This is a genomic window from Yersinia sp. 22-579 (assembly GCF_030433455.1).
GTDB lineage: Bacteria > Pseudomonadota > Gammaproteobacteria > Enterobacterales > Enterobacteriaceae > Yersinia > Yersinia enterocolitica.
Window position 1 is genome coordinate 173,015 of sequence record NZ_JAUJTZ010000006.1, and the last position, 98,085, is coordinate 271,099.

Genomic DNA, 98,085 nt, shown 5'->3' on the forward strand with positions numbered 1-98,085 from the left:
TCCCCATAATGGCAATGAATAAAGTACAAAAAATCGAGCGCCGCAAAATCTGTTGCTCAAGTTTAGTATCATGCAGCATAGGTGCTGCTTGTTCACTGAGTGTCGTCATAGTCACAACCTATTTTTTAACTACTTATTTTATAGTAACTAACTGTTTTATAAAATTTTATCGTTATTTATTCAGCTTGATATGCAAATCACGATATGAACAGTGAATAGAGATCATAGCTAATAAGAGTGTGCCATATTATTCCATTTTTACCAGTAAATTGCGCTGTAATAGAAAAATAAACAGTATTGTTAATGTCTTGTTTTTACTTATATAAAATAAGATATTTTTGACTATAAGAGATTTTATAGCGCTAATTAACATTTCAATAGATTAATTTATCGTTTCATTTTCGTCTTTATCTTAAAGATATTAACCCCCATTACTTTATACTTATACCCAGCAACAGACCTTGTTAATTTTAATAACATATAACAATGAACTGACCTTTCAATTAACAACAGCCACCTTAAATGAGTAGAAGTTGTTATTCGTCAAGAATAGTGTTTCCGCATAAAGATATTATGCACCGCTTAATACCCGCCCTGGGGGAAATATGGCAGCAAAACTTAATATTTTATTAGTACATGGCGCGTGGGCTGATGGCTCACAATGGCGGCATATTATTCCAGCCTTACACGCGATGGGCCACAGGGTTATTGCAATACAAAATCCGTTAACCTCGTTGGCAGATGATGTCGAGCGCACCATCAAGCTAACAACGGCATTGTATGGTCCAACATTATTAGTCGGCCACTCATACGGTGGAATGGTGATTACCCAAGTCGGGCATTTGCAAAATGTTGTCGGGATGGTTTATCTCGCTGCTTTCGCGCCGGATGCCGGTGAAAGCTTATCCAGTACTTATGCATTACGTAAACCGCCGGTAGGCGCAGCTTACATTCGCCCTGACGATAATGGCTTTTTATGGATCGACACAGACCAGTTCCACGAGAATATGTGTCAGGATATTGATGAAAGTGAAGCGCTAGTCATGGCTCTGACGCAAAAACCTTTAGCGGCTCGTATTTTTACTGATAAGTCTGCTCAACCGGCCTGGCGAGTGAAACCCTGTTGGTATCAGATTTCAACGGAAGACAGAATGCTGCCAGTTGAAACACAACGCGACTTCGCCAAACGAATTCAAGCGCAGAAAGTGGTTGAACTCCCTTCTGGCCACTCAGCCCACCTATCACATCCACAACAAATCATTGATTTAATTACTGATGCGGCGAATGCAGTTAGGTGATTTTTAGTTATCCATCAAAACTATCGCGATGACAGACGAAAAAAATCCGCCCGAAAGCGGATTTTTTCAAATACAGGATTCACCTTTAAAGATGAATGCTGATCATCCCAAGCTGTTGCTTAGAAAGTGTAACCAACGCCAGCAACCCAAGTACCAACGTCAACGTTACGGATGCGGCTCTGTTCGTAAGAAACGTCCAGGGCAACATTTTGCATTGGGTTAAACTGCATACCCGCGCCATAAGTGAAGCCGTAATCGCTGGTGCTGTTTTTGTCGCTAGCAGAAGTTGGGTAGTTCTGGCTGAAACGGCCATAACCCACACCGACCAAGCCATAAACGCTAGCCCAATCGTTGATACGGTAAGCTGGACCAGCAGTGATGGCGTTGTATTGTGCTTTGTTGTAAACAGACGCGCTATCGCCGAAGCTGCTTTTTTCAGTGTGAGTGAAAGAGGTGATATAACCCAGTTGAGAATCACTCCACTCGTAACGGTACTTCAGGTTGAAGCCTGAAGATTTGTTAGCAACACCCTGGTAATCGCTCTGGGCATAACCACCAGAAACGGTGCTTTGACCTGCAAAGGCTGAACCTGCGGTCACTGCTAATACACAAGCTGCTACAGCTGAAAGACATGCAATTTTATTCATAACCACCTCGAAAGACGCAAATTTTTAAGTGAAACTAAAACACCATGAAATTATAACAAAAAGTAGCGTGAAACTCTGCTTACTAATGATTGTCTAATCATTTATTTGGTGTAACAAAGAGTTTCAAGTATCATCTATCTTACTAATACACTTATAAATTTTGGCTATGTTACTCCTTTTTGTGACATCCATCACCAAAAGCCATTCCAGACTATTCTTAATTTTAGCGCTCAATAAAACAGCAAAAACAGTGTTAAAAATCAGCAACCTTCGATAGAAACTATTTATTTTTTCTTTTTCTTCGTCTTTGTTATGTCTGGCGGTAATTTTCAAACACTCAAGCGACATTTCATTTACACTGGCAAGGATTGATACTTACTATTCTCTTTGAGGCTCAACAGGATGTCTTTGTCTCCTCCATCCAAACATTCACTCCCGTTACTCCCTATTTTCTTGCTCGTGATCGCCATGATCTCAATACAAAGTGGCGCATCGTTGGCGAAAAGTCTGTTCCCACTGGTTGGCGCACAAGGAATAACGTCGTTACGACTAGGCATCGGCACGCTGATTCTGTTTATTATCTTTAAACCCTGGCGGATGCGATTTGCAGCGGGCAGCCGGTTACCCTTGCTGATCTATGGGGTGACCTTAGGTGGAATGAATTTCCTTTTTTACCTGTCATTAAAAACGGTGCCATTAGGTATTGCCGTCGCCTTAGAATTCACCGGCCCGCTGGCAGTCGCCATGTTATCTTCGCGTCGTCCAGTTGATTTTATCTGGGTAGGATTGGCGATTCTGGGCCTCTGGTTCCTATTACCTCTGGGAAGCAGCATCGGAACCATTGATTTATTTGGTGCAGCTTGTGCTCTGGGTGCGGGTGCCTGCTGGGCGCTTTATATTATTTCAGGGCAAAAAGCTGGCGGTGATCATGGGCCAGGGACTGTGGCTGTTGGCTCTTTAATTGCTGCACTGGTTTTCTGCCCGATTGGGGTGGCTTATAACGGCCTGGCACTGTTCGACCCAGCCATTTTACCGGTTGCTTTAGCCGTCGCTATTCTGTCTACAGCCTTACCCTACTCACTGGAAATGGTCGCATTGACCCGCCTGCCTACTCGCACATTTGGCACATTAATGAGCTTAGAACCCGCATTGGCGGCAATTTCAGGGCTGATATTCTTAAATGAACATCTGACGCTGATTCAGTGGCTAGCTCTGGCATCCATTATCAGCGCCTCCATTGGCGCGACTCTGACCATAAAATCTAAACCGCAGATTGACGAAATTGCTTAAACGGGAACCCAATATGGAAATCAGAATGGCAGCAGCAGCCGATTTTGCTGAAATTTGGCCGCTGTTTCAGGCGGTAATCAGTAGCGGCGATACCTATGTATTCACACCAGATACTCCCGAACAAGATGCCTATGATTACTGGTTTGGCGCAGGAGTTCGGTGCTGGGTAGCCATGCACGAGGGGCGAGTTGTCGGCATGTACAAATTAATCGATAACCAGCGTGGCCTCGGTAACCATGTCGCCAATGCATCCTTTATGGTTGATGGCGAAGCCCGCGGGCTGGGTATCGGCAAAGCACTGGGGTTACACTGTATCGAGCAGGCAACCGCTCTCGGTTATCGGGCCATACAGTTTAACTTTGTGGTCAGCACCAATACACTGGCAGTTGCCCTGTGGCAAAAACTAGGCTTTGAGATTATCGCCACCTTGCCTGGCGCGTTTAATCACCGCCAATTGGGTTATGTGGATGCCTATGTGATGCATCGAGCTTTGCTCCCTAATTAGCACTGAACACTCAGTTTCCCGCCAAAGACAGATTCATTAATAGCACGCCAGCCCAGTCATTACGCGGGTTGGCTTTTTTTATTCATTATTTTTCACTTTTTTTGCATCCAAAACCCCCTGCTGATTCGTATAGGTAGATGTGAGGCAAGGCTTCACCTCAACCTACAGGAATACATTATGAAAACGCTAATTCGTACCGCTATCTGTGCTTCTTTAGTATTCAGCAGTGTTTCTATGGCCGCCATGATGTCTGACACTGTCATGGTGGGGGGCGCATCGATGCTCCCAAGCAAAAATATTATCGAGAATGCAGTCAACTCAAAAGATCACACCACCTTGGTTGCCGCAGTTAAAGCTGCCGGGTTGGTGGATACCCTACAAGGGGCTGGGCCCTTTACCGTGTTTGCGCCCACCAATGCCGCCTTTGCAAAGTTGCCCGCAGGTACGGTTGAAAATTTGGTCAAACCAGAAAATAAAGCCTTGCTCACGCAAATCCTGACCTATCACGTAGTGGCCGGGAAGTACGATATGAAACAACTGGAAAGTAAAATCAAGGCCGGAGGCGGGACTGCCGAGCTGAAAACGGTCAATGGCCAGCCATTATGGATTATGAATAATGGGCCACATAATATTCAGATTAAAGATGGAAAAGGTAACATCGCGAATATCAGTACCTATGATGTACAACAGAAAAATGGTGTGATCGATGTTATTGATACTGTCCTGATGCCTAAATAAAACCGGTCTATACTGGGTGCAGTGTCTCACTGCACCTGATGGTTTTTTTAGGGATTGGCGCATGAATGAATGTTCTGTGGAACAGCAGGTCGGGCTGATAGATGCCATTGCTCAAGGCGATCAGTCCGCTTTTGAAAAGCTTTACCGTCTCACATCTCCTCGATTATTCGCGGTCGCCCAACGCATGTTGCGTAATCCCGCCCGGGCAGAAGAAGTATTACACGACAGTTTTCTTACTGTCTGGAGTCGGGCTGGCCATTACAATGCACAACTCAGTGCGCCACTCACCTGGTTAACTCATATTGTTCGCAACCGGGCTATCGACCTGATGCGAGGCAGTGATAATCGCCTGCAATCACTAGACGATGACGAAACCGACTCGCTAACCGACGACACACTGACACCACTGGCGCAATTGCAGCAAGACAGTGAGGCTAAACAACTAGCAGATTGTCTAACACATCTGCCCGCTGAGCAGCGCCAAAGTATTATGCTGGCTTATTATCAAGGGCTTTCTCATGGGGAAATCTCTGTTCATTTACAGCAACCCCTCGGTACGATAAAAAGCTGGATACGTCGTGCACTGGACCACCTAAAGGACTGTGTAGGCTTATGAAAAACAGACGCGAATATGACTCAGCACTCGCCGCAGAGTATGCACTGGGTACCCTGCGCGGGCTGGCTCGGATACGTTTTGAACGCAGAGTCCACCGCGACCCACGGCTGGCAGCGGATGTTGCCAGTTGGCAAAGCCTATTTACTCAACTTGATAATCAGCTCGCCCCGTTAGAACCACCTGAGCGCGTTTGGAAACGGCTGGAGTTGCAGTTACCACCGATCAATATCCGCCACATGAAACGAAACCCTTGGTCTTATGCTGGCTGGGCCGTCGCTGCGGGCCTGGCAGCAATATTGCTCATACCGAGGTTATTGGTCGAGCCACCGGCAGCTATACCGGTGGCAGTGCTGTCCAATAGCCAGCAGAGCGGCCAATGGGTTGTCAGTCTGGATAAATCAACCCGTAGTTTGACATTAACACCACTGAATCCGGTGACCGTCAGTGAGACCAACAGCCTTGAATTATGGAGTATTCCAGCCGGTGAAAAGCCACATTCGCTGGGGTTATTGAATACTCAAGGGCCGACACAACTGACCTTGGCTGAAAACCAGTTAGCGGGCAATTCATTACTGGCAATCAGTTTGGAACCTCATGGTGGCTCACCAACTGGCCAACCTACCGGGGCGGTATTGTTCAGCGGACCATTACAAAATCTGTAAGACTTTTTCCACCGGAGGCCATACATGCAAGACTGGGATCCCGATTTATATCGCCAATTTGAAGCAGAACGCACCCGCCCCGCTCACGACTTGCTGGCCCATATTCCAGCGACAATACCGCAACGTATCAGCGATTTAGGATGTGGGCCAGGTAACTCGACTCAACTGCTGCACCAGCGTTTCCCCGACGCCCAACTGGTCGGGATTGATAATTCCCGCGCTATGTTGCTCAGTGCACAGCAGCGTTTACCTGATTGTACCTTTCTTGAGGCAGATATCAGTCAATGGCAACCCGCAGAGCCACAAGACCTGATTTATGCCAATGCTTCACTCCAGTGGCTAACCAACCACCAGCAACTCTTTCCTCGTTTATTGTCTCAACTGGCCGCTAACGGAATACTTGCGGTGCAGATGCCGGACAATCTGGACGAGCCAAGCCATAGAGCCATGCGGGAAGTCGCCGAAAATGGTCCGTGGCAACAAACACTGCAACAGGCCGGAGTCGTGCGGGCCAAAGTGCTCACAGCAAATCAATATTATGACTTACTGGCCCCCCATGCTGAGCAAGTTGATATTTGGCGCACCACCTACTACCACCCGATGCCATCAGCACAGGCGATTGTTGATTGGCTGCGCGCGACCGGTTTACGACCTTTTCTTGAACCGCTCTCTGAGTCTATGCGATTGGATTTCCTACAAGATTACCTGACAATTATTGATGCTGCATATCCACAGCAAGTGGATGGTCGGCGCTTACTCGCATTTCCACGTTTATTTATTGTTGCTCGTGCGCTGAAATAACCCCTTAGGTATGCCGGTTCAATTAATTTACCGGCTCACTGCACTGATATCACACAATAAAATAGTTACCCTATAAAACCATTTATATTTTAAATATAAAAATACATATAAATCATAGCAATAGTTATTGCCAATTGGACACAATAATAAGAATGATAATATTTTATTGATGAAACACTAAATTACACTTTCAAACAGATTCAGTAATGGGCTATTTAATTGATAGGCACTATCTGTCCTACAAAATTAAATATCTTTGTTATACTTATTGCGGTGAAGAAATTGGTAATCAACTCAATAAAGGGATACCTATTATGAGTACAGCAAAACTGGTAAAAGCAAAATCTTCCGAACTCATCTATACACGTAATGATGTTGATGAACATACTAAAACGCTGACGATTAAACTATTGAATGAGCTGGTTATTCAGTTTATCGATCTGTCGCTTATCACCAAACAGGCGCACTGGAATATGCGCGGTGCCAATTTTATCGCCGTGCATGAAATGCTCGATGGCTTCCGTACCGCCATCAATGATCATCTGGATACCTTTGCAGAACGCGCGGTGCAACTCGGTGGCATTGCTCTCGGTACTGCGCAACTGGTGACTGAAAAAACACCATTGAAGAGCTATCCAACCCACATTCATAGCGTGCAAGAACACCTAAAAGAGTTGGCTGACAGATATGGTGTGGTCGCAAACTTTGTGCGGAAAGCCATAACAGAAGTCAAAGACGAGGATAGCGCAGATATGTTTACTGCTGCATCGCGTGACCTTGATAAATTCCTGTGGTTCCTCGAAGCCAACATAGAATAATCATCTATACCCGTCATACTTCAAGCTACATGTGCGTTAGCTGCGTTCGTTCACCCCAGTCACTTACCTGTGTAAGCTCCTGGGGATTATGAGCCTCATCAGAGGACACCCTACGGGCCAGCGCAAGCGCTGTTCAAAATGGTTTACAACCAATTTGTCACTCAGTTGTCGCCTTCCTGTAACTTGAATTATTTAGGGTATGCAGTTTGAAAGATGAAAGATTTGAAAAATAATCAATGTAATGATTAATCAAACAGGGTCGGCTATCCGGCTCTGTTCACGGAGGTCATATGGCAAGTGGATGGGCTGGTGACGGTGCAGTACAAGAGCAAATTGACTCCACTCTTGAAGATGCTATTGAGCGTGCGCGCCTTGCGCTGGGCAAAGGCGATAGCGAAATATATTGCCTGGAATGTGGTCAAATCATTCCAGAAGCGCGGCGCAAAGCACTGGCCGGTGTTAAACATTGCCTGACCTGCCAAAATGAATTAGATAAACGTCAAACAACCCATTCCGGCTATAACCGCCGTGGCAGTAAAGATAGCCAACTCAGATAGTTCCCCCCAACTCTCCCTCATTGCCCTCTTTTCGAACAAAAACCCGATACAGTTAACAATATTGTTACATTGATGTTAGTTATGGATTGTTTATTATTGGCTGTCGAGTTAATAATAAGTAAATAATTGGATGATTGCACCATAATGATATTAACGCACCATTTTGGTGGGCTAATTTAGTGCAATCAGAGCCAGCTAAGTAATGGCCTGCTAATTAGTTTGAGAAAATTCTTTAATTTTAAATAACTTGCATTTCTGGCACGATCTTTTCATATTGCACCCTGAAATATAAAAATGGATCCCCATGCCCCGCGCGGTTGGCATTGTAGTTTGACCGCAATATCAACAACCAAGGGTATATCCACAAAAGCACAAAGGAACTCCTACTTATGAAGTCACTTGTCAAAGTTTCATTGGCCGCTCTCGCGCTGGCCTTTGCCGTTAGCTCCCACGCCGCAGAAAAAGAACTGATTGTTGCCACAGATACCGCATTCGTTCCTTTTGAGTTCAAACAAGGGGATAAATATGTCGGTTTTGATATCGACTTATGGGATGCCATCGCGAAGAAACTGGATCTGAAATACACCCTGAAACCAATGGATTTCAGTGGCATCATTCCTGCGTTGCAAACTAAAAACGTGGATCTGGCACTGGCCGGCATCACCATTACCGACGAGCGCAAAAAAGCAGTCGATTTCTCTGATGGCTATTACAACAGCGGCTTGCTGGTGATGGTTAAAGCAAATAACAACGACATTAAAGGCGAAGCTGATCTGGCAGGCAAAGTGCTGGCAGTGAAAAGCGGCACCGGCTCTGTCGATTATGCTAAAGCCAACATCAAAACCAAAGACCTGCGCCAATTCCCGAATATCGACAATGCGTATTTGGAGCTAGGTACAGGCAATGCTGATGCTGTTTTGCATGACACACCAAACATCCTTTACTTCATCAAAACTGCCGGTAATGGCCAGTTCAAAGCGGTGGGCGATTCCATTAAAGCTCAACAGTATGGTGTAGCATTCCCACAAGGCAGTGACCTGCGTGAAAAAGTTAACGCCGCGCTGAAATCCCTGAAAGAAGACGGCACTTACGCTGCAATTTATAAAAAATGGTTCGGCGTAGAACCTAAGTAATTCATTTTTAAATTTTTTATACTCTAAATAATTCGAGTTGCAGGAAGGCGGCAACTGAGTGACAAATTGGTTGTAAACCATTTTGAACAGCGCTTGCGCTGGCCCGTAGGGTGAGCCTCTGATGAGGCTCATAATCCCCAAGAGCTTACACAGGTAAGTGACTGGGGTGAACGAACGTAGCCAACGCACCTGCAGCTTGAAGAATGACGAGTATAACCAGGAGAATATCCATGCAGTTTGAATGGAGCGCTATTTGGCCCGCCATCCCAATCCTGCTTGAAGGCGCCAAGTTAACCCTATGGATTTCGGTCCTGGGGTTGCTTGGCGGCCTGATTATTGGGGTTATAGCAGGTTTTGCCCGCGCCTATGGCGGTTGGCTGAGCAGAAATATCGCATTAGTGTTTATTGAGCTAATCCGTGGCACGCCAATTGTGGTGCAGGTGATGTTCATCTATTTCGCGTTGCCGATGATGATGCCAGTGCGCATCGATCCCTTCTCAGCAGCCGTTGTGACGATCATGATTAACTCAGGCGCATACATCGCGGAAATCACCCGTGGTGCGGTGCTGTCAATTCATAATGGGTTCCGTGAAGCCGGTCTAGCGTTGGGCTTGTCCAAACGCGATACCTTGCGCTACGTGATTGCACCTTTAGCTCTGCGTCGCATGCTGCCACCATTAGGTAACCAATGGATCGTCAGCATCAAAGACACCTCACTGTTTATCGTGATTGGCGTAGCTGAACTGACTCGACAGGGTCAGGAAATTATTGCCGGTAACTTCCGCGCCATGGAAATTTGGAGTGCGGTTGCGGTTATCTACCTGATAATCACCTTGGCTCTGAGCTTCGTTCTGCGCCGGTTAGAAAGAAAACTGAAAATAATATGATTGAATTCAAAAACGTCTCCAAACACTTTGGTAAAACCCAGGTGCTCCACGACATCAATCTGAATATCACCAAGGGAGAAGTGGTGGTTATTATTGGTCCTTCCGGCTCGGGTAAATCTACCCTGCTGCGTTGTATCAATAAGCTGGAAGTCATTACCAGTGGTCAGCTGATTGTCGATGGCCTGGATGTCAATGACCCCAAAGTTGATGAACGCCTGATTCGTCAGGAAGCAGGTATGGTATTCCAACAGTTTTATCTGTTCCCACATTTGACTGCGCTGGAAAACGTGGCATTTGGCCCCATCCGTGTGCGTGGCGCTTCTAAGGAAGCGGCCAACAAACTCGCTATGGAGCTATTGACCAAGGTGGGATTGGAAGAGCGTGCTCATCATTACCCGGCAGAGCTGTCCGGTGGGCAACAGCAGCGCGTAGCTATTGCCCGTGCTCTGGCGGTCAAACCTAAGCTAATGCTGTTTGATGAACCAACCTCAGCACTGGATCCGGAATTGCGTCATGAAGTTTTGACAGTAATGAAAGATTTGGCTGAAGAAGGCATGACTATGGTCATCGTCACTCACGAAGTGGGCTTTGCACAAAAAGTGGCATCACGCCTGATCTTTATCGATAAAGGCCGGGTGGCGCAGGATGGTGACCCAGATAGTTTAATCTCAAATCCACCCAGTGAACGTTTACAGGAATTCCTGCAACACGTTTCCTGATGTGCGATTTAGCATAGCTATAAAATCACGACGTTAAAATAGCAATGGCGGGTATCTTTACTGATACCCGCTTTTTTGGTGCTAACGCCCAGTCATATATGGGGTTGTTGATTCTTGACCTGAGAAAACGCCGTCATCAACTTCACCACATCTTGCATCCCAATATTCACCTGATGGATAACTTCACCGGCATCTTGGGTCAGCATGACTCCGCCACCCGCCTGCTCGACACACACTCCCATGCCCTTGATGGCCGCCATCACACCGTTCTGAATCGTCTTGGTCATATGCTCGATTTCAGTGGCCGCCTTACGTGAACTTTCTGCCAATATACGTACTTCACTCGCCACTACAGAAAATCCTTTACCGTGTTCACCGGCATGAGCCGCTTCTATTGAAGCATTGATTGCCAATAGGTTAGTTTGTGAGGAAATTTTACGAATGGCTTCAACAATGGTGCCAATCTCGTTCGAGCAACGACCTAACTCGCTGATAACATCTGAAGTTTCGCGAGCAACCGATTCCACTTCCTGCATACCGCGAACTGCCTGCTGGACTATCTCAGCCCCTTGCGACGCTGACCGGTCGGTGGTTAATGATAAATGGTGCACATCACGAATCAGATTCTCTTCCTGCTCCTGCTGCAACATCAATTGCGTAATATCCTGCGCGATTTTCACTACTTTCAGTACCTGCCCCTCCTTATCCATTATCGGGTTATAGCTCGCTTCCAGCCAAACACGCTGACCACGACTGTTCATGCGCTCAAAGCGCCCAACAATGAACTCACCACGGGCTAGCCGCTGCCAATGCAGACTATATTCATCGGAGTGAGCGAACTCTGGAGTACACAAAATCTGATGAGACTTATGCCGAATATCAGCCAGCGAATAACCAATAACATTTAATAAATTATCATTGGCATCTAAAATAATACCTTGGGGTGTGAAGGTGATCATTCCCATTGAGCGATTTAGCGCAGCCAATAAACTCTGATGTTCCTGAGACTGCAACATTCGCTCAGTTACATCACTGGCAAGTTTAATAATTTCCACCACCCGCCCTTGACTATCGAGCACCGGTGTATATGTCCCTTGTAGCCAAATAATACTGCCGTCTTTGCGAATACGTTTAATATTATCGGTAATGGCTCGCCCTTCATTGAGCAATTGCCAGTGGCGACGGTAAGCATCACTTTGTACATATTTCGGGTCACAAAACAGTTTATGATGCTGCCCGACGACCTCTTCTCGTTGGTATCCCATAGCCTGTAGAAATAAGGTATTAGCGTATTTTACTGTGCCATCAGGTTTAAAAATAATCATAGGGACGGCACTATCAATCGAGGTCAGTTCGGCGCGCTTTGATACATAAGATGAGCTGAAATTGAACAACATAAGTTGAGTCCTTATGGTGAAAGATCGTGCTGCAAATAAGTCATGTGACCATTAACGTGTTTGCACAACAAAACCCAGAAAACCCTTAATAGAATTTTCTTGAAGTTTTATTCTTCACCCTGGACGATGAGATAGTTGAGTCAATAAAATTAAATATAGAGAAAAAATCAAAATAAAACCTACACTTGTCGGCTATATTGCCTAACTAAGAATTATCTTAATTAGCATAGCCGAAAGTATTTAGATTGACAGCCAACTAAGTAATATTGAAATAAAATAGTAAGAAATAGGGCAATATCCAGATAAGTGAATATTGCCATCAGGCGACCAGTTAACGTATCCCGATGAGCTTATTTATTTTAAGGTCAACGGGCAGTCATTGACTCGGGCAAGTGCCACCGCTAATCCTGCTGTAGCTTCAAGGACGTATGGGATGACCAGCGCTCAGCTTTCCAGGCCGCCTGTTGCTCTGGCGTCAGGAACGTCCATGCAACAAAGCGACTGACTTTCTGCCCTTGGGCCATATCGATGGTACGAACTTCAACCGCATTGGCGTAACGCAGGGCATGATAGATAGCAGGTAATGTTGTCTTTTTAGAGATCAGTGAAGTAAACCAGAAGCAGTTTTGTGCCTTCGTCGCGCTCTCTGCCACCATGCGGCTAACAAAACCTTCTTCGCCGCCCTCACACCACAGCTCACTATTTTTACCACCAAAGTTTTGCACTGGCTTGGCTGCAACTTCACTTTTACCCAGTTTATGCAGTTTGCGCCGCGTGGTTGCTGCTGCTTCTTCTGCTGAGCCGTGGAACGGTGGATTACACAATGTGGCATCGTAGCGTTCATTCACCGCCAAAATACCGTCGAAAATCGCTTGTGGATTTTTTTGTTGCTTAAGTCGCAGGGTATTTTTCAGTGTCGGATTCATGGATACCACCATTTTGGCCGCACTCAGGGCTTGCGGGTCAATGTCAGTCCCGGTGAAGCGCCAGCCATATTCCCGTTGACCAATAATAGGATAAATGCAGTTTGCACCCACACCAATATCCAGTACCGCCACATTCTTACCTTGCGGGATAACTCCGTCATTGCAGCTGGCTAATAAATCAGCGAGATGGTGCACATAATCGGCACGACCTGGAATGGGTGGACATAAAAAGTCAGCCGGAATATCCCAATATTCAATGCTATAAAAATGTTTTAATAATGCCTTATTCAGCATTTTTACTGCCAGTGGGGAGGCGAAGTCGATAGAAATATCCCCGTAAGCAGTCGGTGCCAAAAAAGGGATTAGCTCGGGGCAACTCACTGAAAGAGCATCAAAGTCATAACGTGAGCGATGACGGTTGCGCGGGTGCAATCCACTTTTTTCTTTCGGGAATACTTTTTTGTTTTCCATCGTACTGACTCTCTGATAGGCATTTTCTGGCGCGTAAGATAGCATAAATTCATGTGAAACGGGTCAGCAGCAAAAGAGGCTGCTCGCTATCCGTCGATTTATCTCAAACCAGAATACCGGATGAATTAATCTTTTCTGGCCTTATCTGATCATGGTGCAATGTAGGAATGTATGAGAGCAGAAAACTATTATTACTACGAACCGGCAGCAGGCCACGGTCTGCCGCATGATCCACTGAAGTCCATTATTAGCCCGCGCCCTATTGGCTGGATCTCCTCGGTAAGCGGGTCTGGGCAACGTAACCTTGCGCCTTATAGTTTCTTTAATTGCTTTAGTGACCGCCCACCAATTATTGGTTTTTCCAGTAGTGGTTGGAAAGATAGCGTAGCAAATATCACCGAAACCGGGGAATTTGTCTGGAATCTGGCGACCCGTCCGCTGGCCGAGGCCATGAATAATAGTTCGGCTTCTCTGCCACGGGATCAAGATGAGTTTCAGTTTGCCAGATTGACCGCCAGACGTGGACGCCGAGTCAATGTCGATTGCGTGGCAGAAAGTCCGGTTAATTTTGAATGTAAATTGACGCAATGCATTCAGTTAAAAAATGCTGAAGGAGCAGTAATTGATAACTGGCTGGTACTAGGTGAAGTTATTGCCGTGCACATTCATGGTGAACTGCTCGATGCCGAGGGGATTTACCAAACAGCCGCCGCCCAACCTATTTTACGTGGCGGTGGCCCCAGTGCTTATTACCAGATTACCGATGATTTGCGGTTTGATCTGTTACGACCAGAGGGGATAAAACCGCGGCAATTATAAGTCAAATATTTTGAATGAATAACTCAATTCTATCCGGTTTTAAAATTTCAACAAGGGCGTAACATAGCTTTTATCGAAAGGAAACGCCCTTTCAATCTTAAAATCGAATAGGAATACATCATGAAAAACATCAAAAATTTCGTTGCAGTTATCGCCCTGTCTACTTTATCTTTCGGTAGTTTTGCTGCTGAATACGTCAGCAGCCAGGATGCGGCTAAATTAGAGCAAGTTGGTGTGATCTCCGTCAGTGGCGTCACTGACCTGAGCAGCTTGAAAGCGCAACTGGCAGAAAAAGCAGATGCTGCCGGTGCTAAAGCCTTCACTATCACTTCAGCGACAGGCAATAACTTGATGCACGGTACTGCGGTTATTTATAATTAATTTACCCTTAAAGGCATTCTGCCCTTAAATACATTTGACCATTAAATACATTGCAGCAATATGGATAGAGTTTATCAGCCCTGTCATTGCTGTAAGAGAAAAAGCCCATCAGCAAACCTGATGGGCTTTTTTATATAAAAAAACAACATACTACACTGACTTGAGCCGTGCATTTATTGCGTTAGCAAATGTGCGACACATCGCCTCATCTCCTTGCAAATTGTCTGCCAGCTGTTCATCTCCATCAACCACTCGCAGAGTAACGTTTAAATCAAAATCTGCTGTCGGTTGTGGGCGTATCGCCGCCAGTTCAATTGTTTTCTGTGCTTCACGCCAGGCTTCTTCAACGGTTTGATTACACACCTTGGCCAGATAATCTGGATTGAAACCTTCTCCAGTCAAGCTGCGCAATGTCTCATCGTGACTGACACTATTACCAGGCCGCCAATAATGCTCAGCGAGATCTGGGCCAATAGCCGGGTTGTCCGTCAGATAACCATCGCGTTTGAGGAAGAATGCCCTGGTCTGCTCTACCGCCATCAATGCCAATAGATAACCTTGATAGGAGCAAGCGGATTCCATTGATAACAAATGCGGGATAGCCAATGTCGGACGTGGACTGCCGCTGACACCCAGAATTTTTAGCTCAATATCCCGAGCCAGCTGAGTCATCGCCTCTGGCGTGCATTGTGCATCATCCCACTGATACAGCTGCCATTCAAAATAGGGCACTAATAAAATGTGGCGATCATTAAAAGCCCGCATCGGTTGCCGTGCCTGAATACTTTCCTGAATTAATGCATCAGGAACGGATTCACCCGCACTATTTTTAGCGTAACGTTTTAACCAATCAGCATCATCAAGCAGGCTATCACAGAACATAGATTGCGTTTCGGCATAGGCCATTGAAGTCGGAGGGAATTCCTGTGAGAAACATGGCGAATTTTGCACAATATTAGAAAAATGAGCCGCATGACCACCTTCGTGGAATAACGTATTTAGGCCCGAAGCACCACTCCCAACCTGATCAGGTTTAGCCAAACTCGTGAAGTTGATCCGCGCCGGTATCCATTTACCCTGATCAACAAAAGGTGGTACTGGCCCATGCATAAACCCATTTTCATATTTTCCTTTGCGCACCAGCAGATCCAAATTCATCTGTGCGCCGCGAAAACCGATATGCAGCCGCTTAAAGCTATTGATCCAGCGGTCGAGTGACTCAGCAAAGGGGAAATAAGGGTCTAACTCACGAGTAACATCGCCCCCACTGGCAAAGCGGATATTCCATGGCTCCAGCGTTTCTGGGCCTTTCTCTTCTGCTAATTGCTGCAAACTACGCAAGTTCGCCTCGCGCGTCTGTTCTTCGAAGCGATCCAAAATGACAAATAACTGTTCCGGTGTCATCTGCTCAGTTTTATTCACTTTGTAATCAAAGTAATTGCGATAACCCAATTTTCGCGCAAAACGATTACGTAAACTTATTAGTTCGGGCAACCCATTGTGCAATAGCCATTGTTCCAGCTCACGTAATGCCAAATGCGAACTGTATCGACACTCCGCATTCTCATTGGTGCCTTGGTTAGTCAATAGCTCCCCCAAGGAAGCCGGAACCCGCTCACCAGCAGTATTTAAATGTGTCAAAGTGAGGGCTTTACGCCGCTGATAAATATCAGATTCGGCAGCAATAATATTATCAAGTAAGACTTGCGTGTCCGGTTCTTCAATCGCATTACAATCAAAAAAGCGATACCACCCCTGCAAGCCGTGCAATAACTCATCACGCTCGGCGGTGGCGGGTTCACTTTCCAATTGGGTAATCAGGTCACGTAACTCCGTTAAACGATGGCTCTGTGCGATAAAACGCTTATAAACAGTCTCGGCTGCGGAGGATTTCTGTGCAATATCTTCCCCACCCAGCCCCATGTAATTCTGCCAATAAAGAACTTCTTTAGCCTGATGAACAGCCAGATAATCCTTATTCAAAGCAATAAAGTAGTTCAATGCTAGCAACATAGCGTTCCTTTTAGACCATTTATCATTAACACCTAATTAAGGCAGTAAAAATACACAATTAAACCAGTCTATCACCTCAAATCAAGACAACAAATTATTATTAATAATAAAACAATAAGCCTTATTTTTCAGTTAGTAAGATATGCTTTCATAAAAAAATAACCAACAAAAACCCAAAAAAGGAAAAAATAACCAAAACATACAAAAACACCATACCATCTACCGAGTAATGGTGATTCCGTATAAGTCATTAATCCGTTGCTGTGCAAGCTCGACTGTGTTCGCCTGCCCCGCGGCAACTAAACAGCATGCCAGCTGTTTTTGGATAGAGTCAGGAATAGGTAAAACACCAGCCAAACAATCCTCAATCCAACGTGCGGTTATAGCTGCATCTCTCGACGAGGGTAATTCAAGTGCACCCGGCTCTGGTTGGCGATCCAGTAAAATTTGTTGCTCGCCATCATTGATATAGTGAATTGGCGGGCAACGTGACGGGTTTGCATAGACTTCCCCCTCAGTTCCTTGCTGCAACAAGGCGGGGGCATTAATCGCCTGGAAAAAACCACCAACTTTTTGCATATATTCTGGATGAGATACGCTGGCCAGGCGCAGGTGCGGTTCGTGAATAAAGGGCGTTGCCAACTTTGCCAAGGTGTGGCTGCTGTTTCTGACACCCATACGCCAGCGTTGCTGTAATTGTTCGTCCAATTGAGCAGACAACGCTGAAACGGGAATAAACACCGGCAGCCCGTTATCCAGGCGCTGTTGAGCCTCAGTTGCGTTGAGTGACCAAGGGATTTCCAACTGTTGGAAAATCTCGGCACTGGTCACCCGACTGCTATCTTCTGTCACGCCGTGAACCACTACGGGTAGCCCAAGACGCGAAAGCAATAATGCCAATAACGGGGTGAGATTGGCTTGTTTACGCGCACCGTTGTAGCTTGGAATGACGACCGGCAACGGGCGACCAGCGGGTACACGCAGTGACATCACCTGTTGTTGCATCGCCCGATAAAAACCCAGGATTTCCTGTTCAGACTCACCTTTGATACGGAATGCAATCAGGATGGCACCCAATTCCAGCGCCGGTACTTGTCCGGCCAACATGGCTTTATACAGTTCACAGGCGGTATCCTGATCCAAATCGCGGGCATGATTTTTACCGCGCCCAATCTCTTTGATAATTTTGCTGTAATCCATGGTGCGGTATTTCCCCTATCAATTTTTCGAAAATATATATTACTGAAACTTTATCATCGATAGGGATGGATATGCCCGAAATAGTTATCAGGTTTAGTGGGGGATAAAAGCTGCGGGTAACAATATCACTGATGGAATTAATAGCGGTCAGTTTGCGGGGAGAAAACAGGCCACTGCTGAAGGTGAAGCACCGCAGTGACCTGTATATCTCTATCTATTACTCAACTCTTCCGGTGGGCTAAACAACACACGGTAGATAGCGCCCCCTAAGGCTCCGCCGACTAAAGGTGCTAACCAAAATACCCATAACTGCTGTAATGCAATTCCACCGGCAAAAATGGCTACCCCGGTGCTACGGGCTGGATTAACTGAAGTGTTATCGACTGGAATGCTGATTAAGTGAATCAGTGTCAGACACAGACCGATCGCCAGCGGAGCGGCTACTGCCGGAGAACGTATATCCGTCGCCCCCATAATCACCATCACGAACCCCATAGTTAGAATCACTTCGGCGACCAATACCGCTTGTAAGCTATAACCCCCCGGTGAGCGGACGCCAAAGCCATTACTGGCGAATCCAGCAGTCACATCGAAACCGGCCTTGCCACTGGCGATTAAATACAAAATCGCCGCCCCGGCTAGCCCACCCAGTACTTGTGCAATGATATAAGGAATCAATTGCGCGCCAGAAAAACGGCCTCCGACCCATAAACCAAGCGACACTGCAGGGTTAAAATGCGCACCAGAAACATGCCCTAATGCATAAGCCATCGTGACAACAGTCAGCCCGAATGCCAACGCCACACCGAGAAATCCGATACCCGCCACCGGGAACATGGCCGCCAATACTGCACTGCCACACCCGCCTAACACCAGCCAGAAAGTGCCAATAAACTCTGCCATTAGCTGTTTCATTCTGATCTACCTCTGCCCGCCAAATATGTCGATAGCAGTTAGCATTGCCGCTAACCAATAACCAGCAATTTTCACCGGAGGTACTGCCAGGCTTAACTTGTTAGAGTCAGCTCACCAGCGGCTGATATAAGCTTAGTCACTGGATTTATGCCTATCAGAAAAGATTTCAGATCAAATGGTTTTTTTCAGAAATCATTAAGTTGAGGAATGAGATTTGCCATAAAATTTAAGTAAAATCGAAATATAAGCTGGCTAATTATCAATCAGAACAATCACTCGCTCCGCTTCATAACCAAACCAGCTTAGCAACCACTATAAGGCTGTTCGTTTTCTTCGTACTTTCTTCCCTGAGGCCTTAGCAGCCGCCTTCACCATAGGAGTAGTAACAACTTTGCCCTCCGGCATCTCGGGCTGCTCAATAGGGAAAACAGGTAGCGCCGCCAACAATCGCGAACCATAACCCTTGGTTAATAAACGCCGGTCATAAATAACAATTTCGCCATGGCATTGGTTACTGCGAATCAAACGCCCAACCTGCTGAATCAAGTTGAACGACGCACTTGGCAAACTTTGCACCTCAAACGGATAGCGATTCAACGACTTAAGCCATTCCCCTTCGGTCAGAATCACTGGGCTGTCGATAGGTGGAAATGAAATTTTGTGGATATGAACCTGAGTCAATAATTCACCTTTCAAATCCAATCCTTCAGCAAAGGATTGCAAACCTACCAATACACTGGCGGTGCCCTTTTTCACCCGCTTGCGGTGCTCTTCTACCAGCCGATAGCGCGGTTGATCGCCCTGAACTAGCAACATCAAGCGCAGATCAGTGACATGACTGAGGAAAGTTTGCATCGCCCGATGGCTGCTAAAGAGGATCAACATGCCCTTATGCCGCCCGCTGGCGTGTTGCGTGCGGAAAAATTGCGCCATTTCCGCCAGATGCTCAGCCTCATGGGCCATCGTGGGTTCAAAGCGCATTTTGGGAATAATCAGCTTCCCTTGCTCAATATGATTAAACGGCGATGACAAGGTTTCAAATCGGTCTCCGGCCTTCTCACTCAACCCGCTAAGTTCCTGCAACCGAGCAAAACTATTAAGCGAACGTAAAGTGGCAGAAGTGACAATGACGTGCGGCACTTTGCGCCACAGCATTTTATCCAACTGATCGCTGACGCGTATTCCCACACAGTGGAAATAGAGATGCGTTTGGTTCTCACGATAATCTCGGGTAATCCACTTGGAAATCGGCGCATTCGACGCTTTTGCCATCGCCGCCAAGCGCCAAAGTTTACTCATGGCTTCCAGATAACCCAGTGTTCGGCTCATTTGCAAAATGGCACGATGTAACCGCACGATATCGTGCTTGCCGGTTTGTTCGCTTAAATCATTGAGAACAAACTCAGCCAGCCCCCGTAACGCATCGGTTAACTTGAATAATTTGGCGCAATCTTCCGTCAAACTGCCAGGTAGCTCACCCATTTCAAAACGATATACCGCCGGACTGCCATCGGCTGGCAGCAGTTGGCTAACTTGCTGCTCGACACTCAACATCAGCTCACGCAGTTGCTCGCAGTGGTCTTTTAAACGTTCGGGATTAGCTAAACCGGGAGGGTTTTTCGGCCGATATTGCACCATGCATTGATCTACCAATCGAACAATCATATCCAATTGCATATTGGCAAAAACGGCGGTGATTTCACCTTCAATCTCGAGTGCATCACGGGCGACATCTGGCAAATGATGGCCCTCATCCAACACCAGCAGCAGCTCTTTGGGATTGGGTAATACGGATTCAGTCTCCAGTGCTGCCATGACTAATGCATGATTGGCAACCACCACATCGGCGCTCTCAATTTCCTTGCGGGCAATAAAGAACGGGCATTCACGAAAATAATGGCAATTACGCCCCAGGCAATTGACTTTATCGGTGCTTAATTTGGCCCACAAACTGTCACTGAGTGATAACTGATGATGGTCACGCAGCCCATCCCAGACATGGCTGTTCAATGACTTGGACAGCGCTAAACAGGTTGCCTGCTCCTCACCATTGGCAGGTGCCAACTCATCGCCGAGAAAGAGTGATAAATCCCCTTGCCCGGAGACATCAGTACACATCGCAGCCAGATTGCGCGGACAGACATATCGCCCACGCCCAAAGGCACCGGTGAACTTAAGGTCGGGAATAATCTTCTTCAACAGCGGCAAATCTTTGCTGTAAATCTGATCCTGCAACGCCACATTTGCGGTACTGACCACCAGCGGCTTGCTTTCTGCCCGGCCGACAGCAATACCAGGGATCAGATAAGACAGGGTTTTGCCGACCCCCGTCGGTGCCTCGATAGCCAAATGTCGGCCAGCATCACCCGCCAGCGTTTTCGCCACTTCAGCGATCATCTGGCGCTGCGGCGTACGGGAAATAAAATCCGGAATCTGCTGCGAAAGAGCCTTATACCATTGACTTATTTGTTCTTTTACTGCCGGGGACAACGCCATGCATATCTTATCTAAACTGAATGTTGCCCTATTGTCCCACACCGCAACGCTCACGTCAGCCCGAAAGCACCATACCCGTCATACTTCAAGCTGCAGGTGTGTTGGCTACACTCAATAACCCGAATCACTTACTTATGTAAGCTCATCGGGATTATCTCGCTTGCCGTCTTCCTGCAACTAGAATTATTTAGGCTACAGATGAAGTGTCAGTTTAGCGCCAATAAAAATGAACAATATTTACGCAATATTGCAGTTATTTATGTTTTGTCATAAATATATCACACAGATGCGGTAAAAATTCTGCGCTGGATGAATTCAGACAGATATTGAATACAGCAAAAAATTCTACTACTCGCGTCTTTTTAAATAAGAGAAACAGGGCAAAAATATGAAACGTAATATTCTGGCAATCCTGGTACCAGCCTTATTAGTTGCCACAACTTCACATGCAGCAGAAATCTATAATAAAGACGGCAATAAACTCGATTTATACGGAAAAGTAAAAGCACTGCACTACTTCTCTGATAATAATAAAAGTGATGGCGACAAATCTTATGTCCGCTTTGGTTTTAAAGGTGCGACTCAAATTACCGACCAACTGACAGGTTATGGTCAGTGGGAATATAACGTTGCAGCTAACTATGCTGAAAGTCAGGAAACAAAAGATAACAAAACACGTTTAGCGTTTGCCGGTTTACGTTATGGGAAATTAGGCTCAATCGATTATGGCCGTAACTACGGCGTATTATATGACCTCGCCGCCTGGACCGATATGTTGCCAGAATTCGGTAATGACAGCTACACCAGAACCGACAATTTCATGACTGGCCGTACAACAGGTGTTGCTACTTATCGTAACACTGACTTCTTCGGTCTGGTGGATGGCCTGAAGTTCTCCCTGCAATATCAGGGTAAAAACGGCAGCGAAACTGACAATACCAATGGTCGCGCAGACGCCACCAAACAGAATGGTGACGGCTTTGGTTTGTCTTCCAGCTATGAAATTGGCGCAGGTGTTAGTGTAGGTGCGGCCTATGCCTCATCTAACCGCACCACCGCACAGAAAGAAGGTCGATTTGGTAAAGGCGATAAAGCAGATGCCTGGACTACCGGTCTGAAATATGACGATAACGGTGTTTACCTGGGTGCAACTTACGCCGAAACACGTAACATGACGCCTATTTCCGGAACCGCCGTTATTAATAATGTCTCAACCAGCGTCAGTGGTTTTGCTAATAAAACACAAAACGTTGAATTAGTTGCGCAATACCTGTTTGATTTCGGATTAAAACCTTCTTTGGCTTATATTCAGTCTAAAGGGAAGGATATCGAAGGGATTGGTGATGCCGATTTAGTTAAATATGTTGATATCGGTGCTTACTATTACTTCAATAAAAACATGTCTACCTATGTTGATTATAAAATCAACCAACTGAACGATGATAATAAGCTGAAACTGAACACTGATAACGTTCTGGCTGTTGGCCTGGTCTATCAGTTCTAATCGTTATTGATTTGCATTACCCTCATTGTTTTATTGTTTGAATGCTTCATCGTGTTTTGTGAATTTATTTTATTAGCAGTCATCACATTTTGCCGGGAGATCCCTCCCGGCTTTTTATTATCCACTATTTGTTAACCGATACAGATAATAACCCAATGTCACGCAAGGCTTCAGTTACCGCACCTCTTCGCTTGTTATTTGTAGCGGAAAAATCAGCTTGCTGTATCCATTGTTGATAGCGATTTTCACCCAACGCTTGGTCTGCCTGGACCATCAGAGGCACGAGTCGTACACCAATATGATCAAGACTATGGTAGGGCCATTTGTTTTGCTCGTCAGAGAAAGGGGCCATAAAATCAAGCGCTTTAATTAGACCACTGCCATTCGGAGTGTGGTAATGCCACAGGTCGACATGAACTTTATCTGCCAATTGGGCTATCAGTATAGCCGCTTGCAAACTGAAATAACTGTAATGGAATGAGCGTGTTCGCGCCAACTCCAGCGGCTGTGAACCATCTGCTGCTAATTGGGTATTCAGTTTGGTTTTCAGCAACTCTGTCATCTCAACCACAACACTCGGTTGTTGCAAATACCAGGCGATACCCGCGACTTGTACCGCATACCAATTGCCGTGATTATTCTGCGCCGCAGCTTCTTTTTTACCTGCTGCACTGTAGCGTAACCACTGTAGATACTCTGTCATCCAGTGCCGAATCTGCTTTTCATCTTGCACCGTCCAGTTTGTATTCTGCTGTAGCATAATCAACGAATCGACAATGCGAGTGGCAAAGTAACGCCCATCCAAAACTCCAGTTCCGCGCCCTGCGGCAATTCCAGGTACTCCCTGAGCGAAATCCAGGTTAGGGTTCATGCGAGTATCCGGGTCAATAAACCAGGTTCGAATCAGGATAATGGCTTTATCCGCATATTTCTGTTCACCGGAAAAATACCAAGCTAACGTCAATGCCTGTACCTTTGCAGTAAAATCAGCCAAACGTACACCATCACTGTCTTCATTTTTACTGGCGGGATTAATCTGCCCGTCTTTACGTATCCAAGGTAAACCATCACTTTTTTGACTATCTGGCCACCAATACGCACTGAGACTCAGATAATCATGCTTAGAGCCACTGGGCGGAACTCTATTTTTATCCATGACACTGGGGTTGGGTTGTTTCAGTATTTTGTCCGCTTGCTGCAATAACTGGCTATAAGCCTGCTGTGTTGCCACGGGGCTCTGCTCTTGCCCTTTCTCGTTATTTTGCGCGATAGCCCGTTGGTTATGCTGTAACACGCTGGAAGATAAAAAAGCATATTCACTCTGTGCCGCCTCGGCTACTGGCATCATAAACAGTGACAACAGTGCCACCAGGCCGGAATAAGCACGTATAAGATTAGTACTGCGTATTCTAATCTGACTCCCCATCGGCCCCATAAATCACTCACCTTGTCTGATAATTGTCATATAAGCTCAGTTGAGCCACCTGATTTTATGCATCATGCCTGAAGCAATTTTTGCTTTCTTGAGAAGAGTAGCTTTTGTCACTGTCTATTAACCCAGCAGTGGTTAACCATAAGAATAACCCTCTGTTTTAACGAAAATTTTAGACGAAAAATTAAAACGTAAAAAAATAATAAAAACCTTTGGCAACCATCACTATTCTCATGTTTACTGATACATCTCTGTTTTACTGTTCCTTTCCTATTGAATAACTATGCTGAAGCAAAATAACCGTAATCTGTGGTTGCTAGTCGGTTCACTGTTCACCTTATACTTCGTCTGGGGTTCTACCTATCTGGTCATTCGAATCGGGGTCGAAAGCTGGCCACCGTTGATGATGGCGGGATTACGCTACCTGATTGCCGGAGTCTTACTGTTCAGCTTCCTGGCTATTCGCGGTCATGCTCTGCCGACTTTGCGCCAATGGATGGGCGCCAGCGCAATTGGTATTTTATTATTGGCTATCGGTAATGGGTTGGTCACCATTGCAGAACACCAACATGTCCCCTCCGGTATTGCTGCCGTTATGGTCGCGACCGTTCCATTATTCACTTTGTGTTTCAGTATGTTATGGGGAATGCGTAATACTAAGCTGGAATGGTCGGGCATAGCTCTCGGGTTAGTGGGCATTATATTACTCAACACCGGCAGTAACTTATTAGGTAACCCGCTAGGTGCGATGTTGATATTACTGGCGTCTGCCAGTTGGGCATTCGGATCGGTTTGGAGCTCACGGCTGGCGTTGCCAAGTGGAGCGATGTCTGGTGCAGCACAAATGCTGGTTGCTGGCGTTGTTCTGTTACTTGCCAGTGCATTAAGCGGCGAAGAACTCAATCAAATGCCCTCAATGGGAGGAATCCTCTCACTCCTCTATTTGATTGTTTTTGGTTCCATGCTGGCTATCAGTGCTTACATGTTCTTGCTGAAAAATGTCCGTCCCGCTGTTGCAACCAGCTATGCCTATGTAAATCCGGTAGTTGCAGTATTGTTGGGCATTGGTTTTGCCGGTGAAAGTCTATCCACCACGGAATGGTGCGCGTTAGCTGTCATTGTTTCTGCAGTGGTTTTGGTGACGCTGGGGAAATTTTTGTTCAAACCACGCTAATTGTCCGAGAATGCAACATGGTTGTTTCATTTAGCCAACGGGCTATAATTCACGCTGTTTAGATAAAAAGTGAAAATAATTATGCTGAGAAAAGCACTCATTATCCTGATTGCGGTAATGGCTCTGAGTTCATTAGGTGGCGTTTTTCTGGCTGGACTGAACATTTATACCCGTTCAACCACCCCACTTGAAACTGAAACCACGCAGTCCAGTCCCTTGTCTGATATTGGCCCTGCGGGCTTATCCAATAACGGTCAGGAATCACCGTAAGTTCCCATCCATTCGCGGCATCGCTGCTGCAAAAAAGTCTGCAAGCCCCTAACCCGTTCTGACACCTGTGAGCGGTGGGGGCATAATAAATTTAAGGGTAAAACCTCTCCCTGCCAGTCCGGTAGTACCTGTACCAAGCGCCCTGCACGAATATCCGCTATCACATCAATAGCCGCTTTATTGACGATCCCCAGCCCCGTCAGTGCCCAACGCCGGGCAATTTCACCATCATCACTGATGTATTCACCAGACATAGTGACTTCCTGAATATCGTCTTGTCGCATTAATCGCCATTGATTATAAAGGCGGCCATTACGCTGATATAACACCGATTGATGATTCACCAATTGTGCTGGCGTTTGCGGCACACCATTCCGGGCAAGATAGGCTGGGCTGGCGCAGAGCATCCGCCGATGGCGAGACAAAACAGGTAGTGCCACCAAACTGGAGTCAGTCGGCACGCCAAAACGTAAAGCGATATCCACGGGTTCGCGAAAGAGATCTGCGTGACGATCATTAAGTAACAAGTGCAATTGAATATGCGGATGTTGTTGCTTGAAATCATTGAGCCAGTTAACTAATAAATTGCGACCAAAATCAGAAGGCGCTGAAAGTTGCAAAACCCCAGATAATCCGGTCATTTTCCGCTGAATGGCCTGCTCCCCCTCAATTAATGCCCCTAGTGCAATACGCGCACTATCCAGATAACTAATACCTTCCTCTGTTAGCCGTAAACTGCGGGTTGAGCGTACCAACAAGCGAACGCCTAATTGTGATTCCAGACGCTTTACTGCAATGCTGGCCGCTGCTGGCGTTATATTCAACCGACGAGCCGCTTCAGACAAACTCCCGCAGTCAACCGTGCGAACAAAGACATCCAAATCACTAAATGAGATCATTATTAAAATTCCTTTATAAGTGATTGTCTTTTTAGTCGATTGTTCAATGACTTTCAATGATTGAGTATAGATAAATATTAAAAATCATTCCTCCAGCATGGGACTCATTATGAACATCACTACATTAGCGCAGCATCAATTCAGCTCTTCATTAAACCAGCAAAAAGTAGTTATTCTGGGTGGAAACAGCGGTATCGGGGCAGCAGTGGCTTATGCAGCGGTGGCTCGGGGAGCCAAAGTGGTATTGGTTTCGCGACGTTCAGTTGGGTCAATATCTTCCAGTGATAATAGCGCCATACTGCGTATGTCCGCAGATATGACTAATGAAGATTCATTAAAAAGGGTATTTAGCCAAGTTGGGGCATTTGATCATTTGGTCATCACCGCCGGGCCAGCAGTGAAAGCCAAACCTTTAGCGGAAACCTCTCTCACTGAAGCTCAGGAAAATTTTGATGTGAAGTTGTGGGGTGCTCTACGGGCGATTCAGGCAGCTTTGCCTTATCTCAATGAGCAGGGTTCAATAGCACTGACATCAGGCTTGTTATCACGCAAATTTATCAGTGGCCAGTTTATTAAAACAGCCATCAATGCGGCATTAGAAGCTGTCGGTAAGCAATTAGCCAAAGAACTGGCACCGCGCCGGGTCAATATTGTCAGCCCCGGTGTAACCGCAACTGAAGCCTATAGCGGAATAAACAGTGAACAGCGTCAGGCCATGTTTACCAAAGTTAGTGCATCACTGCCGGTGGGCAGAGTGGGCCAACCGGTTGATATTGCTAGCGCCTATATCTTATTACTGGAAAATAGCTTCATGACCGGTAGCGTGATTGATGTTGAGGGTGGCGGCCTGCTGTAGTTATTCATAATCAGACATAAGACGGCATTTTACTGCCGTCTCAGACTGCTGACAACCCCTAAGAACTCGATCTTGCAAGGCGAAGACAGGTAGAAGAGTAAAGCGTCCGCGCCAGGGACGGCGCGGCTCGAGCCCCCAGGGAAGGGTTTACGGCGTCTTTACGATCTGCCTGTTTTCACCGTTACGGGCACTTTGTCATTAACCTCAGACAGCATTTCACTGCCGTCTTATATCTGAACCTCAACATACTTCATCAAGAATCAGGACTTCAATATTCCTTGTGTTAAAGCGTGATTACGCCTAATGCCGCAGCCTTTTTTTCCATCTGCTTAATCACGCAATAGGCCGACCACGGCAATGTGCTAAATCCTTTGATCAATAATTTATCCTTAGCAGAGCTTGCCTCGAGAGAATTGACAGTGGCTGTTATGGCCTGACGTATCTGGTTTAGCTGCTCTTTGGATGTCGCTAACGAGGTAATCAATGGCAAGCCTGGAGCAATATCGGTTTGCGCGACAATTTTTAATCCTGCAAGCGCTGATGGGTTATCACGTTGTAATAATGCAAAACTCACGCAATCAATCGCGGCAATATCTGCTTGCCGCTGTTGAATCATTTCGATAGAACGATAGTGTCCACCCGAAGCTACTGCACGAGAAAAGAACTTCCCATTGATCGCCAGTGGCGCAATCAAAGCACGCAAAGCATTATATCCTGACTGGGAGTCTGTGCTGTTGAATGCAACGACACGATAGCGAAAGTCAGAAAGTTGCTGCCCTGCTTCATCTGCACGGACCACCACTAAACTGCGGTAATACTCCCCTGAGCAATAAGGTGATTGATAGCTGAATGCGCCAACCAACTGAACTTGCTGTTGTAATAGAGTCACGAGAGGAAAACCACAGGTCTGACTTAAAAGCAGTGTAGGATCACGCCAATGTTGCAGTAAATCTGAGGGCCAACATAATTGCTCGGGAGCTGCAGTGACGCCATGTTTGTGCAATTGCTGCAACAATAATTGCCAAAAAGGTTGCACATCTTGTACTGGCCTAACCCCGTACATCGGCAGTGAAATCAATATTAGCACCTACTTAGGATATCAGTAAAAATCGAAGTATCAGTGATTTTTTGCTACAGGAAGAGACTGCAATTCTCTCCAGCGAGATAAACGCCGATTCCACCGTGTAAAGATCATATCGGTAATAACCGCCAATAAAGCAACCACAATAGCTCCCTGGATAACATAGGCGGTATTAAATCCGCTCAGTCCAATAATAATTGGCGATCCCAAGGTTTTCGTCCCTACTGTGGAAGCAATAGCAGCAGTACCAATATTGATAATGACTGACGTTCGGATCCCCGCGACAATAACTGGTGCAGCCAACGGTAATTCCACTCGCCACAAGATCTGTCTGGCGCTCATTCCTACGCCTTCAGCAACCTCACGGATATCCCGGGAAACAGACTCAACACCTGTAATAGTCCCTTGTAAAATAGGTAATAAACCATAAAGCACCAAAGCAATAATCGCGGGTTTTTCGCTAAATCCCATCACTGGCACAGCAATAGCAAGCACCGCTACAGGGGGAAATGTCTGCCCCATCGCGACAATAGTTTCTACCACCGAACGAAACTCTTTCCCTGCTGGACGCGTCACGGCAACACCGGCGCTCACCCCAATAAAAACAGCGATAATGCTGGAAATTAGCACCAGGAAAACATGGGCAACTACCAGTGACCAAAATGTATCTTGCACATATATCGGCCTGTCGAGATCAGGGAATAACGCTGAAAAAAAGCCCCCCAAGGAGGTCATACCAAAAACCAAACCAGCCAATAAGAGCAATGCCCAACAAAGAGGGTCAGTTAACCCGCACAGTAGCCCTGATTTAAGCTTCTCCATCAGACACTTTTTATCCTCACTAATGTTGACGGCAGTCGGTTTCATACTTCGCCCCTATCTGCATCCGCAATCAAATCAGCAAAATAAAGTACCCCCAATGGTTGCCCCTGTTCATCGGCTACCAGCAATTTATCTGTCTGGCGTGACACGAACAGAGAAAGTGCTTCTCGCAAGCTCGTTGTACCCAGTATGGGCTGCCCTATCATAGTTTCACCGCGCCTGATACGTTGTTCGGCTCGCCCGAGTGACAACAACTTAATGCCTAAATCACTGCGGCCAAAAAAGTCACGAACAAAGTCATTCGCGGGCAGAGTTAACATTTCCAGAGGTGTCCCTTGTTGGATAACTCGCCCACCATCCATCAATACTATGCGGTCAGCCAAAGCCAAAGCTTCATCAATATCATGGGTAACCAGCACAATAGTCCGCCCCGATAATTGATGAATACGGGTAATTTCGAACTGCAATGCCGAACGAGTCACTGGGTCTAATGCCCCAAAGGGTTCATCCATCAGCAATACTTCTGGATCTGCGGCCAAAGCTCGAGCAACACCTACCCTTTGTTGCTGTCCACCTGACAATTGATGAGGATAACGATAAAGAAATTGTTCTGGATCCAGATGTAATAATTCAAGCAATTCAATCACCCGCTGTCGAATACGCTTCTGAGGCCATTTGAGCAATTGTGGTACGGTGCCAATATTGCGTTCCACAGTCCAATGGGGGAATAGCCCTATTGATTGGATGGCATAACCCATGCGACGGCGTATATCTTCGGGCTTATAATTACGTATTTCCTCTCCGGCAAAATGGATTTCCCCTTCATCATGCTCAATAAGTCGGTTAATCATTTTTAGTGTGGTCGACTTACCGGAACCCGAGGTACCTATCAATACCGTAAATTCCCCTTTCGCTATTTGTAACGTTAGGTTATCTACAGCCCGTTTGCCGGCAAAATATTTACTTACCTGATGGAAATGAATCATCGATGCGAAGTATCCATAAAAATAACGATGAATTTAAACAGCGAATCAACTACTACCGCCATCACTACCACGGGGATTACACCCAACAGCACCAAATCCAATGCACTGCTGAGCAAACCTTGAAATACAATCGCGCCTAAGCCACCCGCACCAATTAGTGCGGCGACAACAGCCAGCCCGACCGTCTGCACGGCAATAATCCGAACTCCAGATACAATAAGTGGCATGGCAATGGGTATCTGCACCCGAAAGAACAACTGACTGCGGGTCATTCCCATTCCTCGTGCCGATTCAACAACACTGTCTGGTACAGCGTCTAACCCGGCAACTACATTACGTACTAGCGGCAATAAGGCATAAAGTACCAGTGCGACAATCGCTGGCGCTAACCCGATACCACTCACTCCATGCTCTGCCAGCCAGGGAATAGCTGCAGCCAATCCAGCCAAAGGTGCAATCAGCAGACCAAATAAAGCAATGGATGGAATAGTTTGAATAATATTTAATGCTGAAAAAACAGCAACTTGAAAGCGAGGAGAGCGGAAGCAGAACAGGCCAAGAGGAATACCCAAAAGCATCGCTGGCACTAACGTTGCAAACAGAATTTGAAGGTGTTGCCATAACGCATCATTAAACACATCTTGCCGATTAACGTATTCTTTCAGCAATGACAGTTGATCGAGTTGCCCGGTAGCTAGCAATATTACGACGGGCAGAAGCAGCAAAACATTAGCCATACTGCGCCAGATAGGATTCACAACCGCACGAGACAAGCTATCGATAGCAATCAAAATGCTCATCCCACTCATCAGCCAAAAACCACCGCCAAGAGATGTGCGAACCAGGCTTTCTTCGCCGCCAGCAAGTTGTGTAGCAGTTGCGCCAGCCAGTAACAGCAAACCGAATAACAGCAGTTCGGCTATCAAAACTGTGGCCCAATACAGCACAGTACTTTGTTTAAAGAAAGCGAAGCTAGCCAGCATCAATATCGGTAATAACAACCACCAAACTGGCCCTGTTATCAACGATATTAATGAAATTCCCTGCCCTGATATCAACCGATTGGGTGCATGGCTGACAAAAGAAAGCCCGACTCCTGATAAAATCATCAAAATAACCAGCGATAACAGGACTCGGTTTTTTACAGACATAAAAATCCATCTCCATGACAGATAATCCTAAAAGAAACAATTAATTATCTGTTTATTGGGGAATGCTATACATATTGATAGCTATAGCACCCTCCCTGATACACATGACTATCCTTTTACAAACCCTTTTTCTTTCAGGTAATTGGCAGCGACTTTCTTAGCATCCTGACCTTCAACCGCAATACGAGCATTCAGTTTTTGCAAGGTTGCACTATCAAGAGTGGCAAATACGGGATCAAGCAAAGCAGGGATATTAGGATGCGCTTTCAGTGTGGCTTCACGGATTATTGGGGTTGGCGCATAGATAGGTTGTACACCTTTGGTATCTTCCAGCGTTTGCAGACCTAGTGCCGCTACCGGGCCATCGGTGCCATACGCCATGGCGGCATTCACTCCCGAGGTCTGCTCAGCGGCGGCTTTAATTGTTACCGCTGTGTCACCACCAGCCAATGACAAGAGTTGGTCTTGGTTCAATTTGAAGCCATATGCTTGTTGGAAAGCAGGCAGGGCATCAGGTCTTTCAATAAACTCAGCTGAGGCAGCCAATTTGAATTTGCCACCCGCATTAATCCATTTGCCTAAATCATCCAGGGTTTTCAAATTATTCGCACTAGCCAAATCCTGGCGAACAGCAATGGTCCAGGTATTGTTCGCTGGTGCCGGTGAAAGCCACACCAGTTTATTTTTCTCATAATCCAGTGCTTTTACTTTTTCATAACCTGCTTTCGCATCTTTCCAGGCAGGATCTTTTTCATCAGAGAAGAAAAATGCACCATTACCCGTGTATTCAGGGTAAATATCAATCTCACCCGCTGTGATAGCTCCGCGCACCACTTTGGTGGTACCCAACTGGGATTTATTAGTTGTTTTAATCCCATTAGCATCAAGAACCTGCACAATAATATTGCCCAGCAACGAGCCTTCAGTATCAATTTTTGAGCCAACACGGACAGTATCAGCAGCCTGTGACGCGCCACCTGAAACAGCCAACATTACTGTAGCTAACGCAAAAATCCGGCTACGGGTTAAGGTCTTTGCCATGCTTTACCTCTATGTGCTCAAGGGTTATTGAAAGTTCATTCATTAATATCGGTGAAATGCCAATTCAGCCAGGCATAAAAACCAAAACCATTAACAAATCAGCAACCATATTAGATTTAGTCGAAAATAAACCAAATAACCAATTGATATTAAATATATTATTCAAGTCAGGCTAGGCTAACTAGCCTGCTACATCTATAGATAACAGTATGATAGCTAAGTATTTAAATGCGTGTTACTGACAAGGATGACTGTTAAGATTACATAAATAGCTGTATATAACAACAGTTAAATACAGATAAGTGAAAACAATACCTCCGATTTTGTAGATGGTGTGATGCCTTCATTTTCACTTTGATAAGTCACTTTAGACTGACTCGGTATGCCCATCTCCCCTGTCAATTACAGTGTGCAGCCTTTCCTCAGCCGGAGCTTTATTTTCACTATCGTAAAAAGGATGAATTTCTATCTCCAAAGCTGTAAAAACAAATGCTTCTAACCATTCAGTATAGCCATTCACCACAAATTGCTCGCTGCGATGCTGATATTGAACCCGACTTTCCAGATAAATCCGGCGTAGTCCATACCAGGGCAAAGCCGGTAAATCATGGTGAACCAAATGATAATTGAGGTTTAAAAAGAGTAGACGCCATGGCCATGCGGCCTCATTCAGAGTTGAACGTGCTGCACTGTTTTCAGCCGCGCGATGCTCAAAAAAGGATCTTACTTTGGTCAAACTAAGGGCGGGATAGCTAATTACCAAAATATAAAAAATAGTCGAAATACCATAACCAGCCATCCAGTAAAACAAGAAGCCAAGTAAACCCAAATGAACCAACCACATTGTAATGGCCGAACGATCGCCAGTAATAAAAGCACGGATTGCACTGCGAATGGTGGCGATGATATCTAACGCGGGTCCCAAAATTAATCGGCCAGAAAAGGTATTGCTAATACGGACAATACCTTTGAATAATTGTGGAAAATGTTGCCATTGCTTTGCGGTGTAATAATAGCACTCTGGATCTTTTTCAGGATGAGTCAGATCCTCATCTTTATGGTGTTGAATATGGGAGTCACGATAAAGACCATAGGGGTACCATACTGCCAGTGGCAAAGTACCTAACAGCTGATTTACCACTCGCCAGCGAGTTGGATGACCATGAATCAGCTCATGTTGTAGTGACATATACCACGCGGTAAATAATATTAGCAGTATGCTTCCCAGCACTGTGCCTAATTGCTGCCAATAAATAACACAGGCAAACCAACCAGTATAAATAACCCCTATCAATATCCAGGTAGGCAATTCCAGCCGCCATACCCAAGAGCGAGACAATAGTTTTATTCTAGCCCGTTGTTGCTCGCTAAGATAATGAGCAGCCCCGGCTCCACGGTGATTAGATTTGGTATCAGCAGCAGGCATATTGAGGACTCATACTTGGCATAATTCTCACCAGTATCAGCTTAATGATCCCTGCTGCTAACTAACTTAAAATACTATGTAAATATGAGAATGTGATAATCGCCTTCTGTTTTGATCTGACTAAACTCAAAAAGCTTTGATCAATGAGCAATGACGAACCACATCAATTTTCAGCTACATTAACCCAGCACAGTTCTTCTGCTGAAGTAGCAATAGCATCGAGTACTCTGGAGACCTTCCAGCCTTCCTCAAAATCCGGCCACATACGATCACCGGCAGCAATTCCGTTAATCAAATCACGGATCTCGACCGTTTTTTGGTCGTTAAATCCAATACCATGCCCAGCACTTACACAAAATGCTGCATAGTCGGGGTGCAATGGCCCTGTAAGCAATGTTTTAAACCCTTGCCTGGACTGGGGTTCATCGTGGCGATAGAGCTGCAATTCAGCCATTCGTTCTTGGGAATAACTGATTGTGCCTTTGGTTCCTGTGACCACATAGGTCAAACCCATTTTGCGACCACAAGCAATACGTGAAGTCTCAATAGTCCCCATTGCCCCATTGGCAAAACGAACCAGCGCACTTGCCTGATCTTCATTTTCTACTTCACGTAACAATGAGGGATTTTTGGGATCAGGCCGCTGCTTAATCACCGTCTGCATATCACCACATACATTAGTGATATCACCCACCAGATAATGGGCCATATTGACAATGTGTGCGGCTAAATCACCTAATGCTCCTAGCCCCGCCTGCGCCTTAGTGCAGTGCCAATCCAACGGCGTTTGCGGGTCTGCCAGATAATCTTCATTATGAGTGCCATAAAAATGCACGATATCGCCAATCTCGCCATTGGCAATGATCTCGCGGGCTAACTGACTAGTTGGGTTCTTCATATAGTTGAATCCCACCAACGTTTTCACTCCTTTAGCGCGTGCTGCCTCGGCCATTTCTTTGGCATCTGCGGCATTAAGTGCCAGCGGTTTTTCGGAATAAACATGCTTACCATGGCTTATAGCCGTAAGAGCCATTTCTTTGTGTAAGAAATTTGGTGCACAAATATCTACGACATCAATAGCGGGGTCAGAGACCAATTCTCTCCAATTTGCAGTCGATCGGGAAAAACCAAATTCTTCAGCTCGTTGTTGAGCCAACTCAGGTGTGACCTCTGCCAGCATTTCTAATACAGGCAAACCCTTTAAAGGAAAAACCGTCGCAACCTGCGCATAAGCAATAGCATGGCAGCGACCAATATAACCGGTACCAATAAGGCCAATTCGAACCTTTTGCATTCTATTCCCCTCGCTTATTTTAGGATTAAGGCCCCACGAGGAGCCTCTACTTGTCAACGGTTATACGAAATTAAAATTTCACATTCAAGATGAAATCGGAATGAAAAACTTTTTTTGCGAAGCAACTCATTTAATCTTCTCAGTCCGATGAAATTTTGCATTAACAAGTAGTAAACCAAGCCGCTTAGCTCACAAAAAGAAATCATGAAAAACCAATAAATGAATTATTTGTTCTTTTTATGAAACAAATGAAACTATAAATTTAAACTTTGCGGGGCAATATGCATTGCTGACAACTCTGGGTTTCAATACGGTGATTTCGTTATATAGTGAACACCACGATGAAGCACTCAACTAAGCGGCTTCTTTATAATTTCGACAGGTAATTTGCTATGAACTCATCTTTTTTGGTTACACCACAATGGCTGGCAGAACATATTGATGATACCAACATCGTTATTCTGGATGCCAGAATGTCACCGCCAGGATTAATTCCCAAAAGAAATATTCAGGCCGAGTTTGAGCAAGGGCATATTCCCGGAGCTGTTTACTTTGATATTGATGCAATTGCAGATAGCAGCACCGATTTGCCTCATATGTTGCCATCTCCACAAGTATTCAGTGAGATGGTCGGCCAATTAGGGGTCAGTGACCAGCATACCTTAGTCATTTATGATGATGGCAACCTATTTTCAGCACCGCGGGTTTGGTGGACATTCCGTATCTTCGGTGCCCCAAAAGTATATATACTGGCCGGTGGTTTTAGTGGATGGCAACAGGCAGGTTTTGCATTAGAAAGCGGTCCAACATTCCCAACACCGCAAACCTTCAACGCAACATTCAATGATGCTGCTGTCAAAAATGTTCATGAGGTTTTAGCCGCACTGGGAAACAATGAAATACAGATTTTAGATGCTCGTCCAGCCGGCAGATTCAAAGCTCTGGAACCAGAACCTCGTCCTGGATTGCGTCTTGGCCGCATCCCCGGCAGTATTAATGTGCCTTGGGGGAGTATGGTTGAGAATGGTAACCTGAAATCACCACAAGAACTGGAAGCTATTTTTGCCGCCCAAGGGGTGGATTTAACCAAACCCATTATTACCAGCTGTGGTTCAGGTGTTACAGCTGCGGTCGTTGCTCTGGGATTAGCTGCTGTCAATGCACCGTCTGTAGCACTGTATGACGGTTCTTGGGCTGAATGGGGTGCTTCTGATTCGCTCCCAATCGATAGCACTAAGCTGTCATAAAATAACTCAAATAGCGACCAGGCTACGGACACCCTCAAGCTCCATATCGGTACCGTGACCTCGCTGGACAATTTTGCCGCGAGACATCACCAGATAGCTATCCGCCAGCTCTGCGGCAAAATCATAAAATTGCTCAACCAACAAAATAGCCATATCCCCTTTGGCTGCCAGTGTCTTGATAACTAAACCGATCTCCTTAATAACCGAGGGCTGAATGCCTTCTGTGGGTTCATCAAGAATGAGCAAACGAGGTTGGCAAGCCAGCGCCCGCCCAATGGCCAGTTGTTGCTGCTGTCCGCCCGATAAATCACCGCCACGGCGATGTTTCATTTCCAGCAAAACGGGGAAGAGTTGATAAATATGTTCTGGCACAACCTGACTTTGTGAACCGGAGAAGCGGGAAAGACCTAACAGGATGTTCTCTTCTACTGTTAATCGGGGGAAAATTTCCCGCCCTTGTGGCACATAGGCAATCCCCTCTTTAACTCGCTGATGGGGTGATTGATGGCTAATATCTTTCCCCTCCCAAGTAATGGTACCGTTCTTGGCTGGTACTAGCCCCATCAGGCATTTCAGTAATGTTGTTTTACCCACACCATTACGGCCCAATAAGCAAGTTACCTCACCTATGGCTGCCTCGAATGACAAGCCGCGCAAGATATGGCTTCCACCATAATATTGATCAAGTTCATTCACTTTCAGCATATTTTGCCCTTAAATACCCAGATAACGAGATATGAAAAGAAAGCGGCGCAACCGCTGTGAATCAAGGCGCGATCCCCCGAAGTTTGGTCAACCCAAATAAGGGGAGGCAACGCAGAGTCAGAGCGGTTCAGCGCCCTAAATACACCTCTATCACCTGCTCATTTACCTGCACCTCGGCTAGAGTTCCCTCAGCTAACACTTGCCCCTGATGTAATACGGTGACATGGTCGGCAATGGTCTCCACAAACCCCATATCATGCTCCACCACCATCAATGAATGCTTCCCAGCCAATTGGTTAAACAGCTCGGCGGTATAAGCCGTTTCTGCATCCGTCATCCCAGCGGCTGGCTCATCCAACAACAGCAAATGTGGGTCTTGTACTAATAACATCCCAATTTCAAGAAACTGTTTCTGCCCATGAGATAACAAACCTGCGGGCCGCTGACGCATATTACTTAGGCGCAGCATAGTTAACGTTTCATCAATTTGATCCCGCTGTTCACTGTTTAACTTAGCGCGCAAACTGGCCCAAACAGTTTTGGTGCTTTTTTGGGCCAGTTCAAGATTTTCGAACACACTCAACGCTTCAAATACTGTCGGTTTTTGGAATTTTCGCCCAATCCCCGCCTGAGCAATTTCAATTGTATTCATAACAGAGAGGTCATGGTGCTGGTCGTACATCATCTTGCCACTCTGTGGGCGAGTTTTACCGGTAATGACATCCATCAGCGTTGTTTTGCCTGCACCGTTTGGGCCGATAATACAACGCAGTTCACCGACGCCTATTTGCAGAGAAAGGTTCCTCAACACCTGAAAACCATCAAAACTGACATTGATATCTTCCAGAGCCAGTACCGGGTCCCGCTGCTGACGGTACTTATCCGCTGCATGCTGTACCACACCGGGTTCCTGAGCAATAATTTCAGGGTAAATCAGTTGTTCTGTGATTTGAAATCGACTCATTTGTCTTTTCCCCGTCTCAGCAAGCCAATAACCCCTTTAGGTAAGAACAACGTCACTAAAATAAAGATCAAACCGAGGAAGAATTGCCAGTATTCAGGCATTGCCATGGTGAACCAGCTTTTTGCACCATTGACAATGCCAGCCCCCAGTACCGGTCCAATCAAAGTGCCGCGCCCACCTAACGCAACCCAAATTGCAGCTTCAATGGAGTTAGTGGGTGACATTTCGCTAGGATTAATAATACCAACCTGCGGCACATATAGCGCGCCCGCCAAGGCACACAACACGGCTGATAATGTCCAGATAAACAGCTTGAAACCTTTAGGATCATAGCCACAGAATGTCAGGCGGTTTTCAGCATCGCGCACCGCGGTCAGTATCCGACCAAATTTGGTTCGCGCCACGGCAAACCCGAGAGCCAAACTGGCAATAAGCAGTGCGAGTGTTGCCAAAAATAAGGCAATACGTGTGGAGGTTGCTGATACCGAAAAACCCAACATAGTTGTAAAACCGGTGAAACCGTTATTGCCACCAAAACCGGTTTCATTGCGGAAAAATAGCAGCATGCCGGCGTAGGTTAATGCCTGAGTCATAATGGAAAAGTAGACACCTTTTATTTTGGAGCGAAAGGCAAAGTAACCAAAAATAAAAGCCAATAAACCGGGCACCACTACAATCAAGCACAATGCCCAAATAAAATATTGGCTACCACTCCAAAACCACGGCAATTCAGACCATGAGAGAAAAGACATGAAAGCGGGCAAACCATCACCAGCAGCTTGCCGCATCAGGTACATTCCCATGGCATATCCCCCTAGGGCAAAGAATAAGCCATGACCGAGAGATAATAATCCGGCATAGCCCCACACCAGATCTAATGCAATGGCAACCACTGCATAACACAGAATTTTACCAACAACAGTTAATGTATATGTCGAGATAGCCAGTGGGTTATCCGCAGGCAGTAATGCCAAAAAAGGAAGAATAATCAGTAAAATAGTGACTATACCTGCTAATGACAGACTAAGGATTGGGGCTTTCTTCGCCAAGGTTATCGCCAAAGGTTGATTCATTAGTCACTCACCCTGCCCTTGAGGGCAAACAGACCTTGTGGTCGTTTTTGAATAAACAAAATGATCAGCACTAAAATCAATATCTTGCCCAGCACTGCACCGATCTGCGGTTCCAGAATTTTATTTAGCATGCCCAACCCCAAAGCGGCCACAACACTGCCAGCTAATTGCCCGACCCCGCCAAGCACCACCACCAGGAAAGAGTCGATGATATAACCCTGCCCTAATTCCGGGCCGACGTTCCCAAGCTGCGATAGCGCAACGCCACCCAAGCCAGCAATACCAGACCCTAATCCAAAAGCCAACATATCGACTTTCCCAGTTGCTACCCCGCAACACGCGGCCATTGCACGGTTTTGTGTCACTGCCCGCACCTGCAATCCAAGGCGAGTTTTATTCAGCAATAACCAAGTGAGTAGCAAAACAATCATAACGAAAGCGATAACGGCAATCCGATTCCACGGTAGAACCAGATTAGGTAAAAGTTGCACTCCACCCGATAGCCAGGCAGGGTTAGCCACTTCCAAATTTTGCGCGCCAAAAATCATCCTTACCCCTTGAATAAGCATCAAGCTGATCCCCCAGGTTGCTAGCAGGGTTTCTAGTGGGCGGCCGTACAGATGTCGAATCACGGTTCGCTCTAAAGCCATACCAATTCCGGCGGTAATAAAGAAAGCAACCGGTAAAGCAACCAATGGATAGAGTGCCAACCAATGTGGAGCAAGTTGTTGAAACAGGGATTGCACTAAATAGGCGGAGTAGGCTCCCAGCATCAACATCTCGCCATGAGCCATATTGATAACGCCCAATAACCCATAAGTGATGGCTAATCCCAGCGCGGCTAGCAGTAAGATAGATCCCAGCGACAACCCGCTAAATACCTGCCCGATCACCTCTCCCACCATCAATCGGTTTTGCACCTGTTTTAAACTACTGGCCGCCGCAGCACGTACCTGTGCATCAGGCTCAACCTTGGCATCAGTTAAGTTTTGCAGCCGTGATTGAGTCTGCGGTGAGCCAGATTGCCCTAACAGTTGTACGGCATTTAACCGTATTTGCGGGTTGCTGTCGGTCAGTTGTAAATTTGCCAGCGCAATGTTCAGCGCTTCTTTGACTTTGCTGTCAGTTTCTAATTTCAAACGCTGATTAAGTAGCGGCAGTTGATCACTTTGCGCCTGCTGCTGTAATTCCTGTGCCGCATTTAAACGCACAGATACATCGTCACTGACCAGCCGTTGAGCCGCCAAAGCATTGGCAATCAAAATACGTAACCGGTTGTTGAGCCAGATTTTCTTCGGTACGTCAGTGGGTTGTAACAGCCCCTCTAAAGGGATGAAAACCTGATGATTCTGGACAAAAACCTGCCCAGCACTGTCGATCACTAACGTTTCTTGTTTAAGCGCTTGTAATAATGCTAAACGACTCGCATCCGGTTCTGTTGCCCATTGCTGCAACATCGTGGCCTGTTGCGAACGATTAGCCGCAGCAAAATCATGAGCTGGCCCTGCCATCGCAAATGTCGACATGCCTAATAGCAGGCACAGCATCGCCCTAAGCAAATCATTGGCCGTTCTACTCCAAACAGGAATTAACGATTTCATAGGCCCACTCATTACGGATAGGTGGCAAAAAAGAACCGGAGGCAGCAACATCTAACTGACTCCGGAGAGTAGGCGCTACTGGGTAGTTTTCACTGGATGATCCGGTTTTTTGTCATTTCCGGCGATAAATGGGCTCCACGGCTGAGCACGGATAGGGGCATCCGTCTGCCACACCACATTGAACTGCCCATCAGCTTCGATTTCGCCAATCATCACCGGTTTATGTAAATGGTGATTGGTCTTATCCATGGTTAAGGTAAAGCCGGAGGGTGCTGGATAGGTTTGCCCAGCCATTGCGGCGCGCACTTTATCCACATCAGTTGATTTGGCTTTCTCCACCGCCTGCGCCCACATATGCATGCCAACCCAGGTTGCTTCCATCGGGTCATTGGTCACGGCGGTATCAGCATTCGGCAACTTGTGAGCTTTGGCATAAGCTTTCCATTGCTCAACAAACTTTTTATTAGTTGGATTATCTACCGATTGGAAGTAGTTCCACGCCGCGAGATTGCCCACTAATGGTTTAGTATCAATACCGCGAAGTTCTTCTTCTCCCACGGAGAAAGCAATGACTGGCACATCAGTGGCTTTAATGCCCTGATTGGCTAATTCTTTGTAGAAAGGAACATTGGAATCACCATTGATGGTGGAGATAACCGCAGTTTTACCATCAGCTGAGAACTTTTTAATATTACTCACGATCGTTTGGTAATCGCTATAGCCGAACGGGGTATAAACCTCCTCGATATCTTTATCCTGAATACCTTTACTGTGCAGGAACGCCCGTAAAATTTTATTGGTTGTTCGCGGATAAACATAATCAGTACCTAACAGAATAAAGCGCTTCGCCGCACCACCATCTTCACTCAATAAATATTCCACTGCGGGGATAGCTTGCTGATTTGGTGCCGCGCCGGTGTAGAAAACATTCGGTGACATCTCCTCACCTTCATACTGTACTGGGTAAAAAAGTAAACCATTAAGCTCTTCAAATACGGGCAAAACTGATTTACGAGAGACCGAAGTCCAGGCACCGAAAACAACCGCGACTTTATCTTGTGTTAATAATTGCCGTGCTTTTTCGGCAAATAACGGCCAGTTAGATGCCGGGTCAACAATAACCGGCTCAAGTTGTTTACCTAATACTCCACCGTGCGCATTGATATCATCAATACTCATTAACGCCATATCTTTCAGGGGCGTTTCAGAAATAGCCATCGTGCCGGACAACGAGTGTAAAATACCCACTTTAATAGTATCAGCGGCCAGTGTGCCAAAAGCCACACCCAGACTGACAACCGAAGCTGAAAGCGCAAAAACCTTAATTAAGTTACGATGTTGCATAGCGTTAACCTCTGGTCGTTGAGTAAAAACACACAAGATTGAATGACTCTGCGCAATCGCCGTGCCAGTTTTATATCTTGATGATTTAATTTAACATTATAAATATTTCGACCAAATAGCCTGATATACAGCCTAATTATCTGCACCATTATTGCGCAACAAACGAGCACATATAGTGCAACACAGAAAGGGGAGAGATATAAAGAAAAGACTAACTGAGATAGGCTAATTTAAAAATAGAGTGAGGTTATCTCGTTAATTAACGAAAAACAGGAATAGCAAATTGCTACTCCTGCTCTTTTACTGGCAATCAATATCCGATTTTATATCGACATGATTATTTCTATTTTTTAGGTCCACGTATACGTAATGTCAAACCCTTAAGGAAATAGCGCAATACCTGATCACCACATGGGCGGAAGTTTTTGCTGCCTTCTTTACGGAACAAAGCATTTAACTCAGGTTTGGATACTGGAAACTCGACGGCGTTGAACACATCATGCATATCGGTGTCTTTCAATTCAAACGCCACACGCAGTTTTTTTAGCACGATATTATTAGTGATAACTGGCTCTACCGCAGGTGCCGGGAACTTGTCATCTTTACCGCGCCTAAAGAAAATCAGGCCATTGAGGAAATGTGCCATCACCAGATCAGGGCAATCCTGATAACCGGCTTCATCTTCTTTTTTAAGAAAATTAACGACATCCGCATTGTCCACTTCAAAGTCAGCCAGCTTAATGATTTCAGTTATCTTGGTATCGTTTACGTTAAGCATATAGCGAACACTACGGAGCACATCGTTGTTGATCATATTACTGCCCTATTCCTATTATTTAGATTAGACGTGTGCGAATATCGCAAGAAAAACAAAAATCTTCTTTAACGTCTAGCGGGCAGTATTGTATAGATCCACGCTAATTTTCTCAATGTAAATCTGATTGATGATAAAAATACAGCAGAAATAAAACATCATGAAGTATAATTATTAATTAGCTATTTTTAGTAAAAAATAAATTAAGGCAAAACATAAACAAACACTTACCTTAATTATTAGAATATATATTAAACTTTAGATTTAATATTATTGGCTGGCTGATAAAGTGTAATTTCCTCACCAACAATATATTTCTTTCGTAAAGTAGCGGAAACTTTATCCATAATCATGACAATAACCACCATGATTAATGTAATAAACATCACGACATCCCAATTCCATAAGCGCATATTCTCAGCATAAACTAAGCCGATCCCTCCAGCCCCAACAAAACCTAACACTGCGGCCGACCGGGTATTGGATTCAATCTGATAGAGGCTTAGCGCTAAAAAAGTGGGGAAAGACTGAGTGAAAATACCAAAACGCTGTTTTTGCAAAGCATTGGCTCCCATGGCGGTCAAACCACGATTAGGTGATTTATCTACCGCTTCATGTCCTTCTGCATAAAGTTTACCGAGCAACCCCATATCTTGCATAATAATCGCCAACACTCCAGCAAGTGGCCCCATACCCACTGCACGCACAAAAATCAGCCCCCAAATCGCCATATCAATGCCACGAAAGATATCCAAGAAACGTCGCACGACAAATGAAATAAGGCGTAAACTCGGTGTCGACATCACATTTCGCGCAGCCAGGAATGACAGGGGTAAAGCAATCAGAGTGGCAGTGAGTGTTCCGGCAAACACAATGGCTAAAGTAATAAAAATCTGGCCAAAGTAATATCTAAATGGCCAATTGACAAAGTCATGCCAAACAAACATGCGCAAAAAATATCGGCTTATTTGCTGGCTACCATTTACAAATGCCTGCCAGGGAATGCCAAAGGTTTTGAAGAAAAAAAGGTAATATAAAAAAATAGCTATCCCAATGATAGTAACCCATCTGATATAGCGTTTTTGCTGTAAGAAAATCTGCGGATGCTGTCGCTTCAGTGTAAAGAGCTGCTCTGCGGTTAGATTATTATTTAGCATTATGAAACCCCTTCCACAACTCGCTTGCGTAATTTGCCGGATGTGTAATCCAACAGCGAAACCACGATAATAATCAGCAGTAGTGTCATACTCACCTGATCATAGCGATCCAATTTTATTGAGGTCATTAACTCCTGACCGATTCCCCCCGCTCCCACCAAACCCAAAATAGTCGATTGGCGAAAATTAATTTCCAGCCTCATAAAACTATAAGAAAGAAATATGGGTTTTACTTGTGGCCAAAGTGCAAAGCGCATCCGTTGCAATTTACCCGCTCCACAAGCAGCGAGGCCGCGAACAGGTTTATCAGATGCGGTTTCCAATGATTCGTAAAACAACTTGGTTAAGCTGCCAATAGTGTGTAAGGCCAGCGCCAAAAAACCGGGAATCGCCCCAATTCCAAAAGCCATGACAAACATTACTGCCCATGCTAATTCTGGCATTGTGCGTAAAAAGGCGACAAAGGTCCGGATAGATAATCTCAACCATGATGGGATTTGAGTATTATTCGCCGCCAAAAAAGCCAGAATAATGGCAACCATTACCGATAAAATTGTTGACGCCACAGCCAATTGCAGTGTTTCCCAGATTAGCGGTAACTGAATCGGCAGACGATAGCCCCAATAAGCCAGTGAGCCTTCCGTATGACCATCCGCCAATAGTTTATGCCAATGGAGTACGGGGATAGTTTCAACCAGATAATCAAAAAAATGCGGAATAGAAATAAAAACAGTATGTAAATTAAACTCAGCAATACTTCCCGCACCAAGATAGATAATGACCAGCGTCAATGACCAAATCAACGTTTCACGTTTCTGTTTAGCGCGAACCCGCTGATAGTAATGGTTGAAGTCCGTATTCAAAATTAGCCACCACCTAAAAAATAGCTCCGGCAAGCCAGAGCTAAACTATTTTTATCCGCAGAGCCGACTTAGCGGTCGCCTTTGGTTAATTCGCGCTTCATATCAATGATTGTTTGATATTCACTTAGTGATGTCTCACCAATATGTTGTTTGCCGCCCATTGCTTTGATAAAGCAGGCGTGATCTTCTTTATCCAGTTTTTTAACCGCGGCTACGAGTTGTGCTTTAAATTCAGGTGGCAATGCGCCACGGACTAAAATCGGGCCATTAGGAATAAGTGGAGATTCCCAGATAATACGGATCTGTTTCATTAAATCCGGGTGATCCATCCTAATCATGCGGGTGAATGCGCCACTGGTATAACCGGTATTGTAGTCGCCGATCATTGATGCCCATGTTACTGCACCGTCAAATTGACCGTTAATAACACCCAGAATATCCTGCTCATGGCCACCAGAGAATGTCACGCTAGAGAAGAAATTGTTATATTTGTTATCGACTGTCCCGCCTAATTTCTGTTTAAAGACTTGATTAGGGATCAAGAAACCTGAAGTTGAGTCTGGATCAGCGAAACCAAATGCTTTGCCCTTTAAATCTTCAATTTTCTGATAAGGGCTATCGGCTTTGACGACTACAACTGAGTGATAACCGCGCGACTTGTCAGTATCATCAATAGCAATACCCACGATATCGACGGCTTTAGGATCTTTAATATAAACAGAAGCAAAAGAGGAGGGAGACATACTTAATACCAAGTCAATCTTCCCACCAAGTAAACCTTGAATCACCCCTGAGTAGTCAGAAGCGTTATGCAAATTAGTTTTAACGTTTAATTCTTTATCCAAGAATTCTTTGACACACATATTATCGCCAATTTGCTGTGTCGCATTCTGTCCACCCAGAATACCCAAATTAATTTCTTTTGGCGCATCCGCTGCCGTAGCATTAAATACCATCATACTTGCCAATAATGAGGTAAGACAAAGTACTTTTTTCATTAAAATAACCTATTCTGATAAAGGGATAAGTGGGAATTAATGCAAAAGCTCAGTTGATTCATCGCTATATATATCCTGAATAATAGTGTCATTCAGCATAGAGGGATGTCCGTCAAAAATGATCCGTCCATGAGCAATACCAATGACTCTGGTACAATACTCTTTTACTAAATCGACAGAGTGTAAGTTAACGACGACTGCAATATCGTCTTCACTTATTTTCTGCAATGTATTCATAATGCGCGTGGTGTTTTTGGGGTCCAAAGAAGCGACGGGCTCATCAGCCAATAATATTTTGGGGTTTTGCATCATGGCACGACAAATAGCTACTCGCTGCATTTGCCCACCCGAGAGGTTTTCTGCACGTTGCAAGGCATGTGGCAGCATATTAAGCCATTGCAACAATTCGATTGCCCTGGCGCGATCCTGGTCTGCAAAAATTTTAAAAAATGATTTTAGTGTGGAGGTATAACTGAGGCGGCCTAATAAAACATTAGTCATAACATCGAGGCGCGGAACCAAACAGAAATCTTGAAAAATCATACCACATTTGGCTCGCCACTTTCTCATCTGCTTGGTTGTCAGAGCAGCGATATTCTGGGTCTCACCATTGTCATGGTAATTAATAATTTCACCAGCACTGCTGGGAATAGTACCATTTAAAACATGCAATAATGTCGATTTACCGGCACCAGAACGGCCAATTATTGCGACAAACTCACCTGCGTGAAGCTCAAAATTAATATCATCCAGAACTCTATGCTGTGACTTATACGCTTTAACTAAACCTTTAACAGCAAGTACCTTTTTACGCGATTCTGACACCGCAGCTGGATAATCAGCCACAGTGAATTTACGTAACGCCTGGCCCATGTCATGTCTCTCAGATTGCCTGTAGTCATGAGCCATTAACGAATATTTCTATTGCATATTGATGATAGTTTTATGAGAGAAAGGTGACAAAATTTAGCCACCTTCCTATATTTTGATAAGTCTGTATTTCTTGATTAATGCTAATTTCGCCAGTTAATAATTATTTAAAATTACTGTGAAAGCATTTAAATAACCTCTAACTTCTCAACTTTCGGTAGACAAATAACACAACCAGCGAGCCGATAACCGCCACCACAAAGCTGCCAAAGTTAAACCCATCAACCTTGCCCATTCCAAAGAAAGTACTGATATAGCCACCAACCAGCGCACCCACCACGCCGAGGATTATAGTCATAATAAAACCACCACCATCCTCTCCTGGCATAATCCATTTAGCCAAAATACCGGCGATAAGACCAAAAATAATCCAAGATAGTATGCCCATAAGCACCTCCATAAAATTAAAAATCACTGATAGCAGATTTACCTACTTCACTCATTACAAATTTAACATTACAGCCTAAAACTGCTATCGTCATTGTTAAGTTAAGACCCGAATAACAAAATCTGCAAATCAAATTGGCCATATTCAGACGAAATTAAATAACAGATTCACGCGGTGAAAAAATATGATTAACTCCGTGTTGTTGCAGCTTTTTCAGCAAATCATACCCACCATTCGGAGCACTATGGGCGAATTCTCTTTCACTGGCAAAAACAGGGCTAGCCCAATATATATTAACCGGGTCATCTTGCTGAAGAGGCAATATTAGGCTATCAGCATTGTCATAAAGCTTTGATGATAAAATATAGCCTTCATACCCTTGAGGAGCAACTTCTGACTCCAAGGTATGCCCTTCCCCCAGCCAGGTTATTTTGCCCCAGGGTACATGAGCAAAACCGGCCAGTGCGCTAGCCATATGAATAGCATTGTCCTCATTAACATATTGGCTATCAATCGCTATAGCCATTTCGAAACGCCGGTATTTAGTCGCATCGTCATTGAATAATATTTCAACCCATGGCTGAGGGCGAATACTAACCCCCAACGTCAGAAAATAATATATTCCCTCTTTTTCGTGTTGTGAGATAGCCATCGGCGGCCACTTACCTTGATCGATGGCATAATATTTTATCGCAGGGCCGAAATGTTGTTCATAGCACTGAATATATTCGGCCTGTAACGCAGGCCAAGGGTTCCCTTCTTCCTGCTGCCAGGTTCGCCAAAATTGGCGTGTATTTTGAGCACGAGCATATTGTGTATTGGTGGAAGCTGAACCCAGCGGTAATGTTAGTGGATTATCTTTAATACAACTGGCAGAATAACAAACCGAGTGATCAATATATAAACTCCAACCGGGAATAATCGCCAGTAATTGCCCCTGATACCATAATGCTGCGCCATCATCACTTTCTGACCAGATAATTGAAATAAACTGCGCATCAAGTTCAGCCTCACCGGCCACATTACGGCAAAACTCGGCAGCTAATCGCGGAGCTAATCCTTGTTCCAGGGCGACATTATCAGCCGATATTGGCGCTGCAACCAAATTTCTCACCCAACAAGCGCGAACAGGAAAACGCTCTTCAAACGCCTCTTGCGGATAAATATAGAAATACACTACCCGCTGGTCTTGTTGCACCACGGCTACTAATGTCTGGTTTTCATTACTGACTTCGGCCAGTACCTCAGATTCTTTCATATCGCCTCAACTGTATCGGCAAAGGATTTCAGGCTAAACACGCTATATTGCCTGCCGTAAAATAAGTCTATTAGCGAGATACACATAACCTTATGCTAATAACTCTATACTGAAAAATGTGAAAAAGTGACTATAAAAACTCAGTGATAGTGTAAAACGACTTATCTCTTTAAATCATCAGCAAAAGTCTCAAAAAGTCTCAGTAGCAACATGAATATCTAGACACATATTTTTATAATTGATTCAATATCTTCCTTTAGAGGTTGGCTCTAATGATGGAGTATGACCTAAAGATTAATAGCCAATAGTAGATAGTCTACTGCCTGCTTTCACGCTAAAATAGAACCATTATTTTTTCGTAGAATAGAAGGCTGATATGGCATATATACCGAAGAACTACGCGCGGTTGGAAAGTGGGTATAGAGAAAAAGCGTTGAAGATTTTTCCGTGGGTTTGCGGTAAATGTTCACGAGAATTCGTTTATTCCAATCTGCGCGAACTAACTGTTCACCATATCGACCATGATCACAGTAATAACCCCGAAGATGGCAGCAATTGGGAGATGTTATGCCTTTTTTGCCATGACCATGAACACTCCAAATATACCGAAGCAGACCTCTATGGCTCGACAGTGATTGCTGGCGATGATGCACAGAATGATCAGGGAGTTGCCACCCATAATCCATTCGCTAACTTGAAGTCTTTGATGAAAAAATAGGGCTATCTGGCCGTGACACCTGGAACGGCCAATATGACATCATGAGGGTTCTGCGTGTGCTCGCTAGAAACCCAATAGCTGTCGGTATGAGCGACTTTCTTGTTGTTCTGCCAATAATCCTAATCTATCAGCTAAATCTCGGCATTCAGCCTTGAGATTATCAAGCACCGAAGCATCATCAGTCATAATAGCTATTTCAGCAAAATCACCCAATCCCGCCAGGTTATCAACCGTGACATGAAATTTTCCAATAAAATAGATACTACGTCGTTTCTCCAATGTAAACGCCGGCTGATAACCTAATGTTGACAACATACTCTGCACTTTATCGATATCTTCAATATTAGCCGCTTCGCAACGTTCGGCACCCGGCCCTTTAACTATCCACAAACGAATACCTGATGGATTCATTTCTCGTAAAACCATACTTATTTGCTTAGCCGCTAAATCACCGCTATTCGCTTCCAGATAGATATCTTTTTCATGATTATCGACGGTAAATGCAATTGCTTTATGCATAACTAACTGATTATGCAATTGAGCGATATCCGATACCTGAAACTTCAACTCAACCTCATATTTACCAACAAAATGCTCACTCATAAAATGCCTTATTAATCCGTGTCATAATCAAATTAGATCCTATACTTCATAGTCTGAGGGTTAAAAATTATTATTGTGACACTCATCAAATTAGCGTCCGCATTAGCCATGCTAAACCGTGCGCTGCACAAATAACAATAAAAACGCTAATGACGTGGAAAGTTTCACAAAATTAATACAATGATAGGGATATGCTTGTATGAAACAATCTAATGATAAAAAAACTCAAACCTTGTTAACTCAGTTACAGCATATTGTTGGCGCACGCTATTTATTGACTGGCGAACGACAAACTGAACGTTATCGTACCGGTTTTCGATCAGGAGCAGGGTCTGCCCTCGTTGTGGTATTTCCTTCTACATTGTTGCAACAATGGCAGTTATTGCAGGCCTGCGTAGCAGCCGACACTATCGTTATCATGCAAGCAGCGAATACTGGACTGACCGAGGGTTCAACTCCTAGTGGTGATGATTACGACCGCCCTATTGTCATATTGAATACATTACGCCTCAATCAAATTCAGTTACTCAACGATGGTAAGCAGGTTATTGGCTTTCCCGGTAGTACTTTGAATCAACTGGAAAAACGCTTAAAACCTTATGACCGCGAACCCCATTCAGTCATTGGTTCTTCCTGCATCGGTGCTTCTGTTATCGGTGGTATTTGCAATAACTCAGGCGGCTCATTGGTTCAAAGAGGCCCTGCCTACACCGAAATGGCACTATATGCGCAAATCGATGCACAAGGTGAGTTGCAATTAATTAATCATCTAGGAATTAATTTAGGCAATACGCCAGAGGAGATTTTACAACGTTTAGAACGGGGTAAATATCGGGCCAGCGATATTGTTCAAGGGACACAGCAAGCATCTGATCATGAATATGCTACGCGAGTGAGAGATATTGATGCCCCCACCCCATCCCGTTTTAATGCTGACCCAAGACGCCTATTTGAAGCATCTGGATGCGCAGGTAAATTGGCTGTGTTTGCTGTTCGCCTGGATACATTCCCCAGTGAAAAACAGCAGCAAGTTTTTTATATCGGCACCAACCAGACTCAAGTATTAACAGAACTGCGGCGTGCTATTTTACGCGACTTCAAACATTTGCCTATTGCTGGTGAATACATGCATCGTGACATTTTTGATATTGCGGAGGTGTATGGCAAAGATACATTTGTCATGATCAACAGTATGGGCACCAATAATATGCCACGTTTTTTCACCTTAAAAGGCAAAATTGATGCGCGCCTGAGTAAAGTTCCGTTTCTGGTTGATCACTTAACTGATCGGATCATGCAAGGTTTTAGCCAGGTACTCCCCAACCATTTGCCAAAGCGGCTTAAGAGTTATCGTAATAGATATGAGCATCACTTGATGTTGAAAATGTCAGGTCAAGGAATTACTGAAGCCCAGCAATTTTTAAAGGAGTTTTTTGCTACTGCGGAAGGCAATTTTATTACCTGTACTGCCGATGAGGGTAAAAAAGCTTTTTTACATCGTTTTGCTGCGGCTGGGGCCGCCGTTCGCTATCACGCAGTTCATGCCGATAAAGTTGAAGACATTCTCGCGCTGGATATTGCTCTACCACGTAATGAAGAGCAGTGGTTTGAAACTCTACCAGCTGAAATAGACCAATGTCTGGTTGCCAAACTCTATTATGGACACTTTTTGTGCCATGTTTTTCATCAAGATTATATTGTGAAGAAAGGAGTCGATACGCACGCCTTAAAACAAAAAATGTTGGCTCTTCTGAATGATAAAGGAGCGGAATATCCAGCCGAACATAATGTCGGGCACCTCTATATCGCCAAGCCAGCTTTAAAGGCTTTTTATCAACAGATAGATCCAACCAACAGCTTTAACCCTGGGATTGGCAAAACGTCAAAACTTAAATATTGGCAGACAAAATAACGCTACCAGTAATGGGTATGGTTTGAATCAGAAAAATAAGCATTATCCGAATTGCAGCATCATAGCGTATGGATTCTTCCAGACAAACTATAGTCATAGTCTACTACCAACTAAGGTTGGTATGACTAGTAAACGTTATTTTTTCATCTTGATGACTGGGAGAACAAATGAAAATAATACTGTGGATTATTGCGATCATTTTTATTGTAGGCTTACTGACCATTACTGGCGTATTTAAACTAATTTTCTAATTTTTATCAGTAATATGAGCGCTACTTATTAAATATTATAGGCAGAATTTGCCAGTCACTCGCAAACTCTGCCTTTCTATTATCAATTGCTGTATTTATTCGGATACCTGAGCTAATCGGCCTTGAGCATCTTTTTGCTGGCGATAGCTTTTTGCAGCTCCGGGGATGGGGGCGGCCTTGCCCGTTTCCATCCAACTGCGCAGGCGGTTTGCATCTGCAAAATGGGTATATTTACCAAAAGCATCCAAAACAACCAGTGCAACAGGGCGGTTACCAATAACGGTACGCATTGCCAAACAGTGCCCTGCCTGATTGGTAAAACCGGTTTTAGTTAGCTGGATATTCCATTTATCGTTATAAACTAAATGGTTAGTGTTTCGGAACGGCAACGTGTAATTTGGCTCTCGGAATGTTGCCATTTTCTCGGTCGTAGTGCTTAGCTGACCTATGAGTGGATATTGCTTGGTCGCTATCAATAATTTAGTAAGGTCACGCGCTGTCGAAACATTATTAATCGAGAGACCGGTGGGTTCGACATAGCGCGTTTTGATCATTCCTAGTGATTTAGCTTTTGCATTCATCGCCTTAATAAAGGCGTTATAACCGCCGGGATAATGATGAGCCAGACTTGCTGCGGCACGATTCTCCGACGACATTAGCGCCAGCAACAACATATCTTTGCGGCTAATTTCACTGTTCACTTTAACCCGTGAAAATACACCTTTCATTTCTTTGGTTTGATGGATATCGACTGAAATAATCTCATCAAGCGGTAATTTAGCATCTAATACCACCATTGCTGTCATCAATTTGGTGATGGATGCGATCGGCACGACCTCATCTGCATTGTTAGCATAAATCACTTTATTCGTTTGTAAATCAACCACCATAGCGCTCCCCGAGGCCAGCTCAAGAGGGGCTTTACCTTTAACTTCACTGGCTCCACCACTCGCTATCGCGGTAGGAACAACACTGATACTGGTAGATAAAAGCAAGAAACTTAATAGTGCAAAACGGATTTTCACATGCATGTTCATCAGCTTAAATAGGTTATCTGGGGCCATTGTGGTTGATCTGGCGCATTATAAATTACAGTAATGCACCGCGCACCACACATTCTTAAAATGATTGTTACAAAGATTAAAGCTGACTAATCGCTGCTCAGCGGTAAACATTTACGTAAGTAAATACAGCCAACTTCAATATTAGTCTATAATGCCAACAGAAATATTCAGATAAACCTAATTAACAGGTGTTTATATGGGAACGACAATTTTTGGTATTCTTTTCGGTGTATTTTTAATCGCGGCTGGTTTAGCGGACATTCATGATGAAAATCTGGCATCTCTGACATTTTGGGTGGATGCATTGCTGATTTTTGTTGGTGCAGTATTCCTATTGGGTATTGCGAAGTTTATCGGTCGAAAGAAAAAGTGAATGGGCAAAAGTAGAATGCAATTATTATTTCTTAACTAATAATTTGCATAAAATGGTCATAATGAGAAGGATCTTATTGATGAAAACCTTAGTTAATACATCTATATTGTTTATATGTTCGACTGTAGGAGTGAGTGCTGTATCCGCCAATGAAATTACCCTATGGCGCGAGCCAGCCCCTATTGTAAAAGAGGGAAGATATTACAGCCTGATTGTTGACCGCGGTGAACTACAGAAGGCTGTTAAAGATAGCAATAATGAGTATCTCTTTGCAGAAAAGGGTAATTCTACCAAGCCATTAGTGTTAATTGGTACCCCTATTGAAGTTTCAGAATTTCTGATTAAAAACCAAACTCGTGGCATTGAAAATCATATTAAAGAACTGCCTGATATTTATATAGGTATTACCGATTATGTGCCACGGCAGCGATTTACTGGCTTATTTCCACTACATGATTTATTGAGTAAATCGGTTGAGCAAATATCAATATTTCTACCTGGCTCGGTGGTAACTGATACCGCAGGTATTCCTGTAGATATAAAAGAAATGTATGACGTTATTAAAAAGCTAAAACATCAGGAAAAGGCTGATGGTAAGCTACTTTACGTAAAATTCAGTTATCTCCCGGAAGAAGGGATGAAAAAAGTGGGTAGGAAAACTATCAGCTTCGGCAAAGTCCTTAAACAGATGCAGGACAAAAAACAATAAATTCACAGAGAAAATACGCCGTTGCCAATATCTTTAGCTGGTTTATAGGCAACGGTATTTAGCCATACTTATACTCGAATACGAGTAATAGCTAATGCAATATCTTTTGAGGTTTTTAATGCGCGGATTTCACTGAATAAATCCGTGGCTTCAGTATATTCTTTACGCAGATACCCCAGCCACTGCTTGATGCGGGCAACATGATACAAACCCGTATCGCCCTGCTTCTCTAATTGCACATACTTTTGCAGCAATGTGACCACTTCCGGCCACGGCATACGCGGTTCGTTATACTTCACTACACGGCTCAAATTCGGCACATTCAGTGCGCCACGGCCTAACATCACAGCATCACAACCCGTGACTTTCATGCACTCTTGTGCACTCTGATAATCCCAAATTTCGCCATTGGCAATCACCGGTATGGCCAGGCGTTGGCGAATTTCACCTATTGCCTGCCAGTTAATACGTTCTGCTTGGTAGCCATCTTCTTTGGTGCGGCCATGTACCGCTAATTCCGTTGCACCTGCTTGTTGCACCGCATCAGCAATTTCGAACTGGCGTTCACCCGAATCCCAACCTAAACGAATCTTTACCGTTACGGGCAGATGGGCCGGTACAGCTTCACGCATCGCTTTCGCGCCTTGATAAATCAGCTCAGGATCTTTTAATAATGTGGCCCCACCGCCACTGCCGTTAACCAATTTAGAAGGGCAACCGCAGTTTAGATCCACACCGTAAGATCCCAGTTCAACTGCTCGAGCGGCATTTTCCGCTAACCACTGAGGATATTGGCCTAACAATTGGATGCGCACCTGAGTGCCAGACGAGGTTCGGCTCTGTTGATGAAGTTCAGGGCAGAGGCGGTAGAATGATTTTGTAGGCAATAGCTGATCGACCACCCGTAAGAACTCGGTGATACAAAGGTCGTAATCATTGACTTCACTAAGAAGCTCGCGCACCAGTGAGTCCAATACCCCTTCCATTGGTGCCAGTATTACCCGCATATCATTTATCCTACTTCCTTATTTCAACCACAGTATAACGGTAAAAAAGACCGGCAATGATACGGGGCAAGCCGGGGTTAAGACAAGGAATAACCCTGTAATGGCATGGATACAGATGAAAAAAAACCGCCTCCAAAGAAGCGGTTTTATCAACGAATACAGTTTAACTTATTCGCCTGGTTTACGGCTACGGCCACGTGAAGACGGGCCTGCCGGGCGGCGTTGACCATCAGCCTGGCTACGTGGGCGGCTGGTGCGGCTATCGCCACGACCTGCTGCTGCGCCACCATTTTGTGGGCGGCCGGCACTGCTACCACGACCCATACCAGGGCGTTGTGCTCCGCGACCTTGGCGGCCATTTTGAATCGGATCAGCTTTAATGCTCGGGTCCGGCTCATAGCCATCCAGCGCAATGCGTGGAATTTCACGTTTCAGTAAGCGCTCGATATCACGCAACAGTTTATGTTCATCAACACAAACTAAAGAAATCGCTTCACCAGTACGTTCCGCGCGGCCAGTACGGCCAATGCGGTGCACGTAATCTTCCGGTACGTTTGGCAGTTCATAGTTAACCACATGAGGTAACTGATCAATATCCAAACCACGAGCGGCGATATCAGTCGCGACCAGTACACGGATTTTGCCGTCTTTAAAATCAGCCAATGCACGAGTACGTGCGCCCTGACTCTTGTTACCGTGAATAGCGGCGGCAGTAATGCCGTCTTTATTCAATTGTTCAGCCAAATGGTTAGCACCATGTTTGGTGCGGTTGAACACCAATACTTGCTGCCAGTTACCTTCGCCAATCATCTGAGACAACAGCTCGCGTTTGCGGTTTTTGTCCACAAAATGAACACTTTGTGCAATTTGTTCAGAAGCGGTGTTGCGACGCGCCACTTCAACAGAAGCGGGGTTATGCAACAGCTTGCTAGCCAAACCTTTAATCTCATCAGAGAAGGTGGCGGAGAACAGCAAGTTCTGACGCTTAGCTGGCAGTTTTGCCAAAACACGGCGGATATCGTGGATAAAGCCCATATCCAGCATACGGTCGGCTTCGTCCAGCACTAAAATCTCAATCTTGGACAAATCAACAGCGTTCTGATGTTCCAGATCCAGTAAACGGCCCGGAGTGGCGACCAAAATATCAACACCACCACGCAATTTCATCATCTGTGGGTTAATGCTAACGCCACCAAATACCACCAGCGAACGCAGCTTCAGGTATTTGCTGTAACTCTGGACGTTTTCGTCAATCTGCGCAGCCAGTTCGCGAGTCGGCGTCAAAATCAACGCGCGCACCGGGCGACGGCCTTTAATTGGCTGTTGGTCCTGACTCAGCAGTTGCAACAATGGCAAAGTGAAACCAGCGGTTTTACCGGTACCGGTTTGTGCGCTGGCCATTAAATCACGGCCTTCCAGTACCACAGGGATTGCCTGACGTTGAATTGGCGTCGGCACAAGGTAGCCCTGCTCTTCAACAGCACGCAGGATGTCGGCGTTTAAACCGAGAGAATCAAATGACATATTACGAGAAGCTCCAGATCTTCCCAATCCCGGCGATATCGTCAGGTGCAGTTTCAAGGGAAGATTATCAGACGAGGCATGAATTGAGGCATTACCACGAGGATTGGCACAAACTGCAGTGCACCATTGCGGCTGATTATAACAGATGTTTAGCAGGAAAAGGGATATTTACACGTTTCTTAAGATTTTTATTAACTCAAACATCAAGAAAATTGATTTATTTCTATCGATTAACCCACTTGCGATCACAAAAACAGGGCGAATTCCGGCCATAACTTTACATATTCTCAGTAGCGGCCTAAAGTTAATCATATGATTGATTTATTATTTAGCTATTACTATTATTAGCATAAATTTTATTCATCTCTCCCCCTGCAGGGGAATTGTACTGAGTTTGGAGCCTATGTCCCATTCCACACCTCACAATCTGACACCAGCAATACCTGTCACCTCTCGCGGTGAACAAGCCCGTCAACAACTGATACAAGCGGCGACCGAGTTGTTCGGCGAACAGGGTTTGAAAGGGGCTACCACCCGTGAGATTGCTCAACGGGCTGGCCAGAATATTGCCGCGATTACCTACTACTTCAATTCTAAAGAAGGTTTGTATCTGGCGGTGGCACAACAAATTGCAGATTTTATCCAACAGGCTTTCGCGCCATTGGCATTGGAAATTGACCAATTTCTGCTGCTACCGAGCCAGGAACAAAGCCCGGAACAGCAGTTGCATTATATCCACCGCGGCTTATTAGAATTCAGCCACTTAATGACACAGCCAGAAACGCTAAATATCAGCAAAATCATGGCGCGAGAGCAACTTTCCCCCACAGATGCATACCCGCTAATTCATGCTCAGGCTATTTCTCCCTTACATCAAAAAATGAATTTATTGCTGGCAGCATTCATTGGTGCAGATGCAAGTGCTACAAAAACCATTCTTCATACTCATGCATTGATTGGTGAGGTGCTGGCTTTCCGTATGGGGCGAGAGACTATCCGTCGACAAGCAGGGTGGCTGAAAATCGGCGAGTCGGAAAGTGAGATGATTAATCAAGTACTTATCGAACATATTGACCTATTGCTTTATGGGCTGCGGACTAAAACATTAGGGTGAAATCGCTGACCTGGTTGTCATAAAAATCGGTAACAGATAGGGAGCATTATGAATCGCAAGAAGATTATAGTGGCCGTCGTTATTGTCGCTCTGTTGGCGGCAATAGGTTACGGATGGAGTTATTATCGCCAACAACAAGACGCCACATTGACGTTATACGGCAATGTCGATATTCGTACCGTGAATCTGGGCTTTAGAGTCAGTGGCCGGCTAGCCTCTCTCGCGGTCGATGAAGGCGATAAAATTCAGCCGGGCGAAGTGTTAGGAAAACTGGATGATGGCCCTTATGTCAACGCCCTCAAACAAGCGCAGGCGAATGTACAAAGTGCACAAGCTCAGTTAGCGTTACTCAAAGCGGGCTATCGGGAGGAGGAGATTGCCCAGGTCAGGTCTGAGGTTTCCCAGCGTGAGGCTGCATTCAGTTACGCTGACAGCTTCCTCAAACGCCAACAAGGGTTGTGGGCTAATAAAGCCACTTCAGCTAACGAATTGGAAAATGCCCGTACCGCGCGTAATCAGGCTCAAGCCAATCTGCAAGCATCGAAAGATAAGCTGGCTCAATACTTAAGCGGTAACCGCCCGCAAGAAATTGCGCAAGCCGAAGCAAATCTGGCGCAAAGTGAAGCTGAATTGGCGCAAGCCCAGCTCAACTTGCAAGATACCACCCTACTCTCTCCTTCTGGCGGGACAGTACTGACACGCGCAGTTGAGCCTGGCACCATTCTATCTGCCAGCAACACCGTCTTTACGCTCTCTCTGACTGATCCTGTTTGGGTGCGGGCCTATGTCAGCGAGCGTCATTTGGGTCAAGCGATTCCTGGGACTGAGGTCGAAGTCTTTACCGATGGCCGCCCAGATAAGCCTTATCACGGCAAAATCGGTTTTGTTTCGCCGACCGCCGAATTTACCCCTAAGAGTGTGGAAACGCCGGATTTACGCACCGACCTGGTTTATCGCTTACGTATTATCATCACCGATGCCGATGAGTCGCTGCGCCAGGGTATGCCGGTCACTGTCCGCTTTGTACAACCTTAAGGTGGTATGAGCTATGAATGGCATCCAGCATCTTATTACTTTGGAAGGTGTCGAAAAATCCTTCCCCGGACTGGAGAGTCCTGCCGTTGCCAGCCTGACCACTGAAATTCGCAGCGGGGCAGTCACCGGTTTGGTCGGGCCTGATGGTGCCGGTAAGACCACACTGTTACGAATGTTAGCAGGGTTGCTCAAACCCAGTCATGGCAAGCTGACAGTTGTGGGTCTCGACCCGGTGGAAAATGATCGCCAGTTGCATTCAATCCTCGGTTATATGCCGCAAAAATTTGGTTTGTATGAAGATTTGACGGTGATGGAGAACCTGACACTGTATGCCGATTTACGCGGTGTTACCGGTGAACAACGCCGCCAGACATTTGAGCGCCTGCTGACTTTTACCGATTTGACCCGTTTTACTGAACGGCTGGCGGGCAAGCTTTCTGGCGGTATGAAGCAAAAACTGGGGCTGGCTTGTACCTTGGTCGGCCAACCGAAAGTTTTGTTGCTTGATGAGCCAGGTGTCGGTGTCGACCCCATATCACGCCGCGAGTTATGGCGCATGGTTCATGAGTTGGCGAGTGACGGCATGCTTATCCTGTGGAGTACCTCCTATCTGGATGAAGCCGAGCAATGCCGCGAAGTTTTGCTGCTCAATGAAGGGAAGTTGCTTTATAGCGGTGCGCCGCAGGAACTGACACAGCGTATGCGTGGCCGAACTATTTTGGTCGCCGCCCAAACTGGAACTAACCGCAAATTATTACAGCACGCCTTGACGTTACCACAGGTCAGTGATGGGGTTATTCAGGGAAAATATGTGCGATTGATCCTCAAACCAGAAGTGGATCACAGTCAGGTATTATCCCTGTTAAATCAACCTAATGGCGAAATCATGGAGGCCGAACCGCGCTTTGAAGATGCCTTTATTGACTTGCTGGGCGGCGGCCCGGCCAGTGAGTCTGCTTTGGCAAAAATTATGCCCAAAGTCGAAGGTAGTCATGACGAAACAGTGATTGAAGCCCAAGAGTTAACCAAGAAATTTGGTGATTTCGCCGCCACCGACCATGTGAATTTTCAAGTAAAACGTGGCGAGATATTTGGCTTACTCGGGCCGAATGGCGCGGGTAAATCGACCACATTTAAGATGATGTGTGGTTTGCTGGTTCCCAGTAGTGGCAAGGCATTGGTGCTGGGTATGGACCTGAAAACCAGCTCAGGTAAAGCACGCCAACATTTGGGTTATATGGCGCAGAAATTTTCACTGTATGGCAACCTGACAGTGGAGCAAAACCTGAAGTTTTTCTCCGGTGTTTATGGCCTACAGGGTAAAATCCAGCGCGATAAAATTGCCGATATGACGTCAGCGTTTAATTTCACGCCGATTCTCAAACAAACACCCGATTCACTACCGCTTGGATTCAAACAGCGCCTGGCGCTGGCATGCGCCCTGATGCATGAACCCGATATCCTGTTTCTGGACGAACCAACTTCAGGTGTTGACCCTCTCACTCGCCGTGAGTTTTGGCTGCATATCAATGGGATGGTCGACAAAGGTGTGACGGTCATGGTCACCACTCATTTTATGGATGAAGCGGAGTATTGTGATCGCATCGGCCTGGTTTATCGCGGCAAAATCATCGCCGCAGGTACACCGGATGAGCTAAAACAGCAAGTTGCTACTGATGAAAATCCGAATCCATCGATGGAAGAAGCATTTATCGGATTGGTCCTGCGCTATGACCAGCAAAATGATAAGGAGCCGCAATCATGACCGAGCCACATGATTCCCATGTAAATAAATCGCCGGTAAATGAGAGTGAAACTTATCAAGACACGGGATTCTCCTGGCGTCGCTTACGGGCGCTGTGCAATAAAGAAACCCGGCAAATTCTACGTGACCCAAGCAGCGGGCTGATTGCTTTTGTCATCCCCCTATTGTTGCTGTTTATATTTGGCTACGGTATTAATCTGGATTCGAGCAAGCTGCATATTGGCATTTTGATGGAACAACAGAGCCAACCCGCACAAGATTTGGCTAACGCCTTCGCCAGTTCACCCTATATCTCGCCACAAATTAGTGATAACCGTCAGGCACTGATTCAGGCGATGCAGGCCGGTAAAATTCGTGGGCTTATTGTGATTCCCAATGACTTTGCCGAGCAACTTGCACGGCCTGAGAGTAAAGCCCCAATTCAGGTAATTACTGATGGCAGTGAGCCAAATACAGCCAACTTTGTGCAAGGCTATGCTCAAGGTGTATGGCAAATATGGCAACAGCAGCAGGCGCAAAATCTGGGGCAAAAGAATGATCCGTTAATAGAGATTCAGGTGCGTTATTGGTTTAACCCTGCTGCCATTAGCCGACATTTTATTATTCCAGGTGCCATCACTATTATCATGACAGTGATTGGCGCGATCCTGACGTCGCTGGTGATCGCCCGCGAATGGGAACGCGGCACCATGGAGGCGTTACTGTCGACTCAGGTCACGCGCAGTGAATTGTTGTTGTCGAAACTTATCCCCTATTACGTGCTCGGCATGGTCGCTATGACGCTATGTATGGTGGTCGCGGTGTTTATCCTCGGTGTACCTTATCGTGGCTCATTGTGGATATTGTTTGTCATGACCAGCTTGTTCTTAGCCAGCACACTGGGCATGGGGTTATTGATTTCGACTATCACCCGCAACCAGTTCAATGCTGCTATGGTGGCATTGAACGCCGCATTCCTGCCCGCGGTTATGCTGTCTGGATTTATTTTCCAAATCGACAGTATGCCAGCCGTTGTCCGCGCCGTGACCTATATCATTCCTGCCCGCTATTTTGTCAGTAGCCTGCAAACTCTGTTTTTGGCGGGGAATATCGGTACCGTTTTGGTGATTAACCTATTGTTCCTGATCGCATCAGCCGTGGTCTTTATTGGCCTGACAGCTTGGAAAACTCATCGTCGATTAGATTAAGTCGTCGACTCGATTAGCAGAAGGGAGTTGGCAATGTTTCATCGCCTCTACACATTGATTATTAAAGAGTTGCAGTCGCTACTACGTGAACCGCAAACCCGTGCAATATTAATCATGCCAGTGATATTGCAGGTGATCTTATTCCCATTTGCCGCCACATTAGAAGTGACCAATGCCACTATCGCCATTTACAGCGAGGATAGCGGTAAGGCCTCGGTCGAACTCACCCAGCGCTTTGCTAAAGCCGAAGCCTTTTCTCACGTCTTGCTACTGCACAGCCCACAAGAGATTCAGCCCGTCATTGATAATCAGAAAGCGCTGCTGTTGATTCGCTTTCCTGAGCAGTTCAGTGCGGATTTGGCAAATGGCAAAATGACTCAGCTACAACTCGTACTAGATGGGCGCAATTCCAACAGTGCTCAGATAGCGGCAAATTACATTCAGCAAATCGTGCAGGAGTACCAATTAGAATTGACTAAGGGGCAAGTTAAGCCCAATAACAGCGAGCTGGTGATTCGAAACTGGTATAACCCGAACTTGGATTACAAATGGTTTGTAGTGCCGTCATTGATTGCGATGATTACAACTATCGGCGTACTGATTGTGACGTCGCTATCAGTGGCGCGGGAGCGAGAACAAGGCACGTTGGAGCAACTTTTGGTTTCGCCACTGACAACCTGGCAGATTTTTATCGGCAAAGCGGTTCCGGCGCTGATAGTGGCCACATTCCAGGCCACTATTGTGTTGTTTATCGGGATATTTTTCTACCAGATTCCTTTTGCCGGGTCACTGGCACTGTTCTACGGCACTATGTTGCTCTACGGCCTGTCGCTGGTCGGTTTTGGCTTATTGATTTCATCGCTATGTTCCACTCAGCAGCAAGCATTTATTGGCGTATTTGTCTTTATGATGCCGGCAATCCTGCTTTCTGGTTATGTATCCCCAGTGGAGAACATGCCCATCTGGCTGCAAAACATCACGTGGATCAATCCTATCCGCCACTTTACTGACATCACCAAACAGATTTATCTCAAAGATGCCAGTTTCGATATTATCTGGCACAGCTTGTGGCCGCTATTGGTGATAACGGCCACGACAGGTAGTGTGGCGTATGGAATGTTTAGACGGAAAATTGCGTAACGGATTTAATCGTTAGTACTGTATATCCGCTCACCAAAAGCAAAAAGGACACCAATCTGGTGTCCTTTCAAATTTTGAGCAGTGTACGCCGGGCGAATCTGCCGCGTCGCAGCTCTTAATCAACCCGCTTAGCGGCGGTTGCCGAAAATCCGCAGTAACATCAGGAACAAATTGATGAAATCAAGATACAGAGTCAATGCGCCGACGATAGAATATTTACGGAAATTATCTCTATCATTAGAATCCAACTGTGCACCCATATTTTTCAGTTTCTGAGTATCGTAAGCAGTCAGACCAACAAACACCAACACGCCGATATAAGTGACAGCCCACATCAATGCCGGGCTTTTCAGCCAGATATTAACGATAGAAGCCAACACGATACCGATCAAGCCCATAAACAGCATGCTACCCATACCACTCAAATCACGTTTAGTGGTATAGCCATACACACTCATCGCACCAAACATCCCGGCACAAATAATAAATGTGCTGGCAATAGAAGCGCCGGTGTACATGATAAGAATGCTAGACAGTGTCAGGCCCGTCAGCGCCGAATACAACATAAATAGGCTGGTAGCCATTGAACCGCTTAAGCGGTTAACCATGCCTGAAATAACAAATACCAGACCTAACTGAACAATAATCAGCCCGAAAAAGGTGATCTGGCTGGAGAAGATAAAATTCATTACCGCAGGCGTGTTCGCTGCGTACCAAGCGACTACTGCTGTTAATAACAGACCACAGGTCATCCAGCCGTATACCTGCGCCATATATGCCTGAATGCCAGAGTTGGCACGTTCGACAATTGAACCATTAGAGCGTGGATAGCGATCCATGGTAGTTACCTTATGCATATAAATAATGATACAGGCTATCAACTGACAGCCCACCGACTCTTTAAGGGTACCACAGAAATAGGGCAAACAAGGGAGTAAAAATAGATGTTTAGGGCCGATCTTTACACGGGTTTACGTACAGTTTACCAACGCCTGGCAGCAGCATGATCACTGTCGCGTGATTCGACCCAACGTTCGCCGTCAGTGGTCGCTTCGCGTTTCCAGAATGGTGCCCGTGTTTTCAGATAATCCATAATAAACTCAGCCGACTCAAACGCCATACTGCGATGAGCACTGGTCACACCGACAAAAACAATTTCATCGCCGGGAAACAGCGACCCCACCCGATGAATAACTGATACGCGCTGCAAGGGCCAGCGGCTGCGCGCTTGAGCAATAATTTCTTCCAGCGCTTTTTCTGTCATCCCTGGATAATGCTCGAGCGTCAAAGCACTGACATTAGCCCCCAAATTATGATTTCGGACTTTGCCGGTGAAGGTGACCACCGCGCCATCTTCATCGCACTGTGACAACCAGATGTACTCCTCGCCGACATTAAATGCCTCCGGCCCGACACGAATACGCGTGTTGTCCATCATCAACCTCCGGTCACTGGTGGGAAGAAAGCCACTTCATCTCCCGCGACTAAAGGGTGCTGCATGTTGACCAGCGATTGATTCACCGCCGTGAGCAATTTACCTTCTTCAAGTGCTAACTGCCAGCGCTCACCCCGCTGACATAGGGATTGGCGCAAAGCTTCAACCGTTGGGAATTCCGCTGCCAGTTGCAAGCGATCGGTTCCCACCAGCTCACGCACCTGAGCAAAAAACAGAATCTGAATCATGGGTTCACCTTAAAATCACCGGATTTTCCGCCACTTTTTGCCAACAGACGAATCGGGCCAATTATCATGTCTTTTTGTACGGCTTTACACATGTCGTAAATAGTCAGGGCTGCAACAGATGCCGCGGTGAGGGCTTCCATTTCCACCCCAGTTTTACCGGTCAAGCGGCAGCAGGATTCGATGCGAACTCTATTGTGTTCCGGTTGCGCTTCCAGTTGAACTTCCACTTTGGTAAGCAGCAGCGGGTGACACAGGGGAATTAATTCCCAGGTTTTTTTGGCCGCTTGAATGCCAGCAATTCGTGCTGTGGCAAACACATCACCTTTATGATGACTGCCCTCGATAATCATCGCTAATGTCGTAGCATGCATTTCAACAAAAGCTTCCGCTCGCGCTTCACGTACAGTGTCAGCTTTGGCGGAAACATCCACCATATGGGCTTCGCCAGCGGCATTAATGTGAGTCAGTTGGGTCATAGATAACCTTTGTTCTTGATATTGCAGCCGATCAGCCACCAATAAACGATAAATTCTGTGTGATACCGCTGTTGCCTTGATGCAAGAAATGAGTTTGCTTTTTGGTTTGCAATGCGCTTTGAATCCGCGCCATTAACTCATGTTGCTGGTCATCACTGGCCAACAAATCACGCAGCGTAATGCCCTGCTCGCCAAATAAGCATAAGTGCAGGTTTCCCAGCGCTGAAACACGCAGGCGATTACAACTCGCACAGAAATCTTTCTCATAGGGCATGATAAGCCCGACTTCGCCCAGATAGTCCGGGTGATGAAACACCCGAGCCGGGCCATCGCTGCGCGAGCGCTCTTGCTGCTGCCAGCCTTGCTGGAGCAATTGCTGACGGATGACGCTGCCGGAAACATGGTGTTTGCGGAACAAATTACCGCCCTCACCGGTCTCCATCAGTTCAATAAATCGCAGTTGAATCGGGCGAGATTTTATCCAGTTAAGGAAAGCACCGAGATTCTTGTCATTAACATCCCGCATCAGCACGGCATTGATTTTGACTTTCTCAAAACCCGCATCAAAAGCGGCATCAATGCCTTGCATCACTTGATGAAATTTATCTTGCCCGGTGATGGCATGAAACTGCCGTGGGTCGAGGCTATCAACACTAACATTAATTGCCGTCAACCCCGCCTCACGCCACTGGGCGGCATCACGTGCTAAACGGTAACCATTGGTGGTCACCGCTAGGGTGCGGATCGCGGGATTTTGACGGATCGTGGCGATGATATCGGTAAAATCGCGACGCATAGAGGGCTCGCCCCCTGTCAAACGGATTTTTTCTGTTCCCAATAGGGCAAATGCCCGGCTGACGCGGCTTATTTCGTCAAGGCTGAGAAAACTTTTTACTCCGTCCGGGCGGTAGCCATCGGGCAGGCAGTATGTGCAGCGAAAATTACACACATCGGTAATCGATAGGCGCAAGTAATAGAACTTGCGCGCAAATGCGTCTGTAAGTTGTACCATAACACCTTTCCAAATACGGGAGATGCAGGCATTTCTACCTCGCACCCTGGTGGCTTAAAGCCACGGCCAGAGCATCATATTGTCCATAAACGCAACAACGTAGACACTAAGGCTAGGAGTTTGTGCTCAGTCACTGTGCTCACAGCTAACTGAACCATGGTTAAAAAAGTCATTTTGGGTATAGCCGCTAATCGCTAAAACCCCCACTTTTCCTACAGATTCTAACGCTAAAACCACAAGATAGCCAATTGCTGTTTTTCGCTATATATATTTATATACAACGACTTATATAACAAAACTTATCGTTATTGAGCTTATTTTATTGTGGGGATAATACTTTGTTTAAAATCACGAAAATCTTGGCTTATATCGCGTTTTGGCAGCAAATCCGTTAACTTATGCAGCAATTTCACCATTAGCTATGCTTATTACAATATTTAGGCAGGAAAAATATGCGAAATCGCACATTAGCGGACCTGGATCGGGTGGTTGCTTTAGGCGGAGGTCATGGGCTGGGGCGAGTGATGTCAGCCCTTTCCCCTTTAGGTTCACGCCTGACTGGTATTGTTACTACTACCGATAATGGCGGTTCGACTGGTCGCATACGTCGTTCAGAGGGGGGGATTGCCTGGGGTGACACACGTAACTGCCTGAATCAATTGATAACAGAACCCAGTGTAGCTTCTGCAATGTTCGAATACCGATTTACCGGTAATGGCGAATTGGCAGGCCATAATCTGGGTAATTTAATGCTCAAGGCACTGGACCATCTCAGCATTCGTCCCATTGAAGCCATTAACCTGGTGCGTAGTTTGCTGAAAGTCGATGCCTGGTTGATTCCTATGTCAGAACACCCCGTCGATTTGCTGGCTATCGATCATGAGGGGCACCCGGTTTACGGTGAAGTGAATATTGACCAACTTGCGCATATGCCGAAAGATTTGCTGCTGTCCCCCCATGTCCACGCAACCAAAGAAGCGGTTGAAGCTATTGGCCAGGCGGATGTCATTTTAATCGGGCCGGGTAGTTTCTTAACCAGCCTGATGCCGCTGTTACTACTCGATGATCTCACTCAAGCCCTGCGACGCAGCTCTGCCAGCATGATTTATATTGGCAATCTGGGGCGTGAACTCAGTGTTGCCGCCGCTGAGCTGTCATTACATGAAAAGCTTGAAATAATGGAAAGTAAGATCGGCCAAAAAATTATCGATGCAGCAATTGTAAGCCCACACATTGATATCAGCGGCGTTACAGACAGAATCATTGTCCAACAGCCCTTGGAAGCCAAAGATATTCCCTATCGTCATGACCGAGAGTTACTGCGTCAGGCACTGGAAGCCACCTTGCAACAATTAGGTGGCGCAGGCTCGGTGTAAGTGAGCGAACAAGGTTACTTGCGCGATTTTTCTTCCAAAGCAGCGGTCTCATTCATGTGGATATAAAGCTCTTCCACTTTAGTTCGTGCCCACGGTGTACGTCGCAAAAACTTCAGGCTAGATTTGATACTTGGTGAGCTAGTGAAACAGTTGATCCGAATGCGATATGCCAACTCTTCCCAACCATAATGCTCAACCAATTTGGTCAACAGTTGTTCAAGGGTAATACCGTGTAACGGATCTTTTGATACATGGTCACTCATCATTTGCCCTTTTATTTATCTATTAACCCTAAATTTAGCGGCACACCTTACGAGGAATCGAGCTATGCCGCAAGATATTAAGATATAGCGATGAACTGCTGGCGTAACTGATGCACCTGATCGCGTAATTCTGCCGCCTGTTCAAACTCAAGATTTTGCGCGTGGGTGTACATCTTCGCTTCCAATTCACGGATTTTCTGATCAAGCGCTTTTGGTGCCAGAGATTGGTAGTTGTTGGTATCAGCCACTTTGCCACCCCGGCCTTTCCCTTTGCCACGGGTAGAAGGTTGACCCAATTGCAGAATATCGCCGATCTTCTTGTTTAGCCCCTGTGGGATAATGCCGCGCTCTTCATTGTAAGCTTGCTGTTTGGCTCGACGCCGCTCAGTTTCACCAATGGCTTTTTCCATTGAAGCCGTAATTCTGTCACCATAAAGAATGGCTTTACCATTAAGGTTACGTGCTGCGCGACCAATGGTCTGGATCAAGGAGCGCTCAGAACGCAGGAAACCTTCTTTATCAGCATCAAGGATGGCGACGAGAGAAACCTCCGGCATATCCAGCCCTTCTCGTAATAAGTTGATCCCCACCAGCACATCAAACTCACCCAAGCGCAAATCACGGATAATCTCAACCCGCTCCACGGTATCAATATCCGAATGCAGGTAACGCACCCGCGCGCCATGCTCTACCAGATACTCGGTTAAGTCCTCAGCCATGCGTTTGGTCAGCGTAGTGACCAGCACCCGCTCATTAATTGCAGCACGAATGCGGATCTCTGATAGCAAGTCATCCACCTGTGTGGCTACAGGCCGCACCTCAATCAATGGATCCAGTAAGCCGGTTGGGCGTACCACCTGGTCGATAACATCGCCACCGGATTTTTCCAGCTCATATTTGCCGGGAGTGGCCGAAACATAGATAGTTTGTGGTGCCAGCGCTTCGAACTCTTCAAAACGCATTGGGCGGTTATCCAGCGCCGAGGGGAGCCGGAAGCCATACTCCACCAATGTTTCTTTACGTGAGCGGTCACCTTTATACATGCCACCAATTTGCGGGATGGTGACGTGGGATTCATCTACAATCAGCAGACCATCTGATGGCAGATAATCAAATAGTGTTGGCGGCGGCTCTCCCGGCCCACGGCCCGAAAGATAGCGGGAATAGTTTTCAATACCGGAGCAATAGCCCAGCTCATTCATCATTTCGAGGTCAAACTGGGTTCGCTGGGTAATACGCTGTTCTTCAATCAATTTGTTGTTGGCTAGCAGCACTTTACGCCGCTCTGCCAGCTCAACCTTGATGTCTTCCATCGCCTGTAAAATACGCTCTCTCGGGGTAACGTAGTGCGTTTTAGGGTAAACAGTAAAACGTGGAACTTCATGTTGTAGCTGGCCGGTCAGCGGATCAAATATCGATAGCCGCTCCACTTCCTCATCAAACAACTCTACCCGCAGTGCCCATTCATCAGACTCCGCCGGGAAGATGTCAATAACCTCGCCACGTACCCGGAAAGTGCCGCGCTGAAACACCTGGTCGTTGCGACTGTATTGCAATTCTGACAAGCGCCGCAAAATGGAGCGTTGGTCGATTATCATCCCCTTGGTCAAATGCAGCATCATTTTCAGGTATAAATCAGGATCACCCAGACCATAAATGGCAGAGACCGAGGCCACCACCACCACGTCGCGCCGCTCCAGCAATGCCTTGGTGGCTGATAACCGCATTTGTTCTATATGTTCGTTTACCGAGGCGTCTTTCTCGATAAAGGTGTCTGAACTTGGTACATAAGCTTCAGGTTGATAATAGTCATAATAGGAGACGAAATATTCCACCGCATTCTCGGGAAAGAACTCTTTCATCTCACCATAAAGTTGTGCGGCCAGGGTTTTGTTGGGGGCTAACACCATGGTGGGCCGATTCAGGTCAGCAATAACATTGGCCACTGTAAAGGTTTTGCCCGAGCCGGTTACCCCCAACAGCGTCTGATGAGCCAGACCATTTTCCAGCCCCTCCTCCAGTTTCCGGATGGCCTCAGGCTGATCACCTGCTGGCTTAAACTCAGAATGTAGTTTGAATGATTTACTCATGAATTTGCTACCCGCCGGAGAAATACAAACTGTCAGGAGGCTAATTATGAAAGCCCCATAGATTTTTGCCACTGCTATGATACTGGATATAAAACCAGCTTCAAGCACCAAAATGCTGAAATTTTTCTCACTGCAATATTGCACGCATTATTACAGTGATATGTGGATAGCATTTGCACCCTAAAAGTATTTTTATCCCCAGCCATAAACATCGACACATTATTGATAGTTAATTGATTAAAGATTATCCATGTGTACCGGCTATATTTTCTGAACGCTTGATTTTAATTAACTCATTGAATATTAAAAATTTTATCAAAAAGTCGAGAATCCGGACAACTGGAGCGAAAGCCGCGTCCGCTCTCGTCTGCCATCAGTTTTCTATGGCTAATGCACAAGGTTATCCACAGGAATGGTGGATAACTCATTCAACCCCATAAGGGCCGCGTGTTGGCGAAAAGCGAAGCTTCGCGATGTAATAGTGACAAACTGACTTTTTTAGTGTTTTTTTTACATTTTTATTTCACCGTATATTTCAATTAGTGCTAACAAATCTATTTGCTAATTCTATAATTTTAGTTCTTTCTGTGAGGCTACTCAGCAGTGCAAGAAGTACGGTATTTTTATTGCACCATTATCTTCTTTATAGCACTGCTTGAGTGCAATAAAAGCCCACTCACCACTGGCCCTCCAGCTGTTTTAGCCGTTTTAGTTTCCCCTTGCGCGCCAAAACCATTTACAGCCCGTTAACATACGTATTTTATCTCAACTCATCGCAACTTGGCCCAAGAGTTGCTTACTTGTTTGAGGAACAAAAGACACTCGCAACCACCCGCTAGAAATGTGGTGTTTTATGCAGTGCTGCCGCTACCAAGTATGCAGATTTGCTGGTTAATCCTTCACTAGCCGTTACAGAACACCGGGATACCTGTGAGCAACTGAGATCGACTGAGGAGAAGCACTGATGCTGAGTTTAACCGCTGTAAATCAATACTATGGTCAGAACCATATTCTTTGGGATATCAATCTGGAGATTCCCCGCGGCCAATGCACCTGCCTGATTGGGCGTAATGGCGTAGGGAAAACTACATTAATTAATTGCATCATGGGCCATCTACCCGTTATGAGTGGCACCATGACCTGGCAGCCGAACCATGAACCGCCGCAAAATTTGTTACAACAACCTGTTGAAGGGCGCACTGCGCTGGGTATCGGCTATGTTCCGCAAGGGCAACAGATATTCTCCCAAATGAGTGTTGAGGAGAATATGTTGATAGCCGTACTCGCTGGACATAAATCACGCCATATTCCGGGCTGGGTTTTTGAGTTGTTCCCCTTGTTATACGACAAGCGTCATCAACGGGGTGGAGAACTTACCCGCTACCAGCAACAACAGTTGGCGATTGCCCGCGCGCTGGTCGCCGAACCTGAATTGCTGATTCTTGATGAGCCAGGTAACGGTACGTTACCGCCACTGAGTGAGGACATCGGCAATATCCTGCACCAACTTAGCCGTAGCCTTGGTATGACGGTATTGCTGGTCGAACATCGATTACCCTTTATTCAACATGTTGCAGATAGATTTTGCCTGATGGCAGGTGGGCGAAATGTGGCGCAAGGGACGTTAGATCAGTTGGATGAAAATATGATTATTGAGCATTTGGCCAGTTGAAATGGCTCAATACGGCTATGCGCACACCTTATTTATGCCAGACGAAATAGTGGGCTAATACTTGTTATTAGCCCTTTTAACCACCAAATGGCTAAAAATGCGTATTTACCTTTAATCTGGGCGGCGGTGCACTGCCAATAAACTCAGATCCAGATAGCGACCAAGATCACGTCGCTCTGTCACAGGAGACGTGGCCAAATCCGCAAGATGGGGAACAACCCCGAGTAACGGTGCGTTTATCATCCGTTTCAGTGTTGCCATGTATTCAGTTTGCCGCCGTCCTGCCGGTATCACCTCATTCGCTACCCAGCCGACCAAAGGTAGCCCCGCTTGCTCAATTGCCAGAGCCGTCAACAGTGCATGATTGATGCAGCCAAGTTTTACCCCAACAACCATTATCACTGGCAATTGTTCCTGCTGCACCCAATCGGCAAACGTCACCTGTGACGAAAGGGGCGTAAACCAGCCTCCTGCCCCTTCGACCAATATCCAGTCAGCTGATTGCTCAAGTTGGCGTAAGCCTTGTGATAAGACCGGCAAATGAATCTCCTGCCCTTCACTGACACTGGCAATATGCGGCGAGGTCGCCTCTAGCAGTGTCAGTGGATTCACCTGTGTATAAGACAATGTTTGAGTGCTGTTCGCCCATAATGCCAGGGCGTCACTGTTACGCAAGCCATCGGCTGTCATCTGGCTGCCAGATGCTACCGGTTTATAACCCGCGGTGCGGAAGCCTTGGAGGGCTGCGGCTTGCAACAATGCACAACTGGCAACACTCTTACCGACATCAGTATCTGTGCCAGTGATAAACCAACGTCTAATCACGATAAATAACCCCATAAACTAAATGGTAACTCAGCGGGTAGTAACCAGATTGCATGCTATAAGCCTGCTGCAAGGCCATGAGGCGCTTGCGGCCATTCAACCCAGCCTCGCGCCCTTGATGTAAATGCGTGGCACCAATGCCCTGTAGCGAGCGCATAAGGGCGATGACATTCGGAAACTGTTGCTGATATATCTGCGGTGTCAGGGTATGGCGATATCTCTGACAAGCCGCGCTGATATGCTGAAATGAGAGGAAATCATTCACATGCCGCTTACCATCAACTTGTTGCCACGCCTGCCCCAATTCATCCAGAGAGCCGTCGGCCAGAGTGGAAAACAGGATGATCCCCCCTGGGCGAGTGACTCGATACAGTTCAGCCAGCGCCACAGATAAATCGGTGCACCACTGCACCGCTAAATTGCTAAAACAGATATCAACTGATTGATCTGAGAGCGGAATATTCTCAATATCGCCAAGAAGGTAGTCATCGGCAGCTTTATGTTGGCGGGCGTGATCCAACATGCCCGCAGCCAGATCCAATGCAATAACCTGCTTACCGCGCTCGCGCCAAAGGCGGCTGAAATGCCCAGTACCACAACCCGCATCCAATACTGACATCCCCGGATGTTGCCCCCCAAGGGCCAACAAAACCTCACCGGCTTCCCGTTGCAAATCGGCAGCGATATCGTAACTGCCTGCCGCTCGACTAAAAGCCGCAGCAATTGCTGGTTTATTCACTGTTGGTTGATTTGCCGTGGGTTTACTGACTCTTGCTGGCGGTGAATTTTCAGTGACAAACGCCATGTAGCACCTCCAGCAGACGGTCAATATCTTCACTCTCATGGGCGGCACTCAGGGTAATACGCAATCTTGCGCCACCGGGAGGAACTGTCGGTGGGCGAATAGCCGTCACCCACAAGCCCGCAGCGCGTAGCTGTTCGGCCAATGCCACTGTCTGTTGATTGTCGCCGACCAATAGTGGCTGAATGGCCGTTTCAGATGCCCCTAATTGCAGCGGTAAAGCTGCCGCACCGCAGCGAAATTGTGTAATGCGTTGCTGGAGGCGTTGGCGCAAATCATCACCTTGCTGAATGCGTAGTAGCGCGGCTTGCAGAGCACAGGCCTGCGCCGGTGGCATTGCCGTGCTGTAAATCAGGTGGCGAGCATATTGCAGCAAGTACTCGGCTACCGGCTCCTGACATAACACCGCCGCGCCACTCAAGCCAAACGCCTTACCAAAAGTCACCACCAGCAATTCAGGTTTAACACCTTGCAACTCACAACTTCCCCGCCCCGCAGCCCCTCGCACGCCGATACCATGAGCGTCGTCCACCAATAACCAGCCCCCCGCCGCCGCCGTATGTTGCTGTATAGCCGCCAACGGTGCGCTGTCGCCATCCATGCTAAAAACGCCTTCTGTCACCACCAAAGTTTGGCCTGGACACGGCTTATTAAGCAGTTTTTGCAGTGAATCAGGTTGATTGTGAGCAAAACGCCGAAGTTGCGCCGGAGAGTGCGTAGCGGCTTCCAGCAAAGAGGCATGGCTGAGTTTATCGGCCAAAATTCGGTCATCAGCAGCGGTTAACGCCGTCAATACAGCCTGATTGGCGGCAAAACCGGAGATAAACAACAAGGCACGCGGATAACCCAACCAGTCAGATAATTGTTGCTCCAATTGGGCATGAGGCAAGCTATAGCCCGTAACATGACCGGAACCGCCGCTCCCCACGCCATAGCGCTGCGCCCCTTGCTGCCAGGCCGCAATGACCACAGCATCCTGACTCAATCCCAAATAGTCATTGCTGGAAAAGTTGAGATATTGCTGCGCACCAGTCTGTAACCAGCGCCCATTCGCCCCATCATTGACTTGACGACAACGATAAGCAGCTGCCTCGTGTCGCTGTTGCAGGCCGAGATCTATTTTGTTCTGCCAGCTCATCAGTGGGCCGCGTTATAAAATTGAACCGAGTCTTCGGGCAAGGAATCACTACGCAATAATTGCTCGGTCAAAACCTGTTGCTGTTCGCGATCACCGTGCTGTGTTGCGGTTTGCTGTGGGTTCAGTCCCAATTTGCGAAATAGCTGTAAATCTTTATCTTCTTCTGGATTCGGAGTGGTGAGTAATTTGCAACCATAGAAAATGGAATTAGCCCCAGCCATAAAGCACATGGCCTGCGTTTGTTCATTCATCTGCTCACGGCCAGCAGAGAGCCGCACATAGGAGGTTGGCATCATAATGCGGGCAACCGCGATGGTGCGAATAAACTCGAAAGCATCCACATCGTCGTTATTTTCCAGCGGTGTGCCTTTCACTTTGACCAGCATGTTGATCGGCACGCTTTCCGGTGGTTTCGGCAAATTCGCCAGTTGCACCAGCAACCCGGCACGGTCACGAACGGTTTCGCCCAACCCAACAATGCCGCCGGAACAGACTTTGATCCCCGCATCGCGCACTTCGCTTAAAGTATCAAGCCGCTCCTGATAACTGCGGGTAGTGATGATGCTGCCGTAGAATTCCGGCGAGGTATCCAGATTGTGATTGTAATAATCTAATCCGGCGTCTGCTAAACGGTGTGCTTGCTGCTTGTCCAAAGTCCCTAAGGTCATGCAGGTTTCCATGCCCATCGCCTTGACGCCTTCGACCATTTTTTCCAGATAAGGCATATCGCGCTCATGCGGGTTTTTCCAGGCCGCTCCCATACAAAAACGGGTTGAACCCGCAGCTTTGGCTTTTTTCGCCGATTCCAGCACTTGCTCAACCTGCATTAACCGCTCACTTTCCAGCCCGGTTTTGTAACGCGAGCTTTGTGGACAATATTTACAATCTTCCGGGCAAGCGCCGGTTTTAATCGACAACAAAGTACTGACTTGAACCTGGCGTGGATCAAAATGCTGACGATGAATCTGCTGAGCTTCAAATAATAAATCCAGCAACGGTTTTTCAAACAGGGCCTGGGCTTGCCCGACTGTCCAGCGAAGATAATTTGCCATTACGGCTTCTCCAAAGAAGAGAAAAAAGTGTCGTCAGTGTAAATAAACTCGATATACTGTCAACCATTCTTGCATCATTTTGGTTTACAACAAATTCTCATGACACCTTCTGACCTGGCTTTTGATCAACGCCACATCTGGCATCCCTACACTTCAATGACCGACCCATTGCCCTGTTATCCGGTCGTTGCCGCCGAAGGTGTTGAGCTGCAACTGGCCGATGGCCGACGGCTAATTGATGGTATGTCTTCATGGTGGGCGGCGATTCACGGATACAACCACCCGGCGCTTAATCAGGCGGCACATCAGCAGTTGGATAAGATGTCGCATGTGATGTTTGGCGGTATCACCCATCCGCCAGCGGTGAAACTTTGCCAACAGTTAGTCGCCATGACCCCGCCGGCGCTGGAATGTGTGTTTCTGGCTGATTCTGGCTCAGTGGCGGTCGAGGTTGCGCTGAAAATGGCATTACAATACTGGCAGGCAAAAGGGGAACGGCGGCAGCGGATTTTGACCCTGCGCCACGGCTATCATGGTGATACCTTCGGCGCGATGTCAGTATGTGATCCGCAGAACTCCATGCACAGTTTGTATCAAGGTTATTTAGCTGAAAATCTGTTCGCCACCGCGCCACAAAGCCGCTTTGATAAGACATGGAATCCGGAAGACATCACTGATTTTGCTGCAATGATAGCAAAACACGCCGGTGAGATTGCGGCGGTGATTTTGGAGCCAATAGTGCAAGGCGCGGGCGGGATGCGTATCTATCACCCCGCCTATCTGCGTGAGGTCAGGGCCTTGTGCGATCAATATAATATTTTGTTGATTGCTGATGAAATCGCCACAGGATTTGGCCGCACCGGCAAATTTTTTGCCTGTGAACACGCGCAAATCGTGCCGGATATTCTCTGTTTAGGTAAGGCACTAACAGGCGGCTATTTGACCTTATCCGCCACACTGACCACCCGAAAAGTGGCAGAAACCATCAGTAACGGTGATGCTGGGTGCTTTATGCATGGGCCGACATTTATGGCAAACCCACTGGCTTGCGCGGTGGCCTCGGCCAGCCTGAGTCTATTGGCAGAGAATCGCTGGCAACAGCAAGTGGCTTCCATCGAAATTCAATTGAAACAAGCGCTTTTACCATTGGCAGAGCATAAAACAGTCGCTGATGTGCGGGTATTAGGGGCTATCGGGGTGGTGGAAATGAAGGAACCGGTTAACGTCGCTCGCCTGCAACGCGGTTTTGTCGAACAAGGAGTGTGGATCAGACCTTTTGGCAAGCTTATTTACCTGATGCCACCTTATATTGTTTCGCCAGAAGCATTAACCCGACTGACAGATGCAGTGGCTTCTGCCGTGAACAGTGCCAATTAGAAAAATGACCTTATTGGCGTCATTGTCGCAGTCAGTTTGGATGCGGACAGCACACAGTAACCGGAGCGTACAAAAAGTACGTGAGGATTACGAGCACTGCCCAAATTCAAAATGGCAAGTAAAATAGCCTATTTCGCCAATATGCTGACCCACATTGGGCCTTTCCCAACCGGATAGCGCTTGAGGGTTGTCAACTCACCGCTAGTCTGATCGATACGATATACTGCGATATGATCAGATTTCTGGCCGGAAGAGATCAGGAACTGGCCGCTGTGGTCGATATTAAAACCGCGCGGCTGGGTTTCAGTCTGATGATGACCCACTAACGCAATCTCACGACCATCTTCAGAAACACTAAAAATACCCAACAGACTGGCAGTACGATCACTAATGTACAAATGGCGGCCATTTGGCGTGATGTGGATATCAGCTGCCCAACGGGTGTCAGTAAAGTCGGCAGGCATGGCATCCAATGTTTGAATGATCTTATATTCCTGGCCGTTATCGCTGATTTGATATACATCAACCGAGCTATTCAGCTCATTGACACAATAAGCGACCTGCTGATTAGGGTGAAAAGCCATATGGCGCGGGCCAGCACCGGCGGCAACAGTCACATCAGACTGCGCATGTGGCGTCAATTTGCCCTCGGTACTCAAATTAAATAAGCGCACTTTGTCTTCTTTCAGGCAAGGCACCAGCAAGATTTGATTGGTTGGGTCAATATTTGCTGAGTGTGGCGCGGGTAGATTATCAAGTTGCTGAATAGGCGCTTGTACCACACCATGCTTATCAATAGGGCTGATACTGACACAATTGAAACTGTAAGAAGCAGAGAACAAGAAACGGCCTTGCAGATCCGTACCAATATGAGTTGGACTACCTGGCAACGGTGCCATACCGGCAGCAGTCAGGGTGCCATCATCGGCAATGTTATAGCTGACGATGCCAAAATCAGGACGAACGCCAACATACAAATGACGCTGGTTCGGGTTGATTGTCATCGGCTGCACCTGGCCCGGTACTTCCACCGTTTGCAGTAAGGTTAATTCACCGGTGGAACCTAATTGCCAGACATGGATCTGCTGACTGTCTGGGCTTGCCACGTAAACCACTTGCTTCATCTTTACTCCTTAGTCGAACTTGTTGGGCAACACTATTTTTTATTAACGCATGATTGATACCCTAGCTTACCTGACTGAGCAGGTCTACCGTCGCGCGTTTTAAAACTAATGATGCTGACCCACTCCAGTCAGGTTTAATCAACTGCTTATCCGGTGTACCATCAGAAAATACTGTGCAAACATATTATTTCTCGCCTTGGGATTAGCATCACTATGACATACCGTATTATTGCATTGGATTTGGATGGAACGCTGCTGGACAGCAAGAAACGTATTTTACCTGAATCTTTGTCTGCACTGGCGCAAGCCCGCGCCGAAGGAGTCAAGGTTGTGGTCGTCACGGGTCGCCATCATGTGGCGATTCATCCGTTTTATCAAGCGCTTGAGCTCGACACCCCGGCAATTTGCTGTAATGGCACTTACATATATGATTATCAAGCCAAAAAAGTTTTAGATTCCAACCCATTAGAACCTCAACAGGCAGTTCAGGTATTACAGTTGCTAGAGCAAAGTGATATCCACGGGCTGATGTATGTCGACGATGCGATGCTTTATCAACAGAGTAGCGGGCATGTCGTTCGCTCCCTCAATTGGGCCGAATCATTACCCGTTGCCCAACGCCCGACCCTGCTTCATGTCGATAGCTTGTTAGATGCCGCCCACAGTGCCAATGCTATTTGGAAATTTGCCACTTCCCATGCTGATATCGACCAGCTAAAAACATTTGCGAGCAAAGTAGAAGATGAAATGGGGCTGGCATGTGAATGGTCGTGGCATGATCAAGTGGATATCGCCCAAGCCGGAAATAGCAAAGGAATGCGCCTGCAACAATGGGTTGAATCTCAAGGTTTGAGCATGAAAGATGTGGTCGCTTTTGGTGACAATTTTAACGACCTGAGCATGCTTGAGAGTGCCGGTTTAGGTGTGGCGATGGGCAACAGCGCTGATGCCATCAAACAACGGGCCGATCTGGTGATTGCCGATAACGAACAACCGGGTATTGCTGCGGTTATCCGCCAGCATGTGCTGGCATAATCGAGTTGGTTAAAAAAAGCTCGCCGCGGTGAAGACAGGCAGATCGTAAAGACGCCGTAAACCCTTCCCTGGGGGATCGAGCCGCGCCGTCCTGGTGCGGACGCTTTACTCCTCTGCCTATCCTCACCACTTGAGATCGAGTTGTAGAGGTTTGCATCTCTCAATTCTTACGATTAAACGACACACTTTTTATCTGTGCGTATACCCACTGACCGGGTTTCAGCCCCAGTTCATCCCGCGCCCACGGCGTAATTCTTGCCCATAACCATTGGTCGCCAACAGCCAGTTTGACATCAATCTGCCCATCAACTTCAAGACATTCGGCTATTTTGACCGGCAAAATATTGCGAATACTGCTGTTTTGCGGTGGCTGTAATACCAATGAGACATCGGCCGCATTTATCCGGATGCGCATTGATTCGCCCTCTTGCGCCTCCAGCTTTCCAACCCATAACCGCTGGTCGCCTAATGCCAGTGCTGTCATCGCGTAACGGTCATGATGACCAATGACACTCACTCGCAATATGCTGCTCGGCTCCTCCCGTTGCAGCCACGGACGTAATGCACTACTGGCCCACACCTCTTCCAGGCCACCAACAGCGCGAACTTTACCTGCATCCATCACCACCACTTGATCCGCCAAACGTAAAATCTCGTCCATGCTGTGGCTGACATACAATATCGGTGTATTGACGTCTTGCGCCAGCCGCTCCAGATACGGCAACAGCTCACGCTTACGCGGCAAATCCAGTGAGGCTAAAGGCTCATCCATCAACAGCAACTCAGGGGCAGTCAGCAAAGCACGGCCAATCGCTACTCGCTGTTTTTCGCCACCAGAAAGGGTTAGCGGGAAACGCCCTAATAACGCCTCGATACCCAACAACCCCACAATGGTATCAAACTGCCCGCGCATGGACGGATTCATACCATATTGCAGGTTACCCATTACGCGATAATGAGGGAACAAACGCGCATCCTGAAAGACATAACCTACCCGCCGTTTTTCCGGTGGCAGATAAATATTCTGTTCTGCATCCACCAGCACCCGGCCATTAAGCACAACTTTGCCTTGCTGCGGGCGAGTCAAACCACCAATCACATTGATCAGCGACGTCTTACCGGCTCCCGACAAACCAAAAATAGCGGTAATGCCTTGGGCGGGTAAATTAGTGCTCACTTGCAAATGCAAATCACCCAGTTGTTGGCTGAAATCCAGTTCTAGCATGGTACCCCCATGCGCTTTTTACCCCAACGGGCCAGCCATTCAGACAACAACAGAGAAACCAGCGACAGAATAATAGCAATAATACACAGCCGCGCCGCCGCTGCTTCAGCACCGGGCGTTTCAATTAGGGTGTACATGGCCAATGGAATGGTGCGAGTTTCGCCGGGAATATTGGAAACGAAAGTGATGGTGGCACCAAACTCCCCCAGCGAACGGGCAAAAGAAAGCACCGTACCGGCAATCACACCCGGTAAAGAAAGCGGTAACGTGATGGTGAAAAACACCCTCCACGGGTTTGCCCCGAGGGTACGTGCAGCCAGCTCCAGCCGGGTGTCAACCGCCTCCAGCGCCAGGCGGATAGCCCTGACCATCAATGGGAAAGCCACTACCGCCGAGGCCAATGCCGCACCACGCCAACTGAAACTGAAATTAATGCCAAACCAGCTATAAAGCCACTCGCCAATAAAACCGCGGCGGCCCATGCTTATCAGCAGCAAATAACCAATAACCACTGGCGGCAGCACCAGTGGTAAGTGAATAATGCTATCTAACAAAGACTTACCGGGGAAACGGCAGCGCACTAAAATCCATGCCATCAAAATACCTAATGGCAAACTGCACACCACCGCCACACCGGAAACCTTCAGGCTCAGAATAATGGCCTGCCACTCATACTCACTCAATATCATTAGCGTGTGGTAAATCCATATTTTTCGAAAATAACAGCCGCTGCCGGGCTTTTCAGGTAGTCATAAAAAGCAGTAACGGTAGGATTTTCATGACCCTTAACAATCGCCATTGGGTATTCAACCGGCTTATGGCTCGCTTCCGGGAATACCCCCACAACTTTCACTTTATCGCTGGCTATAGCATCTGAGCCGTAGACGATACCCAGTGGCGCTTCCGCCCGTTCGACCAGTGCCATAGCACTGCGCACGTTATTGGCTCGAGCCATTTCTGGCGCTAAAGTTGCCCAGGCACCTAAATTCTCTAATGACTCTTTGGCATAAATCCCAGCAGGAACATGATCAGGATCGCCAACAGCCAGACGGCCACCCTCTAACAATTTCTTCCAATCTGTTTTTTTATCAATCGCAACTTTGGTAATTTTGCTGTCTTTTGGCGCAATCAATACTAGCTCATTTCCTAACAGGGTATAGCGGGTGTTAGCAACCATTTGTTGCTTATCAATGGCATAATCCATCCATTGCTGATCAGCAGAGATAAACAAGTCCGCCGGAGCACCCTGCTCAATCTGGCGTGCCAGAGTAGAGGATGAAGCGTAAGAAGCGACCACATCAACTTGCTTCTCTTTTTTATATTGTACCGCGATATCTTGCAGCGCATTGGTCAAAGAGGCAGCTGCAAAAACTGTAATATCTGCCGCCATGGCAGAACTGGAAAATGCTGCCAACAACGCTGCACTCGCAACCCATTTATTCACTTTACCGTATTGATTCTTCATCTTGTTCTCCGCATGAGTGATACCGCTATATACGTTGAAATATAACGTAACATCATGGGCAGGTCATGCAATTTATCGGCAAGATGTGAGGTATCTTGAGTTGTCACAATAGAAGTGAAGATAATGAAGCAAAAGATAAAAACGAAAATGCCCAGCGTCAATACGCCAGGCATTTATGAAATAGAGACAACTGCGTTAGAAACAGCAGCTATCTTATTAAGAGCGTTCTTTCGTGTGACCCGTTTTAGAGATGATGTTAAACACCTCACCCAGTCCATAGATCATGCCCAAAATCACTGCCATCACTACGGGTACCATGACCACAGCAAAAAGCAGGCTTTTCAAAAGATCTAACATACTAACCTCTCATGACTACTTTATAGAGCGATAACCCACGTTATCACAATAACCAATAGATATCATTCTGTGTAAATTATATAAGCAATGAATGAATGCAGTTATTCTAACCCACACGAAAAGAATGTAACCTGCCAAACGTGCGATTGAGGCTTTAGCGCTACGCACTTGATGTCTATTGGATATACACCGACTGTTGAGTCACAATACGCGTTTCCCGCTGGAGCTAAAAATCATGCAGGCCGAAATCCTACTCACTTTAAAACTTCAGCAGCGACTGTTTGCCGATCCACGACGTATCTCATTACTGAAACAAATACAAAATACCGGTTCAATCAGTCAGGGCGCGAAACTCGCGGGTATTAGCTATAAAAGTGCCTGGGATGCCATCAATGAAATGAATACCTTAGCTGAGGAAACGTTGGTTGAGCGAGCAACAGGCGGCAAAGGTGGTGGCGGCGCTTTTCTGACTCGCTATGGTGAGCGTTTAATTCAGCTCTATGATTTGCTGGCGCAGATTCAACAAAAAGCATTTGATACTTTAAAAGACGACTCGATGCCACTGGATAGCTTGCTGGCCGCCATTTCTCGTTTCTCTCTGCAAACCAGCGCCCGTAACCAGTTCTTCGGTACGGTGATAGAGCGTGACCATCAGCAGGTTCAGCAACACATCAATATCTTGTTATCAGATGGAGAGACCCGCTTATCTGCGGCGATAACCCAGCAAAGTGCCGACCGGTTGCAACTTGTCGCGGGTAAAGAAGTGTTGGCGCTGATCAAAGCGCCCTGGATAAAACTGATCACTGATCAAGCGCTCACGGGGGCGGCGGATAACTCTCTACCAGGCACCGTCAGCAGTATCGAGCCGGGTAATGAACACAGTGAAGTTATCGTGACGTTGACGGGAGGTGCCTGTCTCTGCTCGACACAAAATAACAGCGAGTTGCACAAACTGAATTTGCGCGTGGGAAGTGATGTTATTGCCCAGTTCAATGCTGATCGGGTCATCATCGCCACACTGTGTTGAATAATTCACGTTAGTTATCAACCGTAGATAAGCATTTACCTGTTGACATTTTGCCCCTTCCCGCCTATTCCTACACCTATTATTATGTTGCAGAATATGGGAAAGATGATGTCTGAATTGCAAATAACGCAAGGTTGTTTTCGTCTGAGCGACACCCGGACACTCATCTTGCCAGAGTTACGTATCTCTTCTGGTGATATGCAGCAGACAAGTGATAGCTGGGCATTTGTGGGTGCCAATGGCAGTGGTAAATCATCGCTGGCCAAGGCTTTAGCGGGAGAACTTATCCTGCTTGGTGGCAGTCGCCAGAGCAATTTCAACCATATTGTGCGTTTGTCTTTCGAGCAACTGCAACAGTTAGTCAGCGAAGAGTGGCAGCGTAATAACACCGATTTACTCAGCGTCGATGAAGAGGATACCGGTCGCACCACGGCCGAAATCATCCAGGAAGAATTCAGCGACCCGCAGCGCTGCCAGCAACTGGCAGAGCAATTTGGCATTAGCGACTTACTCTCACGTCGCTTTAAGTATCTTTCGACCGGTGAAACTCGCAAAACATTGTTATGCCGGGCACTGATGCCACAACCCGACCTGCTGATTCTGGATGAGCCGTTTGATGGTTTGGATGTGGCCGCTCGTGCGCAGTTGGCCAGCATGTTGTCCACACTTTCAGCGCAAGGCGTCACTCTGGTTTTGGTGCTTAACCGCTTTGATGATATTCCCGATTTTGTACAATACGTCGGCGTACTGGCGGATTGCCAATTGACCCATACCGGCCCACGTCAGCAGATCCTTTCCCAAGCGCTGATTGCTCAACTGGCACACAGCGAAAATCTTGAGGGATTATTACTGCCAGAAACGGAAAACCCACAGCAGCAAGTTCATTTATCGCAAGACAATCCACTGATTGTATTGAAAAATGGGGTGGTAAAGTACAATGACCGCCCTATTTTGCATAACCTAAACTGGCAGGTGAATCCAGGCGAGCATTGGCAAATTATCGGCCAGAATGGCGCGGGGAAATCAACCTTACTCAGCCTAATTACAGGTGATCATCCACAAGGCTACAGTAATGATTTAACACTGTTTGGCCGCCGCCGTGGCAGTGGAGAAACCATCTGGGATATTAAACGTCATATCGGTTATGTCAGCAGTAGCTTGCATTTGGACTATCGTGTCAGTACCAATCTGCGCACGGTGATTTTATCGGGCTTTTTCGATTCAATTGGTATTTATCAGGCTGTATCAGACCGGCAGCAGCAACTTGCCGATCAATGGCTGGCGTTACTGGGGTTTTCTGCGACGACTGCCGATCAGCCTTTCCATAGCTTATCGTGGGGGCAACAGCGCTTGGCTCTGATCGCCCGAGCGCTGGTAAAACACCCTGCGCTACTGATTCTCGATGAACCATTGCAAGGGTTAGATCCACTTAACCGATTGTTAGTGCGCCGTTTTATTGATGTGATGATCAGTGAAGGTGAGACACAATTATTGTTCGTTTCTCACCACGCAGAAGATGCACCGCAATGCATTACCCACCGACTAACCTTTATTCCTGATGGCGATATTTATCAATATCAGCAGGAAAAATTGCCCAGCTAAATGAGAACAGCATAGTTATATTATAATATTTGGCTCATCAAATAATGAGAGCTTTTCTCAACTGACGTGAGTTTTATCCACTAGCACTTATGCTACTATCGCCACCGTCAACCATCATTCAGGTTGACGGTGGATAATGATTATAGATTATTCATTTTATAATATTTTTAAGATTGAATAACAAAGGGATGACCTATGTGGGGCGTACTTGCTGCATCACTGCTTTTCTTATCAATTAACCGGGTACTTTCCCTGTTTCTGTTGGCTTTATCCTTATCTATTGCCCTGTATCACGGTGTTCTGACGTTGCCCTCAGCGGCATTTCTGTTGCTAACACTGGCAGTTGCGCTGCTACTAAAAAAATATCGTCAACAGAAATGGTTGGCCGCCGGATTAGAATTGCTGTTGGTGCTTACCGCCATTGCCCTATTCCTGCACTTGATTCCTGGTTTTAACAACTTGAAAGTGTTAGATAACGTAAAAGTGGGGCCCCTGAGCGCCGCCTTTAGCATGTATTACAATCTTGATAAGGCACTGGTTCCCTTTATTTTGCTGGCCTGCCTGCCCACCTTGTTTGTTGCCAAAAAACATCTCTCAGTTAGCCGGCTCGGCTGGTTAGGTTTGATTGTCAGTATCCCGGCATTGTTACTGCTGGCGGTAGCGCTAGGCGGTTTGAAAGTTGAAATGCACACTCCTGCATGGGTTGGCTCCTTTGTTATGGCCAATATATTTTTTGTTTGCCTGGCCGAAGAAGCGCTATTCCGCGGTTATTTGCAGCAACGCCTAAGTCAGTGCATCGGTAACTATCCTGCACTGCTGCTTACCGCGCTATTGTTCGGTGCCGCACATTTCGCCGGTGGCGCGCTGTTAATGGTGTTCGCTGCTCTGGCAGGGGTCATTTATGGTTTAGCCTGGCTGTGGAGTGGCCGTTTGTGGGTTGCAGTGGCATTCCATTTCGGCCTGAATTTAATGCATTTGCTGTTCTTTACCTACCCGCTTTACTCTACCCACTGATTTTTACTGCCAAGACCCGATACCATTTTATTCGCCAGTATCGGGTCATCGCATCATTAGCAGGACATTCCTGCTAAATGAATGGATGAGAACGCTACCACTGTGGTTATCTTAGTTATGTCCGAGTTTTCTCGATTTTTTAGCCTATCCTTGTTCATTCCCCTGTATTTATACCCTCACAGGGATTAAGCTAGCATAAAATTAAATGTAAACGATTCCATTATTGAGCGCAGATCACCTTTTCTCACATAATGGCATGCTATCTTTCTTAGACAAAAGTCATTCTAGGAGTCTTTTATGTACGTACTGGTAACAGGTGGTAGCGGTTACATTGGTAGCCATACCTGTGTGCAATTGATTGAAGCTGGCTATCAGCCAGTTATCCTCGACAATCTTTGTAATAGTAAATCCAGCGTATTAGCCCGGATACATCAATTGACTGGCTACACTCCTGAACTTTATCAGGGGGACATTCGTGACCGCGCCCTGCTCGATAAGATATTCGCCGCTCATCCTATTCACGCGGTCATTCATTTTGCTGGCTTGAAAGCTGTTGGCGAATCCGTCAGTAAACCATTGGAATATTACAATAATAACGTTTTCGGCACCTTAGTCTTGCTGGAGGCGATGCGCGCGGCTCAGGTCAAAAACTTTATCTTCAGCTCATCCGCCACTGTGTATGGTGATCAGCCGCAAATTCCTTATGTTGAAAGCTTCCCGACTGGCTCACCTTCCAGTCCGTATGGCCACAGCAAATTGATGGTTGAGCAAATCCTGCAAGATGTGCAACTGGCCGACCCACAATGGAACATGACTATCCTGCGTTATTTCAATCCGGTTGGGGCCCATTCATCTGGGCTGATGGGAGAAGACCCACAAGGTATCCCTAACAACTTGATGCCGTTTATTGCCCAGGTTGCAGTAGGCCGCCGTGAATCATTGGCGATATTCGGCAATGACTATCCAACCCCTGATGGCACTGGGGTTCGTGACTATATTCATGTGGTCGATTTAGCTGACGGCCATGTTGCCGCAATGAAAAAGTTACACAATCAACCGGGTGTACATATTTTTAATTTGGGTGCCGGTGTTGGCCACAGTGTTTTACAGGTGGTCGAAGCATTCAGCAAAGCTTGCGGCAAACCGCTGGCCTACCATTTTGCGCCACGTCGTGAAGGTGATCTTCCGGCTTATTGGGCTGACCCCACCAAAGCCGCGGAACAACTGGGCTGGCGAGTCAGCCGCTCGCTGGACGAAATGGCGGCTGATACCTGGCGCTGGCAATCACAGAATCCTCAGGGCTATCCCGATTAAGGTGTTGTTATGACTGATTTTAACCCTGTGGATCATCCACACCGCAGATATAACCCATTAAGTGATCAGTGGGTATTGGTATCGCCTCATCGGGCCAAGCGCCCCTGGCAAGGTCAGCAGGAGTTGCCTTCGACCGAGAGTTTACCGGCGCACGATCCGGATTGCTTCTTATGCCCAGGCAATACCCGGGTAACGGGTGACGTCAACCCTGACTACCGGTCAACCTATGTATTTACCAATGACTTTGCCGCGCTGATGCCGGATACCCCCGATGCGCCGCAAAGTGATGATCCCTTGATGCGCAGCCAGAGCGCACGCGGCACCAGCAGGGTTATTTGCTTCTCACCGGATCACAGTAAGACATTGCCGCAGCTAACACTGGCAGCGCTGGAAGATGTCATCCAGACCTGGCAACAGCAAAGTGCCGAGTTGGGTAAAACATACCCTTGGGTACAAGTGTTTGAAAATAAAGGCGCGGCTATGGGCTGCTCGAACCCCCATCCGCATGGGCAAATTTGGGCTAATAGCTTCCTGCCTAATGAAGCCGCACGGGAAGACCGCCTGCAGCAGCAATATTTTCAACAGCATCAATCGCCGATGCTGCTCGATTATGCCGAACGTGAGCAGCGTGATGGCAGCAGAACAGTAGTTGAAACTGAGCACTGGCTAGCCGTGGTGCCCTACTGGGCGGCGTGGCCGTTTGAAACCTTACTGCTGCCCAAAGCCCATGTTCTGCGCTTAGAAGACTTATCGGATGAACAACGCCACGACCTGGCTATTGCACTGAAAAAACTGACCAGCCGCTACGACAATTTGTTCTCATGTTCTTTCCCTTATTCAATGGGATGGCACGGCGCGCCTTATAACATTTATGGCACTGATAAAACAGCTGACAATACACACTGGCAGTTACATGCACATTTTTATCCGCCATTACTGCGCTCTGCATCGGTACGTAAATTTATGGTGGGTTATGAAATGCTGGCCGAAACCCAGCGAGACCTTACAGCGGAACAGGCGGCTGAACACCTGCGGGCAGTAAGTGATGTCCATTATCGAGAAGCCGGAGTCAAATAATGAGTTTAAAACAGCATACCCAGGCCATTTTCCGCCAACAATTTAGCCATGAACCTGACATCACTATCAAAGCTCCGGGCCGCGTCAATCTTATCGGTGAGCATACCGATTATAACGATGGCTTTGTGCTGCCTTGCGCCATTGATTATGAAACCGTCATTAGTTGCAGTAAACGCGATGATCGCCAGATACATGTTATTGCGGCTGATTATGATAATCAGCAAGATATATTCTCTCTGGATGAACCAATTGTCCCGCATGCGCAATACCGTTGGGCTGACTATGTGCGCGGTGTGGTAAAACACTTGCAACTGCGTCATGCCGATTTTGGCGGTGCCTCGCTGGTTATCAGCGGCAATGTCCCGCAAGGTGCGGGCCTGAGCTCTTCGGCTTCTTTAGAAGTCGCCGTCGGCCAGGCGCTACAATCACTCTATCAGTTACCTCTGAGTGGTGTGGAACTGGCACTCAATGGCCAGGAAGCTGAAAACCAGTTTGTTGGTTGCAACTGCGGCATCATGGATCAACTGATTTCAGCACTCGGCCAGCAAGACCACGCGCTACTGATCGACTGCCGCACGCTTGAAACTCGCGCCGTCCCCATGCCAGAAAATGTGGCGGTGGTGATAATCAATTCCAATGTGAAACGGGGCCTGGTTGATAGCGAATACAACACCCGTCGCCAACAATGTGAAACTGCTGCGCGTTTCTTTGGGGTTAAAGCCCTGCGCGATGTTGACCCTAACCTGTTTTTCTCTATTCAGGATGAGTTAGATCCTGTGGTGGCTAAACGTGCTCGCCATGTGATTACTGAAAATGAGCGTACTTTGGCAGCGGCTGATGCATTGGCGTCTGGCGATTTAAAATTGATGGGACAATTGATGCACGAGTCTCATATTTCAATGCGCGATGATTTCGAGATCACAGTTCCACCGATCGACAGCCTGGTTGATATTGTGAAATCCGTTATTGGGGAGCAAGGTGGTGTTCGTATGACTGGCGGTGGTTTTGGCGGCTGTATCGTCGCGCTAATGCCAAACTCGCTCGTCGAGCAAGTTCGTGCGGCTGTAGCGCAGCAATATCCGGCATACAGTGGCGGTAGAACTGAAACCTTTTACGTTTGTCAGGCTTCACAAGGAGCGGGTTTATGCTGAAAAACGACGCTGCATCATCAAGCAGTGTTGACCAGTTAGCACCGGATGGTCACCCCTTTGAATTGACCGAGTTACATAATAAAACCGGCATGAGCGTGACGCTGATGGATTGGGGCGCTACCTGGTTATCAGCAATATTGCCACTAAAAGGGGGTGAAAAACGCGAGTTGCTGCTGGGCTGCCAAACCCCAGCCGATTATCTGCATCAAGCGGCTTATCTCGGTGCGACAGTTGGCCGCTACGCCAACCGCATTGCGAAAGCACAAATCACAGTAGAGGGTGAAATCCTCCATCTGATACCCAATCAAGGCGAAAACCAACTACATGGTGGCCCGGAAGGGTTCCATAACCGGCGCTGGAAAAAGGTTACGCAAGATGAGAAGCAAGTCACTTATCAGTTGCACTCTCCTGATGGTGATCAGGGTTTCCCCGGTAATTTAACCGCCGAAGTGCAGTATCTGCTGACCGAGGATAATCGGCTGGAGATTCACTATCAGGCTCAGGTTGATAAAACCTGCCCGGTAAACCTGACCAATCATGCGTACTTTAATCTCGATGGCGAAGGACGAGACGTGCGGGCGCATCGATTACAGCTGTTTGCTGACCGCTATTTGCCGGTCGGCAGTGATGGGATCCCCACCGGTGGACTCGAAAGTGTTGAAAAAACTGGCATGGATTTCCGTCAAGCGAAAACACTGGCGCGCGACTTCCTGCAAGACCGTGGTCAACAGCGGGTGAAAGGCTATGACCATGCCTATCTGCTGCATCGCACTTGTGGTGCTACCGAAAGCCCGGCGGCGCACCTGTGGTCCTCTGATAATCAAGTTCAAATGAGCGTTTACACCACAGCACCCGCCTTGCAGCTCTATAGCGGTAATTTCCTCGGCGGAACACCTGCGCGTAATGGCGGAACCTATGCCAGCTACACTGGCGTCGCTCTGGAAAGTGAATTCTTACCTGATAGCCCTAACCACCCGGAATGGCCACAACCTGATTGCTGGCTAAAACCGGGGAAAACCTACCGTGCCACCACCGTTTATCACTTTATCGCGTTATAGTGGATTGCCGCTGCGGCGGCAGTCTCTATTCATCTAAGATATAACCGAAACTACCCATATTCAGCACTACCATCTACGCTTAACTGCATCTGTCAGGGGTTAGTGTTACCTGTTGCCCGCCCTTTCAGACCCTCAAACATTATCTAAGGAATTCCTATGCGTCTAACTACCCTATGGTTACTCTCAGCCGGATTGCTGCTCAGTGTGAATGTGATGGCGGCGGATACAGCAAAAACTCCCTCTCCGGCTCAGGCCGCGCAACAGAAAAAAATGACCGATTGTAACCAGCAGGCGACCACTCAGTCCCTGAAAGGTGATGATCGGAAGAAATTTATGAGTCAGTGCCTAAAAGCACAAGTTCATCCTGATGAGAAAGCCCTAACCCCGCAACAGCAGAAAATGAAAAGCTGTAATGCCGAGGCGGCAACCAAAGAGTTAAAAGGTGACGCGCGTAAAACCTTTATGAGTACCTGCCTGAAGAAAGCCGCTTAATCTTCTCTTGTAATAATCACACATTTATCAATATGGAGCCTTTAGTGCTCCATATATCACTTTACTGTCCCCGTTTTCGTCGCTTGTTTTTTAGTAACGACAAGCTGCAACCTCGATACCCCCTTATCAATCTATGAAAAATAAACAATGCTAATATATAAAACTCAGCCATAAACTATAAAATCATTAAATATCAACAAATTAAATATTATTAAAATGATATAACATAAATTAAATATTAAGTTAGGATTATTATCAACGCAGAGAAAAACATTCGAGTATTTAAATGATGGGGGTAAATAATTGCCAACAAGCTGGAATACTCATTATTGTAGAAATAGGAAAGTTTGCAGTGAACTCCACGCATCATTAATTAAGCCGAATAGCGATGAAAGCGTAAATAAAGTTTCCTCCGGAATAACGTAAAAATAATGCACGTAAGTTTTTATAATAAATAAATCACAGCGTTCTTTAAGTAAGTGCTGAGTATTGAGGTTTAAATGTCGCCACTACTGGTCTTTATATAATTTAAAAATAGTTATAATTTTCGTAATTGTTTTTATAACTATTTTCATATTTTAACTATATGATTCATTTAATGTTATTTCTGAAATCAAATTAGCAAGAGGAATAAATAATGAAATTTAATCTGATTAAACTTTTGCCTGTTCTTTTATTGGCCGCATGTACCACCACAGATCACTCCACCGCGCCCAAAACCACACTCTCGGCACCTGCCGTTACCGAACAAAATTTACCTGCTGCAGCTATTGATAACTGCCTTGTCGGCTGCCCGACCGGTGGTAGTGATCAAACAGTTATCCGCGATGTGTATACGCTGAACAATAACAGTAATACCAAATTTGCAAATTGGGTGGCATATAAAGTCACGAAAAGCAGTCAGGCTAGCAATCACCCGCGTAAATGGGCACAAGATCCCGACTTGCCAGCCTCAGATACACTAGCACCGGCAGATTATACTGGCGCTAATCAAAAGCTGGCCGTTGATCGTGGGCATCAGGCTCCGCTAAGCTTACTCGCGGGTAACGAGGATTCGCAGGCGCTTAATTATTTGTCCAATATCACGCCACAAAAAGCAGCTTTAAACCAAGGTGCATGGGTGAGGCTCGAAGACAAGGAGCGCACATTGGCTAACCGTCAGGATGTTACTGCTGTTTACTCCGTTACCGGGCCGCTATTTGAACGCAATATCGGAACACTGCCAGCGAAGCCGTCTGTTGCACTCCCGAGTGGCTATTGGAAGATCATTTTTATTGGCACATCACCGGATAAAGGCCAGTATGCTGCATTCCTGATAGATCAAAATACGGCCAAATCTGCTAATTTCTGCGATTATCAAGTCACCGTTGATACCATCGAAGCAAAAACAAATCCCCCATTGACTATCTGGTCAAACTTGCCCACTGATGTTGCTCAAATAATTAAATCACAGAAAGGGACACTGGCTCAGACGATTGGATGCGATTAAATCGATTCGACCTCTGGCCTTACCTTATGATAAAAAATTGGCTATGGTTAAACACTATCGATTGCTGTCTGCGGTCATCACGCAATATAATGATAATAGTTATCATTGAATATACCCTGAATAATTCAAGTTGCAGCAAGACAGTCAACACGTATGCAGCTTGAAGTTGTAATCGGTATAAATTAGTCATCTGAGGAGTTCGAACTATGGCAGTAACAAAGCTGGTTCTGGTACGTCACGGCGAAAGTCAATGGAACAACGAAAACCGCTTTACGGGTTGGTATGACGTTGATTTGTCTGAGAAAGGCCGTACCGAAGCAAAAGCAGCTGGCAAGCTGTTGAAAGATGAAGGTTTTACTTTTGATTTCGCCTACACCTCAGTATTAAAACGCGCTATCCACACCTTGTGGAGTATCCTGGACGAACTGGATCAGGCTTGGCTTCCAACGGAAAAAACCTGGAAACTGAATGAGCGTCATTACGGCGCATTGCAAGGTCTGGATAAATCTGAAACTGCGGCTAAATACGGTGATGATCAAGTTAAACTGTGGCGTCGCGGCTTTGCCATCACCCCTCCAGCACTGGATAAAAGTGATGAGCGCTTCCCTGGCCATGACCCACGTTATGCAAAATTAACTGATGCAGAGCTGCCAACCACTGAAAGCCTGGCTCTGACCATCGATCGCGTTATCCCTTACTGGGAAGAAGTGATCAAACCACGTATCGCCAGTGGCGAGCGCGTTATCATCGCTGCTCACGGTAACTCTCTGCGTGCACTGGTTAAATATCTGGATAATCTGAACGAAGAAGAAATTCTTGAGCTGAATATCCCAACAGGTGTGCCATTGGTGTATGAGTTTGACGAAAACTTCAAACCAATCAAACACTACTATCTGGGTAACGCTGATGAAATCGCGGCTAAAGCTGCTGCGGTTGCCAATCAGGGTAAAGCGAAGTAATCATTCCTGATTAGTCCCATTAAAAAACCCCCGTACATCTCAGATGGCGGGGGTTTTTATTGACCAGCTATTGGGAGGAACATCGCCCAAATTCAGAATGGCAAGTACGATAGTCTACTGGCGGCGAGCTTTGACTGCATTCGATAACTGGCGCAGCAACGCTTCTGTATCTTCCCAACCAATACAAGCATCGGTGACACTTTGGCCGTAAGTTAAGGGTTCGCCACTTTCCAGATTCTGACTACCTTCGACCAGATGACTTTCAATCATCACACCCATAATGGATTTTTCGCCCTGAGCAATCTGACGGCAAACATCCGTTCCTACTTCCATTTGCTTTTTGAATTGCTTACAGCTGTTAGCATGGCTGAAATCAATCATGATTTGTGGTTCCAGGCCAGCTTTGCTAAGCCCCTCTTTCACCGCAGCAACATGGGCGCTGCTGTAATTCGGCTCTTTGCCGCCACGCAGAATGATATGGCAATCATCATTTCCGGCGGTATTGACAATCGCTGAGTGCCCCCATTTAGTCACCGACAGGAAACAGTGTGGCGCACTGGCGGCATTGATAGCATCAATAGCTACTTTGATAGTGCCATCGGTACCATTTTTGAAACCAACCGGGCAAGACAAGCCAGAAGCCAGCTCGCGGTGAACCTGAGATTCCGTGGTACGAGCACCAATCGCCCCCCAGCTCATCAGGTCAGCCAAATATTGCGGGGTAATCATATCCAAAAACTCGCCGGCAGCCGGTAAGCCGCTCTCATTAATATCCAATAGCAACTTACGTGCGATACGCAGACCATCATTGATATTGTAGCTACCATCCATATGCGGATCGTTAATCAGACCTTTCCAACCTACCGTGGTACGCGGTTTTTCAAAATACACCCGCATCACCACTTCTAGCTCACCTTGCAGCTCTTCACGCAATGTCAGCAAGCGGGCCGCATATTCTTTGGCCGCCTGAGTATCGTGAATGGAGCATGGGCCAATCACCACCAACAAGCGATCGTCCTGAGCGCGCAAAATGTTGTGAATCGCAGCGCGGGTCTTGGCGACGATTTCTGCTGCTTTTTCACTAGCCGGAAACTTCTCTAGCAGGGCGACAGGGGGCAGGAGTTCCTTAATTTCTTTAATCCGTAGGTCATCAATCTGGTAATTCATAGCTCTTCCATTAAGTCTTGTGACGATCATCGCACAACGTCTGTCTGTATTAATCTAGTTGAACCAATCTAACTGGTGAATTGGATGCTGTAAATCTACTTTATCGCATTAGAAGAGCAGTACAGATAAACAACAACACCGCTGTTATCTATAATATGCATCAATCATTGAATGAAATCCTATCAGGGCTAACATAGATAGATAATTCTCGTTTTGCGTTCAGCTTTTACCATTGAAGGATAAATATGTCTGCATCATCGTTTTTCCCACAAGACGGCAACAGCAAGCGCCTGTTGATAGCGTTCGCTGTGACGACTCTGTTTATGGTGGCAGAGGCGATTGGCGGCTGGTTATCTGGCTCGCTGGCACTGCTGGCTGATGCCGGGCATATGCTGACCGATTCAGCCGCATTATTTATTGCACTAATGGCAGTACATTTCTCACGGAGGAAGCCGGATTCTCGCCATACCTTTGGTTATTTGCGTCTTACCACGCTGGCCGCTTTTGTTAACGCCGCAGCTTTATTATTGATTGTCGTGCTGATTTTTTGGGAGGCGGTTCGGCGTTTCTTTACCCCGCATGAGGTGATGGGTGTACCGATGTTAATCATCGCCATAGCGGGATTAGGTGCGAATATTTTCTGCTTCTGGATACTTCATCGTGGCGAGGAAGAAAAGAATATCAATGTGCGGGCCGCGGCCTTGCATGTTATGGGTGACTTATTAGGTTCCGTCGGGGCTATCGTGGCAGCCGTAGTGATCCTGACCACCGGCTGGACACCCATAGATCCAATTTTGTCAGTATTGGTCTCGCTATTGGTGTTACGCAGTGCCTGGCGTCTGCTGAAAGAAAGTTTTCACGAGCTATTGGAGGGCGCACCGCAGGAGATTGATATCAATAAGTTGCGCAAAGATCTCTGCACCAGCATCTATGAGGTGCGAGACGTCCATCACGTCCACTTATGGCAAGTCGGAGACCAACGGCTGATGACACTGCATGTGCAGGTGATCCCACCGCAAGACAATGATGAATTACTGCAACGAATTCAGTACCATCTGCTGCATCATTACCATATTGGTCATGCCACCATCCAGATGGAGTACCAGCACTGCAAAGCACCAGATTGCGGCATTAATCAAGCCGCTAGTGCCGGAGAGCACCATCATCACCATCATTGATGTTATCAGTCAGGCGAATGCTCTGGAGCACCTCGCCTGACTGACATTTACAGCAACAGCTATTGAACCGAAATATTAATCACTCAGGGTAGACAGTGGGCGTGAATGGTTTCGTGCCGCGCTCTTAATCCAAAGCCAAGAACCATTTAGTGCAATCAGCGTCAGTATCACGTACTCCAGCGCCATGGCGTAAACGCCCTGGTAGGCGAAAATTGCCACACTGATGACATCAATAACCACCCAAATCAGCCAGTTTTCAACATACTTTCGAGTCATCAAGATCATCGCCACGATGGATAAGACCATCATAGTGGAGTCCCAGAATGGGAAAGCGTCTGGCTGCAACTCCGGCATTTGGACATTCGCTCCCAAGCCTTGCATAACAGTAACTGCCGTACGGGTTAGCCAGGCAAATACCGTATCAATATGCAACGTCATCAATGCGATACCCGCGACACAAACCACGCCCCAAACCAATGCTTTCGGCAAAGATAGCCAACGAATTTTCAATTCCGCTTGGTTATCAGGCGTTTGTTTGCTCCAGGCATACCAACCATAAATATTAGCTACAAAGAAGAACAGCTGTAGCAACAAGCTGGCATAGAGTTGGATCTGGAAGAAAATCACCGCGAACAACGTTACGTTTATCAACCCAAACAAGTAGTTAATGATTTTCTCTTTGCTGGCAAACCAGATGCACAGCAACCCAAACAGCGTACCTATTGCTTCAATCCATGAAAAATCATACCCGCCTGTACCCAGCGGAATATGAACCAATATGTTACTGGTACTAAAGAAATCCATCTGGCTATCCTTTTGCTGTTAATACAGTAGTGAATATACTCTAAATAATTCGAGTTGCAGGAAGGCGGCAAGCGAATGAATCCCGACGAGCTTACTGTAGTAAGTGATTCGGGTGATTGAGCGCGGCCAACGCACATGCAGCTTGAAGTATGACGAGTATAAATGCTTACGCATTGCCTTTGATCTGTAGCTTCAACTGATTGGCAAATTCCAACATGCGATTTAGCGGTATCAGCGCCTGCTGACGCAATTGTTCATCAACATGTATCTCATGCATCACACCACCCTGCTCCAGCCCCTCAGCTATCGCTTTAAGACCATTCATCGCCATCCACGGACAATGCGCACAACTTCTACATGTTGCACCTTCGCCAGCAGTGGGCGCTTCGAATAACTCTTTGTCCGGACAAGCCTGCTGCATTTTATAGAAAATGCCCCGATCCGTTGCGACGATCAGTTTTTTCTGGGGCAGTGTTTTGGCCGCCATGATCAACTGACTGGTTGAACCTACCGCATCCGCCATATCGACAACAGCTTGTGGCGACTCCGGGTGAACCAACACCGCGGCATCGAGATGTAATGCTTTCATTTGGGCCAGTGCCTGGGTTTTAAACTCGTCATGAACGATACAAGCCCCCTGCCAGCACAGCACATCTGCACCACTCCTTTTTTGTACATAGTTTCCAAGGTGCCTATCCGGTGCCCAGATTATTTTCTCGCCCAGGCTATCGAGATGTTCGATTAACTCAACCGCTATACTGGAAGTGACCACCCAATCAGCCCGGGCTTTGACCGCCGCTGAGGTATTGGCATACACCACGACAGTGCGGTCAGGATGGCTGTCGCAGAATGCGGCAAATTCATCAGCCGGACAGCCTAAATCTAGCGAACATTCAGCATTGAGAGTTGGCATCAATACTTGCTTTTCGGGATTGAGTATTTTAGCCGTTTCACCCATAAAACGAACGCCAGCGACCAACAGAGTTGACGCAGGGTGGTTGTTACCGAATCTCGCCATTTCCAGTGAGTCAGCAACACAACCGCCGGTCTCTTCGGCCAAGGCCTGAATTTCGGGGTCAGTATAATAGTGAGCGACTAACACGGCATCGCGTTGCTTCAGCAGTGTTTTAATTTTCTCACGATAAAAAGCTTTTTGGTCCACATCCAGCGGGACAGGCCGCGCAGGGAAAGGATAAATCGCTGCATTTACATCAAAAGTTTCACTCATCGCTCACATCTCTATTGCCAGTGATTCCGGAGCCACAGTATCTCTCAGGCTGCCAGTCAGATTGGTTTGTTTTTTATCCTAAACAAAATACTCAATATTTTGCGAAAAGTCGCCAGATATTGTCTCAAAATGGCAAAAATGTTTAATAGAGTTAAATCTGGGAGGGAGTTGAGTGGTAGAAAGGATAGTAGAGGATTATAGAGATCTGTTTGAGGTTCTGGAATGAGAAGTATAAATGATATTGCTTGGAAGGTATAACAGGGAGAGAGAGAAGGATAAGAAAATAGTGGGTTGTGCGGGATGACTCGTCCTGTGGACTCGCCCTTCGGGTCAACGCTACCGCGTTGCTGTCTCGCTTCGCTCGGCTCGAACCTGAACGCAGGTCTCACCCACACGATTATTGTGTAGTATGCGGCTTCTGAGTCTGGGGGATATTTCGATACCTGAGAGAATGGTGGGTCGTGCGGGATGACTCGTCCTCCGGACTCGCCCTTCGGGTCAACGCTGCGCGTTGCTGTCTCGCTTCGCTCGGCTCGAACCTGAACGCAGGTCTCACCCACACGATTATTGTGTAGTATGCGGCT

95 protein-coding genes, 2 other RNA genes and 1 riboswitch (1 of these 98 running past the window's edge) are annotated in these 98,085 nt (G+C 46.5%); of the genes, 43 read left to right on the forward strand and 54 right to left on the reverse strand.

The window, feature by feature from the left end; translation table 11 throughout:
- Positions 1 to 109, reverse strand: partial view of a cation diffusion facilitator family transporter gene (locus tag QSV56_RS09320; RefSeq protein ID WP_011816754.1) — the 5' end (the start) only. 830 nt of this gene lie to the left of the window's left edge; the window shows 109 of its 939 coding nt (coding positions 1-109); the start codon lies at positions 107 to 109; its stop codon lies beyond the left edge, outside the window.
- A gap of 496 nt (positions 110 to 605) precedes the next feature.
- Here QSV56_RS09320 and QSV56_RS09325 point away from each other — a divergent pair, with 496 nt between their 5' ends.
- The gene (locus QSV56_RS09325) at positions 606 to 1,298 is read left to right on the forward strand and encodes an alpha/beta fold hydrolase (protein WP_050131490.1); all 693 of its coding nucleotides are present in this window, start codon (positions 606 to 608) and stop codon (positions 1,296 to 1,298) included.
- Between the two features lie 119 nt (positions 1,299 to 1,417).
- Here QSV56_RS09325 and ompX read toward each other — a convergent pair whose 3' ends face one another.
- The gene (gene ompX, locus QSV56_RS09330; protein ID WP_005158749.1) at positions 1,418 to 1,945 is read right to left on the reverse strand and encodes an outer membrane protein OmpX; all 528 of its coding nucleotides are present in this window, start codon (positions 1,943 to 1,945) and stop codon (positions 1,418 to 1,420) included.
- Positions 1,946 to 2,347: 402 nt separating this feature from the next.
- On the opposite strand from ompX, the gene rhtA reads away from it, so the two are divergent.
- From rhtA to glnQ, 11 genes are all read left to right on the forward strand, one after another.
- The gene (gene rhtA, locus QSV56_RS09335) at positions 2,348 to 3,235 is read left to right on the forward strand and encodes a threonine/homoserine exporter RhtA (RefSeq protein ID WP_046051287.1); all 888 of its coding nucleotides are present in this window, start codon (positions 2,348 to 2,350) and stop codon (positions 3,233 to 3,235) included.
- Positions 3,236 to 3,248: 13 nt separating this feature from the next.
- The gene (locus QSV56_RS09340) at positions 3,249 to 3,740 is read left to right on the forward strand and encodes a GNAT family N-acetyltransferase (RefSeq protein WP_050157702.1); all 492 of its coding nucleotides are present in this window, start codon (positions 3,249 to 3,251) and stop codon (positions 3,738 to 3,740) included.
- A gap of 177 nt (positions 3,741 to 3,917) precedes the next feature.
- Positions 3,918 to 4,478 carry a fasciclin domain-containing protein gene (locus QSV56_RS09345; protein ID WP_019081065.1) on the forward strand — a complete coding sequence of 187 codons (561 nt, stop codon included), beginning with the start codon at positions 3,918 to 3,920 and terminating at the stop codon, positions 4,476 to 4,478.
- 61 nt (positions 4,479 to 4,539) lie between these two features.
- Positions 4,540 to 5,094 carry an RNA polymerase sigma factor gene (locus tag QSV56_RS09350; protein WP_046051288.1) on the forward strand — a complete coding sequence of 185 codons (555 nt, stop codon included), beginning with the start codon at positions 4,540 to 4,542 and terminating at the stop codon, positions 5,092 to 5,094.
- Positions 5,091 to 5,756, forward strand: coding sequence for an anti-sigma factor (locus QSV56_RS09355; RefSeq protein ID WP_019081067.1), 666 nt, complete (start codon positions 5,091 to 5,093; stop codon positions 5,754 to 5,756). The genes QSV56_RS09350 and QSV56_RS09355 overlap by 4 nt, the downstream gene beginning before the upstream one ends.
- 24 nt (positions 5,757 to 5,780) lie before the next feature.
- A complete protein-coding gene (gene tam, locus QSV56_RS09360) occupies positions 5,781 to 6,557 on the forward strand; it encodes a trans-aconitate 2-methyltransferase (protein ID WP_019081068.1) in 777 nt (258 codons plus the stop codon).
- Positions 6,558 to 6,871: 314 nt separating this feature from the next.
- A complete protein-coding gene (gene dps / locus QSV56_RS09365; protein ID WP_301212095.1) occupies positions 6,872 to 7,375 on the forward strand; it encodes a DNA starvation/stationary phase protection protein Dps in 504 nt (167 codons plus the stop codon).
- A 290-nt stretch (positions 7,376 to 7,665) separates the two neighbouring features.
- Positions 7,666 to 7,932, forward strand: a complete 267-nt coding sequence (locus QSV56_RS09370) for a DksA/TraR family C4-type zinc finger protein (RefSeq protein ID WP_077174826.1) — start codon at positions 7,666 to 7,668, stop codon at positions 7,930 to 7,932.
- A 389-nt stretch (positions 7,933 to 8,321) separates the two neighbouring features.
- On the forward strand, positions 8,322 to 9,065 hold the full coding sequence (gene glnH, locus QSV56_RS09375) for a glutamine ABC transporter substrate-binding protein GlnH (RefSeq protein ID WP_004388693.1): 744 nt from the start codon (positions 8,322 to 8,324) through the stop codon (positions 9,063 to 9,065).
- A 230-nt stretch (positions 9,066 to 9,295) separates the two neighbouring features.
- A complete protein-coding gene (gene glnP / locus QSV56_RS09380; protein WP_005168189.1) occupies positions 9,296 to 9,952 on the forward strand; it encodes a glutamine ABC transporter permease GlnP in 657 nt (218 codons plus the stop codon).
- On the forward strand, positions 9,949 to 10,671 hold the full coding sequence (glnQ, locus tag QSV56_RS09385; protein WP_005168188.1) for a glutamine ABC transporter ATP-binding protein GlnQ: 723 nt from the start codon (positions 9,949 to 9,951) through the stop codon (positions 10,669 to 10,671). Before glnP ends, glnQ begins: the two co-directional genes overlap by 4 nt.
- A 92-nt stretch (positions 10,672 to 10,763) precedes the next feature.
- Here glnQ and QSV56_RS09390 read toward each other — a convergent pair whose 3' ends face one another.
- Both QSV56_RS09390 and rlmF read right to left on the reverse strand, forming a co-directional pair.
- Positions 10,764 to 12,068, reverse strand: coding sequence for a PAS domain-containing methyl-accepting chemotaxis protein (locus QSV56_RS09390; RefSeq protein WP_301212100.1), 1,305 nt, complete (start codon positions 12,066 to 12,068; stop codon positions 10,764 to 10,766).
- A gap of 401 nt (positions 12,069 to 12,469) precedes the next feature.
- Complete coding sequence (rlmF, locus tag QSV56_RS09395) at positions 12,470 to 13,465, reverse strand: 23S rRNA (adenine(1618)-N(6))-methyltransferase RlmF (RefSeq protein WP_172666006.1); 996 nt, start codon at positions 13,463 to 13,465, stop codon at positions 12,470 to 12,472.
- Between the two features lie 171 nt (positions 13,466 to 13,636).
- Here rlmF and QSV56_RS09400 point away from each other — a divergent pair, with 171 nt between their 5' ends.
- Positions 13,637 to 14,284 (forward strand): flavin reductase family protein, encoded by a 648-nt coding sequence (locus tag QSV56_RS09400; RefSeq protein ID WP_301212104.1) that lies wholly within the window; start codon positions 13,637 to 13,639, stop codon positions 14,282 to 14,284.
- Positions 14,285 to 14,404: 120 nt separating this feature from the next.
- Positions 14,405 to 14,665: a YdgH/BhsA/McbA-like domain containing protein gene (locus QSV56_RS09405; RefSeq protein WP_011816765.1), complete on the forward strand. Its 261-nt coding sequence runs from the start codon at positions 14,405 to 14,407 to the stop codon at positions 14,663 to 14,665.
- A gap of 150 nt (positions 14,666 to 14,815) precedes the next feature.
- Here the strand turns inward: QSV56_RS09405 and QSV56_RS09410 are convergent, their stop codons facing one another.
- From QSV56_RS09410 to dinG, 4 genes are all read right to left on the reverse strand, one after another.
- A complete protein-coding gene (locus QSV56_RS09410) occupies positions 14,816 to 16,678 on the reverse strand; it encodes a M3 family metallopeptidase (RefSeq protein ID WP_301212107.1) in 1,863 nt (620 codons plus the stop codon).
- Positions 16,679 to 16,897: 219 nt separating this feature from the next.
- Complete coding sequence (gene ybiB / locus QSV56_RS09415; protein ID WP_050122585.1) at positions 16,898 to 17,878, reverse strand: DNA-binding protein YbiB; 981 nt, start codon at positions 17,876 to 17,878, stop codon at positions 16,898 to 16,900.
- Positions 17,879 to 18,088: 210 nt separating this feature from the next.
- Positions 18,089 to 18,793, reverse strand: a complete 705-nt coding sequence (gene aqpZ / locus QSV56_RS09420) for an aquaporin Z (RefSeq protein WP_011816768.1) — start codon at positions 18,791 to 18,793, stop codon at positions 18,089 to 18,091.
- A gap of 312 nt (positions 18,794 to 19,105) precedes the next feature.
- The gene (gene dinG / locus QSV56_RS09425) at positions 19,106 to 21,289 is read right to left on the reverse strand and encodes an ATP-dependent DNA helicase DinG (protein WP_019082725.1); all 2,184 of its coding nucleotides are present in this window, start codon (positions 21,287 to 21,289) and stop codon (positions 19,106 to 19,108) included.
- A 388-nt stretch (positions 21,290 to 21,677) separates the two neighbouring features.
- Here dinG and ompF2 point away from each other — a divergent pair, with 388 nt between their 5' ends.
- Positions 21,678 to 22,793: a porin OmpF2 gene (ompF2, locus tag QSV56_RS09430; protein WP_301212111.1), complete on the forward strand. Its 1,116-nt coding sequence runs from the start codon at positions 21,678 to 21,680 to the stop codon at positions 22,791 to 22,793.
- 124 nt (positions 22,794 to 22,917) lie between these two features.
- On the opposite strand, the gene QSV56_RS09435 is transcribed toward ompF2, so the two are convergent.
- Positions 22,918 to 24,228: an alginate lyase family protein gene (locus tag QSV56_RS09435; protein WP_050875347.1), complete on the reverse strand. Its 1,311-nt coding sequence runs from the start codon at positions 24,226 to 24,228 to the stop codon at positions 22,918 to 22,920.
- Positions 24,229 to 24,508: 280 nt separating this feature from the next.
- Here QSV56_RS09435 and yedA point away from each other — a divergent pair, with 280 nt between their 5' ends.
- Both yedA and QSV56_RS09445 read left to right on the forward strand, forming a co-directional pair.
- Positions 24,509 to 25,399 carry a drug/metabolite exporter YedA gene (gene yedA / locus QSV56_RS09440; protein WP_019081079.1) on the forward strand — a complete coding sequence of 297 codons (891 nt, stop codon included), beginning with the start codon at positions 24,509 to 24,511 and terminating at the stop codon, positions 25,397 to 25,399.
- 81 nt (positions 25,400 to 25,480) lie between these two features.
- A complete protein-coding gene (locus QSV56_RS09445; RefSeq protein WP_019082723.1) occupies positions 25,481 to 25,669 on the forward strand; it encodes a hypothetical protein in 189 nt (62 codons plus the stop codon).
- Here the strand turns inward: QSV56_RS09445 and QSV56_RS09450 are convergent.
- Positions 25,654 to 26,568, reverse strand: a complete 915-nt coding sequence (locus QSV56_RS09450) for a LysR family transcriptional regulator (RefSeq protein WP_050321729.1) — start codon at positions 26,566 to 26,568, stop codon at positions 25,654 to 25,656. The two genes, QSV56_RS09445 and QSV56_RS09450, sit on opposite strands and share 16 nt — an antisense overlap.
- A gap of 109 nt (positions 26,569 to 26,677) precedes the next feature.
- Between QSV56_RS09450 and QSV56_RS09455 the strand changes: the two genes are divergently transcribed.
- Positions 26,678 to 27,424: an SDR family oxidoreductase gene (locus QSV56_RS09455; protein ID WP_046695285.1), complete on the forward strand. Its 747-nt coding sequence runs from the start codon at positions 26,678 to 26,680 to the stop codon at positions 27,422 to 27,424.
- Positions 27,425 to 27,707: 283 nt separating this feature from the next.
- On the opposite strand, the gene QSV56_RS09460 is transcribed toward QSV56_RS09455, so the two are convergent.
- The 7 genes from QSV56_RS09460 to QSV56_RS09490 all read right to left on the reverse strand — a co-directional run bounded on the left by QSV56_RS09460 (position 27,708) and on the right by QSV56_RS09490 (position 35,225).
- Positions 27,708 to 28,487, reverse strand: a complete 780-nt coding sequence (locus tag QSV56_RS09460) for a phosphate/phosphite/phosphonate ABC transporter substrate-binding protein (RefSeq protein WP_050875374.1) — start codon at positions 28,485 to 28,487, stop codon at positions 27,708 to 27,710.
- Between the two features lie 54 nt (positions 28,488 to 28,541).
- On the reverse strand, positions 28,542 to 29,240 hold the full coding sequence (locus tag QSV56_RS09465) for an ABC transporter permease (RefSeq protein WP_172666735.1): 699 nt from the start codon (positions 29,238 to 29,240) through the stop codon (positions 28,542 to 28,544).
- A 128-nt stretch (positions 29,241 to 29,368) separates the two neighbouring features.
- Entirely contained in the window at positions 29,369 to 30,313 is a 945-nt protein-coding gene (locus QSV56_RS09470) for an ABC transporter ATP-binding protein (RefSeq protein ID WP_050157688.1), read from the reverse strand.
- The gene (locus tag QSV56_RS09475; RefSeq protein WP_061111560.1) at positions 30,310 to 31,464 is read right to left on the reverse strand and encodes an ABC transporter permease; all 1,155 of its coding nucleotides are present in this window, start codon (positions 31,462 to 31,464) and stop codon (positions 30,310 to 30,312) included. The genes QSV56_RS09470 and QSV56_RS09475 overlap by 4 nt, the downstream gene beginning before the upstream one ends.
- 108 nt (positions 31,465 to 31,572) lie before the next feature.
- Entirely contained in the window at positions 31,573 to 32,505 is a 933-nt protein-coding gene (locus QSV56_RS09480; protein ID WP_046051300.1) for an ABC transporter substrate-binding protein, read from the reverse strand.
- Between the two features lie 367 nt (positions 32,506 to 32,872).
- Positions 32,873 to 33,931, reverse strand: coding sequence for a fatty acid desaturase (locus QSV56_RS09485; RefSeq protein ID WP_019081086.1), 1,059 nt, complete (start codon positions 33,929 to 33,931; stop codon positions 32,873 to 32,875).
- Between the two features lie 163 nt (positions 33,932 to 34,094).
- Positions 34,095 to 35,225 carry a Gfo/Idh/MocA family protein gene (locus QSV56_RS09490; RefSeq protein WP_046051302.1) on the reverse strand — a complete coding sequence of 377 codons (1,131 nt, stop codon included), beginning with the start codon at positions 35,223 to 35,225 and terminating at the stop codon, positions 34,095 to 34,097.
- Between the two features lie 392 nt (positions 35,226 to 35,617).
- Between QSV56_RS09490 and sseA the strand changes: the two genes are divergently transcribed.
- Positions 35,618 to 36,472 (forward strand): 3-mercaptopyruvate sulfurtransferase, encoded by an 855-nt coding sequence (gene sseA, locus QSV56_RS09495; protein WP_046695290.1) that lies wholly within the window; start codon positions 35,618 to 35,620, stop codon positions 36,470 to 36,472.
- A 6-nt stretch (positions 36,473 to 36,478) separates the two neighbouring features.
- On the opposite strand, the gene urtE is transcribed toward sseA, so the two are convergent.
- From urtE to QSV56_RS09555, 12 genes are all read right to left on the reverse strand, one after another.
- Positions 36,479 to 37,177, reverse strand: coding sequence for an urea ABC transporter ATP-binding subunit UrtE (urtE, locus tag QSV56_RS09500; RefSeq protein ID WP_019081089.1), 699 nt, complete (start codon positions 37,175 to 37,177; stop codon positions 36,479 to 36,481).
- A 127-nt stretch (positions 37,178 to 37,304) separates the two neighbouring features.
- Complete coding sequence (urtD, locus tag QSV56_RS09505; protein ID WP_019081090.1) at positions 37,305 to 38,141, reverse strand: urea ABC transporter ATP-binding protein UrtD; 837 nt, start codon at positions 38,139 to 38,141, stop codon at positions 37,305 to 37,307.
- On the reverse strand, positions 38,138 to 39,214 hold the full coding sequence (gene urtC / locus QSV56_RS09510; RefSeq protein ID WP_019081091.1) for an urea ABC transporter permease subunit UrtC: 1,077 nt from the start codon (positions 39,212 to 39,214) through the stop codon (positions 38,138 to 38,140). Before urtC ends, urtD begins: the two co-directional genes overlap by 4 nt.
- Positions 39,214 to 40,815, reverse strand: coding sequence for an urea ABC transporter permease subunit UrtB (urtB, locus tag QSV56_RS09515; protein WP_301212128.1), 1,602 nt, complete (start codon positions 40,813 to 40,815; stop codon positions 39,214 to 39,216). Before urtB ends, urtC begins: the two co-directional genes overlap by 1 nt.
- Before the next feature lie 75 nt (positions 40,816 to 40,890).
- Positions 40,891 to 42,159, reverse strand: coding sequence for an urea ABC transporter substrate-binding protein (gene urtA, locus QSV56_RS09520; protein ID WP_005168134.1), 1,269 nt, complete (start codon positions 42,157 to 42,159; stop codon positions 40,891 to 40,893).
- Positions 42,160 to 42,502: 343 nt separating this feature from the next.
- Entirely contained in the window at positions 42,503 to 42,973 is a 471-nt protein-coding gene (locus QSV56_RS09525; RefSeq protein ID WP_005168133.1) for a DUF1456 family protein, read from the reverse strand.
- 251 nt (positions 42,974 to 43,224) lie between these two features.
- A complete protein-coding gene (gene phnE, locus QSV56_RS09530) occupies positions 43,225 to 44,130 on the reverse strand; it encodes a phosphonate ABC transporter, permease protein PhnE (protein ID WP_046051307.1) in 906 nt (301 codons plus the stop codon).
- Positions 44,130 to 44,993: a phosphonate ABC transporter, permease protein PhnE gene (gene phnE, locus QSV56_RS09535; protein ID WP_019081095.1), complete on the reverse strand. Its 864-nt coding sequence runs from the start codon at positions 44,991 to 44,993 to the stop codon at positions 44,130 to 44,132. The genes phnE (QSV56_RS09530) and phnE (QSV56_RS09535) overlap by 1 nt, the downstream gene beginning before the upstream one ends.
- 68 nt (positions 44,994 to 45,061) lie before the next feature.
- Positions 45,062 to 45,991, reverse strand: a complete 930-nt coding sequence (gene phnD / locus QSV56_RS09540; RefSeq protein ID WP_019082711.1) for a phosphonate ABC transporter substrate-binding protein — start codon at positions 45,989 to 45,991, stop codon at positions 45,062 to 45,064.
- 36 nt (positions 45,992 to 46,027) lie between these two features.
- Complete coding sequence (phnC, locus tag QSV56_RS09545) at positions 46,028 to 46,864, reverse strand: phosphonate ABC transporter ATP-binding protein (protein ID WP_019082710.1); 837 nt, start codon at positions 46,862 to 46,864, stop codon at positions 46,028 to 46,030.
- Positions 46,865 to 47,060: 196 nt separating this feature from the next.
- A complete protein-coding gene (locus QSV56_RS09550; RefSeq protein ID WP_005158887.1) occupies positions 47,061 to 47,309 on the reverse strand; it encodes a GlsB/YeaQ/YmgE family stress response membrane protein in 249 nt (82 codons plus the stop codon).
- Between the two features lie 154 nt (positions 47,310 to 47,463).
- Positions 47,464 to 48,567, reverse strand: a complete 1,104-nt coding sequence (locus QSV56_RS09555; RefSeq protein ID WP_050298715.1) for a suppressor of fused domain protein — start codon at positions 48,565 to 48,567, stop codon at positions 47,464 to 47,466.
- A gap of 376 nt (positions 48,568 to 48,943) precedes the next feature.
- On the opposite strand from QSV56_RS09555, the gene yajD reads away from it, so the two are divergent.
- Positions 48,944 to 49,285, forward strand: coding sequence for an HNH nuclease YajD (gene yajD, locus QSV56_RS09560; protein ID WP_005158894.1), 342 nt, complete (start codon positions 48,944 to 48,946; stop codon positions 49,283 to 49,285).
- Positions 49,286 to 49,348: 63 nt separating this feature from the next.
- Here the strand turns inward: yajD and cyaB are convergent, their stop codons facing one another.
- Positions 49,349 to 49,888 carry a class IV adenylate cyclase gene (cyaB, locus tag QSV56_RS09565; protein ID WP_046051308.1) on the reverse strand — a complete coding sequence of 180 codons (540 nt, stop codon included), beginning with the start codon at positions 49,886 to 49,888 and terminating at the stop codon, positions 49,349 to 49,351.
- Positions 49,889 to 50,087: 199 nt separating this feature from the next.
- On the opposite strand from cyaB, the gene dld reads away from it, so the two are divergent.
- On the forward strand, positions 50,088 to 51,800 hold the full coding sequence (gene dld, locus QSV56_RS09570) for a D-lactate dehydrogenase (protein WP_301212135.1): 1,713 nt from the start codon (positions 50,088 to 50,090) through the stop codon (positions 51,798 to 51,800).
- Positions 51,801 to 52,146: 346 nt separating this feature from the next.
- On the opposite strand, the gene pbpG is transcribed toward dld, so the two are convergent.
- On the reverse strand, positions 52,147 to 53,082 hold the full coding sequence (pbpG, locus tag QSV56_RS09575; protein ID WP_046052053.1) for a D-alanyl-D-alanine endopeptidase: 936 nt from the start codon (positions 53,080 to 53,082) through the stop codon (positions 52,147 to 52,149).
- 229 nt (positions 53,083 to 53,311) lie between these two features.
- On the opposite strand from pbpG, the gene QSV56_RS09580 reads away from it, so the two are divergent.
- The gene (locus QSV56_RS09580) at positions 53,312 to 53,488 is read left to right on the forward strand and encodes a hypothetical protein (RefSeq protein WP_004391528.1); all 177 of its coding nucleotides are present in this window, start codon (positions 53,312 to 53,314) and stop codon (positions 53,486 to 53,488) included.
- A 79-nt stretch (positions 53,489 to 53,567) separates the two neighbouring features.
- The gene (locus QSV56_RS09585; RefSeq protein WP_046051310.1) at positions 53,568 to 54,197 is read left to right on the forward strand and encodes a hypothetical protein; all 630 of its coding nucleotides are present in this window, start codon (positions 53,568 to 53,570) and stop codon (positions 54,195 to 54,197) included.
- A 68-nt stretch (positions 54,198 to 54,265) separates the two neighbouring features.
- Here QSV56_RS09585 and dusC read toward each other — a convergent pair whose 3' ends face one another.
- Positions 54,266 to 55,204, reverse strand: a complete 939-nt coding sequence (gene dusC, locus QSV56_RS09590; RefSeq protein ID WP_046051311.1) for a tRNA dihydrouridine(16) synthase DusC — start codon at positions 55,202 to 55,204, stop codon at positions 54,266 to 54,268.
- Positions 55,205 to 55,372: 168 nt separating this feature from the next.
- A complete protein-coding gene (gene rhlE / locus QSV56_RS09595) occupies positions 55,373 to 56,728 on the reverse strand; it encodes an ATP-dependent RNA helicase RhlE (RefSeq protein WP_005158906.1) in 1,356 nt (451 codons plus the stop codon).
- Between the two features lie 403 nt (positions 56,729 to 57,131).
- Here rhlE and cecR point away from each other — a divergent pair, with 403 nt between their 5' ends.
- The 5 genes from cecR to QSV56_RS09620 are packed head-to-tail and all read left to right on the forward strand — an operon-like array spanning position 57,132 to position 62,969.
- Positions 57,132 to 57,842, forward strand: a complete 711-nt coding sequence (cecR, locus tag QSV56_RS09600) for a transcriptional regulator CecR (protein WP_046695297.1) — start codon at positions 57,132 to 57,134, stop codon at positions 57,840 to 57,842.
- A 48-nt stretch (positions 57,843 to 57,890) separates the two neighbouring features.
- On the forward strand, positions 57,891 to 58,877 hold the full coding sequence (gene hlyD, locus QSV56_RS09605; protein ID WP_005158910.1) for a secretion protein HlyD: 987 nt from the start codon (positions 57,891 to 57,893) through the stop codon (positions 58,875 to 58,877).
- 13 nt (positions 58,878 to 58,890) lie between these two features.
- Positions 58,891 to 60,642 carry an ATP-binding cassette domain-containing protein gene (locus tag QSV56_RS09610; protein ID WP_046051314.1) on the forward strand — a complete coding sequence of 584 codons (1,752 nt, stop codon included), beginning with the start codon at positions 58,891 to 58,893 and terminating at the stop codon, positions 60,640 to 60,642.
- Positions 60,639 to 61,829, forward strand: coding sequence for an ABC transporter permease (locus QSV56_RS09615; protein ID WP_019081105.1), 1,191 nt, complete (start codon positions 60,639 to 60,641; stop codon positions 61,827 to 61,829). The genes QSV56_RS09610 and QSV56_RS09615 overlap by 4 nt, the downstream gene beginning before the upstream one ends.
- 33 nt (positions 61,830 to 61,862) lie before the next feature.
- Complete coding sequence (locus QSV56_RS09620; protein WP_005168094.1) at positions 61,863 to 62,969, forward strand: ABC transporter permease; 1,107 nt, start codon at positions 61,863 to 61,865, stop codon at positions 62,967 to 62,969.
- A 128-nt stretch (positions 62,970 to 63,097) separates the two neighbouring features.
- Here the strand turns inward: QSV56_RS09620 and QSV56_RS09625 are convergent, their stop codons facing one another.
- The 5 genes from QSV56_RS09625 to moaA all read right to left on the reverse strand — a co-directional run bounded on the left by QSV56_RS09625 (position 63,098) and on the right by moaA (position 66,140).
- The gene (locus QSV56_RS09625; RefSeq protein ID WP_005158923.1) at positions 63,098 to 63,808 is read right to left on the reverse strand and encodes a Bax inhibitor-1/YccA family protein; all 711 of its coding nucleotides are present in this window, start codon (positions 63,806 to 63,808) and stop codon (positions 63,098 to 63,100) included.
- Positions 63,809 to 63,951: 143 nt separating this feature from the next.
- A complete protein-coding gene (gene moaE / locus QSV56_RS09630) occupies positions 63,952 to 64,404 on the reverse strand; it encodes a molybdopterin synthase catalytic subunit MoaE (protein ID WP_046051315.1) in 453 nt (150 codons plus the stop codon).
- A 2-nt stretch (positions 64,405 to 64,406) separates the two neighbouring features.
- Positions 64,407 to 64,652 carry a molybdopterin synthase sulfur carrier subunit gene (gene moaD / locus QSV56_RS09635; RefSeq protein ID WP_005168089.1) on the reverse strand — a complete coding sequence of 82 codons (246 nt, stop codon included), beginning with the start codon at positions 64,650 to 64,652 and terminating at the stop codon, positions 64,407 to 64,409.
- Positions 64,649 to 65,128, reverse strand: coding sequence for a cyclic pyranopterin monophosphate synthase MoaC (gene moaC, locus QSV56_RS09640; RefSeq protein ID WP_005168086.1), 480 nt, complete (start codon positions 65,126 to 65,128; stop codon positions 64,649 to 64,651). The genes moaD and moaC overlap by 4 nt, the downstream gene beginning before the upstream one ends.
- Positions 65,129 to 65,159: 31 nt before the next feature.
- Complete coding sequence (gene moaA / locus QSV56_RS09645) at positions 65,160 to 66,140, reverse strand: GTP 3',8-cyclase MoaA (RefSeq protein WP_046051316.1); 981 nt, start codon at positions 66,138 to 66,140, stop codon at positions 65,160 to 65,162.
- Positions 66,127 to 66,271, reverse strand: a riboswitch (molybdenum cofactor riboswitch). Its footprint overlaps the gene before it by 14 nt.
- 321 nt (positions 66,272 to 66,592) lie before the next feature.
- Between moaA and yvcK the strand changes: the two genes are divergently transcribed.
- Complete coding sequence (yvcK, locus tag QSV56_RS09650) at positions 66,593 to 67,516, forward strand: uridine diphosphate-N-acetylglucosamine-binding protein YvcK (protein WP_301212143.1); 924 nt, start codon at positions 66,593 to 66,595, stop codon at positions 67,514 to 67,516.
- Between the two features lie 14 nt (positions 67,517 to 67,530).
- Here yvcK and QSV56_RS09655 read toward each other — a convergent pair whose 3' ends face one another.
- Positions 67,531 to 67,779: a VF530 family DNA-binding protein gene (locus tag QSV56_RS09655; protein ID WP_005158944.1), complete on the reverse strand. Its 249-nt coding sequence runs from the start codon at positions 67,777 to 67,779 to the stop codon at positions 67,531 to 67,533.
- A gap of 77 nt (positions 67,780 to 67,856) precedes the next feature.
- Positions 67,857 to 69,869, reverse strand: coding sequence for an excinuclease ABC subunit UvrB (gene uvrB, locus QSV56_RS09660; protein WP_026018032.1), 2,013 nt, complete (start codon positions 69,867 to 69,869; stop codon positions 67,857 to 67,859).
- Positions 69,870 to 70,833: 964 nt separating this feature from the next.
- Between uvrB and QSV56_RS09665 the strand changes: the two genes are divergently transcribed.
- Complete coding sequence (locus QSV56_RS09665) at positions 70,834 to 71,541, forward strand: ABC transporter ATP-binding protein (protein ID WP_005158946.1); 708 nt, start codon at positions 70,834 to 70,836, stop codon at positions 71,539 to 71,541.
- A gap of 111 nt (positions 71,542 to 71,652) precedes the next feature.
- On the opposite strand, the gene bioD is transcribed toward QSV56_RS09665, so the two are convergent.
- The 4 genes from bioD to bioB are packed head-to-tail and all read right to left on the reverse strand — an operon-like array spanning position 71,653 to position 75,358.
- Positions 71,653 to 72,366 (reverse strand): dethiobiotin synthase, encoded by a 714-nt coding sequence (bioD, locus tag QSV56_RS09670; RefSeq protein ID WP_301212146.1) that lies wholly within the window; start codon positions 72,364 to 72,366, stop codon positions 71,653 to 71,655.
- The gene (bioC, locus tag QSV56_RS09675; protein WP_057620974.1) at positions 72,359 to 73,171 is read right to left on the reverse strand and encodes a malonyl-ACP O-methyltransferase BioC; all 813 of its coding nucleotides are present in this window, start codon (positions 73,169 to 73,171) and stop codon (positions 72,359 to 72,361) included. The genes bioD and bioC overlap by 8 nt, the downstream gene beginning before the upstream one ends.
- Complete coding sequence (bioF, locus tag QSV56_RS09680) at positions 73,155 to 74,306, reverse strand: 8-amino-7-oxononanoate synthase (protein ID WP_046051317.1); 1,152 nt, start codon at positions 74,304 to 74,306, stop codon at positions 73,155 to 73,157. The genes bioC and bioF overlap by 17 nt, the downstream gene beginning before the upstream one ends.
- Entirely contained in the window at positions 74,306 to 75,358 is a 1,053-nt protein-coding gene (bioB, locus tag QSV56_RS09685) for a biotin synthase BioB (protein ID WP_019082695.1), read from the reverse strand. The genes bioF and bioB overlap by 1 nt, the downstream gene beginning before the upstream one ends.
- A 99-nt stretch (positions 75,359 to 75,457) precedes the next feature.
- Between bioB and bioA the strand changes: the two genes are divergently transcribed.
- Positions 75,458 to 76,735: an adenosylmethionine--8-amino-7-oxononanoate transaminase gene (gene bioA, locus QSV56_RS09690; protein ID WP_050157674.1), complete on the forward strand. Its 1,278-nt coding sequence runs from the start codon at positions 75,458 to 75,460 to the stop codon at positions 76,733 to 76,735.
- Positions 76,736 to 76,863: 128 nt separating this feature from the next.
- On the opposite strand, the gene pgl is transcribed toward bioA, so the two are convergent.
- A complete protein-coding gene (gene pgl / locus QSV56_RS09695) occupies positions 76,864 to 77,859 on the reverse strand; it encodes a 6-phosphogluconolactonase (protein WP_050131522.1) in 996 nt (331 codons plus the stop codon).
- A gap of 213 nt (positions 77,860 to 78,072) precedes the next feature.
- On the opposite strand from pgl, the gene QSV56_RS09700 reads away from it, so the two are divergent.
- Positions 78,073 to 78,894, forward strand: a complete 822-nt coding sequence (locus QSV56_RS09700; RefSeq protein ID WP_019081116.1) for a pyridoxal phosphatase — start codon at positions 78,073 to 78,075, stop codon at positions 78,892 to 78,894.
- 160 nt (positions 78,895 to 79,054) lie between these two features.
- On the opposite strand, the gene modC is transcribed toward QSV56_RS09700, so the two are convergent.
- From modC to QSV56_RS09720, 4 genes are all read right to left on the reverse strand, one after another.
- Entirely contained in the window at positions 79,055 to 80,119 is a 1,065-nt protein-coding gene (gene modC, locus QSV56_RS09705) for a molybdenum ABC transporter ATP-binding protein ModC (RefSeq protein WP_005158969.1), read from the reverse strand.
- Positions 80,113 to 80,808, reverse strand: a complete 696-nt coding sequence (gene modB, locus QSV56_RS09710; RefSeq protein WP_005158971.1) for a molybdate ABC transporter permease subunit — start codon at positions 80,806 to 80,808, stop codon at positions 80,113 to 80,115. The genes modC and modB overlap by 7 nt, the downstream gene beginning before the upstream one ends.
- Positions 80,808 to 81,584: a molybdate ABC transporter substrate-binding protein gene (modA, locus tag QSV56_RS09715; RefSeq protein WP_046051321.1), complete on the reverse strand. Its 777-nt coding sequence runs from the start codon at positions 81,582 to 81,584 to the stop codon at positions 80,808 to 80,810. Before modA ends, modB begins: the two co-directional genes overlap by 1 nt.
- A 216-nt stretch (positions 81,585 to 81,800) precedes the next feature.
- Complete coding sequence (locus QSV56_RS09720) at positions 81,801 to 81,941, reverse strand: AcrZ family multidrug efflux pump-associated protein (protein ID WP_005158974.1); 141 nt, start codon at positions 81,939 to 81,941, stop codon at positions 81,801 to 81,803.
- Between the two features lie 235 nt (positions 81,942 to 82,176).
- Between QSV56_RS09720 and modE the strand changes: the two genes are divergently transcribed.
- The 10 genes from modE (at position 82,177) to gpmA (ending at position 93,124) form a co-directional block, all read left to right on the forward strand.
- Complete coding sequence (gene modE / locus QSV56_RS09725; protein ID WP_019082689.1) at positions 82,177 to 82,968, forward strand: molybdenum-dependent transcriptional regulator; 792 nt, start codon at positions 82,177 to 82,179, stop codon at positions 82,966 to 82,968.
- Between the two features lie 108 nt (positions 82,969 to 83,076).
- Positions 83,077 to 84,570, forward strand: coding sequence for a molybdate ABC transporter ATP-binding protein ModF (modF, locus tag QSV56_RS09730; protein WP_046051322.1), 1,494 nt, complete (start codon positions 83,077 to 83,079; stop codon positions 84,568 to 84,570).
- 195 nt (positions 84,571 to 84,765) lie between these two features.
- Positions 84,766 to 85,584: a CPBP family intramembrane glutamic endopeptidase gene (locus QSV56_RS09735; RefSeq protein ID WP_019081123.1), complete on the forward strand. Its 819-nt coding sequence runs from the start codon at positions 84,766 to 84,768 to the stop codon at positions 85,582 to 85,584.
- Between the two features lie 297 nt (positions 85,585 to 85,881).
- On the forward strand, positions 85,882 to 86,898 hold the full coding sequence (gene galE / locus QSV56_RS09740; RefSeq protein WP_019081124.1) for a UDP-glucose 4-epimerase GalE: 1,017 nt from the start codon (positions 85,882 to 85,884) through the stop codon (positions 86,896 to 86,898).
- 9 nt (positions 86,899 to 86,907) lie between these two features.
- Positions 86,908 to 87,975 (forward strand): galactose-1-phosphate uridylyltransferase, encoded by a 1,068-nt coding sequence (gene galT, locus QSV56_RS09745; RefSeq protein WP_046051324.1) that lies wholly within the window; start codon positions 86,908 to 86,910, stop codon positions 87,973 to 87,975.
- Positions 87,975 to 89,126: a galactokinase gene (gene galK, locus QSV56_RS09750; RefSeq protein WP_019081126.1), complete on the forward strand. Its 1,152-nt coding sequence runs from the start codon at positions 87,975 to 87,977 to the stop codon at positions 89,124 to 89,126. The genes galT and galK overlap by 1 nt, the downstream gene beginning before the upstream one ends.
- The gene (galM, locus tag QSV56_RS09755; RefSeq protein WP_046695300.1) at positions 89,120 to 90,184 is read left to right on the forward strand and encodes a galactose-1-epimerase; all 1,065 of its coding nucleotides are present in this window, start codon (positions 89,120 to 89,122) and stop codon (positions 90,182 to 90,184) included. Before galK ends, galM begins: the two co-directional genes overlap by 7 nt.
- Before the next feature lie 156 nt (positions 90,185 to 90,340).
- Complete coding sequence (locus tag QSV56_RS09760; protein WP_005168046.1) at positions 90,341 to 90,676, forward strand: PsiF family protein; 336 nt, start codon at positions 90,341 to 90,343, stop codon at positions 90,674 to 90,676.
- A gap of 637 nt (positions 90,677 to 91,313) precedes the next feature.
- Positions 91,314 to 92,165 carry a DNA/RNA non-specific endonuclease gene (locus tag QSV56_RS09765; protein ID WP_046051325.1) on the forward strand — a complete coding sequence of 284 codons (852 nt, stop codon included), beginning with the start codon at positions 91,314 to 91,316 and terminating at the stop codon, positions 92,163 to 92,165.
- A gap of 206 nt (positions 92,166 to 92,371) precedes the next feature.
- Entirely contained in the window at positions 92,372 to 93,124 is a 753-nt protein-coding gene (gene gpmA, locus QSV56_RS09770; protein ID WP_019081130.1) for a 2,3-diphosphoglycerate-dependent phosphoglycerate mutase, read from the forward strand.
- A 114-nt stretch (positions 93,125 to 93,238) separates the two neighbouring features.
- Here the strand turns inward: gpmA and aroG are convergent, their stop codons facing one another.
- Positions 93,239 to 94,291: a 3-deoxy-7-phosphoheptulonate synthase AroG gene (gene aroG, locus QSV56_RS09775; protein WP_019081131.1), complete on the reverse strand. Its 1,053-nt coding sequence runs from the start codon at positions 94,289 to 94,291 to the stop codon at positions 93,239 to 93,241.
- A gap of 245 nt (positions 94,292 to 94,536) precedes the next feature.
- Here aroG and zitB point away from each other — a divergent pair, with 245 nt between their 5' ends.
- On the forward strand, positions 94,537 to 95,469 hold the full coding sequence (zitB, locus tag QSV56_RS09780; RefSeq protein ID WP_301212161.1) for a CDF family zinc transporter ZitB: 933 nt from the start codon (positions 94,537 to 94,539) through the stop codon (positions 95,467 to 95,469).
- A 75-nt stretch (positions 95,470 to 95,544) separates the two neighbouring features.
- On the opposite strand, the gene pnuC is transcribed toward zitB, so the two are convergent.
- The 4 genes from pnuC to QSV56_RS09800 all read right to left on the reverse strand — a co-directional run bounded on the left by pnuC (position 95,545) and on the right by QSV56_RS09800 (position 98,077).
- The gene (gene pnuC / locus QSV56_RS09785) at positions 95,545 to 96,273 is read right to left on the reverse strand and encodes a nicotinamide riboside transporter PnuC (RefSeq protein WP_301212163.1); all 729 of its coding nucleotides are present in this window, start codon (positions 96,271 to 96,273) and stop codon (positions 95,545 to 95,547) included.
- A 166-nt stretch (positions 96,274 to 96,439) separates the two neighbouring features.
- Positions 96,440 to 97,501, reverse strand: a complete 1,062-nt coding sequence (gene nadA / locus QSV56_RS09790; RefSeq protein WP_301212165.1) for a quinolinate synthase NadA — start codon at positions 97,499 to 97,501, stop codon at positions 96,440 to 96,442.
- A 284-nt stretch (positions 97,502 to 97,785) separates the two neighbouring features.
- Positions 97,786 to 97,910, reverse strand: a non-coding RNA gene (locus QSV56_RS09795) — RtT sRNA.
- A 43-nt stretch (positions 97,911 to 97,953) separates the two neighbouring features.
- Positions 97,954 to 98,077: non-coding RNA, RtT sRNA (locus tag QSV56_RS09800), on the reverse strand.
- Positions 98,078 to 98,085: the final 8 nt, after the last annotated feature.

Excerpts from the sequence above, each read along its gene's own strand:
- nadA (WP_301212165.1), bottom strand. The coding sequence starts at position 97,501 with ATGAGTGAAACTTTTGATGTAAATGCAGCGATTTATCCTTTCCCTGCG.
- galM (WP_046695300.1), top strand. The coding sequence starts at position 89,120 with ATGCTGAAAAACGACGCTGCATCATCAAGCAGTGTTGACCAGTTAGCA.
- phnE (WP_046051307.1), bottom strand. The coding sequence starts at position 44,130 with ATGCTAAATAATAATCTAACCGCAGAGCAGCTCTTTACACTGAAGCGA.
- moaA (WP_046051316.1), bottom strand. The coding sequence starts at position 66,140 with ATGGTACAACTTACAGACGCATTTGCGCGCAAGTTCTATTACTTGCGC.
- QSV56_RS09370 (WP_077174826.1), top strand. The coding sequence starts at position 7,666 with ATGGCAAGTGGATGGGCTGGTGACGGTGCAGTACAAGAGCAAATTGAC.
- ompX (WP_005158749.1), bottom strand. The coding sequence starts at position 1,945 with ATGAATAAAATTGCATGTCTTTCAGCTGTAGCAGCTTGTGTATTAGCA.
- rhlE (WP_005158906.1), bottom strand. The coding sequence starts at position 56,728 with ATGTCATTTGATTCTCTCGGTTTAAACGCCGACATCCTGCGTGCTGTT.
- QSV56_RS09465 (WP_172666735.1), bottom strand. The coding sequence starts at position 29,240 with ATGACCTCCTTGGGGGGCTTTTTTTCAGCGTTATTCCCTGATCTCGAC.
- phnD (WP_019082711.1), bottom strand. The coding sequence starts at position 45,991 with ATGAAAAAAGTACTTTGTCTTACCTCATTATTGGCAAGTATGATGGTA.
- pgl (WP_050131522.1), bottom strand. The coding sequence starts at position 77,859 with ATGAAGCAAGTGGTTTACGTGGCAAGCCCAGACAGTCAGCAGATCCAT.
- QSV56_RS09655 (WP_005158944.1), bottom strand. The coding sequence starts at position 67,779 with ATGAGTGACCATGTATCAAAAGATCCGTTACACGGTATTACCCTTGAA.
- QSV56_RS09345 (WP_019081065.1), top strand. The coding sequence starts at position 3,918 with ATGAAAACGCTAATTCGTACCGCTATCTGTGCTTCTTTAGTATTCAGC.
- QSV56_RS09490 (WP_046051302.1), bottom strand. The coding sequence starts at position 35,225 with ATGCAAAAGGTTCGAATTGGCCTTATTGGTACCGGTTATATTGGTCGC.
- modB (WP_005158971.1), bottom strand. The coding sequence starts at position 80,808 with ATGATATTGAGTGAGTATGAGTGGCAGGCCATTATTCTGAGCCTGAAG.
- dinG (WP_019082725.1), bottom strand. The coding sequence starts at position 21,289 with ATGGCGTTGTCCCCGGCAGTAAAAGAACAAATAAGTCAATGGTATAAG.
- QSV56_RS09665 (WP_005158946.1), top strand. The coding sequence starts at position 70,834 with ATGCTGAGTTTAACCGCTGTAAATCAATACTATGGTCAGAACCATATT.
- yajD (WP_005158894.1), top strand. The coding sequence starts at position 48,944 with ATGGCATATATACCGAAGAACTACGCGCGGTTGGAAAGTGGGTATAGA.
- QSV56_RS09625 (WP_005158923.1), bottom strand. The coding sequence starts at position 63,808 with ATGGATCGCTATCCACGCTCTAATGGTTCAATTGTCGAACGTGCCAAC.
- QSV56_RS09525 (WP_005168133.1), bottom strand. The coding sequence starts at position 42,973 with ATGATCAACAACGATGTGCTCCGTAGTGTTCGCTATATGCTTAACGTA.
- moaE (WP_046051315.1), bottom strand. The coding sequence starts at position 64,404 with ATGGACAACACGCGTATTCGTGTCGGGCCGGAGGCATTTAATGTCGGC.
- modA (WP_046051321.1), bottom strand. The coding sequence starts at position 81,584 with ATGAAGAATCAATACGGTAAAGTGAATAAATGGGTTGCGAGTGCAGCG.
- QSV56_RS09550 (WP_005158887.1), bottom strand. The coding sequence starts at position 47,309 with ATGGGCATACTATCTTGGATTATTTTTGGTCTTATCGCCGGTATTTTG.
- bioA (WP_050157674.1), top strand. The coding sequence starts at position 75,458 with ATGACACCTTCTGACCTGGCTTTTGATCAACGCCACATCTGGCATCCC.
- cyaB (WP_046051308.1), bottom strand. The coding sequence starts at position 49,888 with ATGAGTGAGCATTTTGTTGGTAAATATGAGGTTGAGTTGAAGTTTCAG.
- QSV56_RS09580 (WP_004391528.1), top strand. The coding sequence starts at position 53,312 with ATGGGAACGACAATTTTTGGTATTCTTTTCGGTGTATTTTTAATCGCG.
- pnuC (WP_301212163.1), bottom strand. The coding sequence starts at position 96,273 with ATGGATTTCTTTAGTACCAGTAACATATTGGTTCATATTCCGCTGGGT.
- urtC (WP_019081091.1), bottom strand. The coding sequence starts at position 39,214 with ATGAATCAACCTTTGGCGATAACCTTGGCGAAGAAAGCCCCAATCCTT.
- QSV56_RS09760 (WP_005168046.1), top strand. The coding sequence starts at position 90,341 with ATGCGTCTAACTACCCTATGGTTACTCTCAGCCGGATTGCTGCTCAGT.
- QSV56_RS09610 (WP_046051314.1), top strand. The coding sequence starts at position 58,891 with ATGAATGGCATCCAGCATCTTATTACTTTGGAAGGTGTCGAAAAATCC.
- QSV56_RS09340 (WP_050157702.1), top strand. The coding sequence starts at position 3,249 with ATGGAAATCAGAATGGCAGCAGCAGCCGATTTTGCTGAAATTTGGCCG.
- dusC (WP_046051311.1), bottom strand. The coding sequence starts at position 55,204 with ATGCGGGTAATACTGGCACCAATGGAAGGGGTATTGGACTCACTGGTG.
- QSV56_RS09355 (WP_019081067.1), top strand. The coding sequence starts at position 5,091 with ATGAAAAACAGACGCGAATATGACTCAGCACTCGCCGCAGAGTATGCA.
- glnP (WP_005168189.1), top strand. The coding sequence starts at position 9,296 with ATGCAGTTTGAATGGAGCGCTATTTGGCCCGCCATCCCAATCCTGCTT.
- dld (WP_301212135.1), top strand. The coding sequence starts at position 50,088 with ATGAAACAATCTAATGATAAAAAAACTCAAACCTTGTTAACTCAGTTA.
- QSV56_RS09555 (WP_050298715.1), bottom strand. The coding sequence starts at position 48,567 with ATGAAAGAATCTGAGGTACTGGCCGAAGTCAGTAATGAAAACCAGACA.
- hlyD (WP_005158910.1), top strand. The coding sequence starts at position 57,891 with ATGAATCGCAAGAAGATTATAGTGGCCGTCGTTATTGTCGCTCTGTTG.
- bioB (WP_019082695.1), bottom strand. The coding sequence starts at position 75,358 with ATGGCAAATTATCTTCGCTGGACAGTCGGGCAAGCCCAGGCCCTGTTT.
- QSV56_RS09620 (WP_005168094.1), top strand. The coding sequence starts at position 61,863 with ATGTTTCATCGCCTCTACACATTGATTATTAAAGAGTTGCAGTCGCTA.
- rhtA (WP_046051287.1), top strand. The coding sequence starts at position 2,348 with ATGTCTTTGTCTCCTCCATCCAAACATTCACTCCCGTTACTCCCTATT.
- modF (WP_046051322.1), top strand. The coding sequence starts at position 83,077 with ATGTCTGAATTGCAAATAACGCAAGGTTGTTTTCGTCTGAGCGACACC.
- moaD (WP_005168089.1), bottom strand. The coding sequence starts at position 64,652 with ATGATTCAGATTCTGTTTTTTGCTCAGGTGCGTGAGCTGGTGGGAACC.
- QSV56_RS09470 (WP_050157688.1), bottom strand. The coding sequence starts at position 30,313 with ATGATTCATTTCCATCAGGTAAGTAAATATTTTGCCGGCAAACGGGCT.
- modE (WP_019082689.1), top strand. The coding sequence starts at position 82,177 with ATGCAGGCCGAAATCCTACTCACTTTAAAACTTCAGCAGCGACTGTTT.
- QSV56_RS09435 (WP_050875347.1), bottom strand. The coding sequence starts at position 24,228 with ATGGGGCCGATGGGGAGTCAGATTAGAATACGCAGTACTAATCTTATA.
- urtB (WP_301212128.1), bottom strand. The coding sequence starts at position 40,815 with ATGAAATCGTTAATTCCTGTTTGGAGTAGAACGGCCAATGATTTGCTT.
- ybiB (WP_050122585.1), bottom strand. The coding sequence starts at position 17,878 with ATGGATTACAGCAAAATTATCAAAGAGATTGGGCGCGGTAAAAATCAT.
- QSV56_RS09475 (WP_061111560.1), bottom strand. The coding sequence starts at position 31,464 with ATGTCTGTAAAAAACCGAGTCCTGTTATCGCTGGTTATTTTGATGATT.
- gpmA (WP_019081130.1), top strand. The coding sequence starts at position 92,372 with ATGGCAGTAACAAAGCTGGTTCTGGTACGTCACGGCGAAAGTCAATGG.
- QSV56_RS09615 (WP_019081105.1), top strand. The coding sequence starts at position 60,639 with ATGACCGAGCCACATGATTCCCATGTAAATAAATCGCCGGTAAATGAG.
- QSV56_RS09735 (WP_019081123.1), top strand. The coding sequence starts at position 84,766 with ATGTGGGGCGTACTTGCTGCATCACTGCTTTTCTTATCAATTAACCGG.
- bioC (WP_057620974.1), bottom strand. The coding sequence starts at position 73,171 with ATGGCGTTTGTCACTGAAAATTCACCGCCAGCAAGAGTCAGTAAACCC.
- galT (WP_046051324.1), top strand. The coding sequence starts at position 86,908 with ATGACTGATTTTAACCCTGTGGATCATCCACACCGCAGATATAACCCA.
- QSV56_RS09350 (WP_046051288.1), top strand. The coding sequence starts at position 4,540 with ATGAATGAATGTTCTGTGGAACAGCAGGTCGGGCTGATAGATGCCATT.
- QSV56_RS09445 (WP_019082723.1), top strand. The coding sequence starts at position 25,481 with ATGCTGAGAAAAGCACTCATTATCCTGATTGCGGTAATGGCTCTGAGT.
- glnQ (WP_005168188.1), top strand. The coding sequence starts at position 9,949 with ATGATTGAATTCAAAAACGTCTCCAAACACTTTGGTAAAACCCAGGTG.
- QSV56_RS09460 (WP_050875374.1), bottom strand. The coding sequence starts at position 28,487 with ATGTACGGGGTTAGGCCAGTACAAGATGTGCAACCTTTTTGGCAATTA.
- yedA (WP_019081079.1), top strand. The coding sequence starts at position 24,509 with ATGCTGAAGCAAAATAACCGTAATCTGTGGTTGCTAGTCGGTTCACTG.
- aqpZ (WP_011816768.1), bottom strand. The coding sequence starts at position 18,793 with ATGAAACAGCTAATGGCAGAGTTTATTGGCACTTTCTGGCTGGTGTTA.
- glnH (WP_004388693.1), top strand. The coding sequence starts at position 8,322 with ATGAAGTCACTTGTCAAAGTTTCATTGGCCGCTCTCGCGCTGGCCTTT.
- phnC (WP_019082710.1), bottom strand. The coding sequence starts at position 46,864 with ATGGGCCAGGCGTTACGTAAATTCACTGTGGCTGATTATCCAGCTGCG.
- QSV56_RS09325 (WP_050131490.1), top strand. The coding sequence starts at position 606 with ATGGCAGCAAAACTTAATATTTTATTAGTACATGGCGCGTGGGCTGAT.
- QSV56_RS09700 (WP_019081116.1), top strand. The coding sequence starts at position 78,073 with ATGACATACCGTATTATTGCATTGGATTTGGATGGAACGCTGCTGGAC.
- cecR (WP_046695297.1), top strand. The coding sequence starts at position 57,132 with ATGTCCCATTCCACACCTCACAATCTGACACCAGCAATACCTGTCACC.
- rlmF (WP_172666006.1), bottom strand. The coding sequence starts at position 13,465 with ATGGAAAACAAAAAAGTATTCCCGAAAGAAAAAAGTGGATTGCACCCG.
- dps (WP_301212095.1), top strand. The coding sequence starts at position 6,872 with ATGAGTACAGCAAAACTGGTAAAAGCAAAATCTTCCGAACTCATCTAT.
- QSV56_RS09455 (WP_046695285.1), top strand. The coding sequence starts at position 26,678 with ATGAACATCACTACATTAGCGCAGCATCAATTCAGCTCTTCATTAAAC.
- urtE (WP_019081089.1), bottom strand. The coding sequence starts at position 37,177 with ATGCTGAAAGTGAATGAACTTGATCAATATTATGGTGGAAGCCATATC.
- bioF (WP_046051317.1), bottom strand. The coding sequence starts at position 74,306 with ATGAGCTGGCAGAACAAAATAGATCTCGGCCTGCAACAGCGACACGAG.
- ompF2 (WP_301212111.1), top strand. The coding sequence starts at position 21,678 with ATGAAACGTAATATTCTGGCAATCCTGGTACCAGCCTTATTAGTTGCC.
- yvcK (WP_301212143.1), top strand. The coding sequence starts at position 66,593 with ATGCGAAATCGCACATTAGCGGACCTGGATCGGGTGGTTGCTTTAGGC.
- QSV56_RS09405 (WP_011816765.1), top strand. The coding sequence starts at position 14,405 with ATGAAAAACATCAAAAATTTCGTTGCAGTTATCGCCCTGTCTACTTTA.
- QSV56_RS09585 (WP_046051310.1), top strand. The coding sequence starts at position 53,568 with ATGAAAACCTTAGTTAATACATCTATATTGTTTATATGTTCGACTGTA.
- QSV56_RS09485 (WP_019081086.1), bottom strand. The coding sequence starts at position 33,931 with ATGCCTGCTGCTGATACCAAATCTAATCACCGTGGAGCCGGGGCTGCT.
- QSV56_RS09765 (WP_046051325.1), top strand. The coding sequence starts at position 91,314 with ATGAAATTTAATCTGATTAAACTTTTGCCTGTTCTTTTATTGGCCGCA.
- QSV56_RS09400 (WP_301212104.1), top strand. The coding sequence starts at position 13,637 with ATGAGAGCAGAAAACTATTATTACTACGAACCGGCAGCAGGCCACGGT.
- zitB (WP_301212161.1), top strand. The coding sequence starts at position 94,537 with ATGTCTGCATCATCGTTTTTCCCACAAGACGGCAACAGCAAGCGCCTG.
- modC (WP_005158969.1), bottom strand. The coding sequence starts at position 80,119 with ATGCTAGAACTGGATTTCAGCCAACAACTGGGTGATTTGCATTTGCAA.
- pbpG (WP_046052053.1), bottom strand. The coding sequence starts at position 53,082 with ATGCATGTGAAAATCCGTTTTGCACTATTAAGTTTCTTGCTTTTATCT.
- galE (WP_019081124.1), top strand. The coding sequence starts at position 85,882 with ATGTACGTACTGGTAACAGGTGGTAGCGGTTACATTGGTAGCCATACC.
- moaC (WP_005168086.1), bottom strand. The coding sequence starts at position 65,128 with ATGACCCAACTGACTCACATTAATGCCGCTGGCGAAGCCCATATGGTG.
- sseA (WP_046695290.1), top strand. The coding sequence starts at position 35,618 with ATGAACTCATCTTTTTTGGTTACACCACAATGGCTGGCAGAACATATT.
- QSV56_RS09390 (WP_301212100.1), bottom strand. The coding sequence starts at position 12,068 with ATGTTGTTCAATTTCAGCTCATCTTATGTATCAAAGCGCGCCGAACTG.
- QSV56_RS09720 (WP_005158974.1), bottom strand. The coding sequence starts at position 81,941 with ATGTTAGATCTTTTGAAAAGCCTGCTTTTTGCTGTGGTCATGGTACCC.
- urtA (WP_005168134.1), bottom strand. The coding sequence starts at position 42,159 with ATGCAACATCGTAACTTAATTAAGGTTTTTGCGCTTTCAGCTTCGGTT.
- urtD (WP_019081090.1), bottom strand. The coding sequence starts at position 38,141 with ATGAGTCGATTTCAAATCACAGAACAACTGATTTACCCTGAAATTATT.
- QSV56_RS09410 (WP_301212107.1), bottom strand. The coding sequence starts at position 16,678 with ATGTTGCTAGCATTGAACTACTTTATTGCTTTGAATAAGGATTATCTG.
- aroG (WP_019081131.1), bottom strand. The coding sequence starts at position 94,291 with ATGAATTACCAGATTGATGACCTACGGATTAAAGAAATTAAGGAACTC.
- QSV56_RS09450 (WP_050321729.1), bottom strand. The coding sequence starts at position 26,568 with ATGATCTCATTTAGTGATTTGGATGTCTTTGTTCGCACGGTTGACTGC.
- tam (WP_019081068.1), top strand. The coding sequence starts at position 5,781 with ATGCAAGACTGGGATCCCGATTTATATCGCCAATTTGAAGCAGAACGC.
- uvrB (WP_026018032.1), bottom strand. The coding sequence starts at position 69,869 with ATGAGTAAATCATTCAAACTACATTCTGAGTTTAAGCCAGCAGGTGAT.
- QSV56_RS09480 (WP_046051300.1), bottom strand. The coding sequence starts at position 32,505 with ATGGCAAAGACCTTAACCCGTAGCCGGATTTTTGCGTTAGCTACAGTA.
- galK (WP_019081126.1), top strand. The coding sequence starts at position 87,975 with ATGAGTTTAAAACAGCATACCCAGGCCATTTTCCGCCAACAATTTAGC.